94 protein-coding genes, 1 pseudogene and 1 riboswitch (1 of these 96 cut by a window edge) are annotated in these 107,604 nt (G+C 57.3%); of the genes and pseudogenes, 43 read left to right on the forward strand and 52 right to left on the reverse strand.

The features are described from left to right. The 4 genes in view from HCU74_RS17930 to HCU74_RS17945 are tightly spaced (each overlapping or abutting the next) and all read left to right on the forward strand, a layout consistent with a single transcriptional unit that may run on beyond the window. Window positions 1-1,774: the 3' portion of a 1-acyl-sn-glycerol-3-phosphate acyltransferase gene (locus HCU74_RS17930; protein WP_168451811.1), read on the forward strand. It extends 116 nt beyond the left edge of the window; 1,774 of the gene's 1,890 nt are visible here — the last part of the coding sequence; its start codon lies off the left edge, out of view; its stop codon occupies window positions 1,772-1,774. After that, window positions 1,774-3,267, forward strand: coding sequence for an HAD-IB family hydrolase (locus HCU74_RS17935; protein ID WP_168451812.1), 1,494 nt, complete (start codon window positions 1,774-1,776; stop codon window positions 3,265-3,267). The genes HCU74_RS17930 and HCU74_RS17935 overlap by 1 nt, the downstream gene beginning before the upstream one ends. After that, window positions 3,264-4,757, forward strand: coding sequence for a wax ester/triacylglycerol synthase domain-containing protein (locus HCU74_RS17940; protein WP_168451813.1), 1,494 nt, complete (start codon window positions 3,264-3,266; stop codon window positions 4,755-4,757). The genes HCU74_RS17935 and HCU74_RS17940 overlap by 4 nt, the downstream gene beginning before the upstream one ends. Beyond that, a complete protein-coding gene (locus HCU74_RS17945; RefSeq protein WP_168451814.1) occupies window positions 4,754-5,626 on the forward strand; it encodes an alpha/beta hydrolase in 873 nt (290 codons plus the stop codon). Before HCU74_RS17940 ends, HCU74_RS17945 begins: the two co-directional genes overlap by 4 nt. 67 nt (window positions 5,627-5,693) lie before the next feature. On the opposite strand, the gene HCU74_RS17950 is transcribed toward HCU74_RS17945, so the two are convergent. From HCU74_RS17950 to HCU74_RS17960, 3 genes are all read right to left on the reverse strand, one after another. Next, complete coding sequence (locus HCU74_RS17950; protein ID WP_168451815.1) at window positions 5,694-6,854, reverse strand: alpha/beta fold hydrolase; 1,161 nt, start codon at window positions 6,852-6,854, stop codon at window positions 5,694-5,696. A 34-nt stretch (window positions 6,855-6,888) separates the two neighbouring features. After that, the gene (locus tag HCU74_RS17955) at window positions 6,889-8,337 is read right to left on the reverse strand and encodes a coniferyl aldehyde dehydrogenase (protein WP_168451816.1); all 1,449 of its coding nucleotides are present in this window, start codon (window positions 8,335-8,337) and stop codon (window positions 6,889-6,891) included. Between the two features lie 198 nt (window positions 8,338-8,535). Then, window positions 8,536-9,561, reverse strand: coding sequence for an AraC family transcriptional regulator (locus HCU74_RS17960; RefSeq protein WP_168451817.1), 1,026 nt, complete (start codon window positions 9,559-9,561; stop codon window positions 8,536-8,538). 163 nt (window positions 9,562-9,724) lie between these two features. Between HCU74_RS17960 and HCU74_RS17965 the strand changes: the two genes are divergently transcribed. The 3 genes from HCU74_RS17965 to HCU74_RS17975 are packed head-to-tail and all read left to right on the forward strand — an operon-like array spanning window position 9,725 to window position 14,805. Further along, complete coding sequence (locus HCU74_RS17965) at window positions 9,725-10,930, forward strand: acetyl-CoA C-acetyltransferase (protein ID WP_168451818.1); 1,206 nt, start codon at window positions 9,725-9,727, stop codon at window positions 10,928-10,930. A 31-nt stretch (window positions 10,931-10,961) separates the two neighbouring features. Continuing rightward, the gene (locus tag HCU74_RS17970; protein WP_168451819.1) at window positions 10,962-13,118 is read left to right on the forward strand and encodes a 3-hydroxyacyl-CoA dehydrogenase NAD-binding domain-containing protein; all 2,157 of its coding nucleotides are present in this window, start codon (window positions 10,962-10,964) and stop codon (window positions 13,116-13,118) included. Between the two features lie 52 nt (window positions 13,119-13,170). Continuing rightward, the gene (locus tag HCU74_RS17975; protein WP_168451820.1) at window positions 13,171-14,805 is read left to right on the forward strand and encodes an AMP-binding protein; all 1,635 of its coding nucleotides are present in this window, start codon (window positions 13,171-13,173) and stop codon (window positions 14,803-14,805) included. A gap of 671 nt (window positions 14,806-15,476) precedes the next feature. Here HCU74_RS17975 and HCU74_RS17980 read toward each other — a convergent pair. The 4 genes from HCU74_RS17980 to HCU74_RS17995 form a co-directional block, all read right to left on the reverse strand. Then, window positions 15,477-16,202, reverse strand: a complete 726-nt coding sequence (locus HCU74_RS17980) for a glutathione S-transferase family protein (protein WP_168451821.1) — start codon at window positions 16,200-16,202, stop codon at window positions 15,477-15,479. Window positions 16,203-16,403: 201 nt separating this feature from the next. Further along, a complete protein-coding gene (locus tag HCU74_RS17985) occupies window positions 16,404-17,081 on the reverse strand; it encodes a TetR/AcrR family transcriptional regulator (protein WP_168451822.1) in 678 nt (225 codons plus the stop codon). A gap of 36 nt (window positions 17,082-17,117) precedes the next feature. Next, window positions 17,118-17,909 (reverse strand): enoyl-CoA hydratase/isomerase family protein, encoded by a 792-nt coding sequence (locus tag HCU74_RS17990; protein WP_168451823.1) that lies wholly within the window; start codon window positions 17,907-17,909, stop codon window positions 17,118-17,120. Between the two features lie 46 nt (window positions 17,910-17,955). Then, window positions 17,956-18,765 (reverse strand): SDR family oxidoreductase, encoded by an 810-nt coding sequence (locus HCU74_RS17995; RefSeq protein WP_168451824.1) that lies wholly within the window; start codon window positions 18,763-18,765, stop codon window positions 17,956-17,958. Window positions 18,766-19,243: 478 nt separating this feature from the next. Here HCU74_RS17995 and HCU74_RS18000 point away from each other — a divergent pair, with 478 nt between their 5' ends. The 6 genes from HCU74_RS18000 to HCU74_RS18025 all read left to right on the forward strand — a co-directional run bounded on the left by HCU74_RS18000 (window position 19,244) and on the right by HCU74_RS18025 (window position 26,542). Beyond that, the gene (locus HCU74_RS18000; protein WP_168451825.1) at window positions 19,244-20,731 is read left to right on the forward strand and encodes an acetyl-CoA carboxylase biotin carboxylase subunit; all 1,488 of its coding nucleotides are present in this window, start codon (window positions 19,244-19,246) and stop codon (window positions 20,729-20,731) included. Window position 20,732: 1 nt separating this feature from the next. Further along, a complete protein-coding gene (locus HCU74_RS20345) occupies window positions 20,733-21,239 on the forward strand; it encodes a biotin/lipoyl-containing protein (protein WP_168451826.1) in 507 nt (168 codons plus the stop codon). A gap of 50 nt (window positions 21,240-21,289) precedes the next feature. Continuing rightward, window positions 21,290-22,897, forward strand: a complete 1,608-nt coding sequence (locus HCU74_RS18010) for an acyl-CoA carboxylase subunit beta (RefSeq protein ID WP_168451827.1) — start codon at window positions 21,290-21,292, stop codon at window positions 22,895-22,897. A 29-nt stretch (window positions 22,898-22,926) separates the two neighbouring features. After that, on the forward strand, window positions 22,927-24,099 hold the full coding sequence (locus HCU74_RS18015) for an acyl-CoA dehydrogenase family protein (protein ID WP_168451828.1): 1,173 nt from the start codon (window positions 22,927-22,929) through the stop codon (window positions 24,097-24,099). Window positions 24,100-24,101: 2 nt separating this feature from the next. Further along, a complete protein-coding gene (locus HCU74_RS18020; RefSeq protein WP_168451829.1) occupies window positions 24,102-24,950 on the forward strand; it encodes an SDR family oxidoreductase in 849 nt (282 codons plus the stop codon). A gap of 77 nt (window positions 24,951-25,027) precedes the next feature. After that, window positions 25,028-26,542 carry a DUF3336 domain-containing protein gene (locus HCU74_RS18025; RefSeq protein ID WP_345889711.1) on the forward strand — a complete coding sequence of 505 codons (1,515 nt, stop codon included), beginning with the start codon at window positions 25,028-25,030 and terminating at the stop codon, window positions 26,540-26,542. A 56-nt stretch (window positions 26,543-26,598) separates the two neighbouring features. Here the strand turns inward: HCU74_RS18025 and pta are convergent, their stop codons facing one another. Genes pta through HCU74_RS18045 form a run of 4 tightly spaced genes read right to left on the reverse strand, consistent with a single transcriptional unit; the run spans window position 26,599 to window position 30,139 of the window. Continuing rightward, window positions 26,599-27,567, reverse strand: a complete 969-nt coding sequence (gene pta, locus HCU74_RS18030; RefSeq protein WP_168451830.1) for a phosphate acetyltransferase — start codon at window positions 27,565-27,567, stop codon at window positions 26,599-26,601. Window positions 27,568-27,577: 10 nt separating this feature from the next. After that, window positions 27,578-27,919 carry an AtuA-related protein gene (locus HCU74_RS18035; RefSeq protein WP_168451831.1) on the reverse strand — a complete coding sequence of 114 codons (342 nt, stop codon included), beginning with the start codon at window positions 27,917-27,919 and terminating at the stop codon, window positions 27,578-27,580. 1 nt (window position 27,920) lies between these two features. Further along, window positions 27,921-29,291 carry an acyclic terpene utilization AtuA family protein gene (locus HCU74_RS18040; protein ID WP_168451832.1) on the reverse strand — a complete coding sequence of 457 codons (1,371 nt, stop codon included), beginning with the start codon at window positions 29,289-29,291 and terminating at the stop codon, window positions 27,921-27,923. A gap of 56 nt (window positions 29,292-29,347) precedes the next feature. Next, window positions 29,348-30,139, reverse strand: a complete 792-nt coding sequence (locus tag HCU74_RS18045; protein ID WP_168451833.1) for an enoyl-CoA hydratase/isomerase family protein — start codon at window positions 30,137-30,139, stop codon at window positions 29,348-29,350. A gap of 442 nt (window positions 30,140-30,581) precedes the next feature. Here HCU74_RS18045 and HCU74_RS18050 point away from each other — a divergent pair. Together HCU74_RS18050 and HCU74_RS18055 are read left to right on the forward strand one after the other, a co-directional pair. Continuing rightward, a pseudogene (locus tag HCU74_RS18050) lies at window positions 30,582-30,740 on the forward strand (rubredoxin); the annotation flags it as partial. A 94-nt stretch (window positions 30,741-30,834) separates the two neighbouring features. Further along, entirely contained in the window at window positions 30,835-31,746 is a 912-nt protein-coding gene (locus HCU74_RS18055) for an alpha/beta hydrolase (protein WP_168451835.1), read from the forward strand. A 32-nt stretch (window positions 31,747-31,778) separates the two neighbouring features. Here HCU74_RS18055 and HCU74_RS18060 read toward each other — a convergent pair whose 3' ends face one another. From HCU74_RS18060 to HCU74_RS18115, 12 genes are read right to left on the reverse strand one after another with little or no spacing between them, the layout of a single operon-like run. After that, window positions 31,779-32,171, reverse strand: a complete 393-nt coding sequence (locus tag HCU74_RS18060; RefSeq protein WP_168451836.1) for a (2Fe-2S) ferredoxin domain-containing protein — start codon at window positions 32,169-32,171, stop codon at window positions 31,779-31,781. Continuing rightward, a complete protein-coding gene (gene cobJ, locus HCU74_RS18065) occupies window positions 32,161-33,531 on the reverse strand; it encodes a precorrin-3B C(17)-methyltransferase (protein WP_168451837.1) in 1,371 nt (456 codons plus the stop codon). Before cobJ ends, HCU74_RS18060 begins: the two co-directional genes overlap by 11 nt. Continuing rightward, complete coding sequence (locus HCU74_RS18070; protein WP_168451838.1) at window positions 33,528-33,986, reverse strand: cobalamin biosynthesis protein; 459 nt, start codon at window positions 33,984-33,986, stop codon at window positions 33,528-33,530. Before HCU74_RS18070 ends, cobJ begins: the two co-directional genes overlap by 4 nt. Continuing rightward, a complete protein-coding gene (locus HCU74_RS18075; protein ID WP_168451839.1) occupies window positions 33,986-34,744 on the reverse strand; it encodes a cobalamin biosynthesis central domain-containing protein in 759 nt (252 codons plus the stop codon). The genes HCU74_RS18070 and HCU74_RS18075 overlap by 1 nt, the downstream gene beginning before the upstream one ends. A 1-nt stretch (window position 34,745) precedes the next feature. Beyond that, entirely contained in the window at window positions 34,746-35,537 is a 792-nt protein-coding gene (gene cobI / locus HCU74_RS18080) for a precorrin-2 C(20)-methyltransferase (RefSeq protein ID WP_168451840.1), read from the reverse strand. Beyond that, the gene (gene cbiE, locus HCU74_RS18085; protein ID WP_168451841.1) at window positions 35,534-36,844 is read right to left on the reverse strand and encodes a precorrin-6y C5,15-methyltransferase (decarboxylating) subunit CbiE; all 1,311 of its coding nucleotides are present in this window, start codon (window positions 36,842-36,844) and stop codon (window positions 35,534-35,536) included. The genes cobI and cbiE overlap by 4 nt, the downstream gene beginning before the upstream one ends. Beyond that, window positions 36,841-37,989 carry a cobalt-precorrin-5B (C(1))-methyltransferase gene (locus tag HCU74_RS18090; RefSeq protein ID WP_168451842.1) on the reverse strand — a complete coding sequence of 383 codons (1,149 nt, stop codon included), beginning with the start codon at window positions 37,987-37,989 and terminating at the stop codon, window positions 36,841-36,843. The genes cbiE and HCU74_RS18090 overlap by 4 nt, the downstream gene beginning before the upstream one ends. 11 nt (window positions 37,990-38,000) lie before the next feature. After that, complete coding sequence (locus tag HCU74_RS18095; RefSeq protein WP_168451843.1) at window positions 38,001-38,681, reverse strand: precorrin-8X methylmutase; 681 nt, start codon at window positions 38,679-38,681, stop codon at window positions 38,001-38,003. After that, complete coding sequence (locus HCU74_RS18100) at window positions 38,681-39,580, reverse strand: sirohydrochlorin chelatase (protein WP_168451844.1); 900 nt, start codon at window positions 39,578-39,580, stop codon at window positions 38,681-38,683. Before HCU74_RS18100 ends, HCU74_RS18095 begins: the two co-directional genes overlap by 1 nt. After that, the gene (gene cobM, locus HCU74_RS18105) at window positions 39,573-40,403 is read right to left on the reverse strand and encodes a precorrin-4 C(11)-methyltransferase (protein WP_168451845.1); all 831 of its coding nucleotides are present in this window, start codon (window positions 40,401-40,403) and stop codon (window positions 39,573-39,575) included. The genes HCU74_RS18100 and cobM overlap by 8 nt, the downstream gene beginning before the upstream one ends. Continuing rightward, entirely contained in the window at window positions 40,400-41,689 is a 1,290-nt protein-coding gene (locus HCU74_RS18110) for a cobyrinic acid a,c-diamide synthase CobB (RefSeq protein ID WP_168451846.1), read from the reverse strand. The genes cobM and HCU74_RS18110 overlap by 4 nt, the downstream gene beginning before the upstream one ends. Beyond that, complete coding sequence (locus HCU74_RS18115; RefSeq protein ID WP_168451847.1) at window positions 41,689-42,333, reverse strand: energy-coupling factor ABC transporter permease; 645 nt, start codon at window positions 42,331-42,333, stop codon at window positions 41,689-41,691. The genes HCU74_RS18110 and HCU74_RS18115 overlap by 1 nt, the downstream gene beginning before the upstream one ends. A 139-nt stretch (window positions 42,334-42,472) precedes the next feature. Beyond that, window positions 42,473-42,713: riboswitch (cobalamin riboswitch) on the reverse strand. 169 nt (window positions 42,714-42,882) lie between these two features. On the opposite strand from HCU74_RS18115, the gene HCU74_RS18120 reads away from it, so the two are divergent. The 6 genes from HCU74_RS18120 (at window position 42,883) to HCU74_RS18145 (ending at window position 47,285) form a co-directional block, all read left to right on the forward strand. Further along, complete coding sequence (locus HCU74_RS18120) at window positions 42,883-43,341, forward strand: MaoC family dehydratase (RefSeq protein ID WP_168451848.1); 459 nt, start codon at window positions 42,883-42,885, stop codon at window positions 43,339-43,341. A 40-nt stretch (window positions 43,342-43,381) separates the two neighbouring features. After that, complete coding sequence (locus HCU74_RS18125; protein WP_168451849.1) at window positions 43,382-44,356, forward strand: NADPH:quinone oxidoreductase family protein; 975 nt, start codon at window positions 43,382-43,384, stop codon at window positions 44,354-44,356. A gap of 73 nt (window positions 44,357-44,429) precedes the next feature. Continuing rightward, complete coding sequence (locus HCU74_RS18130) at window positions 44,430-45,359, forward strand: LysR substrate-binding domain-containing protein (RefSeq protein ID WP_168451850.1); 930 nt, start codon at window positions 44,430-44,432, stop codon at window positions 45,357-45,359. A 367-nt stretch (window positions 45,360-45,726) separates the two neighbouring features. Then, complete coding sequence (locus HCU74_RS20095) at window positions 45,727-46,143, forward strand: tyrosine-type recombinase/integrase (RefSeq protein ID WP_345889714.1); 417 nt, start codon at window positions 45,727-45,729, stop codon at window positions 46,141-46,143. Between the two features lie 78 nt (window positions 46,144-46,221). Then, window positions 46,222-46,674, forward strand: a complete 453-nt coding sequence (locus HCU74_RS18140; RefSeq protein WP_168451851.1) for a hypothetical protein — start codon at window positions 46,222-46,224, stop codon at window positions 46,672-46,674. Next, the gene (locus HCU74_RS18145) at window positions 46,671-47,285 is read left to right on the forward strand and encodes an AAA family ATPase (RefSeq protein ID WP_168451852.1); all 615 of its coding nucleotides are present in this window, start codon (window positions 46,671-46,673) and stop codon (window positions 47,283-47,285) included. Before HCU74_RS18140 ends, HCU74_RS18145 begins: the two co-directional genes overlap by 4 nt. Window positions 47,286-47,556: 271 nt before the next feature. Here HCU74_RS18145 and HCU74_RS18150 read toward each other — a convergent pair whose 3' ends face one another. The 3 genes from HCU74_RS18150 to HCU74_RS18160 all read right to left on the reverse strand — a co-directional run bounded on the left by HCU74_RS18150 (window position 47,557) and on the right by HCU74_RS18160 (window position 48,552). Next, the gene (locus HCU74_RS18150) at window positions 47,557-47,838 is read right to left on the reverse strand and encodes a type II toxin-antitoxin system Phd/YefM family antitoxin (RefSeq protein ID WP_168451853.1); all 282 of its coding nucleotides are present in this window, start codon (window positions 47,836-47,838) and stop codon (window positions 47,557-47,559) included. 121 nt (window positions 47,839-47,959) lie between these two features. Next, a complete protein-coding gene (gene vapC / locus HCU74_RS18155; protein ID WP_168451854.1) occupies window positions 47,960-48,361 on the reverse strand; it encodes a type II toxin-antitoxin system VapC family toxin in 402 nt (133 codons plus the stop codon). After that, window positions 48,358-48,552, reverse strand: coding sequence for a type II toxin-antitoxin system VapB family antitoxin (locus tag HCU74_RS18160; protein ID WP_168451855.1), 195 nt, complete (start codon window positions 48,550-48,552; stop codon window positions 48,358-48,360). Before HCU74_RS18160 ends, vapC begins: the two co-directional genes overlap by 4 nt. Before the next feature lie 429 nt (window positions 48,553-48,981). Here HCU74_RS18160 and HCU74_RS18165 point away from each other — a divergent pair, with 429 nt between their 5' ends. The 8 genes from HCU74_RS18165 to lon all read left to right on the forward strand — a co-directional run bounded on the left by HCU74_RS18165 (window position 48,982) and on the right by lon (window position 59,268). Next, the gene (locus tag HCU74_RS18165; protein WP_168451856.1) at window positions 48,982-50,193 is read left to right on the forward strand and encodes an acyl-CoA dehydrogenase family protein; all 1,212 of its coding nucleotides are present in this window, start codon (window positions 48,982-48,984) and stop codon (window positions 50,191-50,193) included. 42 nt (window positions 50,194-50,235) lie between these two features. Continuing rightward, on the forward strand, window positions 50,236-51,270 hold the full coding sequence (locus HCU74_RS18170) for a phosphotransferase (protein ID WP_168451857.1): 1,035 nt from the start codon (window positions 50,236-50,238) through the stop codon (window positions 51,268-51,270). Between the two features lie 54 nt (window positions 51,271-51,324). Then, window positions 51,325-52,092 carry an SDR family oxidoreductase gene (locus HCU74_RS18175; protein WP_168451858.1) on the forward strand — a complete coding sequence of 256 codons (768 nt, stop codon included), beginning with the start codon at window positions 51,325-51,327 and terminating at the stop codon, window positions 52,090-52,092. Window positions 52,093-52,126: 34 nt separating this feature from the next. Further along, window positions 52,127-52,906, forward strand: a complete 780-nt coding sequence (locus HCU74_RS18180) for an SDR family NAD(P)-dependent oxidoreductase (protein ID WP_168451859.1) — start codon at window positions 52,127-52,129, stop codon at window positions 52,904-52,906. Window positions 52,907-52,981: 75 nt separating this feature from the next. Then, window positions 52,982-53,818 (forward strand): helix-turn-helix domain-containing protein, encoded by an 837-nt coding sequence (locus HCU74_RS18185; RefSeq protein WP_168451860.1) that lies wholly within the window; start codon window positions 52,982-52,984, stop codon window positions 53,816-53,818. A 95-nt stretch (window positions 53,819-53,913) separates the two neighbouring features. Then, a complete protein-coding gene (locus HCU74_RS18190; RefSeq protein WP_168451861.1) occupies window positions 53,914-55,716 on the forward strand; it encodes an acyl-CoA dehydrogenase in 1,803 nt (600 codons plus the stop codon). A gap of 32 nt (window positions 55,717-55,748) precedes the next feature. After that, complete coding sequence (locus HCU74_RS18195) at window positions 55,749-56,669, forward strand: SDR family NAD(P)-dependent oxidoreductase (protein ID WP_168451862.1); 921 nt, start codon at window positions 55,749-55,751, stop codon at window positions 56,667-56,669. A gap of 196 nt (window positions 56,670-56,865) precedes the next feature. Then, a complete protein-coding gene (gene lon, locus HCU74_RS18200) occupies window positions 56,866-59,268 on the forward strand; it encodes an endopeptidase La (protein ID WP_168451863.1) in 2,403 nt (800 codons plus the stop codon). 70 nt (window positions 59,269-59,338) lie between these two features. Here lon and HCU74_RS18205 read toward each other — a convergent pair whose 3' ends face one another. From HCU74_RS18205 to HCU74_RS20350, 14 genes are all read right to left on the reverse strand, one after another. Further along, entirely contained in the window at window positions 59,339-60,169 is an 831-nt protein-coding gene (locus HCU74_RS18205) for an EAL domain-containing protein (protein WP_168451864.1), read from the reverse strand. Window positions 60,170-60,347: 178 nt separating this feature from the next. Next, a complete protein-coding gene (locus HCU74_RS18210) occupies window positions 60,348-63,335 on the reverse strand; it encodes an ATP-binding protein (RefSeq protein WP_168451865.1) in 2,988 nt (995 codons plus the stop codon). Between the two features lie 145 nt (window positions 63,336-63,480). Next, entirely contained in the window at window positions 63,481-64,650 is a 1,170-nt protein-coding gene (locus tag HCU74_RS18215; RefSeq protein ID WP_210425382.1) for a hypothetical protein, read from the reverse strand. 42 nt (window positions 64,651-64,692) lie between these two features. Next, window positions 64,693-65,529: a type II secretion system F family protein gene (locus HCU74_RS18220; RefSeq protein WP_168451866.1), complete on the reverse strand. Its 837-nt coding sequence runs from the start codon at window positions 65,527-65,529 to the stop codon at window positions 64,693-64,695. Next, window positions 65,526-66,416: a type II secretion system F family protein gene (locus tag HCU74_RS18225; protein ID WP_168451867.1), complete on the reverse strand. Its 891-nt coding sequence runs from the start codon at window positions 66,414-66,416 to the stop codon at window positions 65,526-65,528. The genes HCU74_RS18220 and HCU74_RS18225 overlap by 4 nt, the downstream gene beginning before the upstream one ends. Continuing rightward, window positions 66,403-67,731, reverse strand: a complete 1,329-nt coding sequence (locus HCU74_RS18230; RefSeq protein WP_246864705.1) for a TadA family conjugal transfer-associated ATPase — start codon at window positions 67,729-67,731, stop codon at window positions 66,403-66,405. The genes HCU74_RS18225 and HCU74_RS18230 overlap by 14 nt, the downstream gene beginning before the upstream one ends. 13 nt (window positions 67,732-67,744) lie before the next feature. After that, a complete protein-coding gene (locus tag HCU74_RS18235) occupies window positions 67,745-68,503 on the reverse strand; it encodes a CpaB family protein (protein WP_168451868.1) in 759 nt (252 codons plus the stop codon). Between the two features lie 73 nt (window positions 68,504-68,576). Continuing rightward, entirely contained in the window at window positions 68,577-68,966 is a 390-nt protein-coding gene (locus HCU74_RS18240; RefSeq protein WP_246864706.1) for a hypothetical protein, read from the reverse strand. 818 nt (window positions 68,967-69,784) lie between these two features. Continuing rightward, window positions 69,785-70,528 carry a tetratricopeptide repeat protein gene (locus HCU74_RS18245; RefSeq protein WP_168451869.1) on the reverse strand — a complete coding sequence of 248 codons (744 nt, stop codon included), beginning with the start codon at window positions 70,526-70,528 and terminating at the stop codon, window positions 69,785-69,787. A gap of 9 nt (window positions 70,529-70,537) precedes the next feature. Further along, the gene (locus HCU74_RS18250; protein ID WP_168451870.1) at window positions 70,538-72,556 is read right to left on the reverse strand and encodes a pilus assembly protein N-terminal domain-containing protein; all 2,019 of its coding nucleotides are present in this window, start codon (window positions 72,554-72,556) and stop codon (window positions 70,538-70,540) included. Beyond that, window positions 72,553-72,870 (reverse strand): hypothetical protein, encoded by a 318-nt coding sequence (locus HCU74_RS18255; RefSeq protein ID WP_168451871.1) that lies wholly within the window; start codon window positions 72,868-72,870, stop codon window positions 72,553-72,555. The genes HCU74_RS18250 and HCU74_RS18255 overlap by 4 nt, the downstream gene beginning before the upstream one ends. A 338-nt stretch (window positions 72,871-73,208) precedes the next feature. Beyond that, a complete protein-coding gene (locus HCU74_RS18260) occupies window positions 73,209-75,803 on the reverse strand; it encodes a PAS domain-containing hybrid sensor histidine kinase/response regulator (RefSeq protein ID WP_168451872.1) in 2,595 nt (864 codons plus the stop codon). Window positions 75,804-75,805: 2 nt separating this feature from the next. Next, window positions 75,806-76,414: a cysteine hydrolase family protein gene (locus HCU74_RS18265; protein WP_168451873.1), complete on the reverse strand. Its 609-nt coding sequence runs from the start codon at window positions 76,412-76,414 to the stop codon at window positions 75,806-75,808. Window positions 76,415-76,637: 223 nt separating this feature from the next. After that, the gene (locus HCU74_RS20350; RefSeq protein ID WP_168451874.1) at window positions 76,638-77,003 is read right to left on the reverse strand and encodes an Hpt domain-containing protein; all 366 of its coding nucleotides are present in this window, start codon (window positions 77,001-77,003) and stop codon (window positions 76,638-76,640) included. A 304-nt stretch (window positions 77,004-77,307) separates the two neighbouring features. On the opposite strand from HCU74_RS20350, the gene HCU74_RS18275 reads away from it, so the two are divergent. From HCU74_RS18275 to HCU74_RS18295, 5 genes are all read left to right on the forward strand, one after another. Next, window positions 77,308-78,012: a response regulator gene (locus HCU74_RS18275; protein WP_168451875.1), complete on the forward strand. Its 705-nt coding sequence runs from the start codon at window positions 77,308-77,310 to the stop codon at window positions 78,010-78,012. A 36-nt stretch (window positions 78,013-78,048) separates the two neighbouring features. Next, the gene (locus HCU74_RS18280; RefSeq protein ID WP_168451876.1) at window positions 78,049-79,503 is read left to right on the forward strand and encodes a sigma-54-dependent transcriptional regulator; all 1,455 of its coding nucleotides are present in this window, start codon (window positions 78,049-78,051) and stop codon (window positions 79,501-79,503) included. A 282-nt stretch (window positions 79,504-79,785) separates the two neighbouring features. Further along, window positions 79,786-80,949, forward strand: coding sequence for a 1-acyl-sn-glycerol-3-phosphate acyltransferase (locus tag HCU74_RS18285; RefSeq protein WP_168451877.1), 1,164 nt, complete (start codon window positions 79,786-79,788; stop codon window positions 80,947-80,949). Between the two features lie 16 nt (window positions 80,950-80,965). Then, window positions 80,966-83,089, forward strand: coding sequence for an ATP-dependent DNA helicase DinG (gene dinG / locus HCU74_RS18290; protein WP_168451878.1), 2,124 nt, complete (start codon window positions 80,966-80,968; stop codon window positions 83,087-83,089). A 21-nt stretch (window positions 83,090-83,110) separates the two neighbouring features. Further along, a complete protein-coding gene (locus tag HCU74_RS18295) occupies window positions 83,111-83,434 on the forward strand; it encodes a YqcC family protein (protein ID WP_168451879.1) in 324 nt (107 codons plus the stop codon). Between the two features lie 16 nt (window positions 83,435-83,450). Here HCU74_RS18295 and fixJ read toward each other — a convergent pair whose 3' ends face one another. Next, window positions 83,451-84,071, reverse strand: a complete 621-nt coding sequence (gene fixJ, locus HCU74_RS18300) for a response regulator FixJ (RefSeq protein WP_168451880.1) — start codon at window positions 84,069-84,071, stop codon at window positions 83,451-83,453. Between the two features lie 243 nt (window positions 84,072-84,314). On the opposite strand from fixJ, the gene HCU74_RS18305 reads away from it, so the two are divergent. The 3 genes from HCU74_RS18305 to HCU74_RS18315 are packed head-to-tail and all read left to right on the forward strand — an operon-like array spanning window position 84,315 to window position 89,612. Next, window positions 84,315-87,353, forward strand: a complete 3,039-nt coding sequence (locus tag HCU74_RS18305; protein WP_168451881.1) for a cache domain-containing protein — start codon at window positions 84,315-84,317, stop codon at window positions 87,351-87,353. Further along, a complete protein-coding gene (locus HCU74_RS18310) occupies window positions 87,346-88,866 on the forward strand; it encodes an ATP-binding response regulator (protein ID WP_168451882.1) in 1,521 nt (506 codons plus the stop codon). The genes HCU74_RS18305 and HCU74_RS18310 overlap by 8 nt, the downstream gene beginning before the upstream one ends. Next, window positions 88,863-89,612 (forward strand): M48 family metallopeptidase, encoded by a 750-nt coding sequence (locus tag HCU74_RS18315; protein ID WP_168451883.1) that lies wholly within the window; start codon window positions 88,863-88,865, stop codon window positions 89,610-89,612. Before HCU74_RS18310 ends, HCU74_RS18315 begins: the two co-directional genes overlap by 4 nt. Window positions 89,613-89,621: 9 nt before the next feature. On the opposite strand, the gene HCU74_RS18320 is transcribed toward HCU74_RS18315, so the two are convergent. Next, a complete protein-coding gene (locus HCU74_RS18320; RefSeq protein WP_168451884.1) occupies window positions 89,622-90,245 on the reverse strand; it encodes a TetR/AcrR family transcriptional regulator in 624 nt (207 codons plus the stop codon). A 104-nt stretch (window positions 90,246-90,349) separates the two neighbouring features. Between HCU74_RS18320 and HCU74_RS18325 the strand changes: the two genes are divergently transcribed. After that, a complete protein-coding gene (locus tag HCU74_RS18325) occupies window positions 90,350-92,026 on the forward strand; it encodes a GMC oxidoreductase (RefSeq protein ID WP_345889712.1) in 1,677 nt (558 codons plus the stop codon). 19 nt (window positions 92,027-92,045) lie between these two features. On the opposite strand, the gene traF is transcribed toward HCU74_RS18325, so the two are convergent. After that, entirely contained in the window at window positions 92,046-93,185 is a 1,140-nt protein-coding gene (traF, locus tag HCU74_RS18330) for a conjugal transfer protein TraF (protein WP_168451886.1), read from the reverse strand. Between the two features lie 278 nt (window positions 93,186-93,463). On the opposite strand from traF, the gene HCU74_RS18335 reads away from it, so the two are divergent. Continuing rightward, window positions 93,464-94,645, forward strand: a complete 1,182-nt coding sequence (locus HCU74_RS18335) for a sensor histidine kinase (protein ID WP_210425384.1) — start codon at window positions 93,464-93,466, stop codon at window positions 94,643-94,645. Between the two features lie 37 nt (window positions 94,646-94,682). On the opposite strand, the gene HCU74_RS18340 is transcribed toward HCU74_RS18335, so the two are convergent. From HCU74_RS18340 to ilvC, 9 genes are all read right to left on the reverse strand, one after another. Then, window positions 94,683-94,916, reverse strand: a complete 234-nt coding sequence (locus HCU74_RS18340) for a zf-HC2 domain-containing protein (protein WP_168451888.1) — start codon at window positions 94,914-94,916, stop codon at window positions 94,683-94,685. Then, a complete protein-coding gene (locus HCU74_RS18345) occupies window positions 94,910-95,524 on the reverse strand; it encodes a sigma-70 family RNA polymerase sigma factor (RefSeq protein ID WP_345889713.1) in 615 nt (204 codons plus the stop codon). The genes HCU74_RS18340 and HCU74_RS18345 overlap by 7 nt, the downstream gene beginning before the upstream one ends. A 103-nt stretch (window positions 95,525-95,627) precedes the next feature. Continuing rightward, window positions 95,628-96,233, reverse strand: a complete 606-nt coding sequence (locus HCU74_RS18350; RefSeq protein ID WP_168451890.1) for an HvfX family Cu-binding RiPP maturation protein — start codon at window positions 96,231-96,233, stop codon at window positions 95,628-95,630. Window positions 96,234-96,314: 81 nt separating this feature from the next. Then, the gene (gene recQ / locus HCU74_RS18355; RefSeq protein ID WP_168451891.1) at window positions 96,315-98,465 is read right to left on the reverse strand and encodes a DNA helicase RecQ; all 2,151 of its coding nucleotides are present in this window, start codon (window positions 98,463-98,465) and stop codon (window positions 96,315-96,317) included. Further along, the gene (locus HCU74_RS18360) at window positions 98,465-98,998 is read right to left on the reverse strand and encodes a DUF2058 domain-containing protein (RefSeq protein ID WP_168451892.1); all 534 of its coding nucleotides are present in this window, start codon (window positions 98,996-98,998) and stop codon (window positions 98,465-98,467) included. The genes recQ and HCU74_RS18360 overlap by 1 nt, the downstream gene beginning before the upstream one ends. Window positions 98,999-99,056: 58 nt before the next feature. After that, window positions 99,057-100,307 carry a BaiN/RdsA family NAD(P)/FAD-dependent oxidoreductase gene (locus HCU74_RS18365; protein ID WP_168451893.1) on the reverse strand — a complete coding sequence of 417 codons (1,251 nt, stop codon included), beginning with the start codon at window positions 100,305-100,307 and terminating at the stop codon, window positions 99,057-99,059. 83 nt (window positions 100,308-100,390) lie between these two features. After that, window positions 100,391-101,293: a haloalkane dehalogenase gene (locus HCU74_RS18370; RefSeq protein ID WP_168451894.1), complete on the reverse strand. Its 903-nt coding sequence runs from the start codon at window positions 101,291-101,293 to the stop codon at window positions 100,391-100,393. A 17-nt stretch (window positions 101,294-101,310) separates the two neighbouring features. Next, complete coding sequence (locus tag HCU74_RS18375; RefSeq protein ID WP_168451895.1) at window positions 101,311-101,937, reverse strand: TetR/AcrR family transcriptional regulator; 627 nt, start codon at window positions 101,935-101,937, stop codon at window positions 101,311-101,313. 151 nt (window positions 101,938-102,088) lie between these two features. Continuing rightward, the gene (gene ilvC, locus HCU74_RS18380; protein WP_168451896.1) at window positions 102,089-103,564 is read right to left on the reverse strand and encodes a ketol-acid reductoisomerase; all 1,476 of its coding nucleotides are present in this window, start codon (window positions 103,562-103,564) and stop codon (window positions 102,089-102,091) included. A 283-nt stretch (window positions 103,565-103,847) separates the two neighbouring features. Between ilvC and ilvY the strand changes: the two genes are divergently transcribed. From ilvY to HCU74_RS18400, 4 genes are all read left to right on the forward strand, one after another. Continuing rightward, the gene (gene ilvY, locus HCU74_RS18385) at window positions 103,848-104,759 is read left to right on the forward strand and encodes an HTH-type transcriptional activator IlvY (RefSeq protein ID WP_168451897.1); all 912 of its coding nucleotides are present in this window, start codon (window positions 103,848-103,850) and stop codon (window positions 104,757-104,759) included. Between the two features lie 57 nt (window positions 104,760-104,816). Then, entirely contained in the window at window positions 104,817-105,650 is an 834-nt protein-coding gene (gene pssA, locus HCU74_RS18390) for a CDP-diacylglycerol--serine O-phosphatidyltransferase (RefSeq protein ID WP_168451898.1), read from the forward strand. Between the two features lie 67 nt (window positions 105,651-105,717). Next, window positions 105,718-106,680, forward strand: a complete 963-nt coding sequence (msrP, locus tag HCU74_RS18395; protein ID WP_168451899.1) for a protein-methionine-sulfoxide reductase catalytic subunit MsrP — start codon at window positions 105,718-105,720, stop codon at window positions 106,678-106,680. A gap of 12 nt (window positions 106,681-106,692) precedes the next feature. Next, window positions 106,693-107,289: a ferric reductase-like transmembrane domain-containing protein gene (locus HCU74_RS18400; RefSeq protein ID WP_168451900.1), complete on the forward strand. Its 597-nt coding sequence runs from the start codon at window positions 106,693-106,695 to the stop codon at window positions 107,287-107,289. Window positions 107,290-107,604 lie beyond the last annotated feature (315 nt).

Below are 107,604 nucleotides of genomic sequence, written 5' to 3' on the forward strand. Positions count from 1 at the left end.
AATACTCAAGTCTCCTCGCGTTCACGATGCACTTTCGGCGCTGGCTGCCAGGGAGGGGGTTGAGCTGGAGGGCATTGTCAAGCGTGCGAAGGCGGGGTTGGAAAGCCTGGTGGCAGAGCAAAATCCGTGGTTTTCGCGGATTTTCGACAGAGTTCTGGGGCCGATGCATACCTCGGCCTTTAGCCTCAATGTCGACCACGGTGCACTGCGCGAGTTAGAAGCTCTCAGCGAAAACAATACCCTGGTGTTTTTGCCCACCCACCGCTCCTACGCCGACCCGTTTATTGTCACTAAAGTATTGGCGGATACCGCACTACCGCGAAACTACATTCTGGGGGGAGACAATATTGGTTTCTGGCCCATGGGGCCTATTGTGCGCCGCAGTGGTGCCGTGCTGATTCGGCGCAGTTTCGGCGACGACAGCGTTTACAAGCTGATGATTAAAGAGTACCTAGCCTATCTTGCGCGCAACGGTATGAATATTGAGTGGTATATGGAAGGGGGGCGTTCCCGCACCGGCAAACTGCGCCCGCCGATGTACGGGCTTTTGCGTTATCTGGGGCAGGCCCTTAGCCTGGAGCGCAGTAAATCCGTGGTGCTGGTGCCGGTGTCTATTACCTACGACCAGCTCCACGAAATTTGGGCCATGGCGGAAGAGGAGGCAGGGCTCAAGGCGAAGCAAAAAGAGGGCATATCCTGGTTGGCCAGCTACGCCAAAATGCAGCGCAAATGGATAGGCACTGCTTATGTGCGCTTTGGTGAGCCGCTGTCGCTGACGGACGCATTGGCGCAGTCTCCGGATAACAACTGGAAAATCGAAAAAGTCGCGATTGAAGTATTTCAGCGTATTAACAAGGTGACTCCGGTTACCGGACCGGCGTTGGCAACGCTGGCGCTGCTGGCGGTGCGTAACCGCGCACTGACTTTGCCGGAAATCACCGGCTTGGTCCATCCGCTGCTTGAATATGCCCGGCAACGCAACCTGCCTACGGAGGTGGTGGATGAGCTGGATAATCACAGCGGTATTGAAAGCGCCCTGGCGAGTCTGGTTAAAGCCAATGTAGTGGCCAATTACGCCGCCGGGCGGGAGCCGGTGTATAACGTGCGAGCGGGTAGTCACAATATCGCTGCGTTTTATCGTAACTCCGCGATTCACTGGTTCGTCAATCGCGCCATTCTTGAGGTGATCTTGCTGCAAACCTCATTGGAACATGGCGGCAGCAATGTGTTTGACGTCGGCTGGGCCGAGGCACACGAGCTGCGGGACGTATTGAAGTTCGAGTTTTTCTTTAGTGAAAAGGCAGAGTTCAAAGAGGAAATGCGGGCCGAGGCCTACATCCTTTCACAGGATTTCTTTGACAAGGTGGGCGATCCGGATGGGTGTCGCCAGATGCTGTACGAGGCGCCCTTCCTGATTGCCTACCGAGTACTGATGCCTTTTATCGAGGCGTATTCGGTATTTGCCGAGTGTCTGGCAGAGAGGGGCGATGGTGCGGTGGATGATATTCCTGCGCTGCTGCGTGAGTGCACTGTGGTCGGCAAGCAATATGTGCTGCAGCACCGCATTCGCTCTCCGGAAAGCGTCTCTCAGGAGTTGTTCAAGAACGCCGTCAAATTAGCCAAAAACCGCAATTTGCTGGATGCCCGTGAGGGCGTTGGTGAAGATCGTCGGGCATTGAAAAGCTATCTCTGTGACATGGTCAAGGCTGTGACCCGAGTGGAGCAGCTGGACATTGAGCGGATGAGTGAAATGGAATCAGGGAGCGAACAGTAATGGTCACCGACAGCAGTTATATACGGCAAATCAAGCAGGGGTCGACCGGGCCGGAAATCGGCGCGTTTTTTGACTTCGACGGCACCCTGATCGAGGGTTACTCCGCCGCGGAATTTATTAAAAAGCGGATTTTATCCGGGGAAATGGGCTTGGGTGAGTTACTGGAAACCCTCAAGACCCCCTTTCGCCAGGATGTCGATGAAGAGACTTTTAGCGAAATGTTCGCTGACTTCGCGCGCTGTATGATCGGCCAAAGCGAGGAAGAGGTGCGCGCCCAGTGGTGGGAGCTGTTCTACGCGCGCATTGCCAGGCGAATGTTTTTTGAAGGCTATCAGATTGTTCGCGCCCATATTGCGGCCGGGCATACGGTGGTTATCGCTTCCTCGGCGACCCGTTATCAGATAGAGCCACTGGCCGATGAATACGGTATCAATCATATCCTGTCGACACGGCTGCAAATTCGCCGGGGTGTGTTTAACGGCCAACTCGACGGTGGTGCGCTATGGGGTGAGAACAAGGCGGCGGCGGTGCGGGAGTTTGCGGCGGCCAATAATATCGACCTCGGTGCCAGCTACGGCTACGCCAACGGAGTGGAGGATATCGCCTTTCTTGCCGCCACAGGTCAGCCCCGGGCGGTCAATCCCCATCCCCATTTGCGCGCTCGGGCAGTGGAGGAAGGTTGGCCGGTTCTCGAATTTGCCCAGCGCAAGCGCGCCTCGGTGAAGTCAATTGCGGGCACCATCGGCGCTTATTCGGCGATGACCGCAACAATGCTCGCGGGAATGACCTACAACCGCTTTTACAACGAGCCCCGCCGTGCTGCGGATATGGTTGGCGCCATCGGCAGTGAGTTGGGGCTGGCGATTGCCGGTATCAAGGTCAATATCGTCAATGAACACAAGCTGTGGGAACATCGGCCAGCGGTGTTTGTGCTAAACCACCAAAGCAAACTCGATTTCTTTATTTTCTATAATATTATTCGGCGAGAACTCACCGGTGTAGTGAAGAAAGAAGCGCAGAATGTACCGATCATTGGCCCCTTCCTGAAAATGGCAGAGATGTCCTTTCTCGATCGCAGCAATACCCAGCGCGCCATCGAGGCCTTGCAACCGGCGGTGGATCGGCTCAAGCGTGGCTTGTCCGTGGCCATTTCCCCGGAGGGAACCCGCTCCTACACTCCTAAAGTGGGCAAGTTTAAAAAAGGCGCCTTTCATATCGCTCGCCAGGCTGGAGTGCCGATTGTGCCGGTAGTGATTCGCAATGCCGGCGAATTAATGTGGCGTGAAGATCAGGTCATGCGCGCGGGCACCGTGGATATCTGCGTGCTCGACGCGATAGATGTCAGCCAGTGGGCCGACGACGAGTTGGACGAGCGCATTGCCGAGGTGCGCCAGCTGTTCGTCGATACACTGGAAAATTGGCCGGAGGCCGCCGCGGGGTATCAGCCTCCAGTGGCGCAGCTTGTTGGTGGCCACGGAGGTGGTCAGTCATGACGACACCAGCCAGTGTGCCGCCGACACCGCGGCCAGTTCGTTCGTCGCCCTCGTCGGAAAGTCGATCAAAGGAAGATGCGGCAGCGCTGCGCCAGCGTATGGACTACCTGGCGAAATGGGGTGGCGGTGAGCAGCTCTCCGCCCCTGAGGCGATTATGTGGCACTTGGAAAAATATCCGGCGAGCCGCTCCTCGGGCACCTCACTGCATTTTCTGGACGGGCGCGCGGAGTGGCCTCGGGTACAGGACTTTGTAGCCTGGCTCTGTGCGGCAACGCCGCGCCTGCGCCAGCGGGTTCGCGAGGCGGAGTTGCCAGGTCAGGCCCTGGTATGGGTAGAGGATCAGCACTTTGATCTCGGCTACCATTTGCGTCATGTGTCGCTGCCCGCCCCTGCGGGACAGGTGGAGCTGCAGCAGTTTTTACAGTCCTTTTCCCAGACACCCTTTGATCCAGCTCGCCCACCCTGGGAAGCCGTATTGATTGACGACTGTGAGCAGCGTGGTAGCGTCTTTGCGCTGAAAATTCAGCATTGTCTGACCGACGGTGGCGGCCTGATTCAATTGTTCGGTGCGGCGTTGTCGACATCGGCCGACGAGTGGCCAAAGCCGGGTAAGGCCAGCCGACCTTCGACGCGGGGACGGTTTTCCCGCATGACGCAACTGCCGGGACATCTCGGCAAGTGGGGGCGAGCGGCATCCCGAGCCCTGGCGGTGCAGCGCGGTGGCGCGAGCGGGTTAAGCGACTATTTGCACTCCCTGCAAAAGCTGGGAGGGGCGCAAATGACCGCCGGCTCGCCGCTGCTTAAAAAGCGCAGTCGCGCCACCTGCTACGAGCTGCTGGAGCTGCCCATGCCGCAATTCAAGCGCCTTGCCAAGGCGGCGGGAGCATCGGTGAATGACCTCTATCTGGCCATTATCATTGGCGGAATGCAGCGTTACCATCAGGCCTATGGTGTGGTGGCTGATACCCTGCCGCTGGCCTTTCCGGTCAGTGTGCGTAAGCCCGGTGATCCGGAGGGGGGGAATCGTTTCACCGCAGTCAATTACTCTGCCCCGCTGCAGCTGACCGACCCGGCAGCCCGTATCGCCGCGATTCAGCAGTTTGTGCAAGGCGCGCGCCGTGAGCCGGCGCTGGACTTTATCAATCAGGTCATGCCAGCATTGTTGGCGCTACCCAAATCGCTGCTTGCGGCATTGCTGCCCCGATATACCGCGCGGCTTGATTTGCAGGCGAGCAATATTCCCGGCCTTGTCGGCGATTACTATCTGGCAGGAAGGCGAGTGCGCAGCCACTACGTGCTGCCGCCGAGACCAGGTTGTGCGGTGATGCTGGCGATGATTAGCCACAACGATGTCGCCGGTATCGCGCTGAACTGTGACCCGGCGGCGATATTGGACCCGGATCTGCTGGTGACGTCGATCAGGGAAGAATTTGAGGGGCTGTGTCAGTGTTTCCTGCCCCTATCAGACATTGAACAGGAAAATCTATGAATCATCTCGACGGCAGTCTTTCCTCGGCGGATGGCACCGAAATTTATTGGCAGTCCTGGCAGTGTCCAGAGCCTGTCGCGTGCGTGCTTGTCAGTCACGGCCTGGGTGAACACGGCGGGCGTTATGCACCTATTGCTGAGCGGTTGGTGCAGCAGGGCTGCAATGTATTTGCCATCGACCATCGGGGGCACGGTAAATCCGGCGGCCGTCGCGGCTTGATCGACCACTTCACGCGCTGTATTGATGACGTTGATCTGTTGGTCGAACAGCAGCTGATCCCCGCCGGGCGCCCGGTGATTGTCTTTGGGCACAGTATGGGAGGGGCGATTGCTACCGCCTATGCGATCAAGCATCAACAGAAACTGGCAGCGCTGATGTTGTCCGGGGCGGCGTTGTCCGCTGACCTGGTGCCAGGGCCGATGAAGCTGATTTGCGCGGGTCTCGGCAAGCTGGCGCCGCGCTTGCCGGTGCTGAAAATTGATCCGAGTGCCGTTAGCCGCGACCCTGAGCAAGTGGCTTTGTATGCTAACGACCCCCTTAACCTCTCGGGCCATGTGCCGGTGCGTACCATCGCTGAAATGGTCGCTACTATTGCCGGTTTGCCGTCTCGTTTTCCTCAGCTCAGGCTACCCATGCTGGTGATGCACGGCAGTGATGACCAGCTGATTCCGGCCTCGGCGAGTGAATATTTATTTGAACACTGCGGCTCGGAAGATAAAACCCTGAAAATCTATGACGGTCTCTACCACGAAATTCTGAATGAGCTGCCAGACGATCGCGAGCAGGTCATGGATGATATTCTTGAGTGGGTGAGTGCTCGCTTCCCCGAAGGAGCCCTCCCCGCAGGAACCCTCCCCGAAGGAACATAGCCCCCGGCACTTTTCGACAGACGAAAAAAAGGCCTCGATTGAGGCCAAGGGCTTCTGGAGCTACAAGTCAGCGCAGGGCGGCAAAAAAGGCGCGGATATCCTCGCAGAGCAGTTCAGGCTCTTCCATTGCCGCGAAGTGGCCGCCTTTCGGCATACGTGTCAGTCGGTTTACGTTGTAGTAATGGCGCACCCAGCCCTCTGGCTGGTGTACCACCTCACCGGGAAAATCGGCGATACCGCAGGGGGCTTCAACCACTGGCTCCCGGCTATGGCTGGGCTGCCACGGGTTGTGGGCCGCCTCGTAGTAGTAGCGCATGGAAGTGCCAATGCTGTCGGTCAACCAGTAAATCATAACGGTGGTAATCAGGTCGTCCTTGCTGAAACGGGTTTCAACATCGCCGTTGCAGTCACTCCAGGCGCGACGTTTTTCCAGTATCCACGCGAGTAATCCCGCGGGTGAATCATTCAGCCCATACGCGGCGGTTTGCGGGCGTGTGGTTTGCAGGGCGAAGTAGCCGCCGCCGTCGGCAAAAAACATCTCGTTGGCGGGGCCGAGGTGGCGGTCTTCGTCGGTGTAGAAACTCTCGTCCACGCCGCCGCCGGTAAAGGTATCCAGTGGCAGCAGTATGGTGAAGTGGGCACCAATCAAGCGGTCGGCATATTTATGTCCCAATTGGGCTGACACGATGGCCCCCCAGTCGTGGCCATGTACCGCGAATTTGGGATAGCCCAAGCCCTCCATCAGTTCGACAAACATATCGGCGGTTCGCCAGAAGTTGATGCCGGTCTGCTGTAGCGGTGTGGAAAAGCCGTAGCCGGGCAGCGAAGGGACTATCACATCGAAGGCGTCCTCGGCATTGCCGCCGTGGGCCTCCGGGTCGGTGAGCGGGCCGATGATTTTTTGATAGTCCCAGAAGGTCCAGGGCCAGCCGTGGAGCAGCAGCAACGGGGTCGGTGACGGGCCCTTGCCGGGAATGCGCATAAAGTGAATCGGACTGCCCTGAACCTCAACCCGGTAGTGATCGTAGGCGTTCATTTTCGCCTCGTGTTCGCGCCAGTCGTAGCTGTGCTTCCAGTATTCAACCAGCTCCTGCAAATACGCGCCGTTGGTGCCGTAGGCCCAGGCGTCGTTGCCGAAGTCTTTGGCGAAACGGGTTAATGACAGACGTTGCTGCAGATCGTCGAGTTGCTGCTGCGGGATGTTGATGGCGAATTTTTCCGGGTTCACGGGTCTTTCCTCGGTGTCGTCGACGTGTAGGGCCTTAGCCCATCAGCTTTTCGAGTAGCTTGAGCATTTTGTCGGTATGGGGTGCCTTGAAATAGGGGGTCAGGCTGACCAGCCCCTGTTTGTAAAAGGCCTTGGCGTGGCTCAATTGCCGGAAGCCGTCGAAGCCGTGATAGCTGCCCATGCCGCTATGGCCAACCCCGCCCAGGGGCATGGTGTCCTGAAGGACGTGGGCCGCGACATCGTTCACTACCATGCCGCCGGAGACGGTGCGCTGCTTCAGTTGCGCAATCTCCCGATTCGACTTGCCGAAATAATACAGTGCCAAGGGCCGCTCGCCGCGATTGACTGCGCCGATGACCTGGTTCATATCGGAGTAGGTTTTTACCGGCATCGCCGGGCCGAAGATCTCGTCGGTCATGATTTTGCAATCATCATCGGGATTGATGACCAGGGTCGGGGCCAGTTTGTTGTGATCCGGGTGGGGTTCAAGGCCTATGTCGTCACACAGGGGGATAATCTCATGCCCCCTTTCCTGCGCCTCGCGAATATAACCCGCGATGCGCTCCCGGTGTCGTGCATTAATCACCGAGCCGTAGTCGTCGTTGGCCGACAGGGTGGTGAAGTTCTTTTCCATAAAGGCTTTGCACAGTTGCACAAATTCGCCGAGGCGGGCTTCGGGAATATAGGTGTAGTCCGGTGCCAGGCAGATCTGGCCGGCGTTCATGGTTTTGAAGGTAAACACTCGCTCCACAGCGGCGTTGAGGTCGGCGTTCTCGCCGATGATCACCGGGCATTTGCCGCCTAGTTCGAGCGTTAGTGGCACAAGGTTTTCCGCGGCGGCACGCATAACGTGTTTGGCGATGGACGGTGCACCGGTAAAAACAAGGTGGTCAAAAGGCAGTGCACTGAAGGCCGCCGCAACATCGGGGCCGCCGTTGATGACGGCGATCTCCTCGGGCGCGAAGCGCTCGCTAATCAGCTCTTCGATCAGTGCCGAGGTTGCCGGGGTAAGCTCAGAGGGCTTTATGATGGCGCGGTTGCCCGCCGAAATCGCATTGCCCAGCGGTGAAAAGGTCAGCTGCACGGGAAAATTCCACGGCGCGACAATGCCGACCACACCCAGTGGCTGATAAAACACATGGGCGTCAGCCCCCAGCAGGTTCAGCGGAAATTTTGCGCCGCGCTTTTCCGGGCGCATCCATTTGGCGGTGTGCTTGCGCAGGTATTTCAGGCTCTCAATTGGCACCAGCACATCGAAGACGACGCTGTCGAAGTGGGAGCGCGCGCCATAATCGGCGCGCAGGGCATCGGCAAAGCGCTGCTTATTTTCCCGTAGAAGAGCGATAAGCCGATCCAGTCGGTCGAGGCGGGTACGCAGATCGGGGTAGCCGTCGCGAATAAAACTGTCGCGTTGGCGGCGCAGGGACATTTCCAGCGGGCTGGTGTTGGCTGCACTCGGCTGCTCACATACGGGGCTTGTCATGGCGATGCGGTCCTGTCGTTATCGTGTTCTGCTTATTTGTGTGTCGCTCAATATTTTTTTCGCTGCCAGTGTTCCTCTTTTGGTTAGAGGAATCTGGCTGTATTGCCGGCCGTTGCTGCTTTGTCTGCAAATGGTCGAATATTGATATTACGATTAATAATGGCAGTTAGTGAGGTCTTGGTCAATAGTGAGGGAGGGCTAGCGAGGGCTGATGCTTTTGCGATACTGCAGTGGTGTCATGCCCGTCCAGGTTTTGAAGGCGCGGATAAACGCGGCGGCCTCGGTGTAGCCGATGGCAAAGGCAATCTGCTCAATGCTGCTGCCGCTCTGGGTGAGCAGGTGTGTGGCTTTTTCTCGCCGCAAGGTATTGCGAATCAGCTGCCAGCTGCTGCCCTCGTTCGCCAGATGCCGACGCAGGGTGTCGGGCTTGGTGTGCAGTTCGGCGCAGGCCTGTCGCAGAGTGTAGTGACGAAACTGCTCTTCGTTCAGGGACTCAAGCAGGCTGCGCACTTCCAGTGAAAGCGGGCCGCTCTGGCTGAGGGGCAGGTAGAGTTTGGCGGGGGCATCCTCAAAATAGTGGGCCAGACTTTGCTCATTTTGCGCCACCGGACGATCGAGATAGGCGGCGTCAAACTCTACCGCGCTGATTTCCTGTTCGTGGAGTACATTGGCGTTGAAGAACAGGTAGCGGTGTTCGTGCAGGGCCTCGGCGGGGTAATCCAGCTTGACGCTGTGCAAGTGGATCCGCTCGTTGATCAGCCAGCTGGCGAAGCGGTGCAAAATCATCAGCGCAATATCGATTGCCAGACTGCTGCGCACCTGCATACCGCTGCGCCGCCAGACCTGAAGGGTGGCGGTGGACTTTTCGCGCACGCAGTGCAGGTAAAGACTGTTGTCGAACAGATTGCTATAGCGGGTGAAGCGGGTCATTGCCTCACCCAGAGTCGCGCCATGTACCGCATTGACGGCAATGGCGTGGTAGCTGCCGATTTGCTGGCGACGCTCGAGCAGGCCGTACTGCTCGTCCCCAAGCCGACCGCTGATGAGCCTGCACAGGTCGATAAACTGGCGCAGGGGGATACGCGCCGAGCTGTGTTGAAGCAGGTCAGGGGCGATGCCGCAGCTGCGTAGCAATTTGCTGCAGTTCAGGCCGTGAGCGCGAGCCCCCACCAGGCAGCGTTGCACGGTGTGGACGGAAATACTGATGGCACCCCAATTATCCATAACGTGTATTGTATATTGAATTTTGCAAGTTATGGTTAATTTTGGATCGCACTTTTGGTCATTGTTCCCTTGAGGTGGATCTCGCACACTGCGGGGCGGTGCCTTGTTCGGCTCTATATTCCGGGCAAGCCGTCCATTTATCAGTGTATTTGAGGACAGCGTTGTGACCACTGAAGCTTATATTTTCGATGCGATACGAACCCCGCGTAGCAAGGGCAAGGAGGGAGGTTCTCTCCACGAAGTGAAGCCCGTGGCTCTGGCAGGCGGCCTGCTCAAGGCATTGCAGCAGCGCCATGAGCTGGATACCTCTCGCGTCGATGATGTGCTGCTGGGCTGTGTAACCCCGGTGGGTGAGCAGGGTAGCTGCATTGGTAAAGCCGTGGCGCAGTACGCAGGTTGGGATCAGCAGGTTGCCGGTTTGCAGCTGGACCGCTTCTGCGCTTCCGGTCTGGAAGCGGTGAATATGGGCGCGCAGAAAATCGCCTCTGGCTGGGAAGACCTGATTGTCGCCGGTGGGGTCGAGTGTATGTCCCGGGTGAAAATGGGTAGCAACGGCGGTGCGATGTTCTCCGACCCCGAGTTTATTTTGGGACAGGGCGCGGTGCCCCAGGGCATTGGCGCTGACCTTATCGCCACGCTGGGCAACTGGAGCCGCAGCGACGTGGATGAAGTTGCAGTGCGCTCCCAGCAACGGGCCGCTCATGCCAGGGACAACGGTTGGTTCACCTCTGTTGTGCCAGTGCGTGACGCCTGCGGTAGTGTCATTCTGGAGAGCGACGATTTTATCAAGCCCAACAGCACCCTCGACACCCTTGCGGGACTGAAGCCCTCCTTCGCCGCGATGGGGGAGATGGGTATGGATGATCTGGCGCTGGCGAGCTACAGCCAGGTCGAGGCCATTAACCATGTTCATACTCCGGGTAACTCGTCGGGCATCGTCGATGGTGCCAGTGCGGTATTAATCGGCAATGAGCGCATTGCAAAAGAGCTTTCGCTGACCCCACGTGCGCGTATCGTGGCGACGGCGGTGACCTCGACTGATCCGGTCATCATGTTGACCGGGCCGGGGCCCGCGGCAAAAAAATGCCTGCAAAAAGCGGGACTGTCGGTGGCAGATATCGACCTATGGGAAATCAATGAAGCCTTCGCCTCGGTGGTGTTGCGCTTTATGCAGGACATGGATATCGACCACAGCGTCACCAATGTCAACGGTGGGGCGATTGCGATGGGTCATCCCCTCGGCGCTACCGGGGGGATGCTGATTGGCACGATCCTCGATGAACTGGAGCGTCGCGGGCTCAAGCGCGGACTGGTCGCGTTGTGTGTCGGCGGCGGTATGGGTATCGCCACAATTATCGAGCGCGTGTAAGCCACGCAGGCAACAAAACAGGATTCAGGCCATGACAGACGTATTTGAATATCAACAAGACGGCGACAATATCGCCACCGTGACAATGGCGATGCCCGGTGCCGTCAACGCGATTAACGACACTTTTATTGCCGCCTTGACCAGCGCGGTAGAGCGACTGGAGGCGGAATCGTCCCTCGCCGGGGTGATCTTTGCTTCCGCCAAGCCCACCTTTGTTGCAGGGGGCGATCTGAATGAGCTGGTGGCGGCCCAGCCCGGTGAAGAAGAGGGCGTATTCCTGCGTACCCAGCGCATAAAGTCGCTGTTCCGTCGCCTGGAAAAGCTGCCTGTGCCGGTGGTGGCGGCGATTAATGGTGCCGCCCTCGGCGGTGGCCTGGAGCTGGCCTTGTCCTGTAACCAGCGCATTGCAGTGAAGGGGCGCGCCGTTCAAGTCGGTTTGCCGGAAGTGGGCCTGGGACTGTTGCCTGGGGGTGGCGGTATCGTTCGCCTCACCTCCTTGCTGGGTTTTCAGCGCGCGTTCCCCTATTTGATGGAAGGCAAAAAAATCAACGCCGACAAGGCCTTGGCAGAGGGTATTGTCGATCAACTGGTCGATAGCGTCGATGCATTGCTCCCCGCTGCGAAGCAGTGGATTCTTGCGCAGGAAGACGCTGTCGCAGCGGCGACCCAACCCTGGGATGTTCGCGGATTTGCCCTGCCTGGGGGTAATGAAACCAATCCCGCCATTCGCCAGATGATCGCCTTGTCGTCAGCCGGCCTGTACAAAAAAACCAAGGGCCGACTGCCCGCGCCGGAATTTATTCTTAATACGATGGTGGAAGTGCTGCGTGTCGGTTTCGATACGGCATTAACCATTGAAAGCCGCAACTTCGCGCAGTTGGTCACCCGCCCCGAAGCGAAGAATATGATTAACGCGTTTTTCTTCCAGATGAATCAGGTCGCTGGTGGCAAGAGCCGGCCCGCGGGCTTTGACAAAATTACAGTAAACAAACTCGGTGTACTCGGTGGCGGCATGATGGGCCAGGGTATCGCCATGGTTGCTGCCCAGGCGGGAATCGAGGTTGTATTAAAAGATGTGACCATCGAGTCGGCGCAAAAAGCCAAGGCCTACTCCGAAAAGGGCTTTGCCAAGCTCGTGCAGAAGGGGCGTATGAGTGCGGAAGCGGCAGAGGCGGCCCTTGCTCGCATTCTGCCTTCCATCGACAACGAAGACCTGCGCGGCTGCGACTTTATTATCGAAGCGGTATTCGAGAACGTCGAGCTCAAACACCAACTGACCCGCGACCTTGAGCCGCTGTTGGCCGAGGGCGGTGTGTGGGCGTCGAACACCTCGACCCTGCCGATCTCACGCCTCGCCGAAGCCAGTGCCACGCCGGAAAATTTTATTGGCATGCACTTCTTCTCGCCGGTGGATCGTATGCCGCTGCTTGAAATTATCTGCGGTGAAAAAACCAGCGATGAAACCCTGGCCAAGGCCTTTGATCTGGCCAGACAGCTGCGCAAGACCGCCATTGTCGTGAACGATGCGCCGGGCTTTTATACCTCGCGGACTATCAGCACGCCGATTCAGGAGGCCGCACAATTAATTGCCGAGGGTGTTGATCCCGCCCGGGTTGAAAATGTCGGGAAGAGGGTTGGTTGGCCGGTAGGGCCGCTGGCATTGCAAGACGAGGTCAGCCAGAAGTTGTCGCTGGATATTATTGACGCACAAATCAGCATGGGGCTGCGCAAAGCGGAAGACGATCCCACTCCAGCGGGTACGGCCCTGATGCGCCGCTTGCTTTCGGAGTTTGGTCGCGGCGGACGTGTTCACGGCGGCGGTTACTACGAGTATAGCGATAGTGGCAAAGCACTTTGGCCGAGGCTGAAGGAATTGTATTTCGACGAGCGAGTGAACGCCGCTGTCAGCGATGCTGATATTCAGGATCGCCTGCTGTTCCGCCCGGTAATTGAAAGCCTCGTGTGTCTGCAAAGTGGCGTACTGCGCACGGTGGCCGATGGCAATATCGGTTCCCTGCTGGGAATCGGTGCGCCCACGTGGACGGGGGGCTATATTCAATTTGTTAACACCTACGGTCTCGCGGCATTTATCGAGCGTTGTGGTGAGCTTGCCCAGCTTTACGGTGACCGTTTTAAAGCGCCGGACATCGTCGCGGATAAACTTTCCGCTGGTGAATTATTTAATTGATAGTAATATCATTAATAGCGTCTGGCTAATCGACAATAACAGGACTACAGATATGAGCGATAACATCAAAACCCCATTGGAAATGTTTTATCACTGGGAGCGCGAAGCGGCGGGTGATGTTTTTCTGCGTCAACCGGCAGCACTGCAGTGGACGGAATATACCTGGGCGGAGGTCGCCGATCGCGCCCGTCGCCTGGCGGCGTATCTGGTCGCGCAAAACTATGAACCTGGCAGCCGTATTGCGGTGTTTGCAAAAAACTGTGCCGATTGGGTAGTGGTGGACTTCGCAATCATGTTGGCCGGGCACATCAGCGTGCCGCTCTATCCGGGGCAAGATGCCAGCTCGACGAAATATATTGTCGAGCACAGCGAAAGCCGGATGATCTTCCTGGGTCAATTTGACATTGCCGAACAGATCGACAGCGTGTTGCCTGCAGATCTGCCCCGTGTGGGAATTCATGGCTGCGCGGTAAAGGCAGATATCAGTATTGAAGCCCTGTTAGCTCAGTACGAGCCCTTTGCTGAATCTCCGATTCCCGCCGCCAACAGCTTGTTCACGATTTTGTACACCTCGGGCACCACCGGTAACCCCAAGGGTGTAATGCATATCCATGCCACCCCCGGCTCGGTACTGCCACGCTTTCAGAAGACCTGGAAAATAGGTACCCACGGTGACCGGGAGCGATTTATTTCCTATCTGCCTCTGTCCCATGCTGCCGAGCGCTGCATTGTTGAAATGAACGCCCTGTACTGCAACGGCATTATCTCCTTCTCCGAAGGGCTGGAAACCTTTGCTGAGGAATTGCGCTCGGTAGAGCCAACCTTCTTCTTCTCGGTGCCGCGGCTGTGGGTAAAATTCAAGGAAGCAGTGGATGCGAAAATTCCGCCGGAAGTGCAGGCCGGCTTTGGCGATGAGCAGCGTGAAGCGGTGCGCAAACAACTGGGCTTGAACAGTGCTCGGGTGATATTAACCGGTTCGGCCCCCTGCCCGAAGGAAGTACAGAATTGGTTCCTGGATATGGGCGTGCTGCTGCGGGAAGGTTACTCAATGACCGAAAATTTCTGCGACGGCACCTTCTGGAGCGAGGATAGTCGCCCGCCCGCAGGCTGTGTGGGTAAGCCGCTGCCGGGGGTGGAAATCAAACTGACCGACGACGAGGAGGTCTGTTTCCGCAGCAGCGGTTTGATGGTGGGTTACTATAAAAACGATGAAAAAACCGCCGAGGCATTGGTTGACGGTTGGTACCACACAGGGGATACCGGCAAGCTGGATGATGACGGTAATCTGTGGATTACCGGCCGTATCAGCGAGGTATTCAAAACGACCAAGGGGAAATTTATCAGCCCCACCAAACTTGAGGATGAGTTTGGCTCGTTGGTTGAGCTGGCCCAGGTCTGTGTTTGTGGTCACGGCCTGAATCAGCCGATACTGCTGGCGACCCGGTCGGAGCTGGCGGCAACATTGTCGAATGCCGAGTTGGCTGAGCGTTTGAGCGCGGCGCTGGAGAAGATCAATAGTGGTCTGCCCGCCTATGAAAAAGTGTCCAATATCCTGGTAACACCGGGAGAGTGGACCATTATGAATGGCCTGCTGACACCGACGATGAAACTGAAACGCAAGAGTCTACTGGCCCAGTATGCGGATCAGATCAATGCGAGCCACAGTGACGCGGTGGTGTTTCTGTAGGCGCTTTGGATGCGCAGGGGGCAGTTAATCTAGCCTCTGCCATTCGCGCGGGGGCCGCGCTCCCACAGATGGAATTGGTTTGAGTGGGGAGTTGCCTCCACCTATGCAGGGCACCCCCCTGTAGGAGCTTGCCCCGCAAGCGAACCCTCTCGTGCTTTAGTGAGTCCGCTGTCATTCGCGCGGGGGCCGCGCTCCCACAGGTGGAATCTGTTTGACCTCCACCTATGCAGGACGCGCCCTGTAGGAACTTGCCCCGCAAGCGAACCCTCTCGTGCTTTAGTGAGTCCGCTGTCATTCGCGCGGGGGCCGCGCTCCCACAGGTGGAATGTGTCTGAGTGGGGAAGTGCTTCCACCTATGGAGGACGCGCCCTGTAGGAGCTTGCCCCGCAAGCGAACCCTCTCGTGCTTTAGTGAGTCCGCTGTCATTCGCGCGGGGGCCGCGCTCCCACATGGGGGAATCTGTCTGAGTGGGGAAGTGCTTCCACTTATGGAGGACACGCCCTGTAGGAGCTTGCCCCGCAAGCGAACCCTTTCGGGCTTTAGCGAATCCGCTGCCATTCGCGCGGGGGCCGCGCTCCCACAGGTGGAATCTGTTTGAGTGGGGAAGAACTCTCACCTATGCAGGGCGCCCCCCTGTAGGAGCTTGCCCCGCAAGCGAACCCTCTCGGGCTTCAGCGAATCGCCGGTCCGCCGGTCATGCTTTCTATCCGGGCCATCCATGCAAGGACATTGGGGGAATTTTCGATAATTGGCAAACCCTTGGATGAGCCTGCGATGCATTCAAGCTGGGCCAATACGCTGATGTCGGCGAGGCTCAGGGCATCGCCGACAAGGTATTGCTGCCCCTGATCGAGCATGGCTTCAAGGCTGGCAATATGGCGAGTCAGTTCCTTTAGAATATCCGCTTCGCTGCGCTTGGCCAGTCCCTGGTTGGTGCCCTGCTTTTTGGTCAGGTAGGGCACCAGCGGGCGCGCCAGTTTCTGCATAATCGCGTTATCGTACTTGAGTATCTCGGTCACCCAGCGCTGGCGGTCATGGAGCCAGGTAAAGCGCATGGTCATTTCGAAAAAGTAGAGGCTTTCGTCGGCCCAGTCTTCGAGAATATCCACCAGGGCTCGCTGCGCGGGGGCATCGGGAAACAACGGTGGTGAGGGAAAACGGGCGTCCAGTTCCCGGCAGATGTCACTGGAATCGACGAGGACATCGCTGCCGATTTCGACCACGGGCACCTTGCCAATGGGCGAAAGTTTTTTCAGTTTACCCAGCTCGCCCATCGGCACGTTAATAATTTCGGCGTCGAGGCCCTTGTAGGCGAGCACGCGCCTTACCTTGTCGCAGAAGGGGGAAATTTCCAGTTGGTGGACACGTATTGCTTGGCTGGTATTTGGCGTGGTCATAGCAGTCCCTGTTTGGTCATTATTGGATGTCAGAACCTGTTCTACCTGAACCCGACCACTGCCTGTATTGATCGGGTTGCAGGACCTGTTCGCACGGTTTGCATTTTCGCTGCTGGAGGGGCTTTGCCGGGGCGAAACAAAAAGCCCTGTGGCTTGCAGCTAAACACCTCCGTTCAGCGATGCAGTTGGTATTGACCGGCCCTAATTAATCAGCGTATTCAGCTTGAGGATCAGTTGGTTAACCTCGCTGGAAATATTGTCCGGGCGACTGACAATGCCGCTGTATACCAACTGGGTGAGCTGGTCAGAAATGTCGTCGATGTCCTCCCGGCGGGTGCCGGAGACCAGATCCCACAGATAGTGTTCGATGGCGCCAAATACCACATTGCGCACCAGTATCGGCGAGGCGAACTCGGCGATCTCGCCGTTTTCCTTGCCTTCCCGCACTATGGTCACCACTACATTGGTGTAGCGCTTGTTCAGCTTGTGTACTTTGTCGAGCAACTCGGTTTGGCTGCCGCGCGACTCATTAAGAATTACTGTGCACAGGTCGGCGTTGTCATGCAAAAACGACATATGGGTATGTATGACATAGCGGATGCGGTTGCGTGTACCGTGAATCCGCGAGACTCCCAGTTCCATCGTGGCGGTAATATCGGAGTAGAACTCTTCGATAACCTTGGCCATCAGTGCGCGCTTGGTCTTGAAATAGTGCAGCACCGTGCCCTCGACCACACCGACTTCCTCGGCGATATCGGCAATGGTTGACGACTCATAACCCTGTTTTTCAAAGACCTTGCGCGCGGCCCGAATAATTTCTTCCTGGCGTTGCTCCCGGCTCAGTCGGGTGCGGGTTCCGGTTTTTCTAGCTTTGCTCAAGACCTGTTCTCTCTGTGTCGGGGGCGGGTTTCCGCCTTATTCATCGCCGTGGGCGATGAAGTCCGGGTTGCGCCGTTCGCTGAAGGCGCGTAGTCCTTCCTTGAAGGCTGCACCGCCAAAGCTGCTGGTCTGCAATTCTCGCTCCAGCTCCAGCTGTTGTTCGTAGCTGTTTACCGTGGCAGCGCGCAGCAGCTCTTTGCTGCGTCGTATTGCTGCGGGTGAAGACTGCGCGAGCTGCTCGGCCAGCTGTTGCGCGGCGTCGGCCAGTTCGGCGTCGTCGTAGCAGCGCCATACCATGCCGGCGGCGGCAGCGTCGCTGGCACTGAGGGCTTCGCCGGTCAATGTTAGCGCCAGCGCTTGATTATAATTGAGGCTGCGGGTAATAAGCCACGATGCTCCCATGTCAGGGACAACGCCCAGCTTGGGAACGAAGGGGAGAGAGAAGTACGCCGATTTTGCCATCAAACAAATGTCGCCGCTCAGGGCGAGGCCGACGCCAGCCCCGATGGCCGGGCCATTCACAGCGGTGACCAGGGGTTTGGGCAGCGACCGCAGCAGGCGACCAAAGGGGTTGTAAACCTTCTCCATGGCGTCGCTGATATAGTCGTCCATGGGAATGGTTTGGCTCATGAAGTTTTTCAGATTGCCACCCGCGCTGAAAAACTTGCCGTTGCCGGTGAGGATGACCGCGCGAATATCATTGTTGTTCATGGCCTCGTTGAGGCATTCAGTCGCGGCGGCGACAAGAGCTTCGCTGATGCCGTTGAATGACGAGGGGTCATCGAGGGCGATGCGGCGGACGTGGTTGGTGTCGGAAAAACTGATCATGGCGTGTGCTTCCTGTGTCGCCTCGGGGCGTTTTATTCTCGCGGTGTTACGGCTTCTTTTTTGAGGAGGTCAGGCAGTCCAGTGAGGCGTCGCCCAGCTGATAGCCGCCATCGACATCAATCACGGTGCCGTTGACGTATTTGCCTACCTCGCTGCTGAGGTAGATGGCGGCATCGCCAATATCGCGGACTTCACCCAGACGTCGTATGGGCAGAGCGTCGATCATCTTTTGTCCGCCCTCGGGGTCGGTGGCAAACAGGCGCTTGAGTCCCTCAGTATCGCCGGTCAGCCCCGGGGCTATGCCGTTGACCCGGACTCCCGCAGGGCCCCATTCCATGGCCAGGGTTTTCAGCAGGGCGTTGACGCCAGCCTTTGCGGCGCAGACATGGGCCTGTAGCGGCGTGGGGTTGACCGCCTGCGGCGCGGTGATGGCGATAAAGGAAGAACCCGGTTTGCTGCAATGGTCGAAGCCCGCACGAAACACGTGATAAGTGCCGAGCAGGTCGATATCAACGATGGTTTTGAAGCCGTTGGGGCTGATGTCGACGGCCGGAGCAAAAAAATTGCCCGCAGCGCCGGCAATAACGATGTCGAGGCTTTTGGTCTGGGCGACGGTGTCTTTCATCGCCTGGTTGACGGCGTCGTAGTCGCGCACATCAACACTGAAAAACAGGCTGGTGGGAGCGCCGGCCTCGCGAATCTCTGCGGCGGCGGCTTCGCCCCGCTCCGGGTTGCGGCCGATGACTGCCACGCTTGCGCCGTGCTGGGCCAGGGCCTTGGCAATACCCAGGTTTATGCCGCTGGTGCCGCCGGAAATAAATGCCGTTTTGCCTGCCAGAATGGATTCTTTAAACACCTTGATGTGCCTCGCTTAACAATGGTGATTTTTTTCGAGAATACAGTAATATTGAATTATGCTCAATATGGGTTGAAATTTTATTGTCGAATGGGTCAATAGCAGGTAGTATTTCTTCATAGCCCTCTCTGGTTTTGTGCTACAGCTGTAGCCTTGGTCACGGTTTTGTGTGGGTGTTGTTGACTTTATGTGTTGATCTATGTATCAATAGCTATAGTTAAGCAAGGCTCAATAGCCGGGTCGCTTTGTTGTGCTGAAAGCGTGGCAGGCGGCGGTGGCGCTCGAATATGTAACTCCTTTGCCGCTCTTCGGGGCGGCTGTTTTCGAGTTTTTCCGTAGCTGTTGAGCATGGGTTAGTTTGAGTTAGGTAGTAAAAGAGGTGAATTCAGCGACATTCGCCTTTTTTTAGGGTTTAGTATTGAGTATTACTCAATTATGCTATTGAGTAATGCAGTGAGCGACAACGTGGAATACAACGATGCCTGATAAGCGAGAGTTCAAGAAAGTGCTGGTAGCGAATCGTGGAGAGATCGCGGTTCGTATCCTGCGCAGTATAAAAGACATGGGCCTGCAGTCGGCCCTGCTGTTTCACCGGGTGGAGATCGATAGCCCTTCGGTCAAGATGGCCGATGAAGCCTTTGAGGTGACAGGGGAGACGCCCGTTGCGGCCTACCTCGATATTCCTCAAATCGTCAAAATCTGCGTTGAAAATAATATTGATGCCGTGCATCCCGGCTACGGCTTTTTGTCGGAGAACGCGGCCTTTGTCCGGGCGCTCGACGAAGCCGGAATCTGCTTTATCGGGCCTCGTCCGGAAGCCATGACGCTGATGGGTGACAAAATCGGTTCGCGCAACTTTGTGCAGGAGCGGGGCTTCCCCGTTGCACCTTCGGTGATTGATGAGGGTGACGAGGAGCAGTTGGTGAGCCGCATTCTCGACATCGGCTTTCCTATGGTTATCAAGGCCTCTGCGGGCGGCGGCGGCAAGGGTATGCAGATTGTCCGCGATGAAAAGTCCCTGCGCGAGGTGCTGGCGACGGCCCGCGTCGAGGCCCAGCGCTACTTTGGTGACCCGCGGGTCTATGCCGAGCGCTACGTGGAAAACCCCCGTCATATCGAAGTGCAGGTGCTGGGTGACGAGCACGGCAACTGTGTCCACCTGTGGGAGCGTGAGTGCTCGATTCAGCGCCGCTTCCAGAAAGTTGTTGAGGAAACGCCATCTCCGGCTCTGGACCAGAAGCAGCGCCAGGATATCTGCGAGGTCGCGGTGGGAATCGCCAAGGCGGTCAACTACACCGGCGCTGGTACGATTGAATTTATCTACGCCCCTGACGGTGAGTTCTATTTCCTTGAGATGAACACCCGTATTCAGGTGGAGCACCCCATTACCGAAATGGTGACTGGCGTCGATCTGGTCGCAGAACAGATTCGCATTGCCCAGGGCCTGCCGCTGAGCTTGTCCCAGGATGAGATCAAGCAGGAAGGCCACGCGATTGAGTGCCGTATCTGTGCCGAAATTCCCGATGAAGACTTCGCTCCCGCCGCCGGTAAGGTGCTGATGCTGCGTCCACCGGTGGGTCCTGGTCGCCGCTTTGACAGCGGTGCTTATGAAGGCCAGAAAATCGGTACGGCTTTCGATTCGATGATCGCCAAGCTGGTTGTGCACGCTGAAGACCGCCCCGCGGCGATTCAAGCAGCTCTGGACGCTCTGAATGATTTTGTCATTCTCGGAGTGGATACCAACGCTGACTACTGTGGTCGGGTGCTGCGTCATCCCGCCTTTGCCAGCGGCGACACCAACACCAGCTTTATCAAGGAATACCAAGCGGACCTGCAGCCCCGGGCGGTCGGTGAAGAGCTTCACGCGGCAGCGCTGGCGACTGCGGCGCTGAGTGACCGACAATTTGTGGCGATGATGGACGAGATTCCTTATCCCTACCGGCTGATGAAAGAGTGGAGAAACTGAGGTGAGATATACATTCAAGATCGCTGGCGAAATGGTCAGTATCGCGCCGCGTAGCCTCGCTGACGAATTGGTACTGGCCATTGGCGACGAGGATTATGCCATCGCCTTTGACCACGAACGCGATGGTCGCTGTACCCTCGATATCAATGGCAAGCGTTTCGAATCCTGGGTTGCCCGGGATGGCGACGACATCTTTTTGAAGATCGACGGCCAATATATAAAGGTCACGGCATTTGATCCGCGCTCACTGGCGGCGGGTAGCGCCGAAGGTGAGGGTAGCGTGCGCGCGCCGATGCCTGGTGTGGTAATCGAAGTGCTGGTCGCCGAGGGCGATGAAGTGGTCGAGGGAGCGAAACTGATGACCATCGAAAGCATGAAGCTGCAGTCGACAGTCACCGCTGCCTGCGACGGCGTTGTGCGCTCGATCAGCGTGGCCGCTGGCTCCGAGTTTAACAAGGACGATGTGCTGGTCGAAATCGAAGGGCACCCGTCGCCGAGCGATGCGTAGCGGACACTGCACCCCTATTCACTAATTAACAGAACGGCTGGACTTTCGCCATGCGTAGAATTCAAAGTCGGATCAATACTCAGTCATCCGAATATCAGGAAAATATCAAGGCCAACGAATCCCGTTTGGCAGAGTTTCACCGACGTCAGGAGGCGGCGCGATACACCCGTCCCCAACGCGACCTCGATCGATTGGCCCGGCAGGAAAAAATGCTGCCGCGACAAAGACTAGAAATGCTGCTCGATCCCGGCACTCCCTTTCTGGAGCTGTCTACCCTGGCGGCCGGTGAACTTTATGACGGCGACGCGCCCTCAGCTGGTTGTATAACCGGTATCGGCATCGTCGCTGGCCGTGAAGTGGTCATCCACGCGAACGACAGCACCGTGAAGGGTGGTGCGTGGTTCCCGATGACCATCAAGAAAATTGTCCGGGCAATGGACATCGCCATCGAAAACCGCTTGCCGGTGATTCACCTCTGCGACAGCGCCGGTGGCTTTTTACCCCTGCAATCGGAACTGTTCGGCGATAAATACTACGCCGGTCGCATCTTTCGCAACCAGGCTATTCTGTCGAAGATGGGCGTCAAACAGCTGGCGCTGGTGTTTGGCCACTGTACCGCGGGCGGTGCCTATGTGCCGGCAATGAGTGACTACAGCGTTATTGTGCGTGGCACTGGTGCGGTATTCCTGGGTGGGCCGCCGCTGGTGAAAGCCGCTACCGGTGAAGAGGTGACGGTTGAGGAACTCGGTGGTGCCGACATGCATACCTCGGTGTCGGGCACCTGTGACTACCCGGCGGAAACCGAAGAGGAAGCCATTGCAATCGGTCGCGAGATCGTCGCCCAGTGGAGCAAGCCGCAGAAGTGGGATGCCCAACAACAGGCGCCAGAGGCACCCTACTACGACCCGAAAGAGTTGTACGGCATTATTCCGGCCAATATCAAAACCCAATTCGATATGATGGAAGTGATCGCCCGTATCGTTGATGGCAGTCGCTTCCATGAATATCAGCCCAACTACGGCAAAACCATTATCTGTGGTTACGCCCATATCTGGGGCTATAAAGTAGGCATTGTGGCGAACAACGGCATTCTGTTTAACGACAGCTCCAAAAAAGCGTCGCACTTTATTCAACTGTGTAACCAGAATAAAACGCCGCTGGTCTTCCTGCAGAATATCACCGGCTACATGGTGGGTAAGGCCTACGAGCGTGAGGGGATTACCAAGGATGGCGCCAAAATGATTATGGCCCAGGCCGGTAGCGAAGTGCCCAAGTTTACAGTGATGACCAACGGTTCCTACGGCGCCGGTAACTACGGTATGTGTGGTCGCGCCTACGACGCCCGCTTCCTGTTCAGCTGGCCAAACAGCGAAATCTCGGTAATGGGTGCAGAGCAGGCGGCGAAAACCCTGACTACCATTAAAACCAACCAGCTCAAGCGCGAAGGCAAGGAACTGGATACGGCTGAACAGAAGCGTATTGAACAGGAAATAATTGAGGACTATCACCACAAAAGCAGTGCGTATTACACCTCGTCACTGATTTGGGATGACGGCATTCTCGATCCGGCTGACACCCGTAATGCCTTGGGTATGGCGATAGCGGCATCATTGAATGCGCCTATTGGTCACCCTCACTACGGTGTGTTCCGGGTATAGCCCTTAATGAATTTCTTGCGGAGAAAACCATGACAGATTTTTTTCAACTCGGTGACGAACATCGGGAATTGCTGGACCACGCTGACCGCATTGCCCGGGAGCAGTTGTACCCGCTGGCGCAAAAAATGGACGACGATGAGTGGTGGCCCACCGAGGTGTTTCCCCAACTGGGCGAGCTGGGCTTGCTCGGTGTGACGGTATCGCCGGAATACGGCGGCGCGGGCCTGGACTTTCTGTCCTGCGGGGTGATCGCCCAGGCTTTCGGTCGCTGGAATCACGCAATGGGTCTGGCGTGGGTAGTGCACGACAATCTGTTCGCCAATAATATCTACGCCAATGCCAGCGAGCATCTCAAGCAGAAATACCTGCCCGATGTCTGCGCTGGTAAAAAAATCGGCGCGCTGGGGCTGACCGAGCCGGGCGCAGGTTCCGACGCACTGGGCTCCATGCGCACCACCGCGGTGAAGGATGGCGACCACTACGTGCTTAACGGCGCAAAAATCTATATCACCAATGGGCCGATCGCTGATCTGGTGCTGGTCTATGCCAAAACTGACAAAAATGCCGGCAGCAAAGGTGTGACCGCATTTTTGGTTGAGACCACGACGCCGGGCTTCAAGGTGGCGCAGAAACTGACCAAGATGGGCTTCCGGGGCAGTCAGACCGCTGAGCTGGTGTTTGAGGATTGCCGTATCCCGGCGGAAAACATTGTTGGCGAGCTGGGTCAGGGCCACAAGGTCGTGATGAGTGGACTCGATCTGGAGCGGGCGATGATTAACCCGCTGTGTGTGGGCATTGCCGAGCGCGCGCTGGAATTGTGTGTGGACTACGCAAAAACCCGCGAGCAATTCAAGCAGCCGATTGCCAGTTTCCAGATGGTACAAAGTCGCCTGGCGGACATGTACGCCTGGATTGAAAGCATGAAGCTGATGACCTACCGCGCACTGGCCGCCTGTCAGAAGGTGGGTCACGGTGAAGCCGGTCGCGGCGAAATCCACAAAATCACCGCCGCTGCCATTATGTACGTGGCTAACACCATGAATCAGGTTGTCGATAACGGCGTGCAGATTCACGGCGGTAGCGGTTATATCTGGGAGTCGGAAATGAATCGGCTGTTTCGGGCAACCAAGCTGATGGAAATCGGCGCGGGCACCACCGAAGTGCGCAAGCTCATCATTGCCGGTGAGCTGCTGAGCGAGTAGTCATGGCTGACTCGCCCCGTGTAATGGGGGATGCGGATTTTGCCCGTGCCCCCCTGCCATTTTCCGCGACCGGATTTGCCGGAAAAACGGTGCTGGTCAGCGGTGGTGGCAGTGGCATCGGCAAGGCTACGGCCTGGTTGTTTGCCCGCCTCGGTGCTCAGGTCATTGTCACTGGGCGCACCGAAGAAAAACTGGTCACGACGGTAGAAGCCATTCGCGCCCAGGGGCTGCTGGCGGACTACCGAGTGCAGGATATTCGCGACTACGACGGCGTCGCCACCCTGTTTGCTGAGCTCTATGGTGAATATGGCGGTGTCGATGTGCTGATCAACAATGCCGGCGGACAGTTTCCCCAGCCGGCTATCGACTTTTCCAAAAACGGTTTCGACGCTGTGGTGGCCAATAACCTCAACGGTAGTTGGTACATGATGCAGCACGCCGCGCTACAGTGGCGTGATTCCGCCAAGGCGGGGTGTATTGTCAATATTGTCGCTGTTGTGCCTCGTGGTATGGCCGGTGGCGCCCATACCTGCGCGGCGCGTGCCGGGGTCATTCACCTGTCCAAGACCGTCGCGGTGGAATGGGCTGAGTACGGCATTCGGGTGAACTGTGTTGCCCCCGGCGTTATCTTCTCCGAGGGCATGGGGGTCTATTCCGAAGAGGCTCGCAGCGCCTTCGACCAATCCAATCCGATGCGTCGCTTCGGCACGCCCTGGGATATTGCCCAAAGCTGCGTATTTCTCAGTGACAGCAGTGCCCGGTTTATAACCGGAGAAGTGCTCACCGTTGACGGTGGCGGCCAGCTCTGGGGCGACCTGTGGATGGCGGGCAAGCCGGATTATTTCAAGTAAACGACACGAACGGAACGGGCGGAGCCCGCCGACTTATCGTCGCTCCGCATCATCGATGATTTCCGAGGGGAAATATTGTGGCGTCTCTATCACGGCTTGAAGCAGCGCTGGACAATGCCGAGTCCTATAGCGAGTGGCGCGATATCGCGCAGGCTCTGGATGAAAGTCAGGGTCTCGATTACTGGCGGGCGATTGAGCGCAGCCAGCTCTACGATTTTGCCACCATTCGCGACCGCTTGGATCAGATGCGCGAGTTGCGCAACGACGGCAACGGGCCGGGTCTGCTCTACGTATTGAATGAGGGCATTCACGGTAATACCGCCGGTATAGGCAATATGGCCCTCTACGGTCGCGCTCGCTCCGGCACCAAATTTCTGGTCGAGGAATATATCGAAGAATTGGTGCAGTGTTTGCGCTATGTTGCCAGTGACCAGCTGAACAATATCAGTTTGGCTGATAAGCATGAATTCCTGCAACGGGCGAGTCACTGTGTTGGCCGCTCCGCACTGATGCTCAGCGGCTCGGGCAGCCTGTTCTACTTTCATTTAGGGGTGGTTAAGGCGCTTTGGGAGCAGGATATGCTACCGCCTATCATGTCCGGTGCCAGTGGTGGGGCATTGGTATCGGCTCTGGTGGGCACTCACACTCGGGATGAATTGACGGCAATTTTTCAACCGGAATATATCCGCTTTGAGGTGGAGAAAGAGGCCGGAATTCTTAGTCGTTTCTCGCTGTTTCGCTCGTCGCCACTGTCGCAGAAAGCGATTCGCGATTTATTTGATCGACTGATTCCCGATGTCAGTTTTCACGAGGCTTATCAGCGCACCGGCCTGAATATCAATATTTCCGTCGCCCCCGCCGAGCGGCACCAGAATTCCCGGTTGCTTAATGCGGTGGCTTCACCCAATGTGATGATTCGTGAAGCCTTGCTGGCCTCCAGCGCATTTCCCGGCGTTTTTCCTCCGGTGACGTTGATGGCGCGAAACCAGAAAGGTGAGCGACAGGCCTTTCTTCCTACACGCAAGTGGATCGACGGCTCGGTGAGCGACGACCTGCCGATCCGACGGGTGTCGCGACTGTATGGGGTGAATCACTTCATCGTCAGTCAGACCAACCCGGTGGCTCTGCCCTTTGTCGAAGAGGAGAAGGTTCAGCGGGGGTGGGGGATAGTGCGTCGGGCTTTTCGCAACACCACCCGGGAGTGGTTGTTGGCGGGAACCAAGCTGGTGGCCGGGCCTGGCTCGTTTCGACCGGGGGTGGCCCAACTGTTTCGCATGACTAGTTCGGTATTGGCACAAACCTACACCGGCGATATTAATATTCTTCCACCCAATCGTTTCCATAATCCCCTGCGCCTGTTGTCGACGCGCTCGACGGAGGAAATTATGGATATGATTCAAGCAGGAGAGCGGGCAACCTGGCCAAAAATAGAAGCCATTCGCCTGCAAACCCGTGTCAGTCGAGAATTGGATCGGTTGCTGTCAGAGCTGGAGCGCTCATTGGTGGATCGTGCCTCGGCCAGTACGAATGCCAGCACTAACGCCAGTGCGCGGCGTCCTCCGGCGGCGAAGCCGATGAGTCATATGGCTTAAGTCAACATATTCGTGGCGGGCCTGGAGCTGTAGAGGCCGGCCCTGCCGGCAAACTTCTATCGGCTCAAATTAGCCGCAATAACGGCGGTATCGACGATGTCGCTGCTCTTGCAACCCCGGGATAAATCCATCCACGGCTTTGCCAGGCCCTGAAGTAATGGGCCAATCGCCGTCGCACCAGCGAGGCGCTCTGTGGCTTTGTAAGTGATATTGCCGGAGTTGAGGTCGGGGAAAATAAAGACGTTTGCATATCCCGCTACCGCGGAGTCCGGGGCTTTGGATTTTGCTACGGCGGGCATGATGGCGGCGTCGAATTGCAGTTCGCCGTCGATAAGAATATTTGGTGCTTGAGCCTTTACCAGTGCCAGCGCATCCCGCATTTTTTGCACCGACTCGTGTTCCGCCGAGCCCTTGGTCGAAAATGAGAGCATGGCAACTCGCGGTGTTTCGCCGCTCAATTCCTGGTGGTTTCTGGCCGTGGCGATGGCAATCTGTGCAAGTTGCTCAGCATTGGGGTTGGGGTTTACGCCGCAGTCAGCGTAGGAAAACAAGCGCTGGTCGGGCATTTCCATCAGGAAAAAGCTGGAGACGAGGTTTGCACCCTCGGCCAATCCCAGTCCCTGTATGCCCGCGCGCAATACATCGGCGGTGGTAGCGACTGAGCCGGCAACGCCGCCGTCGGCGTAGCCGAGCTTGATCAGCAGCGTTGCGAGCAGCAGCGGGTTTTCTATGGCCTTTTCTGCCGCCGCAAGATCGATACCCTTGGCTGCGCGGGCCTGCTGAAAACTGCCTGCCGCACGTTGGCGCCAGTCCAGTGCATCTTCCCGCGTTGCAAAAACTTCTATCTCTTTGCTGAGGTCGGGGTGGGCTTCAAGACACAGGACTTCAACCAGCCCCTGGGCGTGCAGTGCGTTGGCTGCTTCGATAACTCTCGGGTCATGGTGTTCTGGCAGCAGTATGCGCGGTGGCGCGGCGTGCCCGCTGAGACTTTTTGCGCGTTCGCGCAACTGCCGCAGAATACTCATGCTTGATCCCTTACTTCACTTCCGCCAGCAAAGCGTCGGGAATATCCATTTCCATGTGGAGCAGCGCAAGGCTGTGTACCTTGCCCTGGGCATCCATAATCAGGGTTTCCGTTCCGCCGCCGCCGAGAGAGTCTTCAAGGATAAAGTTCAGCGCCTGCAGGTTGGGCAGGTCGTAGCGCTCAACGTCACCAAAGCAGATCTCGCTGAAATGGGCCTTGACCCGCTCGGTGGTAAGATTTTCTTTCAGGAATTCGTAGATCGCCGGAGTGCGGGCCTTGATCCCCACATTGCTGCCGTCGCCCTTGTCGCCTGAGCGGGCAATGGCGACATCCATTAGTTTGACCTTGGCCATGTTAAACCTCCTCCACGATTACGGTGGTAGTAACTTTGTTTTTGTCGATCAGGGCCGGCCAGTAGCCGACGATTTCAGTGGGGCGAGGGCGGCCTGCGGCAAAGCCGGTGACGCCTACCGGGCCGCTGGTAATCAGCGGAGCCAGTTCGCGGCCGAGAATGTTCAGCAGGTTCTTGTCATTGCTCTTGGCGCCGACCCGCAGCATGACTTCGGCGGGGGCTTCGCTCTGTTTGACGATGCCCTTGTAGCAAACATTGGTGCCGAACAGCTCAACGAAGCGGTCTTCCTCGGGAATGGCTTTGCCGTACATGCCGACCCGCTCAAACAGAATGTCTGCGCCGAGCTGGGCTTTTTCCACGGCGTCAGGGCCGGTGTAGGTCAGCTGACCGACAATCTTGTAGCCGTTGGCGTAGGACATTGACACTTTGTAGGTGGGAGTGGGGGCAGAACCCTTGATGCCACTGACCCGCACTCGGTCCTTGCCGTCGTCGTCGAGCTGGATGGTGGTAAAGTCCGAGGTGCAGTCGGGGCCGAGATAGTTTTTCGGGTCGCCCAGTTCATACAGCAGCTGTGAAGTCACGGTGTCGATGTTGACCAGACCACCGGTGCCTTCGTGTTTGGTCACTACAAAGCTGCCGTCGGCGCTGGCCTCAACAACGGGATAGCCGATGCGGGCGAAGTCGGGCACCTTGCGCCAGTCGTTGTAGTTGCCGCCGGTGCACTGGGGGCCGCACTCGAGAATGTGGCCCATCACGGTGCCTGCGGCCAGTTTGTCATAATCGTCCAGTGACCAGCCGAATTCGTGGATCAGGGGGGCTACCACCAGAGAGGGGTCGGTCGCCCGGCCGGTGACAACAATATCCGCGCCCTGGGCCAGAGCGTCGGCAATGGGCTTGGCGCCAATGTAAACGTTGGCACTGGAGATGCGGTCGAGGATGGTGCTCAGATCGTCGCCGTTGTCGAGGTTTTTGAAACTCTCGCCAGACTTCATCAGCTCGGGCAGTTGGTCGAGGATATCGTCGCCTTCGACAATGCCGACTTTAACGCCCTTCAGGCCCAGCTCCTTAACCACCTGCTGAATCGCATCGCGACAGCCCTTGGGGTTAACTCCGCCGGCGTTGGCGATGACTTTGATGCCCTTTTCCTTGCAGCGGGGCAGAATCTGGCGAAGCATATCGACAAAGTCGGTGGCGTAACCCGCGTCGGGGTTGCGCAGTTTTTGCTTCTGCATAATGCTCATGGTGACTTCGGCGAGATAGTCGAGGGTCAAATAGTCCAGTGGACCTTCCTCAACCAGACGCAGAGGGCCGAGGAGGCTGTCGCCCCAGAAGCCCTGTCCATTGGCGATGAGTACTTTCTTGTCGTCGCTCATAAAAGATACCTGTCAGTATTTGGCTTTGGACGCTGGCAAAGCTGCCCAGCGCGGGTTTATGAAATCCAGTTAGGAGTGCGTTTTTCCAGGAAGGCGCTCAGCCCCTCGCGACCTTCGTCGGAGTCGCGGGTGCGGGCTATGCGCTGGCTGCTTTCTTCAATCAGCTCGTCGCTGAGGGGGCGGTCAGTTAGGTCGAAGGCGAGGCGCTTGGCGTTGGCCACTGCCGCCGGACCGTTGCGGACTACCCCGTCTGCCAGTTTGCTGATAAAGGCCAGCGCGGTTTCTTCGCTGTCGAAGATCTCGCTGACCAGTCCCAGTTCAAAGCCCCGCTGGGCGTTAATCACTTCTGCGGTGGTGAAATAGCGGCGCGCGGCGCGCTGACCAATGGCCCGTGCCACATAGGGGCTGATAGTGGCGGGGATCATGCCGACTTTGACTTCGCTAAGGCAGAATGCGGCCCTGGGGGTGGCGACGGTAATGTCGCAGCAGGCCGCGAGGCCAACACCGCCGCCATAGGCGGCGCCCTGAACCAGCGCGATGGTGGTTTTGGGTAACTCATTCAGCGCGCGCAGCATGGCGGCAATGCCGCGGGAGTCCTGCAGGTTTTCCTCATAGCTGTAGTTCGCCATGCGCTTCATCCAGTTCATGTCGCCGCCGGCGCAAAAACTTTTGCCGGCACCACGCAGCAGCAGTGCGCGCACGGCGGGGTCTTTACCTGCTCTGTCAAAGCACTCATGCAGTGCAGCGACGACTTCGTCGTTGAAGGCATTGTGTACTTCCGGGCGGTTCAGGGTGACGCTGGCGACACCGTTACTGTCCAGCTGGTAAATGACGTCCTGCTCGCTCATGGCTATTAACCACTCCGTCGCTCTATTGATTCGAATGTTAATAACGGAAAAGGTAGCATGGTGCCTGTCGCCTGTCTATTGAATTATGCTCAATACTGGTTTTTGATTGTTACCCTGCGATCTGTGTTCGGTAGTTGGTGCGATGCCGGTTGTTGCGTTTTCAGGGTATATTTGGCGGATTTATGCTCGTTTTCGGCGACGGATTTGTTCCACGGTGAAGTGGGTGAGTGTTTGTTGAGTTATATGTAATAAGGTGGGGTGGTGCGCGGCAGGGAGTGACTGTGGTGGCCGCCGGTGGGGCGCTCTGGGGTGGAGCCGTGGCGGTGGCGCGACGATCCACTCCCGGGCAGGGGTAACCGCGCTGTGACTCCCGGCGGCATCCATTGTAGAATTGCCGCGTTTTTTTCTCAGTAACGGGTAAATAGGGACGGGTTGTAGCGTTATGGCGAAGTACGAATGTATTGTGTGTGGCTGGGTGTATGATGAAGAAGTTGGCGATCCGGACTCGGGTATCGCGGCGGGAACTCCCTGGGAAGAGGTGCCCGACGAGTGGTTGTGTCCCGATTGCGGCGTCGAAAAAGTCGATTTTATGCTGGTGGAGTAAGCGGTGCTGAGCACTGCGGCGGCCCGGTAAGGCCGCTCCCCTTCTGCAGTTTAACTGTCGCCAGCCCGGGGCGACCCACAGGGATGTGCCGATGAAGCAAAGCCTGCTAAGCCGAATTTTCAATCTGTTGCTGATCTTGCTGCGGCGTCCCATTCGCTCCCGGGGGCAGTTCGAGGCCCTGCGTGCGCGCCTTGCCCGCATGGATGCCCGCGACGCCAACAAGGCAGAGCGGCTCTGTCGCATTGACGAGGTGGCGCAATCCCACTGCCAAAGCAGCGTGCTCGAGCCGCTGGACTTTTCCGGCGACCGCAGCGCCGCGCGGTATGTGTTGTTCTTCCACGGTGGCGCCTACTGCCTGCGCTCGCCGAATCGTTACCGGCTGATGTTGGCGGGTATTTGTCAGCGTCTCGGCGCTATCGGGGTGCTGCCGGATTACCGGTTGGCGCCGGAACACCCCCATCCTGCGGCGATTGATGACTGCTATGAAAGCTATGTAATGCTGTTGGAAAAGGGCGTTGACGCCAGTCGTATTGCCCTGCTGGGTGATTCTGCGGGAGGTGGGCTGGTGCTGTCGGTGCTGGCGCGGATTCGAGCAGCGGGGCTGGCCATGCCCAGCTCGGCGAGCCTGTTTTCACCCGCGGGCGACTGGACGCTGTCGGCCCCTTCTTTTTACGAAAATGAGGGACGCGACCCGATGTTTCGAGTGTCCTCCTTTTTGTTTTTCCGCAGCCTTTACCTCGGCACCACTGAGGCCACTGACCTCGATGCCTCGCCCCTGCGTCAAACCTTTGAGGGCTATCCACCGCTGTACTTCACCACCAGTAGCACCGAATTGATGAGGGATATTGCAGTGATAGGTGCCGACAAGGCGCGGGCAGCAGGGGTGCCGGTGGAGCTGGATATCTGGCCCGGGCAATGCCACGACTTACAGTTAATGTCGATGTTACCCGAGGCCAGGGAGGCGATGGAGCGCTTCTACGGCTTTATCAACCGCTACTGGTAGCGTGCCGCCTCACACGAAACCGGTGGCTGTCGTCAGCCACCGCAGTCACCATCACTGCGGTGGAACACCCATTCTTCCACCGGCTGATTATTGACCAGGTGCTCGTTGATGATCCGGTCGAGGTTTTCTTCAGTCACGTTGTAATACCAGATGCCGTCCGGCTGCACACAGAGTATGGGGCCGGATTTGCAGGTGGCAAAGCAGGCAGTGCGGGTGCGCTTGACCCGCAGCGCGCCCTTGTCGATACCCGCCGCTTTGAATTTGGCGCCGAGGCTGTCGAACAGTGCCTGGGATTCCCCATTTGGGGTGCAGCGCGGGCCGGTACACAGCAGCAGATGGCGGTGATAGCTGCCCATTTTGGGTTTGATCAGCTCAGGCGCTGTGGCGCTGGAGCTGTCGGTGGCAATCAGGGTGTCAGCTGGCATGGCTGGATTCCTCCGCTAAAGATTGGTCGGGAGCAGTGCAAACCTGCAGCTGCTCGGTAATAGTGGTGGGGTCAAAGGGGATCGCTGCGCCGGTGGGTTGCAGGGTCAACAGGCGATGGCCGCTGGCGTCGCAGTAGTAAATGCCCTGAATATTCCCCCGCTGCCCGGCGACCCATACCGAGGTGACCTTGTGCCAGGGAATATGCAAGTGGGCGCTGTCGGTAATCAGGTTAAGCCAGTCACCCTTGATGGCAAAGTTGCTGCTGCTCAGCAGCAGCTCCACGACACTGCCGGCCTCGGTGCGCACCACGGCGCGCAGTGACGGCCAGCCCTCGGCAAAGGCCAGCGAGGCGGCAAACTCTTTCCGGCCAATGGCACAGGCCGTCCAGTCAGGGGGACAGACCCCACCCTCAGTCGGGGCAGCGGCAATCGCCGACAGCACTTCAGCAAAGGGCATGTCAAAGTGGGCCTGGGCTGCGCGCAGGGTACGGTTGTTGTCCTCGGCCAGCCAGTGGCAGAGTTGATCCTTCCAGCCGGTCAGGCCCATGCTCAGCGAGCGACCGGATTGCTCGCCGTCCTTGGTGGTCTTTCCGGAATCGGCCTTGCTGTATTTATTGGCGTAGCCCCTTGGGGTGACCATCAGCCCCTCGCGAACAAAGGTATTGCTGTTGCCGACAATCACCGTAGTCAACATGCCAATGTCGCAGTCTGCCATATGCTCCAGCGTCGTCAGCTCAATGCGCTGGCGGCGGCGGTAGGCAGATTTGACCAGCGCCACCGGAGTGTCGGCGCGGCGGTGAAGCAGCAACAGGCGCTGGGCTTCAACGATTTGCCCGGTGCGACGGCCGGACTTGGGGTTGTACAGGGCAACGACAAAATCGGCGCGGGCAGCGGCCTCCAGACGGCGAGCGATCACCGGCCAGGGGGTGAGTAGGTCCGACAGGGAGATGGTGCAGGCGTCGTGGGTCAGCGGCGCACCGACCAATGCGGCGCAGCTGTTAATCGCCGAACTGCCGGGGATCACTTCCACGTCTACGCCGTCACCGGGGCGCCAGCCACTGTCCAGTAAAACCTCGTAGGTGGGGCCGGCCATGCCGTACACGCCGCTGTCGCCGGAGGAAATCAGCGCCACCTTTTTACCCTCGCGGGCTCGGGCCAGAGCTTCAAAGCAGCGGTCCAGTTCTTCGGTCATGCCCTTGCGGATCACTTCCTTGCCGTCCACCAGATCGGCGACCAGTTTGATGTAGGTGGTGTAGCCAATAATACAGTCGGCTTCGGCGATGGCGCTGCGCGCTCGCGCGCTCATATGGTCTTCGCTGCCCGGCCCAAGGCCGACCAGAAAAATGGTTCCGCTAGTCATAGAGAAGTCTCACGGTTGCAGTGTTGAGTGGTCGAATCGAGGCGTTGCTGCCCAGCATCGAACGGTGCGATGGCGGCGATGGAGACGGTGGCATTTTTGCCATCGGCCCCGCGGTATTTGTATTTTTCCAGCAGCAGGGAGCGGCTGTCGGCATCGGCGGCGAGCAGGGCGGCGGCCTCTGACACCGCCGGGGTGCCCATAAAACGACGCACGGTTTCAGAGGGGTTGGGGACGGTCACGCCGGCGAGTTCAGCGGCGGTGTAAAACTGCAGGGGCCTTTGGTAGTGGCGGGCCAGTTGCAGCAGGGCGACCTCGTCGGATTTTTTATCGATGGAGGCAAACAGGTCGATGTCGCTGTGGCCGGCGTCGATGACCGCCAGGGCTTCTGCCAGTGCCTGGTGCAGGGTGGCAAAGGCGGTGTCGCGGTCGCAGCCCATTCCAATAGCAAGTTTCATCAGGCCTCCACCGGCGGACGGTAAACCACCAGCCGCTCGTTCAAATCCTGCCAAAGTTGGTCGCTCACCGGTTGGTGGGTCACCCACAGCAGCGACTTGAAACGGTCAAGGTCCACCTCAGCGAAACTGTCGAACAGGTGAATATTGTCCGGCAGGGGGGTTGGGCGGGTCCACCAGTGGGGCGAGCCCGCTTCCTGAATAAAGGCAATGGGCTCGCCGTTTACCACATCGGCGGAAACCCGGGTGACATTGATTTTCGGGGCGTCCACTGTCCAGCCGAGGCCGCGACCGAGAATATCCACAGGAATAGTCTTGCCCACGTCCGAGGCGGTGGTGAGCACGGCGGTGGCGCCCAGCAGATCAGCCAGTTGCTCGGCGCAGGCGTTGGCGCCGCCGACATGGCCCGACAATACCGGTATGACGTAATCCCCCGCATCGTCTACTACCAGAATGCCTGGGTCTTCCTCCTTGGATTTCAGGTGAGGGGCGATCAGCCTTACCACCGCGCCCAGGGAAACAAAAAACACCACCTGGTCGTAATTGCTGAACAGGGCGGGTATTTCGTCGCGCAGCGCGCCCTGATAAATATGACAGTGATTGCTTACTCCGCTCACGGCCTCTGCCACCTTGGCCGAGGCGACAATATGGGCGCTGGGCAGAGTCGGGGCCAGGGCGCTGACCTGGCGGGCGCCGTGTTTGGTTATGGCCACCAATACGGTGCGCTGATTGGCCAGCGCGGGTTCCAGTTCCGGGTTCATGTCAGGTTTCTCCAATAGCGGCAGATGGGTTGGGGGGCGGCGCGGCCTTGCGACAGCCCCGTTGGCGCTCGCCCTTGATGCGGTCGGGGTTGCGCACAATCAGCAACGACAGGTAGTTCACCTTTTGTCCTTCAAGCAGGGTGATGTCGTGGATCACCCGTTCGTCGGCGCTGCCGGCTTTTTCGATAAAGCGGGAGTGGCTCAGCAGGCCGCGGCGGCGCAGCAGCGCGATCAGCTCGTCGAGCAGGGGTTTGACTTTCAACAGCACGAGGGTATCGAAATCCGCCAGCATGGCGTCTACCACGGCTACCCCGTAGGCCGCGGGAACAATGGCCACGGTATCGTCTACATCGGCCAGGGGTTGGGCGAGGCGAGCGCAGGCCGCATTGTAGGCGGGGACGCCCGCCAGGGTTTCTATAGTGAGGTCGGCGGCCAGCGCCCGCACCGTTCGGGCCAGGTGGCCGAAGGTGGAATAGGTGGAGGCGTCCCCTTCAACCAGAAACACCACATCGCGACCCCGGCGCAGCTCGGCGATCACCGTCTCGGCGGCGGCGTGCCAGTATTTTTCCAACCTGGCGCGGTCGTGGGTCATCGGAAAGACCAGTGCCATGCCGTCATTCGGCGGCAGCAGGCCCCCGGCCAGGGCGATCGCCAGCGCGTAACTTTCACCGTTTTTACGGCGCACGGGCCAGCACCAGCGGGCACCGCTGTGCAGGGCCTCCCAGGCCGCGCGGGTAATCATGCCGGGGTCGCCGGGACCGAGGGATGCGCCAATCAACTTGCCCTGCTTCATGTGCGACCCTCCGGGGATTCGCTGTCCGGTGTGGGTTTCTCGGCACACACCACCCACACCGGATTCTCGGCGGCCAATCGCTGCATGGCTAAAATGGGTTTGCTGCGGGAGGCTTGCAGTTGGGTGATGTCCCAGCTGACGTCGAGGCTTTTCAGGGTTTCTACCGCACAGGACAAGTTCTCGACAGTGACAAAATTCAGCACACAGCAGCCACCGGGCTTCAGCCGCTGAATTATCAATGATATCAACGCCGCCACCTCGCCCCCGGAGCCGCCGACAAAGACCGCGTCGGGGTCTGGCCAGCTGTCGAGCCCGTCCGGCGCTTTGCCCAGTTCGACGCGATAATTGTGCAGTCCTAGGGCGCGCTGATTGGCCCGGCAGTTGGCGAGGTCGGCGGGGTTTTTCTCAATGGCGTAGACATAGCCCTCGCGGCACAGCTGTGCCGCCTCCAGACCGAGGCTGCCCGAGCCTGCACCGATGTCCCACACCACACTGTCGGCGCGCAGTTGCAGGCGGGCCAGAGAAACGGCGCGTACCTCGCGCTTGGTAATCAAGCCCTTTTCGGGGCTGCGCTGCTGAAAACTGTGGTCGGCGTGGCCGAGTAACACCGGTTTGCGACGCGCCTGCTGGCGCCACAGCAAGACGACGTTCGGGTCGGCGAAGCGGCGCTCGGCGAGGGTGGCGATGGGCAGGCCGCTGACAACACGTTCGTCGGGCATCTCCAGGTGTTCGACCACAGCCATCTGAAAGTGCTGGTCGAGTTCGGCGCTCAGCAACATGCGGGCGACCCGGTCCGGGGAGTTGTCCGGGCTGGTTAACACCGCGATGCGGTCGTGTTCCGCCAGCGCGTGGCGCAGGGGGTAGAGACCGTGGTCGGGGCTGGCTTCCGGCTGCCATTCGCCCGCGTCGCGACTGTGGATCGAACAGATTTTAAGTTCCTGCCAGGGCAGGCTCAGCCGGGCGCAGGCCAGTTGAATGGTAGAGACATTGGGCAGAATATCGAAGGCATCGACACACAGGCGGCTGAGCAGATAGGCGGCGATGCCGTGGCACAGGGGGTCGCCGGTGGCCAATACCACACAGCGCAGATTGTCCTGCTGGGCCTCGCGTATCCACTCCGGGGTGCGGCTGATATTGCCTGTCAGATCCCGCAGGTCGGCGTCGGGCGCCAGTTCGTCGGCAAATAAATCCAGTGTGCGACGGTTGCCAATGACCATATGTGCACGGCGTAATCGCTCCAGCGCCGGAGTAGACAGGGACGCGGCACCGCTGTCCAGCACGCCGATAATGGCACAACGCTCAATCATAGAATGCTCTCGTTAACAGGGGTAGAAGATGAATCGTTCGCCGGATAGCCGATCGCTTCAGCGATTTTTTCGCCGCTGAAATCGCACATCAGCACGCGCAGGCGGAACTGTTTGGGGTAGCGCGTCAGCAAGGTGTCTACCACCCGCTGGGCCAGGGCCTGATGAAAGGGTGAGGACAGTCCCAGTTCGGCAATGCGCTCACTGGCATAGCGGGCGGTCTCCGCCGCGCGAATGTCGTCGCAAACCGCAGCGGCCACGCCGATTTCAGCCGCGATGTCGGCGAGCAGACCGGTATCCACCTCGGCCCGCCCGGCGTGGGTGATGGTTTCACCCTGGGCCATTTTGGTCAGCTTGCCGACCATGCCGCCGATCACCACCTCAGGCAGTTGGCAGTCGGCGGCAGCGTCGAGGGCGTAGCGCAGAAAATCCCCCATCTGAATAAAACAGGCGGGGGATAGCTCGGGCAACTCGCGCATGGTGAACTGTTCGGTGCGGCCACCGGTGGTGAGTACGACGCAGCGATTACCCTGGTCGGCGGCAACCTTGATGCCTTGAACCACGCTGGCGCGAAAGGCGCTGGTGGAATAGGGGCGAACGATGCCAGTAGTGCCGAGAATGGAAATACCGCCGAGAATACCCAGCCGTGCATTGAGGGTTTTTTTTGCCATCTCTTCGCCGCCGGGCACCGAGATGGTAATGCGCAATCCGTCGCGGGCCAGTATGTCGGCAGCGACGGCGCGCACGTTTTGTTCGATGTTGCGCCGTGGGACGGGGTTGATCGCCGGCCCGCCGATCTCCAGTCCGAGTCCCGCCATGGTGATGCGACCAACGCCTTCGCCGCCGACCAATTGCACGCTGTCGCTGGCGCCGACAATGCGCCTCACCTCAACAGTTATATGAGCGCCGTGGGTGCAGTCGGGGTCGTCGCCGGCGTCCTTGATAATCACCGCGCGGGCGTATTGCCCGTCGCAGTGACTGTCGGTCACGGCAAAATCCACCCACTGGCCATTGGGCAGTTCGCAGCTGACATGGGGCGGAACCTCGCCTTCCAGCAGGCCCTGTACCGCAGCGCGGGCGGCGGCAGCGGCGCAGGCGCCGGTGGTAAAGCCGGTGCGCAGACGTTTTTTGGCGGGAACCTTTTTCATGGTGTTGCCGGTCAGCGTCCTCGGGATTGCTGTTCAGCCAATGCCAGCAGGGCGTGCAGGGCGGCGACGACCAACGTGGAGCCGCCCTTGCGGCCATCGGTGATAATCCACGGCACGGTGTCGAGGGTCGCCAGCAGGGCCTTGGACTCCTCGGCGGAAACAAAGCCCACCGGCATTCCCACAATCAGGGCAGGTTGCAGACCCTCGTCGCGAATCAGCCGAATAACCTCCAGCAGGGCGGTGGGGGCATTGCCCACGGCGACAATGGCGTTGTCGAGTAAACCGTGGCGGTGGGCTTTGCGCATGGCAAAGACGGCGCGGGTGCTGTTGGCGGCCTTGGCATCGGCGATGACATCGTCGTCGCTGATAAAGTGATGCACCGAACAACCAAAGTGGGCCAGTCGCGGTTTGGATACGCCGACACAGATCATTTCCACATCGGCGACGATAGGGCAGCCCGCTAATATCGCGCGGCTGCCGGCGGCAGCGGCGTTGGGGTGAAACCGGGTTAAACCGTTAAATTCGAAATCCGCGGTAGCGTGAATCATTCGTCGTACCACCGGCCACTCGCTGGGCCCGTAGCGATGCTCGCCGACCTCGCGATCGACAATGGCAAAGGACTCGTGCTCAATCGCCTGGCCTAATTTGGTCATTTGCTCGGTGGCGGTATTGCCCTGGGGGTTGTAGCTCATCAGCAGCTGGCCTCCGGGATAAGGGCCGCGACTTCTTCCTGTTGCGGGTGATGGGGAGCGTGGCTGTGGTCGTGGCTGTGGCCATGCCCGAGTTCGGCGGCCAATTCGCGGTATTTACAGCCATCACAGGACAGAGCCGAAGTGGGCTGCCCCGCAGCGGCATCGGCCACACGCTGGTTAAGCAGGTCGATAATCTCCGGTTCAAAGCCGAAATAGTGACCCTGAGCAAAGCGCAGTTGGGGGTATTGCCGGGTGAGATTAGCCACCTGGCGTTCTATGCGCTCGATCAGTGTGCCGGTGAACAGGTAGTAGGGCAGTACCACAATTTGCATCATGCCGAGCTGCGCGTGGCGCTGAACCACCCGCTCCAGCCGAGGCCAGGTGATGCCGGTGAAGGCGATATCCACCAATTCATGGCGGGTGTCTTCCTGGAGCCAGCGGGCCATTTTGGCAACTTCGCCGTTGGCCTGGCGGTCGCTGGCACCCCGGCCGAGAAGAATCACGCCGGTGGTTTGTGGGTCCGGGACGTCCAGCTCATTCATTGCCTCGCGCAGTTGGCGCTTGAGGATGGCGAGGATTCCGTCATTGGCGCCCAGATGGGGCATCAATACAAACTCAACGCCGGGGTGCTGCTGCCGCGCCTCGGCGACGTGCTCGGGAATTTCCATTTTGACATGGCCTGCCGCATTGAGAATCAGCGGCACGACGATGACCCGCCGGGCGTTGTTTGCGGCTCTGCTTAGCCCCTGGCTCAACATCACCTCGGCAAACTCAATAAAGCAAACCTCTATGTGCAGGTCGGGGCGGCTGGCACGCCAGAGGTCGGCGAGGCGTTCGATTTCCCGGTTGCCCTGCTGTTGTCGCGAGCCGTGGCCGACCAGTAATACCACTTCATTCATGGGTGCTGTCCTCGTAAGTGTTACTTGTCAGACGCGTCGTATTGCCATTACTGGCCTTGCGGAAGCGGTGGCTGAAGTGCGCGTCGTAGAGTTTGGATTTTTTCAGTTCCCCCTGGTGGCGGGCGCCGAGGGTGGGGCTGGCAATAATCATCGCCTGGCTGTTAACCCCCGCGTCGATGCACTGCTGGCGAATGGTTGCCAGGGTGCCGCGTATCACGCGTTCCTCGCCCGGCCAGGTGGCCTTGTGTACCACCAGTATCGGCGAGTCGTCCTTCCACCCGGCGGCAAGTAGTTCAAGACGAATCTTCTTCAGCAGGGTGATCGACAGGTAGAGGCACAGGGTGCAGTGATGGCGCGCCAGGGCCGCCAGAGACTCCCCCGGTGGCATTGGTGTGCGCCCTTCTACCCGGCTGATAATCACGGTTTGGGTGACCTCGGGCAGGGTCAGGGTTTCCTGGGCCACGGCCGCAGAGGCAAAGGCGGAGGACACACCGGGAACCACCTCGACGGGAATCGACGCGGCGTCCAGCGGTTGAATCATTTCAATCAGTGCGCCATACAGGCCGGGGTCGCCGGTTTGCAACCGAATAACCGTGGAATGGCGGTGAGCGCGTTCAATCAGCCACGCGGTGATCTCCTCCAGAGTCATGCCCTTGGAGTCGCAGATGTCGCAGTTGTCCGGGGCCCAGCGGGTGGCCGCCTCGGAAACCAGAGAACCGGCATAGAGTATTGCGCCGGCGCGGGCGATAAGGTCACGACCCTTTAGCGTCATAAGTTCGGGGTCGCCGGGACCTGCGCCGACGAACCATACGGTGCCAGTCATGCTGCGAATAACCTCCCGATAGCGTTCGGGTTTGAGGGAAAATAAAAATGGAAATACGACGCCAGCAGGCGCTGCTGCCGAAAGATCGGTTCGGGCTTGCCGCGCTTGCCAGCGGTAAACGCCACCGGGGTCAGCGAGGTTTGGGTGAGCGAGTGGTGAAAGGTATGTCCGCGCAGTTCACCCTCGGTAAGGTCGACACTGTGCAAGCCCAGATTGGCGAGTCGGCTTTGCAGCCGGGCGTGGCCGGGCAGAATACCCGCCATGTCGCCGCGCTGGCCGTCGCGGTCGCTGAGGGAGTCGAGCAGGTAGAGCATTCCCCCGCATTCAGCGAGCAGCGGCTTGCCCTCGGCGACATGCCGCTTTAACGACGCCGCCAGATTGCGGTTGCGGGACAGGGCAGCAAGGTGCAATTCCGGGTAGCCACCGGGCAGATACACACTGTCGCAGGGGGGAAGATCGTCGCCGGCAATCGGCGAGAAAAAGCGTAACTCGGCCCCCAGTGCCTGGAGACAGTCGATATTTGCGCGATAGAGAAACGCGAAGGCCGCGTCACGGGCAATGGCCACGGTCTGCCCATTTAGCTGTGGCGCAATACTGGCCTGGGGGGACGCTGGGTCGAAGCGGATGGCCGGAGGCTGGTCAACCGCTGCGGTGTCGGCCAAGGCTTGGGCCGCCGTGTCGATACGGGTGTCGAGATCGCTGATCTCTCCGGCCATCATCAATCCGAGGTGGCGGGAGGGCAGGGCAATGGCCTCGTCGCGGCCCAGTGCGCCGTACCAGGGAATGTCGGCGGGCAGACTGTTTTGCAGTAATGCCCGATGGCCCTCGCTGGCGACGCGATTGGCAATCACCCCGGCGAAGCTGAGATCCGGTTGATAGTTCGCCAGGCCGAAGGCCAGGGCGCCAAAGGTTTGCGCCATGGCGCTGCCGTCGATCACCGCCAGCACCGGCAGGCCAAAGCGACGGGCCAGATCAGCTGCACTGGGTTCGCCATCGAACAAGCCCATTACGCCTTCCACCAGAATCAGGTCGGCCTCACAGGCGGCGCGATACAGCAGATCGCGACAGTGGGCTTCGCCGCCCATAAACAGGTCGAGCTGGTATACCGGCGCGCCGGAGGCCTGCTCAAGCACCAGCGGGTCGAGGAAGTCCGGGCCGGTTTTAAACACCCGCACGCGACGCCCGGCATTGCGGTGCCAGCGGGCGAGGGCGGCGGTCACCGTCGTTTTGCCCTGGCCAGAGGCCGGGGCGGCGATAAACAGGGCCGGGCAGAGGACGCTTGTCATCAGCTGGTGGCCCCGTTCAGGTGCTGAGTGTCGAAACAGCGAGCGACAATGGGACGATCGCGATAATGCGTCAGCACCGCAACAGTAGCGAGGGTCAGCAGTGGCTCAATAATAACAATGGCCAGATAGGACGACGCCCAGCTTGCCCAGGCGGCCACCGATGTCGAGGCGTCGCTCATCGACAGCCAGAACGCCACCATGCCGGCCACACCGCTGTAGTACATGGCGTCCAGTTTAAGCACCGTCTGCCAGTTCAGTCGGTTCATGGCGAAGCGGCTGCGGGCGGCGTGGACAGCAATCAGCGGCATAATCAGTGACAGTGAATTCACCGCGAGATGGGGCAGGTCGTGGGGTTCAAATAGCAGCCCCTGCAGCAGCAATCCCGCGCCAAAGCCACACAGGGTTGGCACAAAGCCCAGGGTTAAATACAGAGTCATCGCGCCGATAAAGTGCAGTTCAGAGGGTCCCACCGACAGGTGAAAACTTTGCATAAACAGCGAGAAAAACAGAGCCGCTATGGCGGTGCGCAACAACAGCGCGGGGGACAGCAACAGGGTTCTGCCGTAAAAGCCGAGTAGTGCCAGGGCACTGACATTGGCGTAGGCGAGTTTGGCCGCCGAAATCATTCCGGGTTCGATATGCATGACTTGCTCCTGACATAAATTCAGCAGCGAACGACAGCGATCGAAAGATACACTTCGGGCGTAGTTAGGCAACGAGGCTTCCGACACGCTATCTGCCCACCGCAGATTGAGTGACATCGACCGGCAGGCACATTGCCCTGCGTCGATTATTAACCAGGCCGGTCTCCGGACTCGTGAGTGGCGGCGTTGCACATTTGCAATCCACCGAGGCGACACCTTCCCATGCTGCTGAGCACAGTGGTGACTGTCGCTTTTCGCTCACTTACCGTTGCGGGGGCAGTGCCGGAATGTCATCCCATTGCTTGTGTGGATGAGTCACCGGCTTCCCGTTTCACCTTTGGAGTGACTACTCCTCGGGCACCTGATTTCGCGAAATACTAAACGAGAGAATTTGTCGCTGCAACGGATTTTAATTTTTCAAGGGGTGAGCGCCGGTGTTCTACCCCGTCATCCCATGTCCTGTTACTGGAGTAGTGAAAACGCTACTCTCTACGGTTGAAGCGGCAGTCAGCCATGTTTACAGTGAACCCTCAGGCATAGGGAAAAACCATGAAAATAATTTCACGCGACGAGATACAAAACTACCTGGGACAGGAACTGGAACCCACCGAGTGGTTTGAAGTGAGTCAGGAAAGGGTGAATCAATTTGCCGATGTTACCCTCGATCATCAGTTCATCCACACCGATGAAGAAAAGGCAAAACAGACGCCCTTTGGTGGCACCATTGCCCACGGTTTTCTCACCCTGTCGATGCTGTCGCATTTTTCCGGGCAGTACGGCCTGGTTATCGACGGCACGCAAATGGGCATCAACTACGGTTTTGAAAAAGTGCGTTTTCTGGCGCCGGTAAGGGTCGGCAAGCGTATACGTGCCCGTGCCAAAGTGTTGTCGATTGAGGAAACCAAACCCAATCAATTTCGCCTTTCCACTGAGGTCACTGTGGACATTGAGGGCGAAGACAAGCCAGCGCTGATCGCCGAGTGGCTCGCCGTACAGGTTGTCGGCTAAGCCGCTAGCGGCGGAATTCAGTATTTTTCGGGAGAATCGAATGAAAGCATTGCTATGTAAAACACACGGTCTACCGGAAACACTGGTGGTGGAAGAGGTTGCTGACCTCGAACCTGCCGCTGGTGAGGTGGTGATTGGCGTCAAGGCGGCGTCGGTGAATTTTCCCGACACGCTGATTATTCAAAACCTCTACCAATTCAAACCCGAGCTGCCCTTTTCGCCGGGCGGGGAATGCGCCGGAGTCGTGCTCAAGGTTGGCGAAGGGGTGACTTCGGTAAAACCCGGCGACAGCGTGATTGCCTTTACCGGTTGGGGCGCTTTTGCCGAGCAGGTGTGCGCCGACGCCGGTGTGGTAATTCCCATGCCGCCGGGGGTGGACTACAACGTGGCGGCGTCCTTTGTGATGACCTACGGTACCTCCTACCACGCACTGAAGGACCGCGGCAGCTTGCAACAGGGCGAAACCCTGCTGGTGTTGGGTGCCTCGGGCGGAGTGGGCCTGGCCGCGGTGGAAATCGGCAAGGCGCTGGGCGCGCGGGTGATTGCCGCAGCCTCCACCGACGACAAGTTGGCCGTGTGCAAAGCCCACGGTGCCGATGAGCTGATTAACTACAGCAGTGAAAACCTGCGCGAACGGCTGAAATCGCTAACCGACGGCAAGGGCGTGGATGTGATCTACGACCCTGTCGGTGGCCCCTTCACCGAACAGGCATTGCGCTCGTCGGCGTGGCGTGGCCGCTTGCTGGTGGTTGGTTTTGCCAATGGCGAAATTCCCCGAATTCCGCTGAACCTGACCCTGCTCAAGGGCTGCTCGATCAACGGTGTGTTCTGGGGTGATTTTGTCAAACGGGAGCCGCAAAACAATATTGCCGACCTGACCACCCTGTTTGGCTGGATGCTTGATGGTAAACTCAAGCCACGAATTTCCGGCAGCTACCCGCTGGAGCGGGGCGGCGAGGCGATTCAGGCGCTGATGGAACGCCGCGTGTCGGGCAAGGTGGTGATCAACCCCTAGTCGACGCGACGGGTTTTCGGTAAAGCCCTCCAGCTGACGTATACTGCGGCAAATTGTTGCTGGGACAAAAACGGTGAATCCGGAGCGAATCGATCTCAACCTGCTGGTGGTGTTCTCGACGATATACAGCGAGGGCGGCATTACCCCGGCGGGTAAAAAACTGCATCTGAGTCAGTCGGCGGTCAGCCACGCCCTCACTCGCTTGCGGGACTGTTTCGACGACCCGCTGTTTGTACGCAGCGGGCAAACCATGCAGCCCACCCCCAAGGCGCGCAATCTGCAACAGAAAATCGCGCCATTGCTGTCGGGGCTGCGCGCTTCCCTCAACGATTTTTCCTCCTTTGACCCGGCTCGGGCCGAGCGCATGTTTGCCGTGGGTATGCGCGAACAGTTGGAGTCGATTCTACTGCCGCGAATAGTTGCCGAAGTGCTGCAACAAGCCCCCGGTATCAGCCTGTCCAGCGTGCGCTTCCAACGTCGCAGCCTGGAGGAAGACCTGAGCAGTGGCTCGGTCGACCTCGCGATAGACGTATTGCAGCCGGTATCCGGAAGTCTGCGTCACCGCAAACTCAGTGACGACCGGCTGGTGGTGATTGCTCGAAAAAATCACCCCCGGCTGGGGCAAAAACGAAATATCACCCTCGATGATTATCTGGCGCTGGACCATATCCAGATCAGCGGACGTCGCGCCGGACGTGGGGTAGAAGACGTAGAGCTTCACCGTCTGGGAAAAGAGCGCAATATTCGCCTGCGCAGCCAGAACATTCACGCGGCGATTGCGGCGGCCAGTCGTAGCGACCTGGTGTTGACCGCCGGTTACGCCTACGCCCGCGAAGCAGAACGCGATGCCAAACTGGTTGTGCTGCCCTTTCCCTGCGAAATGCCGCCACTGAGCTTATACCTCTACTGGCATCAAAATGTAGACAACGACCCTGCCAACTGTTGGCTGCGGGCGCTGATCTGTGAGGTGTTGGCTTCAGGGATTGAAGCATTCGACGACTAGGTTGGCTTTACCGTCTGTCCCCGTTACGGATTCAGTGATTGCTCTGGCATCGGCCTGCCCCTTGCCAGCGGTGGCTGCCACGATTCAAGTACACCGGTACGTTCATCAGTCGACAGGGTGTTTTTTTTCACGAAATACCATAAAGTAAGGAATCCAGTACAAGTACGTGCTTACAGTGCAGCGGCGATAGTGCCGCACCAACTATGCTCGCGGATTGACTCAAGGAATGGGGATGCTGACGACGACATCACGAAACTCCCTCACCGAAAGCTGTGTATTTAAGCCGTGTTTTATATTCGCTGTATTTGTATGGTGCAAGGTGAAAAGTGCGCCAGGAAAAATGTCTGGGTCGTAGGTCATTCTCACCATCCGCAAGGATAAAGGCGAGAAAGATCGTCGGGTGCCCATTGCCAAATCGGGCTGTGTTTGGGTACAGCTTTATCTGACCCATGTGAGGCCTGGACTACAGCAACTGGATTCCGGCGATGCGCTGTTCCTGGATAACCGGGGCCGACCATTCCGGGAGCATCAACTGACCCAGATCGTGTCCAAATACGTCCGCCGGGCCGGTATCCGAAAGCCGGGGGCCTGCAACCTGTTCCGGCACTCCACGGCGACCCTGATGCATGAGAACGGCGCGGATATCCGGGTGGTGCAAGAGATGCTCGGCCATGCGGATATTTCCACGACACAGGTGTATACCCATGTGACCATCAATCATTTAAGGGAGGTGTATGCCAAGACGCATCCGGCGGCGAGGTCAGGTACTGGTGGGGCACTATAATTATAAAGTGCCACTTGTGGCACAAGTGGCACTTTTGGGGTATAGTTATCGGTAAGTTCTCAGCAAGAGGTGGTTGTTATGATCAGCAATCCTGTTACCCAATCCAAGGGGATGGCGAGCCAAAATGGCTTAGTAAGACATGCCATGCGCCTTATTCAAAATCTGAGTTGGCTTTCCCCGACATCATCCTTAGCTAGCAAGGGAGGAAAGGATTTTGGGCGGCGGATCGAAGCGTCGTTGACTGAGATAACTCAAGGGCGAGGCGTCATGCGATTGCAACTGCGGAAGCGAGATGCAGCGGTTGTTATGAGCGTTGGCCATTACGAAGAAATGGTACGTATGAAAGCCCTATACGCAGAACTGATTGAAAGAGTTAAAGAAGTAGAAATTTCTCAAGAAGCGGATGAATACGAGGAGCTGTACCAGAGTATCGTATCTCCACAGTCACGCCAGGCGGCTGACGCGTTATTTTCTGCAAGCCCAGATGATTTGCGGCAGTCGTATAAACCAGGAAAAACGGAAATCCGGTGATCACAGTTATTGCGGGTGTAAACGGGGCAGGTAAGAGCTCTATCGCTGGTGCTAGCGTGCGCAATGCTGGAGGTGACTATTTCAATCCGGACGAAATCGCTCGAAGCTTGATGCAAGCTGATGCCCAGCTTTCTCTCAGTCAGGCCAATGCCCAGGCTTGGCAAATGGGTTTCGATCAACTGTCCAGAGCCATCAAAGATGGGCGAGATTACACGTTTGAAACTACTTTGGGTGGCAACTCCATTTGTCAGTTGCTTCATGACGCTATTGATCAGGGTCATGATGTGCGCATATTTTTTTGTGGCTTGGCATCGCCTGATCTACACATCGAACGTGTTGCTTCCCGAGTCGCGAATGGCGGGCATGACATACCCGAAGACAAAATTCGGGAACGCTGGAAAGGCGCGATCCATAACATGCTGGGATTGATACCGAAATGTGCGGCTGTTCGGGTATTCGATAACTCCGAGCCAGCGGATGAAAATGGCCCTCACCTTGTATGCTTATTTTCATTGAGTGGTGATGTTTTTGACTCCCACCCGGTAAACCCCATGCCTGAATGGGCCAAGCCTTTGGCTAGCGCTGCGATCAAGAGAACTCTCGGCCAGTAATTTTACTTAAGCATTTTTGTAGTCATAAATTATCCGCATCCATATGAACGGGCGGATTTATGACAGTCGGCTTGGGCGGTTCTTGCAAGCGGACTCAATTATTGATGGAGCAGTAAATACTCAGGGCTACAACCTGATACAGCTACGTTCACAATAATCCGCTGAATGCGACCGATCCTACCGGGCATAATGCCTTTAAAGAACTATTCGATGACATTTGAGGCTTCACCGAGAATGAAACACTAAACGCCGTTGGGCAAATTGCGGCTTGCTATTTTGGTGGTGCGCCAGTGATCTTATTCATTTGCTCGGCAGTCGGTTTGTAGCCCTGGCTGAGGGTATGAGTATCAAGGGAGTCGGCAATCTGCTGCATCAGGTTCTTGTTTTGGAGCACATAAAGGGTCTCCTGTTCTCGCTCCCAGTCATCGGCATTGATAACCACAAACGCCGCTCCGTCCCGCCTGATAACCTTCAGCGGCTCGTGTCGGCTAACTATTTGTTCGGCAAGGGTTTTCAGGTTGTCTCTAAATTTTTTCACGCTAATGGTGTCCATGTGGGCAGCCTCATGTGCGGAAATGCCGTACAACTATGCACTGTAAGCCCTGACAAGGCCAAGCACCGCGACGGCTTTTTCGTTCTGCCTGCGGCTCAGTGCTTTCCCTGTGCGTCAGTCGTTAAGACTTCTCAACCACCGAGCGTAGTTTCAAGTGTTGGGTAAACGGCAAAAAGTCTTTGTCTGTGTACAAAAGGGGAAGTCGGTGCTCAATGCAAAATGTAGCAATTATCACATCTGCAGTCTTTCTGATAGTGATGCCTTTCTTTCTGAGCTTGCGGTAATTTTCAGCACCTTTAATTGCTAAATCCGGTGTAAGCATATTGTACTGGTGCAAAGAGGATAGGTATTTTTTTGCGGTTTTATAGTCTTTATCCGAGCGGAAGCCTTGCAGAATTTCCAATACTATCAAATCTCCGGTAGCGACAACGCTATTGCCGAGAGACGAGTCCAGCCGCTCTGTTTCCGGCGTATCTCGGCCATTGAAGTAGTCTATCCAAACGCTCGTATCAACGACTATCACTTATTCTTTCTCATGTCGTCTAAATCCCCCTCCCATTTAAGTTTGCCTCGCAAATTTCTAATTTCGGCCTGCTTTTGCATTTTTATCAGGGTTCTGAGTCCTTCTTCTACCACCTCTTTTTTTGTTTGTAGGCCTGTTGCTTGTAGAGCGTCCGCCATTAATTGGTCGTCAATTACTATGTTGGTTCTCATACTGCACCTGTGTGTATAGATTGCTGTTCCGATACACATTTTGGCGCAACTTAAAAATCATAACAAGTGGCAGCCGTTGGACTAAAATCTGCGGCTTTTTCCGCGTATAACCAAGCATTGAGGCCGCCGCTTTTCTCTACTCGTCGGCCGGCGGCGTGGCTTCTCTGGCCCCGGCTTGCCTGATGTCTTACGCCCCTTCGTCTGCTATGCAGCAGATTCATAACCCCCCATGAATATTTGCCATTTTTGCTAATGGAATCCGTGGCCTATGATTTTCGTTTGTTTTGAACGTCTGGGCTGCTCGGCGGGAATATGTGCTTTCTCCGCTATTGGCCGCGACAGGGCTGATTTTTCAGCTACGTTTACTACTCTGTGGGGCCGGTTTGTGACTGGCCTTTCCCTTTCTCATCAGCACGGGCAGGTACGGCTATGGATTTTTCTTACAGCGACAATGTGATGGAGCTTCTTGAGCGGCTTCGCGGGTTTATGGATGAGCATATATTTCCCAATGAAGCCCTGATGCACGAGCAGGTCGAGCAGGAGCGCTGGAGCACACCGCCGCTAATGGAGGAGCTGAAGGCTTTGGCCCGTGAGGCAGGGTTGTGGAATTTGTTTTTGCCCAGGTCCTACGGCGAATACAGCCCCGGTTTGAGTAACCTCGACTACGCGCCACTGGCAGAGGAAATGGGTCGGGTAGTGTGGGCCTCCGAGGTGTTTAACTGTGCCGCACCGGACACCGGCAATATGGAAGTTCTGGCCAAATACGGCAACGAAAGCCAGCGACAGCAATGGCTGGAGCCTCTGTTGGCTGGGGAAATTCGTTCGGCTTTCGCGATGACGGAACCTGCGGTGGCGTCGTCGGATGCCACCAATATTGAAACCCGTATTGAGCGCGACGGCGACGAGTACGTGATTAACGGTCGCAAGTTTTATATTTCCGGGGCCTGTCGCAAGCAGTGTGAAATTCTGATTGTGATGGGTAAAACCGACCCCCAGAACCCCAGTCGGCATTTGCAGCAGTCGCAGGTACTGGTGCCGAAGTCGACGCCCGGGGTGAACATTGTTCGGGCAATGCAGGTTTTTGGCTATGACGATGCCCCCGAGGGCCACGCCGAGGTGGTCTTCGATAATGTGCGGGTGCCGGTAGAGAATATTATTCTCGGTGAGGGGCGCGGCTTTGAAATTGCCCAGGGTCGCCTTGGGCCAGGCCGTATCCACCATTGCATGCGCGCCATCGGCGCCGCTCAGCGGGCCCTTGAAATGATGATTGATCGCGCCAATCAGCGGGTCGCCTTTGGTGAACCGCTGATCAAAAAGCAATCAGTGCGAGAGGATATTGCCCTGTCGGCCTGTGAGATCGAGCAGGCGCGCTTGTTGACGTTGAAAGCGGCCCAGCGGATGGACGAGGAGGGCGCCAAGGGCGCGAAGGACCTGATCGCGATGATAAAGATTGTCGCCCCGAATATGGCGCTGAGGGTGCTCGACCGGGCAATTCAGATCCACGGTGCGACCGGGGTCAGCCAGGACACCTTCCTGGCCAATATGTACGCCATGATGCGTACCCTGCGTTTGGCCGACGGCCCCGATGAAGTGCATATGATGCAGCTGGGACGGGACATGGCGCGACGTGCCCAGGGTTGAAGTACTGACGACAACAATGGCTGTGCCGAGGATAACAACACCATGCAAGCTGTAGACAGTCTCGATCTCGACGTGCTGCTGCCCTATCTGGAGGCCCATGTAGCGGGTTTTCGTGGGCCAGCCACGGCGGAAAAATTTGCCGGGGGGCAGTCCAACCCCACGTTTAAAATCAGCGCGGCCTCCGGCGATTATGTGCTGCGCCGTCAGCCCCCGGGCAAGCTGCTTAAGTCGGCCCACGCGGTGGACCGGGAGTACCGCGTGCTGAGTGCGCTGGGTGAAACAGACGTACCGGTGGCCAAGGCCTACCACCTGTGTGAAGACACGGCGGTAATCGGCTCGATGTTCTATGTGATGGAGTTTCTTCCCGGAAGGATTTTCTGGGATTCCGCGCTGCCGGAGCTGAACGACAATGCCGCCCGCCGCCGCTTGCACTTCGCCATTGTCGAGGTGCTGGCGCGTTTGCACGCGGTGGACCCGGCGGCGGTAGGCTTGAGTGATTACGGCCGTCCGGGCAATTACTACCAGCGCCAGATCGATCGTTGGGTCACCCAGTACCGGGCCAGCGAGTTGGGCCGTATCGACGAGATGGAGGCGCTGATGACCTGGCTTGGGGAGAATATTCCCGAGGATGATGGTGCTCTGGGAATTGTGCACGGTGACTTCCGGCTGGACAACCTGATGTTTCATTCCGAGCGGGAAGAGGTGGTAGCGGTGTTGGATTGGGAGCTGTCGACATTGGGCCATCCGCTGTCTGACCTGGCCTATCACTGTATGCAGTTGCGTATGCCCAACGACAGTCCTGCCTCCAAGGGGCTGGCGGGGATCAATTGCGAGGCGCTGGGAATTCCCTCGGAACAGGAGTTGGTCAGCCGCTACTGCGAGATTCGCGGTATAGAAAAGATTGAGCACTGGGAGTTTTATCTGGCCTTCAGTTTCTTTCGTCTGGCAGCCATTGCCCAGGGAGTGGCCAAGCGCGCCGCCCAGGGTAATGCCTCCAGTAAACAGGCCAAGGCGGCGGGGGCCTTCGTTGGCCCCCTTGCGGCAATGGGACGGCAGATCGCCCTGCACGGCGCGTAATTACACCGATGCTGTCAACGGGGCGGCGCGGCTAACATTCATTGGGAGTGAGTTATGTACAAAGAATTATTCAGTCTTGAGGGCAAAACTGCCCTGGTCAGTGGTGCCAGCCGGGGCATCGGCGAGGCCATTGCCATTGCGCTGGCCGAGGCGGGAGCCCACGTGATTGTGTCCAGCCGTAAACTCGACGACTGCAACGGTGTGGTGGCCAAAATTGCCGAGCTGGGCGGCAGTGCCGAAGCCATTGCCTGCAATGTTGGCAAGCTCGACGACATCGAAAATGTATTTGCCTTTTTGCGTGAGTCCCACGACGGCAAGCTGGATATTCTGGTAAACAACGCAGCGGCCAATCCCTATTTTGGCCATGTGCTCGACACCGATCTGGCGGCGTTCAATAAAACCGTTGATGTGAATATTCGCGGCTATTTCTTTATGTCGGTTGAGGCTGGCAAGCTGATGAAGGCCCGGGGCAAGGGGGTGATCATCAATACCGCTTCGGTGAATGCCCTGCAGCCGGGGCCGGCCCAGGGAATCTATTCCGTCACCAAGGCGGCGGTGGTGAATATGACCAAGGTCTTTGCCAAGGAGTGCGGCGCGCTGGGTATTCGTTGCAATGCGCTGCTACCGGGGCTGACCAACACCAAATTTGCCGGGGCGCTGTTTTCCCACGAGGATATTTACCGCGAGGCGGTGGCGAATATTCCGATGGGCCGTCATGCCGAACCGGGAGAAATGGCGGGCACTGTGGTCTATCTGGCCAGCGATGCGTCCAGTTACACCAACGGTGAATGCATTGTGGTCGATGGCGGTTTGACCATTTAAACACCCTTTTTATTGCTATAGGTAGTCGCGATTTATGGATGCATTACTCGATTTTTCCGGGCAGCGGGTCATTATTACCGGCGCGGCCAGTGGCTTCGGTAAACTGCTTGCAGAGGGCTTGGCCCAACGCGGGGCCAGTCTGGTGCTTGGTGATATCAACCAACAGGCGGTAGACACCCTGGCCGCTGAACTGCGCGCAGGGGGCGCCAAGGTCTTCTCCCAGCTCAGCAATGTGTCGGTTGAGGAAGACTGCCGCCGTTTGGTGGACACCGCGGTGTCAGAGTTCGGGGGGCTGGATATTGCGATTAATAACGCCGGTGTCGCCCAGGATTTTGTCGCCTTTGAAGAGATCGACAGCGTGGAGTGGAATCGTCAGTGGGCGGTGAACGTGGGTGGTGTGCAACAGGGGATGCGCTACCAGATCACCCAGATGAAGCGTCAGGGCAGTGGCCATATTCTGAACATCGCATCGATGGCCGGCTTGGGCGGAGCACCGGGCATTGCCGCTTATGCGGCGGCCAAGCACGCGGTGGTGGGCCTGACCCGTTCCGCAGCGATGGAGCTGGGGCCGTTAAATATTCGGGTTAACGCCGCCTGTCCTTACTTTACTCTCACGCCGATGGTGGCGGAGTCGCCCTCTGCCAAGGTCAACGGGGTTGAGGCCATGGCTGCCACCCTCAGCCGGGGCTGTGCTCTCAAGAGATTGGGCCAGCCACAGGAAGTTGCCAATGCGATGATCCTGTTGCTGTCGCCGCAGAATACTTATATGACCGGCCAGTGTGTGGCGATCAGCGGCGGCGCATCGTCCTTGTAAGCAGCGTTTAACTCCGGGTTGCGACAGCGCCGCCAGTGCGGGGTAGAATGGGAATTTGCATGGCCGGGGGCGACGTTGAGTCACGATGAGCTGTTAAACAGTTTTGGTCAATTTCTGAAGTTCTGGCGTGGTGTTCACCAGCTCAGCCAGGAGGAATTGGCCCACCGTATTGGCAGCTCGCCACGGCATATCAGTCGCCTTGAAAATGGCAGCAGCCGTCCGAGTCTGGCGATGCTGGAACAGCTGGCCCAGGCGCTGAACCTGGGCCGCCGTGACCAGAGCCATTTGATGTTGTCGGCGGGATATGCCCCGGTGGAGCCGGCGCAGGACTTTCACTCGCCGGAGATGAAATGGCTGCGCAAGGCGATGGCGATCAAGCTGCGCTCTCTCGATCCTTACCCCGCCTCGGTGATCGACAGCGCCGCCAACATTTTGATGGTAAACCGCGGGTGGCTGAGTTTTTATTCCGCCTTGCTGTCGCCGGAAGAGCTGGCCGGTATTCGCAATTTCTACGACTTTCTTTTCGATTCGCGCCTTGCCGGCGAGGCGGTCAGCGACTGGAGCGACACCCTGTCGCTGGTGGTGATGTCGATTCAGCAATCGGTATTGCTGTACAACCGCCCCGAGGATCGCGCGACCCTGGAGCGGCTATTGGCCAGCGAGTCACTGCCCGACGACTGGTGTCAGCGCGCGGCGGCGATAGAGCCGATGGCCAGCTTTCGGGTAGAGATCCCGGTACATGGCCAGCGGCAGCGCTTCTTCAGTGTCAGTACGATGGTAGGGGCGCTGGGGCCAACCGCCTTTGTCTCTGAGCCTCGCTTAACGGTAAGTACCCTTTACCCGGAAGACGCCAGCCTGGAGCTGGAGTCTTTTCTCGACCCGAATCTCTCCCACCCGCTGCTGCCTTACTAGACTCTTGGCTTACCAGACACTGGGTGTCGTGGCCGTGGTTGTCGTCCTTTGGCAGACTGGTGTTGTAATGAGCACACTGTCGTAGAGGAATAATCATGGCTGCCCCCCTGTTGAACGAGCGCGACCTCGCGTTTTTGCTGTACGAAATGCTGGACTGTGAGTCACTGTGCGAGCGCGAGCGTTACCGCGACCATAACCGCGAAAGTTTCGATGCGGCCATCGCGACGGCCAAGTCGGTTGCCGAGCGTTATTTCCTGCCGATTCGTCACCGGGTCGATCAGAATGAGCCGACCTTTGATGGCACCCAGGTGCACATGCTCCCCGAGATCAAAACCGCAGTGGACGCCGCGATTGACGCGGGCTTTGTCTCCGCCACCGCCGACTTTGAGGTGGGCGGTATGCAGTTGCCGCTCAGTGTTGCCTCGGTGGCCAGTGCCTACCTAACCGCTGCGGGCAGCACCACCATGGGCTATCTTGCGCTGACCTCGGCCAATGCCAGTTTGATTGAAGCCTACGGTACGCCGGAACAGGTGGCCAAGTGGGCGGTGCCCCAGCGCCAGGGCCGTTTTGCCGGTACCATGGCGATGACCGAGCCGGGTGCGGGGTCGGGACTTGCCGACCTGATTACCTCCGCTGAACGGGCAGAGGATGGCAGCTATCGCATTACCGGTAATAAAATTTTCATCTCCGGTGGCGACCACGAATTGAACGACAATATCGTTCACCTGGTGCTGGCGCGGATCAAGGGTGCGCCCAAGGGCACTAAAGGGATTTCGCTGTTTATCGTGCCCAAATTCCTGGTCAACGACGACGGCAGCCTCGGCCCGCGCAATGATGTGGCGTTGGCCGGCCTGTTCCACAAGATGGGCGGTCGCGGGCAGACCTCTACCGCGTTGAGCTTTGGTGAAAAAGGCGGCGCGGTGGGCTATCTGATCGGCGAGGAAAACCGCGGCCTGAGTTGTATGTTCCACATGATGAACGAGGCGCGGATTATGGTTGGCTCCAGCGCCGCGACACTGGCGACGGCGGGTTACCAGTACTCCTTAAACTACGCACGGGAGCGGGTTCAGGGGCGCTTGCCCTCCTGTAAAGACCCGTTATCGCCGCCAGTGGCGATTGTTGAGCACGCCGATGTCCGCCGAATGCTGCTCGCTCAAAAGGCCTATGCCGAGGGAGCGATGGCGCTGTGTTTATTTGGCGCATCACTGGCCGACGACAGTGCCACGGCACCTGTTGAAAAAGACCGGGCCGAGGCCAGGCAGTTGCTGGAATTCTTGATGCCGATGATAAAGTCCTGGCCCTCGGAATACGGTCCCAAGGCCAACGATATGGCAATTCAGGTGCTGGGCGGTGCGGGCTATATCAACGAGCATCCGGTCGAGCTGTTCTACCGGGATAACCGCTTGAACCCGATTCACGAGGGAACCACCGGTATCCAGTCGATGGACTTGCTGGCGCGCAAGGTGCCAATGAACAGTATGGCGGGCTATGAGGCCTGTCTGGCGCTGATGGCTGAAACGATTAACGACGCCAAATCTGTAGCCGAATTGAGTGACTACGCCGCCAAGCTGGCGTCGGCAACAGGGGTGCTGCGAGAGACCACCGACAGCCTGCTCAAGGCGATGGCGACCCAGTCGATTGATTTGGCCCTGGCCAATTCGGTGAAGTACCTTGAGCTGTTTGGCCATGTGGTCATCGCCTGGCTGTGGCTGAAGCAGGGGCTGATCGCCCAGCGGGCGCTGCCTAATGCCGTGGGCGACGACGGAAATTTTTATCACGGAAAACTGCAGGCCATGCGTTATTTCTTCAATGTCGAACTGCCCCATATTCGAGTGTGGTCGGAGCTATTGCTGAGCCTCGACGCATCGGCCTTTGATATGCACAACGACTGGTTCTAACTTTTACAACCCTGGATTTTGAGGAGCACAGCATGACTCTACGTTTTGACGGCCAGGTGGCCATTGTTACCGGGGCGGGAAATGGACTGGGCCGCAGTCACGCCCTGCAACTGGCCGCTCGTGGCGCCAAGGTGGTTGTTAATGACCTCGGCGGCAGTCGCGATGGCAGCGGCGGCTCAACCGCCGCGGCGGCAGAAGTGGTGAACACCATTCGCGCCGCTGGCGGAGAGGCCATTGCCCACGGCGCCAATGTGGCGGTAATGAGCGAGGTCGAAGACATGGTCGCACAGGCCATGGCCGAGTGGGGCCGTGTGGATGTGCTGATTAACAACGCCGGCATTCTGCGGGATAAAAGCTTTTCCAAAATGACCATGGAAGATTTTCGTCTGGTGATGGATGTGCATCTGATGGGCTCGGTGCATTGCAGCAAGGCAGTGTGGGAGATCATGCGCGAGCAGCAGTACGGCCGTATTGTGATGACCACATCCTCCAGTGGTCTGTACGGCAACTTTGGCCAGACCAACTACGGCGCGGCGAAAATGGCGGTGATCGGCTTGATGAATACCCTGGGGCTGGAAGGGGCCTCGCGCAATATTCGGGTGAATGCTCTGGCACCCACTGCGGCGACGCGGATGACCGAAGACATTATGCCTGAGGAGGTGCTGGGTATGTTGAAGCCCGAAGCGGTGACCCCTGCGGCACTGCTGTTGGCCCACGAGTCGGCGCCGGATCGGCATATTCTGGCGGCGGGTGGGGGCGGCTACGCCCTGGCACGGATCTACGAAACCGATGGGATCTTTCTGCCGGAGTCCGAGCAAAGCCCGGAGGCACTGCAGCAGCAGTGGCAGGCAATTGCCAGCACCGAGGGCCAGCAGCCACTGGAAGCGGGCCTGAAGCAGGGTGAGAAGTTTTTGCACAAAGCTCTGGCTTACGTGCAGGGCAAGGCTGGCTGAAGCCCCGTCGCGGGGGTATGGCCGCCGCGTGCATTTGACTCTCCCCCGCGTTCCGGGGGAGTTCTCCTTTTAGTCTCCCCCCTCTGCGCCACCTTCCGGTCGGCTTCGTTATTTGCCCGACTTGAGATTATCGGCAGCGTCCCAATATATTTCAGCGCAACCTCTTTTTGCCATGTATTGAATTGGGGCCAGTCTGATGTCTGATGAACACGACAAAAACGCTCTCGACGGAGAAATGATGAACGGCGAACACCAGGGCACCGGGCTGGTGATTCCCGATTCGGTGCTGCCGTCTACCCTCTACTTGCTGCCGGCGCTCAAGCGTCCGTTCTTCCCCTCACAAATCCAGCCTATCGTATTGGATATGCAGGTTTGGCAGGAAACCGTTCGCCGCGTAGCCAATATGCAGGACAAGGTCGTCGGCCTGATGTACTGCGAAGACGCCGCCGCGCTGGAGCGCTGGGGGCCGGGCAGTACACCTGATGTCGGCTGTGCCGTGCGGGTGCATCAGGCCCACCAGGAAAAGGATACCGCTCAGCTGGTGGTGCAGGGCCTGAAGCGTTTCCGTATTCGCCGCTGGCTCAACGACAAGCCCCCGTATCTGGTCGAGGTGGATTACCCGGACAATGTCGGTGAGCGCGACAGCGACGAGGTCAAGGCCTACGGCATGGCGATTATCAAAGCGATCAAGGAGTTGTTGGCCATCAACCCCCTCTACAGCGAGGAGCTGAAACACTACCTGACCCGTTTCAGCCCGAATGAACCCTCGTTGTTGGTGGATTTTGCGGCGGCCATCAGCAGCAGTGCCAGTGGTCGCGACCTTCAGGGAATTCTGGAGACGATCCCGCTGCTGCGACGAATGGAAAAGGTGTTGACCCTGTTGACCAAGGAGCGGGAAGTTGCCGAATTGCAAGGGCGCATCAGCGAGCAGGTAAACGAAAAAATCAGCGAAAACCAGCGCAAGTTTTTTCTGAAAGAACAGTTGAAGGTGATTCAGCGGGAGCTGGGTATTTCCAAGGACGACCGCACCGCCGACGCTGAATTGTTCCGCGACAATCTGGCAAACAAAGTGCTGCCCGAGGCGGCGCAAAAGCGCATCGACGAGGAAATTGGCAAGTTGGAGGTGTTGGAGCGGGGCTCGCCGGAATATACGGTGACCCGCAACTACCTCGACTGGGCCACGCAACTACCCTGGGGCGTGTACTCCGAGGACAAACTCGACCTGCCCCATGCCCGCCGGGTATTGGCCGAGCATCACCACGGTCTGGATGATGTGAAGGAGCGCATCGTCGAGTTTCTGGCGGTGGGCAAGTTCAAGGGTAGTGTGGCCGGGTCGATTATTCTGCTGGTGGGCCCACCGGGGGTGGGCAAGACCTCCATCGGGCGATCCATTGCCGAAGCACTGGGGCGGAAGTTTTATCGCTTTAGCCTGGGGGGAATGCGCGATGAGGCCGAGATCAAAGGTCACCGGCGCACCTATATCGGCGCGATGCCGGGCAAGCTGGTGCAGGCCCTGAAAGAGGTGGAAACGGCGAACCCGGTGATCATGCTCGATGAAATCGACAAGCTCGGGGCGTCCTATCAGGGCGACCCAGCCTCGGCCATGCTGGAGGTGCTGGACCCGGAACAGAACAGCGAATTTCTCGACCACTACCTCGACCTGCGTCTGGATCTGTCCAAGGTGCTGTTTATCTGTACCGCCAACCAATTGGACAGCATTCCCGGCCCACTGCTCGATCGCATGGAGGTGATACGGTTGGCGGGTTATCTGGCCGAAGAAAAACTGGCCATCGCCAGGCAGCATTTGTGGCCACGGTTGTTGCAGCGCAATGGCATCGACAAAAAGCAGTTGGCCGTGAATGTTGCCGCCCTGCGCCATGTGATTGACGGCTATGCCCGCGAGGCCGGGGTGCGGGGGCTGGAGAAACAGCTCGGGCGCCTGGTACGCAAATCGGCGGTGAAACTGCTGGAGAGCGATCAGGGTAAAATCACCCTCGGCAAGGCCGATGTCGAGGCGATGCTGGGCAAGCCCCTGTTTAAGAAGGACAAGCCCCAGCGCGGTGTGGGTGTGGTTACCGGGCTGGCCTGGACCGCAATGGGCGGTGCGACTCTTGGGGTGGAGTGTTCCCGCATTCACAGTCTCAGCCGCGGCTTCCAGTTGTCGGGGCAATTGGGTGATGTGATGAAGGAGTCGGCGGCGATTGCCTACGGTCATGTGATGTCGAATCTGAAACGCTTTGGCGCCGACGAAGCCTTTTTCAACGAGTCACAAATACACCTTCACGTGCCCGAGGGAGCCACCCCCAAGGACGGCCCCAGTGCGGGTATCACCATGGCCTCGGCATTGCTGTCGCTGGCGTTGAACAGGGCGCCGAAGCCGGGTTATGCGATGACGGGGGAATTGACCCTCACCGGTCAGGTATTGCCGGTGGGTGGCATTCGCGAAAAGGTCATTGCCGCCAAGCGCAGCGGCATCAGGAAAATTATTCTGCCGGAGGATAATCGCCGGGACGCCGAGGAATTACCCGACTATGTGCGCAAGGGCATAGACATTTACTTCGCCAGCCATTTTGACGAGGTGCGAGAGCGCCTGTTCTGAGGTGCTTGCGTCAGGGCCGCTGCTGCGGGGAAGCCTCTGGCGCTGGCAAGCGGCAGAGGCCTTTAACTTGCTACAGAGCGATTAACCGCGAAGAGTCTTCTTTCAGCCAACGCTGCAAACAGGCATTGAAGCGTTCGGGTTTTCCCAGAAGAAAGCCCTGAACGCTGTCGCAGCCCAGTTGCGAGAGAATTTGCATCTGTAAGTCGTTTTCGACGCCTTCGGCGACCACTTCCAGGCCGAGGCGCTGGGCCATCGCAATGATGGCGCTGCACAGGGTGAAGTCGTTGTCGTTTAGATGCATGCCATCGACAAAGCTTTTGTCGATTTTCAGGCCGTCAATATTAAATTCCCTGAGCAGGTTTAACGACGCAAAGCCGGTGCCGAAGTCGTCCAACCAGATATCAATGCCCTCGTTGCGGAAGGCAGCAAAGGTGCGCACAGCCATTTCGGCATTGTGTATAAGCGCCGTTTCCGTCAACTCGACCTTGATCAGCCTTGGGTTCAGGCCGAGGTTCAGGGTATGCATCATCAGTGTTTCAAACACATCGCCTGCGGCAAGTTGCGCCGGTGAAAGGTTGATCGACATGGAAATATTACTCAGGCCTTGTTTGTGGAACTGGTCAAGATCCATCAGCGACTGTTTGAAGATCCAGCGGCCGATATCGACAATGTCACCGGATGCCTCGGTGTAGGGAATAAAATCCGCTGGAGATATCGTGCCAAATTTTTCGGAGTGGCAGCGTACCAAGGCTTCAAAGCCGATAAGCCGGCCGGTATTCACCGAGAACTGGGGCTGGTAGACCATGTAAAAGCTCTTGTTTTTGAGAGCGTTGTCGATAATGTCAGCCATCAGGCTTTGCTGGCGGTGGGCGCCGGAGTCTTTCGCTTTTTGATCAAACATGGCCGGGGTCTCTTGTGTGGGTGTTTATATAGCGTGAAGCAAACAAGAGGCCAGCTTTTTGTTTTTGTAAGTTGTTGTAATATAAAGAATAAAAGTCAGTGGGAGGGGCTTTGGCGAAACCGGTCGGGAGATTGGCAAAATGAGAATCTTTCTGCCTCTCGTATTGCTGTCGTGCAGGTCAGCGCACTTGCTCCAGGGTCTGCGCGCGATACATTGCGCACAGCAAATCTGATCGGGTAACGGGCTTGGGCAGGTAGTCGTCCATGCCGGCATTGATAAACTTTTCTCGATCATCGGGCATGGCATTTGCCGTCAGTGCAATAATCGGCAAGCTCTTGCCATTTTCGAGGGTGCGAATCGCGGTAGTAGCTGCTATGCCATCCATATTGGGCATGTAAATGTCCATCAGGGCGACATCGTAGACGGTATTTTTAATGGCCTGGACCGCCTCCAGCCCGTCATTTGCAATGTCCAGCGTATAGCCGGTGTCATTCAGCATCGCTTTGATCACAAGTTGATTTGTTGCGCCGTCTTCGGCGAGGAGCACACGTTTTGTCGGCCATCCCAGCTGCTTCGGTGTCGGCGAGGCATTGTGTATTTTGGAGGGTAGGGGAGCCGCATGGGCAGCGTAGTCGAGATCGAAGCGCAGATGAAAGGTCGCTCCGTGTCCAAGTCGGGAATCTGCGTTGATTTCGCCTCCCATCAGCGTCATCAGTTGCCGACAAATAGCAAGGCCGAGGCCGGTGCCCGAAAACTGACGGTCGGCCTGGTTGTCGAGTTGGGTGAATGGCTCGAATAATCGCGCGGCCTGGGTGCCGTCGAAACCGATTCCCGTGTCACTGATATCGATGGCGATACGCGCCCGTTCTGCCGAGTGATCGGCGCGGCGGGCAGTGAGCTTGATGTGGCCGGAATGGGTAAATTTACATGCATTGTTCAGCAGGTTGAGCAGAACCTGGCGAATGCGCGCCGGATCGCCTTTGAAAACGGTGTCCAATTCGGGATCGATATCTACCAGCAGCTCCAGACCCTTTTGTTCAATACTGGCGCGCTGCAGGCTGATCGCGGCATTGAGGGTGTCTAGCAGTGAAAAAGGCTCCAGAACCAGTTCTTGCTTGCCCGCCTCGAGTTTACTGATGTCGAGGATTTCATTCAGAATGGCCAGTAGCTGCTGTGCCGAGCTGTGGGCCGTTTCGGCGTAATGTCGTTGACGGCTGTTAAGTGAAATGTCGTCGTAGAGCATGCTTAGCAAGCCCAGCACACCATTAAGGGGCGTACGCAATTCGTGGCTTATAGTGGCTAAAAACCGGGTTTTTGCTTCGCTGGCGTGTTCTGCCCGTTGCTTGGCATCAAGGAGCTGGGCCTGTTGCAGCTTCTGCGCGGTGATGTCGCGATGGAAGCCCACTTTGCCGCCGTCGCGCATTCGGTTTTCAACGACGTGAATCCAGCGATTGTCGCCCAGCTCAAACTCCCAGTCGACGGCGTCTTGGTGATGCAACCCCAAGTGGGTTTGAACGAAATCTGTGTCACTGCCGCGAAGCGTGTATTGCTGCCCGTTGATGCCTTCACGGAGAAACTCCTCAAAGGTGGTGTTTCGGCGTAGCGCCTGCGCGCTTTCCGGGTAGAGATCCCGCATTTTTTTGTTGCTGACGACAATGCGGTCGCTGGCATCGTAGATCACGAAACCATCTGGCAGGGCTTCGATTGCGTCCTTGAATCGGCCTTCGCTACGGGCCAGCGCGGCACTGGCGTTGGCTGCTGCGCGGCGCAGATTGGCAGGTAGTCTCAGCAGGTTATAGAGCAGGATGCTGACAAGAAAACTGCCCAGAATAATAGATAACCATGCGGTGGCATGCCGCGGTTGAGGCTCCGGTTCGGCGGCAATGACCCAGCTGCCCGCGGGCAAGGTGACCGTGGTTTGAATGGCCCGGTTATCGAATACGCTGGCGTCGCCGTAGAACGTGTCGCCGGTATTGCCGGCGGCATCAACACCGCGCAGGGCAAAACGGTATCGTTGGCCAAAGTCGTCGAGGCCTGCCTCTGCGATCAGCGCGTCGATGTCTACAAGTACGGTGGCAAAGCCCCAGAAGTGTTCGTCGGCTGTGCCTGAGGCCAAAAATACGGCTTGTCTGCCGATTAATGCCTGACCGCCCTGTAACAGCGTGACGGGGCCGGCCAGCCAGAGTTTGCGGGAGCTGATGGCCTTATTCGCGGCGGCGCGCCGGTCCTCATCGCCAAGCAGATTGTGGCCAATGGCCGCTCGATTGGTCTGTTGCGGCCATACGTAGCGAACGATGCCATCGGGGGCAAGTTGCAGGCTGCGGATACCATTAACGCCATCGCCAAGGGCCCTGGCGAACTGCAAAAAACTTGTTTCGGAGATTTGCGGATTGGCGTGAACAAGGCCGCTGAGCCCCTGTACCAAGTAGAGTTTGGCATTCAGCGCAGTTTCGATTTCTCCGCGAATGCTGACCAGCTCGCTGAACAGTGCTTTGTCTGCCTCTGCTTGCAGTTGTTGCTCCCGTTGCTGCTCGGCGGCACTGGCGATGGAAAGTATAAAAATAAAACTGATGCTGGAAACCAGTGCCGCGGCTACGCGATTTTGCAGCGGGCGCACAATGTCGCGAAATTTCCCCAGTATGTTGTCCGACCTCTGGGCCAAAAGGCGAAATTTCCCGGGAGCGTGAAGGGTGAATTCCTGCTCGACCATTGTGCCGATCTGCTCCAGGAGGAGCCTTTCCTTTTCGGAAAGCCGGCGAGGCTTGCTGTCAATCAAGCAAAAGGTGCCAATCCGTCTTCCATTGCCCGAATGGAGGGGTTTGGCCGCGTAGAAGCGGATGTGGGGCGGCCCGATAACAAGCGGGTTGTCAATGAACCTGGGGTCGAGACTGGCGTCTTCGACAATAAATAGATCATCGTCCTTGATGGCGTGGCCGCAGAAAGAAATGCTGCGGTCGGTTTCCGAGGCATCGAGCCCTTGCTTGGATTTGAACCATTGCCTATCGACATCGACAAGGCAGACCAAAGAAATAGGTACGTCGAAATATTGCTGGGCAAGGCGTGTCCAGCGGTCAAAGCGCTCTTCAGCAGGGGTGTCGAGAAGATGGAGGGAGTAAAGCGCTTCCAGTCGCTCGGCTTCGTCTACGCAGGCTGTTGCTATTTCCATGGATTGGGTTCTTGTCGGTGCTGTCGTTGAGAGTATAGAGCAAGCCGCGCTCAAAGGACGAAGTGAAGTGACCTTACACCCGGGAGGTCGTATTGGTTCCCTGGGCACCGCGTCGAGATCTGAGTCGCGGCATGTGATGCCGCAATCAGCCCTCTTGATCGGGAGCAGTAAATATATAGTCGCTGCCACTGGTGCTGTCCCCGGGAGCGTATGCGTCTGCTGGCAGATTCACCGAGAAAGGCGCCTGGAAAGCTTCAAGGGCGTTTATTGACGGGTCGAGGGCAGAGGGTACTTGTTCGGCTTTGCGCAGGGTCACCGCGCTGACGCAGCGCGGCTCGCCATAGAGGGGGTCCAATAGCTCCTTGACCAGTCCTTCTGTGATGGTCCCGAGGGTGAGCGTGTCGAGAAGGGTGTTGATGGCGGTATAGACCACGGCGTTGACGAGGTTGCCATCGTCTTCCAGTTCGGTCCCCGCAGGGCAGCATAGCGTGCCGATATCCACCTTGGAGTGTTGAATGGGCACAATGCTTCTCAGTGATTGTAATGTGGTTTTGAGTAGCCGGTCGATGGGGACGAGATACCTGTCGAGGATATCGCCCTGGTCAGTGGTGCCCGCAGGGCAATTGCAGTCGTTGATAATATTGACCAGACACTGGGTGTTCGCCGGGACACCGCTGGCAAGGGTGAATGGCTCACAGGGGCTGCCGGAAACGACTTTTTTTGAAAGGTAGCGAGACTTGACCTCCTCAGCGGATACCGGGCAGGACTCAACCGTTTCCCGGAACAGAAAACCTTTGATGCCATCCGGTGAGGCGCCGACGGCATAGTTCGGGCCGCCCTGCATGGCGTTGAGGTAGCTTACCGAGCCCGTTCCGAAGATGCCATCGGCGCTGGTGCTGTCTGATAATTCATCGCTGGTGCTTTTGATGCATGGGGTGCCAGTGCAGTTTTCATTGCTGTAGTAGAGTGGCTCGCGGCTGGTAAAACGGTCGTCGCGAACGCTGATAAGAACGCGATAGTTTTTATGGGCAGGATCCGGGGCCAGTGGCGCGACTGTGCGGTCTATGTAGGGAATGCGAGGGGCGTCGTGCTCGTCGAAATCAATCGCAGGCCCTAGCCGCGCACCGGTGGCATCAACCACGGTGGCAGTGCGGGATTGTTTCATTACCACCTGTTTGAACAGGGCGTCGCGAATAGCGACGATGCCGACAAAGCTGCCAATGATAAGAACAGTGGTAATCAGCAACAGTTCAATAGTAAGGACAAAGCCTTTCTGTCGTGATCTGGGTTTATGTTGTGGGTGGCTGCTTGTCATGTACTGGCTCTCTGCTGATCAGTCTCTTGCTTGGGCTAGCTGTTAGAATAGTTCTTTTAACAGAGATAGCACGTCGGATATTTGCGCGGCGGCGGGGTAGAAAATCAACACCACAAACATCGGGAAGCACACCAGACTCATCGGCAACATGGCCTCCATCGTCTTGCGGTTGACCAGTTTTGCACCCATTTGTGTCTGTTTAACCCGCATTAATTCTGCTTGTGACTGGAGGGTTTCGGCCACTGGTGAGCCCACGTGGAAACCGACGCTCAGCACCGCGGCGAGTCGCTCCAGCTCCTTCACGCCGGTTCGGCGGGCGAGGTTGTCGAAGGCTTCTTCCCGCGATCGGCCCGCTTCAAACTCCAGGTTGAGCAGGCTCACTTCCTGGGCCAGTGCGTTTTTTCTGTCCAGCCCGTACTCGGCCGCATTTTCAAAGGCCTTGGTCAATCCCAACCCAGACTTCAGGTATACCACGAGAACGTTCACAAAAAAGGGCAGAGACCGCCCAATTTGCTCGCGGCGGGCCTTGCGCCGTCGCAGCAACCAAAGATCCACTCCGATAAAGGCCGCAACCTGACCGCCCCCCAGTAGCCAGGGTGAGCGCCAGTGCTCGGGTGTTTCCGTGTACATCAATAGGCTGAGCAGGCAGGGGACGACCTTGGCCAGCCAGTACACGCTGCGGAAGTCTCTTGGCACCAGACCGCTCTGGCGAATGAGCTGCTGCGGGTATAGTGTCCAGCGGGTGTTCTGAGGTTCCTCAAACAGATTAGCGTCGGCGCTATCGCTGTCGCTAATCTCGGCTTGCCGTGCCTTCAGTGCGATAAAACCAATGCAGGCAAGGAGGGATATGGCCAGTAGGTCGAACCACCAGTTATTCATATTTCAGTCCTCAGCAGACGGCGTAACCACAGGAAGGAAATCAGCTGCAGGACAACCCCACCGAGGACATAGTTCGCCCCGTTGGGATTTTCATACAGAGGGGCGAACCAGTCGGGTTGTTTCCACAGGAACAGGGGCACCAGCAGGTAGGGTAGTAGTCCCGTCAGTACCGCGGCATAGCGAGCACCTGACAGTTGGCCAACAATCAATTTGCGCAACTTGATCTGGTCGCGCATAAGGTCGCCAACCGACTTGACCATCAGGCCGAAATCGCTGCCGGAGTGCCACTTGGCGACCAGGGCCTGGGTGAAAAGGCGCACTCCCTGAGTGTTGTAGCGACGTTGCATGGGCTCAACAGCCTTGTGAACACTAAGGCCATAATCGAGGCGCATCACCACGTCGTTGAATTCTTTCTTCAAGCTTTTGGGTGAGACTTTGGCTGCGGTGATCAGCGCTTGACGTGGGGCAAGCCCGCCGACGACAGCGGCGTGTATCAGGTCCAGCGCATCAACCAGTTGCTCCTCAAAGCGCCGGCGCAGCCACAATGACAGGTCGTTTATCGCGAATAAAATGATAACCAGAACGGTCCCGGCTGCTATGGCGGCGACCCAGGGGCGCTGCGGGAAAAGTTCGAGGATGCTCAGCCAAATGCAGGCACACACCGCGCTCACGGTCGCGACCATAACGAGGGGCTTTATGCCGAGGTTGAGGGTGTCCAGTTGCGCCTTCAGGCGAGACGGTGGCCGAGCGCTGTACTCCTCCTCCCACGAGGCGATACTCCCCAAGTCGTCCACTGAGCTTGGCGAAAAACGGCGGTAGCCAATGTATGCCGCGAAGGAAATACAGAATAGCAGGAGGGCTAATTCGCCAATATCAACAATGCTCATCGCCCGCCTCCTGGCTCAAGTCGAGCTCAACGGTGTAGCCGCGCAATTTCGCGTGCTCCAGAAAAGCCGGTGTAACGCCGGTATAGCGATGCTCGCCAACGAGTTCGCCGGTGCGGGGTGAACGCTGAAATTTGAAGTTGAACAGGGGCTGTACGCTGAGTACGTCGTCGACACAGGTCACTTCGCCCATGCTGGTGACCCGACGGCTGCCGTCGTGGTAACGGGTTACGTGAACCACCAGCTGAATTGCCGAGGCGATCATCTCGCGGATGGACTCCCGGGGAATATCGGCGTCACTCATTAACGCCAGAGACTCCAGCCTGCGCAATACGTCCTGCAAGCTGTTAGCGTGCACGGTGGTAAGGCTGCCCTCGTGGCCGACGTTCATCGCTTGCAGCATGTCCATCACCTCGCTGCCACGAACCTCGCCGACGATAATGCGGTCGGCACGCATCCGCAACGCGGTTCGTACCAGCTCGCGCAGTGATACACCACCTCGGCCTTCCATATTCACCGGGCGGGACTCAAGCGTTACCGTATGGGGGTGGTCCAGGCGCAATTCTGCGGTTTCTTCGATGGTCACAACCCGCTGGTTTTGCGGAATACTTTTAGACAGCGCATTGAGCAGGGTAGTTTTACCCGCTGCAGCACTGCCAGCGACAACGATGTTCACGCCCGCTTTCACCGCCAGCTGGAGGGTGTCCATCATTGCCTGACTCATAAAACCGCTGCTGACCAGATCATCAGCGCCGACATCGTCCATGCGAAAGCGACGAATGGAAATGACCGCACCATTGGCACAGAGCGGTGGAATTACCGCATGCAGTCGGCTGCCATCGGCGAGTTTGGCGTCTACCATTGGATTGCTGGCGTCGAGGTGGCGACCCTGCAGCGCGATAATACGGTCCAGGAAGCGGCGGAGGTGGGCGTCGTCATCGAATTCAATGTCGGTTTTCTGTAGTTGCCCGTGCCGGTCTATCCAGATGTCGTTGGCGCCGTTCACCAGAATGTCGCTGATTTCCTTGTCGAGCATCAGCGGCGCGAGTGGGCCCATGCCACCGAGTTCTTCAAGAATTTCCCGCTCCAGTTGTACTCGCTCTCCCTGGGATATACGCAGGTGACGCTTGCGCTCAAGGTCATCGACGATATCGTTGAGCTGTTCTTTCAGCTGGTCTGTGTCAGTGAGGGACTGCGGAGTATTGGCGTCGAGGCCGTCGATCAGGCGGCGGTGTACAAAGCCGCGCAAGCGCCGAAAATAATCCGGTGATGCGTCGTGGCTGTTGTGTACCGCGGTGGTCATCGCATTCATACTCATGGTGTCTCTCCTTCTACAGACGCAGCTGAACTTTTGTGCGGGATAATCCGTTAACCATCTCTACTTCACGGTGTGTCGGTTTGGGGGCAACGTGGAGTGGGCCGCCACTGGCGATATCGCGAGCGCCGTGAAGAACAAGGCTGACACGGTCGCCTGAACCAATGGTTGCCAGGTGATAAACCTCGTGGGGTTTAACTGCGACTACAAGCGAACTAACCGGTTTGCCGGCCGCTGCATTGCGCTTCGGTGCTAATAAGCTCATCGCACCTCCGCCTTCGCCCTGGCTGGATGTACCCTGACGCATTACGCCAATCAGACGCACGTCAGTGGCGACCTTGTGCACGCCTCCGCGGTTTCTAACCAGCACATCGAGGCGATCGCCGCCGCGAAGCTGATCTACAGGTATGCTGTAGGGGTCTGATTTAAGGGTGTACAGAACGCGGCCCGCAGGCACAGCCTGGGCAAGGGTTCTGACCTTCGGCGTAGCAATGTCTTTGCTGGAAAAGGCTTCGCCGGATTTTTTGTTGACGCGCAGTTGCTTGCCGATAAGTTGGTTGGGGTCGGTGACAACAACGTCGTCGGATTTGATACGTTCCTGGCGCAGGAATGCCGGTGTAATGAATTGCCCTGCGGGCAAATCGATACTGGCCACCCAGCCGGGCTCAGTGTTGAGACGATCAACCTGGCGCAGGCCGAGAACGGAAGCCAGAACACTGGAGGCGAAGAACAGAACCATTGAGCTGGTTGCGCTGCCTGTTAATTTGCGTTTCATAGAAACCTCCAGAAGAATAACGAATAGGGTAGGTCAGTTGGAAAAGACGGGCGGCCAGGCCGCCCGTTTGGTCTTAACGGCCGGGGTCAGCAGAGTTGCCAGTAGAGCTGGTGCCGCTGCCAAAGGGCGCCGCGCCGAGGGTGTCGTTTGCCGACTCGATTGACGGGGCCGTGTAAGTAAAGCCCACGGTGTCGCCAGCGTTAACATCCTGAGCGTCGGTGAAGGTAGAGCCGTCAATAAAGGCGGTTTCCTGTACGTTTTGGATGCCGTCGAAGGAGTAGCTTTGGTCGAGTGCGCCGATAGCTTCTGCAACGTCTTCCATTTCGGCATTGACCGAGTCACGCATGCTGACAAGACCGACTACCATACCGACGACCATCACTGAAGTGAGCAAAACCAGCTCAGTAGTCATGATGAAACCGCCTTGTTTGCGCTGCATAATTGATTTTTTAGTTGCTTTCATTGTAGAATCCTCAAAGGTTTTTTGAATCGCTAGTTCGCGTTAACACATTAAGTGTTAGATCAGTGCTTCAATTTGGCTTGGTTGAGTCGCTGCTGACTCTTCCTCCCCGTTTGGTTGTCCTCTCATTTCTGAGAAGTTTTGCTCCCGATATTGATACTGGCAGGTATCAGTATCGGGAAGTTCAAGAACCGCCTTCCCTGTTTAAGCCCTGGTTGACTGTTCCATGTCTTGTATATTGCAGGGCGCGTACCAGTTCTGATGCATTTCCTTTTTTTATTTTAAAATCCTTAAAAATCAATTGGTTAAGTGTTTTATGTGGGCGGGCGAGCTGGGTTTCGAGCTGGGGCAGGCGGGATTGTGAAACGGCTTTTCCGGGTTGAATTGCAAAATGCGAATTTTTTGGCAATTTGATAGTTAAAATGTGAGATCAAGTATTAAGTTGGAAAAATACCGGTGCCCACGCATGGGTAATCTCGATTATTTGTAGTGCGACTTTCGTTACTCGTTAGGGGTTTTCTATTTTTATTAGAATGTTGGCTCCGCAGGTATGCTCCAAAGATTGTAATGGGTAAAAAGCGGACTTTTGGTATTACAGCGGGTAATACGCAACGCTTTGAATAACGAAATAGACGTCTGACTAGCGGATTGGAGCAGCGCTGCGAGTTGGCGGCAGGAAGGTGCGCGGGAGTTTAGCTGTTGCTATGTAATATCAGAAGGCTTGGCAGGAAGACGACCCAGTCACGGACAGGTTGTCGCAGCAAAAATGAAAAAGGCCCGCAGTGCGGGCCAGTGTGTAGGCTGGTGGATTGATTTCGCTGTTAGCTGGCTCTGCGGTCAGCCAAGCTTCGGCAGGCCTCGTTGTGGCTCAGGCCAATCAAGCGGTTGGCGGGGGCGGTAAAGTTGTGCTTTTGCTCCAATGACACCATGTAGTATGAGCAGGCTCTGCTCCAGTTTTCCTGTGCTTCCTGAATCAAGCCGTGGTGATAGGAAATTCTCCAGCCCGGTGCGCCGAGGCGACCCGCGATGTTTAGCGCCCGCTGTGCCGATTCATATTTTCCCTCTATGTAATAGGTCGCGGCCAGTGCTTCGCGGAGTTCATGGTAGTCCGGCCGCAATTCGATCTGCTGTTGTAAAACAGCCCTGGCTCGTGAGCTATTACCCTCGAGCATAGAGATCTGGCTGCGCAATAGTGCTGCCTCCGGGTGGGAGCCCGGCTTGCTTAACAGTTGGTCCAGTGTGAACTGTGCTTTGTCGAGTCGTCCCGCCTGAAACTGTAAGGTGGCGTTGGCGATCATGATACGACTGTCATTGGGAAACTCCGCATACAGACGTTCGACTTCCCGCTGGATGCGTTGACAGTCAACCGAGGGGCTGGAGACTTTCCACAGTTCGTCGCAGCTGCTGCCAATTCGGCGTTGCTCCTGATACAAGCCCATTAATTGACTGAGTCGATCGTAGGGGTCGGGATGGTGGTTGCGGTGGTTGTCCATGGATACACAACCGCCTAGCGCCAGGCACAGGACGGCGATGCCGCCACGTAGAGTTGGAATAATAGCTTTCATGGTCGCTCCTTAATAACGGCTGTTGCTGTTTTGTACACTCGTGGATACCGCCCGTTGCAAGATTTCCGAGCTGTCGCTGAATTGCCATTGAACCGCCTGGTGCTTGGCTTCACGGACAATGGCGGGGGTGACGATAATAATGAGCTCCTTGTCGGTGTCGCTTTTGGCCGAGGACTTGGCGAGGTTGCCGAGTAGCGGAATACTGCTTAATCCAGGGGTGTGGCTGTCGTTGTCACTGATATCTCTGCTGACCAGACCTCCGATCACCAGTGCCTGGCCGTCGCGGAGTCGCGACGAGGTTTTCAGCGTGCGTACATTGAATGCCGCTGAATTCAACTGGCTACCGGTGCTGTTGGCGATATCCTGGGTCAGCTGGGTGTCTGGCATGGATATGGTTGGCCGCAGGTCGAGAGTAATACGGTCGTTTTCGTCCACCAGTGCGCGGACCTCCAGTTCGACACCAAAAGATTTGAAATCTGTACCGCTGAACACTCCGTTGGCGTTGCTGCCGACATTGTCATCAGCAGACAGTCCAGAGGGGGCAAAGGCGCGGGGAACCGGCACCTCTCCGCCTGCGCGGAAGGTGGCAGATTCTCCTGCCAGTACGGTCAAGGTCGGCCGAGACAGGGTGCGGGAGATGCCCTCTTCTTCGAGCAGTGAGAACAATAGATCGAAGGCCATATCGCTTCCTCCCACCTGAATATTATTGAGCAATGTACCGCCGAGCACTTGAATGGCAGATTCGAGCTGCGAGCTGTTCGCTCCAACCTGGCTGCGGCCACCCAGGCCGAAGGTCCCGCTGTTGTCGTAGCCGTTACTCACCAACGTCATATCGGGGCGCCAGCTTTTCAGCCGGCGGCGACTCACTTCGTGCATTTGAACGGAAACCCTTACCTGGGGCAGGTCGCGGACTTCTATCATCGACAGAATTTTACCGTTGGCGATAGAGACCATTTTGGCGCGGCCAATATTGGTATCGACACTGTTGCCTACGCTATCCTGGGATTGGCCAAATGAACCTCTACCGGAGGCTTGGCTCATCAGTCCGCCGGACTCGTTTGCGATGGCGCGAATATTTCCGCCGTCGATATCCTGGTCGGGATTTTCTGTCGCGTAAAGTCGCGAGGCGACGTTGAGCACACGTACCAGTTCGACCTGGGTATTAACCGTGCCGGTGAGCAGAAGCGTGTCGTTGTGGCGGCTGGCGATGTCGCCGGGTTGCATCCGCTGTACGGTTACTGCCTGGCCGCCAATAGTGTTGATCGCCTTTTGAAGTTTTTCCTGCATTGACAGTGGCAGAGTATCAACCTGGATTAAATTGATAATTGTGGCCCGGGGTGCTGATTTGGGGTCGTTAATTCCTCGCTGGTCGTCTTTGCTTACACGAAAGCCGGCTGTTTGCATTGCTCTTTCTATGAGTGGATTGCTGAGTGGACTTTGCATCAGCACATCGACCCCGGTATCGCGACCCTGGGCAACATCCAGATAGTTTCTCGCGGCGTTTTCGGCGGCGACGCGGAAGTCTACGGTGGGCACACGGCCACGGAGTACCAGTGCAGCGCGATCCGGGGCCAGTTGAATGCGAATATTGGGGTGGATATCGTCCAGTGCGCTGCGCAGTACCGATAGGTCTTCAACTACGCTGAACAGGAAGGTTTCAGTGCCCCCGTCGGTGTACCACACGATGATGCTCGTGCGGCCCACTTTTTTGGCGAGGGCCAGTACCTCGTTGCCGCCCAGTACTTCGACTTCCATAATGGAGTCCTGGCCAACTGCGACTCTTTTCAGGGTCTTGGAGAAGACCAGTCGGGAATGGGTCCATTGCACCAGCTCGCGGCTGTTGCGTGACTGACGGCCATCGGCGGTCTCTATAAACTCCAGACCGCGCACTTTGGCTGCGACCGAGTCGCCCGGCCAGCATGCGGCCAGCAGCATCAACAGCACGCAGAGCGCGCGTGGCAGCGCGCTGTTGAGGTTGGTAGCCTGGGCAGGGCAGGCTACCGCTGAAATCGTGCGGGTTTTGTTCATGGTTGATTACTCCCTGTATGAAAGAGTTTGCACTGCTCGGGCCTTGCGAAGGGGTGATAGTGCTCCGCTTCCCGGTAGGGGTCGCAGCCGTCGCTGTTGACAAAATAGTTATCGCCGTTGGTGACACAGAGGTCGCCGAAATCGCGTACGCCGTCGTTGTCGTGATCTGAAACAATCCGATGAAAGGGGGCCGTGGTCGGTTGTTCCGCAGAGTAGTCGTAGCGCCGCTCGAAGTTCGAACAGCCGAGCTGTGACGCCGCACAGGCAGCGATGAGTGTTGATACTTTCAGATGGTGGAACGGTAGCTTGCGCATACTCTGATGGCCCCGGTTGAATATTTTCAAAGGTATTTGCAGATTGCGGGCCAGCCGGTGAGTTTGATTTGATATTAAAAAATATAAATATTAAACAAAGAGTTACGTTTAATATTTCAGTGCCATTATTGGTGCGTAGAAGTGCTGCCTCCACGGTTTTTAAAATGCTTTGCAAAATGCAACGCGCATAGGAGTGGCGGGGGCATCAGTCAATGGGTTGTTTGCTTTTTAGCTTATCCAATCCACGAGAAAACGGTGAAATAGCGGAAGGTAACCGGGGGTGATGACTTTGCTTAGCGGATTCTTAGCGCTGCGGTGGCCCAGAATACCGGGGCCTGTTAGTGGAGTGACTCCGGAGGAGGGGGCTGGGTCAGGAGTTGTTCTACGCGGGCCAGAAGGCTGGCGAGGGCCTCTCGAGTGAAGGGCTTGTCCAGCCATTCATTGAAGCCTGCCGAACTGACTGCCTGGCGGGACTCGTTAGTAACGTCCGCCGAGGCGGCGACGAGTACCGGGGTGCCCCCTTTACGCAGGGGGGCAATAGCCGTTGCGGCGGCAACGCCATCCATCACCGGCATGTGTATATCCAGCAGTGCGATATCGTAGTCGTGGTGTTGGCAGTGCTCGACCGCCAATTTGCCATTTTCCACTATTGTCACGTCGGTGTAGCCCAGTTGCTTAAGCATAGCGCTGATGACGAGCTGATTGGGCAGCGCGTCTTCAGCGATCAGAATGCGCAGCCTTTTTGGTTCCGGCGAGTCGGCATTTTCTCGCATATCCGCAGCGTCATCCGTTCTCTGGAGAGTGCTCCACAGGCGGTTGGGCGTGAGAATCGGCGCACTTTGATCAATGACCACTTGATGCGTGTCCTTGCCGTGTTCGCTAACGGTAATCACCGACGGTGCTTCGGCGATTTCCTCGTAACTGCAGTGCAGCCCGAGGCAGTGCTCCAGTGACGCAAGGGTCTCTCTATGTCGTTGATCCAGATTGACCGCATGGAGCGAAATGTCGGTGCGTGTTGCCGGGGTGGGCTCGTATTCCAATGGCAGGTGGCAGGTAAAGGTGGAGCCTTCTCCGACGGTGCTTCTGGCATATATCTCTCCGCCCATGGCACTGCAGATTTGTTGGCAAATGGCCAGCCCGAGCCCGGTGCCGCCGTATTGGCGAGTTGTCGATGGGTCTGCCTGGACAAAGGCGTTAAACAGGCTATTGAGCCTGTCCGGTGGAATGCCGATCCCTGAGTCCTCTACCTGTATGGTTAATATGCCCGTGTTGTATCCGCTTTTGTTCCAGGAGAGGTGAAGGGAAATACCACCTTTGTGGGTGAACTTTATCGCATTGGACATCAGGTTGAGCAGTAATTGCCTTACGCGATGTGCGTCGCCGATTAACGTGGGCGGAACACCTTCAGAGCAAGCCATACTGAGCTGCAGATGTTTTTCTTCTACTGTAGCCGATACGATGTCTACCGCTTCCTCGCAGATTTTGGCCAAATCAAACCGGGAGGACTCCAGTTCAATTTCAGTGCTGTCCAGTTTTGATAAATCGAGGACGTCATTGACCAGGGCGAGCAAGGCTTTGCCGCCATTCTTCAGGGTGTCGACGCAGACTTTTTGATCGGCGTCGAGTCGGGTTTGTTGAAGCACGGTACTCATTCCGATAATGGCATTGAGCGGCGTGCGAATTTCGTGAGACATATTGGCGATAAAGCGAGTACGGGCCTGTGACAAAGCCTCTGCTTCTTTCATTGCGCCAATGATTGCCTGGGTTTCCTGCCAGCGTTCTTCGATATCTACCACGGCGCCGGTCAGCTGCAGCTCACCACTGCTGCGCAGGCGATTATTGCTCAGCTGGATCTCCACGCGGCGCCAGTTGCCGAATTTGTGTCGCAGGCGCAGCTCCTGTTTGAATACTCGGTTCAGCTTTTCGGTATTGGTGGAAAAATTGAACAATAGGGCCAGATCTTCCGGGTGTACAAACTGGCTGAGGTAGGCATCTTTGTCTTCTGCCAGTTTATGTCCGGTTATGGTTTCCCAGGCCGGGTTGGTATACAGAAGCTTGAAGTCGGCATTGCAATAGAAAATGGCTTCGCTGACAGTATCCAGAATGCTGCGATAGTGCTGCTCGCTTTCTCTCAGTGCTTCCTCTGCTTCTTTTTGCTGGGTGATGACTCTTTCTATGGCGATGAAATTACTGATGTCGCCTTTATCGTCAAAGATGGGAAAGCAGTCGATGTCGAGCCAGTAGCTAGCGCCGTCGCGGCTGTAGTTCTGGACTTCGACATTAAAGGGGGTTCCCTTGCGGAGATGCTCTCTCATTAAGCTGATGGTTTCCTGGCTGGTCTCCGGCCCTTGCAAGAAGTTTCCGGGGGAGCGTCCTAATACCTCTTCGATGGCATACCCAGTGGTCGCGGTGAATGCGCTATTCACCCACTCTATGGATCCTTTGGCGTCGGTGATAATCACCAGGTTGTCAGTGTTGCTTGCAACCAGGGATAGCTTTCTTTCCTGTGCCTGGCTGTTTTGCAGGGCGAAGAGGGTGGCGTTCAGGTCGGTTATATCGTGCAGCGAGCCATACCAGGTATCGTTTTTTTTGCGAGCCTTCAATTTGAAGGTTTTGACCTGGCCGGTAATCGCGCGAATAGGGAGTTCCAATGAGATACTGTCACTGATGCTGAATGAATTCGACAACTCTCCAGCGATATTGCCATCGACGAGAAAATCGCTCAGGCGCTTTCCCAGCGACTCCTGTACTTCCCAGCCAGTGATATGCTCCCATGCGACATTGAGCAGGGTCAAATGCCCAGCGCCGTCGCAGCGGAAGACAATTTCCTCCAGCAACTCAGCCAGAGTCTCGAATTCCCGGTGCTTTGCACCGAGTTCTTCAAGGATGCGGTTGTGGAGGATAAGCTGGGCTTCAGCTTCACTGGCTGCCATCGTTATATCACCGGAGCGGGTTCCAGCAGCGCTTTATGGGCAATTACTTTGGCGTAGAGGGGGAAAATTGTGTCGCAGTAGAATTCTTGCTCAAAGGTGGTCCGGCCGGATGTGCAGTCAGACAGGATGCTGACATTGAAGCCTCGGTCGGCAGCATGCCGCCCGGTGGAGTCGATGCACACGGAGGTGACCGCGCCGGCGAGCACGAGTTCTTCGATGCCATTGCTGCGCAGTGTTGCCTCCAGGTCCGTGTTGGAAAAAGCATTCAATCCCCGCTTGCCGGGTATCTCCTTAATAATTGTTTCGTATTTTTTCAGCTGTGGGATAGTCTGGGAACCAGTGGCCCCGGCTTTGAATGCACCCACTTCTTTGATGGTTTGCAGTATGCCCACTGCGTCGGCCAGTTCTTCGTAGTTTTCGGTGAAAATGATTGGCGTGGAGATGACCAGGCCGAACTCATGTCCTGCCTGGTCGAGGAGGTTAAGGGTATTGGCTAAAGCGCCGGTGACCGCAGCAGACTCTTCGATAACCGAATGAAGAATGCCATCTTCGGCAAAGTAATCATTCTGATAACCGATCAGTAGCAGCGCTGATTTAGACAGGTCGCTCATATTAAACTCCGTATTCTTTCGAGTTAATCTTATTCATCCGCGGGGTTTTGCGGACAACGTAATTTAATGTAAAGCAACCCCTGTGCCATTCCATGAAATGCGTTTGGATGAATAAGTGGAGGAGTTGGTGATCTTCCTTCCTGAATGTTTTTGCGTGGCGTTTTGCCCATAAATTTTCCGGCCAAATGCTTGCCCTTTTTTATCGTCATCGCGGGTGGCTCATTCAACGTTGGTCGAGCCATTCCTGCAGTATTGCCTCCGTTGCGGGAACCGTGTCGCGGCCGTGATTGGTCAGCGTTATAAGCTGGGCTTCGTTATTATCCATACAGGCGGACTCCAGTTCTCGACATAACTGTACCAGCCGCACGGCGCCGCAGTAGCCCGCGGCGCTTTTGCACAGGTGTGCATGGGCTTTCAAGTCAGCAACGTCGAGAGTTGCCAAGTCACTTTCCATATATAGACTAAGCTTACGTAAGTCGCTAATTGTTGCCGATACGATGGCGACAGTGGCCTCGGCGGAGGTGTCCGCTTCAAGCTGTTGTAATGTGGCGTTATCAAGTAACGGCAGGGTGTTCAATGGGCTGTCCACGAGCTTACCTCTAGTTGGCCATTAGCGCTCAGCTTAGTACGTCGGTGTGGCTATTGCACAGTACCGGTGTGTGCCGATTAAGTAATTGGTGGAAAATACGGATGTTTGAGGCGTCACTATTGGCTAAAGTTGCAATATGATTTGCAAAATGCAACGCAAAATAATATTCGTTGCATTGTGGCGCCGGGTTTTTGGATTTTGTCGGTGATTAGCCTTTTATCTTATTGATATGTAGAAATTTTTTTAAACTGGATAAAAGGTTGCTTTGCATCGTTACATGCAAAATAACCGGGGCGACAACCCAATGTTAAATATTTTACTCGCCGATGATAGCCTGCCCAGCGTGGCTGCTGGACAGGCAATGCTTGAAAAAATGGGGCACAACGTAACGGTAGCGCACTGTGGTCAGGAAGCATTGGACAAGGCCCTGAAGCAACCCTTCGATTTAGTGATTCTGGATGAATATATGCCAGGAATGGATGGTTCCCAGGTCGCTCAGGGAATACGTCGTTCGAAAACACCCAATACGATGGTGCCAATTGTATCGTTGAGTGGAGCTTTCTCGGAAAGCCGACGTCTGCAAATGCTCGATAGCGGCATCGATTGCTGTATCAGCAAGCCAATTTGTTTTGCCGAGCTGTCAACGTTGGTGAGCAAGTACGCTCGGCCGACGACATATCGGCTTGATGCCGACGTCATACGGCAGATGCAATCCGATTTGGACGCTGAGGTAGTTGACAGGTTATTCGGTCTGTTCGCTGATGAGCTACAAGCCCTGGCGGCGCGTATGGCCGCGGCGCTGGATCATAACGATGATAAAGAGGTTCACGCGGTGGTCCACATTTTGAAAAACACCGCGGCGCTTTATGGCGCCAAAGAGCTGGCTGATTTGGCGCGGCAATTGGACGAAAGCCCCCCTGCAGATGGAAAGCAGTTCCTGGTAGCGGGAGAAAAGGTACTTCACGTGACCAAGGAAACATGGAAATGCGCGAAGGAGTTGTCCCTGTGAGCAGCGTAGCGAGTCAACAATATAAAGGCGGTTATCATGGCGAGTGAAAAAACTCTGGTATATGTCGTGGAGGATAGTATTGCCAGCGGCACCCTGTATTGCAGCTATCTCGAAGCAGAGGGCTATGAAACCCGACATTTTGTCGAGGGGCACGCGGCGCTTGTCGCGATCAAGGAGCGTATGCCTGATGTGGTTGTGCAGGATGTTTGTCTGCCGGATATCAGTGGTCTTGAGGTATTGCGTTTTATCAACAGGCAGTCTTGCCCAGCTCGTGTTGTTATCGTAACCGCAAACAGTTCGATAGATGTCGCAGTGGATGCCATGCGCCTGGGGGGCTTTGATTTTATTGAAAAACCTTTCTCGAAGGAGCGCTTGCTGAGTGCAGTAGATGGCGCCCAGAATCAGTTGAAGGTCGATATCAGTCCCGATGCTGGCGAAAAAACGGCAGTGCCGCCGCGCAATTCCGTTCGTGAGAAATTCATCGGCGACTCACTGGCGATGTCTACGGTATTCAAGGTTCTGGATAGCGCGGCAAAAAGCAAGGCAAGTGTGTTTGTTACCGGAGAGAGCGGTACCGGCAAAGAGGTGTGTGCGGTGGCCTTGCACGAGGCCAGTGCGCGGCACAATGGCCCGTTTATTGCCATAAATTGCGCGGCGATACCTGCCGACCTGTTTGAATCGGAAATATTTGGCCATGAAAAAGGAGCGTTCAGTGGTGCGGTGAGCCAGCGCAAGGGCGCGGCGGAGCTGGCTGACGGTGGCACGTTGTTCCTTGATGAATTGTGTGAAATGGACTTGAATCTGCAAGCCAAATTGTTGCGGTTTTTGCAAACGGGGACGTTTAGTCGGGTCGGTGGCCAAAAAGTAATGCACAGTGATATCCGCATTGTTTGTGCCACCAATCGCGATCCCGCAAAAGAGGTGGGAGAAGGACGTTTCCGAGAGGATTTGTATTACCGACTGAATGTGATTCCGGTGCAGTTGCCGCCATTACGCGACCGCGCTGATGACGCGCTGTTGCTCGCGCGCTATTTTCTGAAGCTAAAGGCCGAAGAAAACCAGAAGGCCTTTGCCGATTTCGACGAGGCGGCTGTGGATAAAATACGGCGGTATGACTGGCCGGGTAATATTCGCGAACTGCAGAATATTATCGAGAATATTGTCGTTATCAATAACGGCGATGTTGTTACCGCCGATATGCTCACCCTGATCAATAGCAACGCATCCAGCGCCGGTTCTGGCCGGACTACGCCGGGAAGCGCCGTGCCCCTGGCCGCCACGGTACCTCAGCCTGTGGCGCCGACAAGCAATCATCAGCATGACCAGGTGATTCGTCCCCTGTGGCAGGTAGAGCGCGATGCCATCGAGGACGCTATTCGGCAGTGTGACGGTAATATTCCCTTGGCTGCGGCCTGGCTGGGGGTGAGCGCGTCCACTATTTACCGCAAGAAAAAGTCCTGGGGCGAGGGTGGCCAGCCGGTAGAGGTGTGACTGGAACATAAGCCGCCGCCGATTTTCACCGGCTACATGGCCGCGTGCTTGCCCGTTTTAAGCCTTCAGGGGGCAATGGCCGACGTCGATGAATATTCCGTCCAACGAGTAAGTGCCTCCGTTACGTGAAGGCAGAGGCCTTATCGGTTAGAATTCCCGCACTTTTTTCCGCCAACCCGAGTGTTTTCCGAGTCGGGGTGGCAGGAGCGGCCCGCAGCGATAGGTGTGAAACCGGTATCGGAGCTGGTATGGGCGCGTCATCGAGTCAGAGAATCGAAAACTATGGATACTTATTCCGACATCAGGCCCTACCACGACGACGAGGTCGCTGAGGTGCTGGACCGCCTGTTGGCAGACCGCGAGCTGCTCAACGCCATGGGCGGGCTGCGTCTGCCGCGCCTGCATCGCTATTTTCCCAAGCTTATCAGGCCCTTGGTCAGCGCCACGCTTCGTTACCAGATGCGCAATGTGCGCTCCATCGCCGACTTTCAAGCCATTGTCAAAGGCTATATGGACACGATGATTGAAGGCAGTACCCGGGATTTTTCCACCGGGGGAACTGTCCGTCTTCAGCGCGATCAGGCCTACCTGTTTATCAGCAATCATCGGGATATCGCCCTTGACCCGGCGTTTGTGAACTACGCCCTGTATCACAATGATATGGATACCGTGCGCATCGCTATAGGCGACAACCTGCTGTCCAAGCCCTTTGCCGCCGACCTGATGCGGGTAAATAAGAGCTTTATTGTGCGCCGCAGTGCCAAAGGGCCGCGGCAGATGTTGGCGGCGTTCAAGCAGCTGTCGAGCTATATACGCTTTTCCCTTCAGCAGGAGAAATCGTCGATATGGATCGCCCAGCGCGAGGGCAGAGCCAAGGACGGAAACGACGCGACGGAAGTGGCGCTGGTGAAGATGATTTGCATGTCCCAGGACAAGTCGCGGGAAGACTTTGGCGAATTTATCGCCGGGCTTAATATTGTGCCGGTTTCGATTTCCTATGAGTGGGACCCCCTCGATGCCGCCAAGGCCCAGGAGCTGGTGATGCTGGAGAGTACCGGCAGCTACCAGAAAGCGGAGCACGAAGACCTCAAAAGCATTGCCACGGGTATTCTTGGTGACAAAGGGCATGTCCATGTCAGCTTTGGCGATGTGTTAACCGGGGATTTTTCCAGCCCTGCAGAGGTGGCTGCGGCCATTGATGAGCAGGTCATCACCAACTACCGGCTTCATGCCAGCAATGTGCTGGCTTACCAGCGCGTGCATCAGGATGAGCGCTGGCGAGAGCTGGCCGATCTGGACATCAGCGAAAGCGATATTCAAGCCTTTGAGCAGCGCTTTGCGGCGATGCCTGAGTCTTACCGTCTTCGTGCAATGAGTATTTATGCCCAACCGATTCTGAACAAGCTGGCGCTGCGCGATAAACAACGCCTGCAAGAGGTGTCGTAATGGGTGGAACATCGGCGTGCTGAGCGACGCGCTCAAGGACGAAATACAGGGGGCGTATCGCGCCTTCCTGACCAGCAAAGGTTTGCGCGCGCGGCTGGGACAGCGCCTGATGATTGCCCATATCGCGCGGGTATTGGGAGGGATCAAGCGCAATCAGGATCACCAGCGCAGCGGCGGCGATCACCTGTGTGTGGTCGAAGCGGGAACCGGCACCGGTAAAACCCTGGCCTACGCGCTTGCGGCGATACCGATCGCCAGGGAATGCGACAAGACGCTGGTGATCGCGACGGCAACCGTGGCCTTGCAGGAGCAAATTCTGCAGCGGGACCTGCCGGATATTCTTCGGCACAGCGGCCTGTCGTTTTCATTGAGTCTGTCCAAAGGGCGGCGCCGGTATCTATGCCTGTCGAAGCTGGATCAGATGCTCAGCGGTGCCGAGACCCAGACCATGCCGCTGTATCCCGATGAATACAGCAACCACCCGGACGCGATCGCGCTGGACCTATACGCCCGCTTTGCCGACCAGCTGGCGCGGGGTAATTGGGATGGTGATCGGGATAACTGGGATTCGGTACTTCCCGACAATCAGTGGCAGCCGGTTACCACCGATCATGCCCAGTGCAGTGGTCGCCGTTGTAGTCACGTGAAACAGTGCAGCTTTTTCAAGGCGCGGGAGTCGATGGCTCAGGCCGATGTGGTGGTGGCCAACCACGATCTGGTGCTGGCCGACCTGGCTCTGGGGGGCGGGGCAATTCTACCGGCGCCGGAAGATGCGATTTATATTTTTGATGAGGCTCACCACCTGCCTGACAAGGTGATTAACCATTTTTCCGCCAACTTCCGCCTGGGCGCCAGTGAGCGCTGGCTGGAGCAGGCCGAACGCAGTGTGGGGGCGATTATCGCCCTGCCGGGCCTGCAATCGTCGCTGCGGGGGCAGTTCGAGTCGCTGTTGAACCTGCTGATTGCCGCTCGCAAAGGGCTGGAGCCGCTGCGTCCGCTGCTGATGGAGTGGCTGGCTGAGGGCAGTGAGCGTCAGGGGCAGCGACAGTTTCGCTTTGAGGACGGTCGCGTGCCGGAAGAGCTGGCCAGTCATGCCCGCGGTCTGCGCGGCGCCTTTGCCGATCTGGTTCAGCACAGCGAAAAATTGCTCGACACTCTGCAGGACGGTCTCGACAAGGGGACCCTTGAGCAGCGGCGTGATGAGTTGGAACAGTGGTTGGCCGATGTTGCGGCGATGCGCTTTCGTTGTCAGGGGATGCTCGGTTTGTGGCAGTCCTACGGTGGTGACACCAGTAATGAAAAGCCCCCGCTGGCGCGCTGGTTGGCGCAGGTGGACAGCGGTATGGGGATAACCGATATGGAGCTGCACAGTAGCCCCATTCTGGCGGCGAAAACCCTGCAAAACACCCTGTGGTCGCGGTGCTACGGCGCGGTGTTGACCTCTGCTACCCTTACTGCGCTGGGCAGTTTCAAGCGGTTTTCCATGAGAGCCGGCTTATACGAAGACGCGAGTTTTGAAATCGTGCCAAGCCCCTTTGCCCACGCCGAGGCCGGAGAAATTTACGTGCCGGCGATGGACTGTGACGCCGGCGACCCGGAAGCCCACACCCGTGCACTGATCGAAATGCTGCCGAAAATCATCGACGCCGATGCGGGAAGTCTGGTGCTGTTTGCGTCAAAGCGTCAGTTGAACGCGGTGTTGGAGGCGGTGCCCGCCGACTTTCGCGCGCTGGTTCTCGCCCAGGGCGAGCTGCCCAAACAGGATATTTTACGTCGTCATCGCGAGCGCCTGGACGGCGACAAGGGCAGTGTTATTTTTGGCTTGGCCAGCTTTGCCGAGGGGGTCGATTTGCCCGGCAAATACTGTTCCCACGTGCTTATCGCCAAGATTCCCTTCGCGGTGCCGGAAGATCCGGTGGAAGAGGCGCTGGCAGAGTGGATTACCCATAACAAGGGCAATCCGTTTATGGAAATCACTGTGCCCGATGCGGCGGTCAGGCTGATTCAGGCCAGTGGCCGGTTGTTGCGCAGTGAGTCGGACCGGGGGCGGATCAGTATTCTGGATCGACGCATTGTGACCCGCCAGTACGGCCGCAAAATGCTGGCCTCCATGCCGCCCTACCAGCAGATTATCGAATAAACACAGACTGCGAACGCGACTATGAGCCGATACCACGACATTGCCGCCACCCTGATCGATATAGAATGTGAATTGCGCAGCCTGGGTCAATGGGACAAAGTGGCCCCGCCGCCGGAAGCGCTGCGCAGCGAGCAGCCCTTCGCGGTGGATACCCTCAGTTTCAGCCAGTGGTTGCAGTTTGTCTTTATACCGCGGATACGTTATTTGCTGGACAGCGACAGCGAACTCCCCTCAGCCTGTGCGATTGCACCTATGGCTGAGGAGATGTATCGGGGCTTGAGCCTGCCCATTGCCGACTTGCTGTCGGCGCTGGAAAAGATCGATGGCTTAATCAGCGAGCCCTGAAAGCTCAGCGCGAGGGCTAGCTCGCCGCACCGTTTTCCTCGGCAGCCATCACCATGCGCACCAGGTGTGCCAGTGAGCGTACGCCCATTTTTTCCATGACCCGAGCGCGGTGAATCTCGACGGTGCGTTGGCTGATGTCCAGATCGTAAGCGATAACCTTGTTGGCCTTGCCCTCGATCATCAGCTCCATCACCTGCTTTTCCCGGGGGGTCAATTCGCCGAGGCGCTCGATAATCTTGTGCTTTTCTTCAAGATCGGCGCGGTTTTCGGTGTCGGCGGCGATAGCCTGCTGGATTTTGCCCAGCAGCTCTTCTTCCCGGTAGGGTTTCTGTACGAAGTCCACCGCGCCGCGCTGCATGGCTTCAACGGCCATGGGCACGTCGCCGTGGCCGGTGACGAAGATAATCGGCAGGATGGAATTGCGGTTGTTCAGTTGACGTTGTAGTTCCATGCCGTTCATGCCCGGCATACGGATGTCCAGTACCAGGCATCCTGCCATGTCGGTGGAGAAGTCTTCGAGAAAGGCATCAGCGCGGGAATAGGGGGCAACGGTGTAGCCAACGGATTCCAGCACCATCTGCAGGGAATCGCGTACGGCGTCGTCGTCCTCTACCAAATAAACAGTCGCTTCTGTCATTATTTATATTCCTTGGAGTCCTGTGGCGATGCTACCCAGATTAGCACGAAATTTCCGCTCGATGGCGACCCACCTGCACAATTTAGGCTGTTTGTAACTGGCGTACTGTGCTGGGAGTCGATAAGCTTTGAAAACGCGGCATTATTAGGCCCCACGACAGCGATTTCGTAGCGACAACAAAAAAGGGCTGGCATGAGATCCAGGCGCAGTTTAGTACAAATTTATCTTCTCAGCTTGATAGCAGTGTCTGCAATCCCGCTGGCGGTGCTGGGTTATATCTGGATTGCCAAGGAATATGAGCGCTACACCCAGCAAAGTGCCGACTGGCGGGATAACTACATTGAAGCCCGACGGGAGCTGCTGCGCCGGGAAGTTAACAAGGCGGTGGAGTACCTCGAATTTCGCCGCACGCAGCTGAATCGCAAACTCTACAACGACCTGCGCCACCAGGTGGCGACCGGTCTGTCGCTGATTGAAAACACCCGCCAGGAGTTCAACAAAGAGAGCCGCAGCGCCCAGCTCAACCGCCTGCGCACCACCATGGGGTCGCTGAGCTTTCACGACAGCAATGGATTTTTCTTTCTCTTTGAGGGGAATGGCCGCGCCCTGTTGCCACCGGTGCACCCCTCTGGTGGCAAGCGCCTTGACGATGCCGAAACGCTAAAGGCCTTTGCCGCCCAGGTGAGGTCGGTGACCAAGGATCGCAACTACGACTTTGTCGAGTACCGGTTTACCAATCGCGATAGCCCGGGGAGCAGCGAGCGCAATTTCAGTTTTGTCTATTACTACGAGCCCCTGGACCTGTATATGGGGGCCAGCGTTTACCTGCGCGATGAAATCAGCCGGGTACAACGGGAAGTCATCGAGCGTATCGCGGCGGTGCCCGTGGATACCGACAATTCCATTCTCTTTGTGGTGGATGCCGGGGGGCGGCAACTGGTCAACGGCGTTAACCCCGAGGCGGTTGGTAGCCCACTGCCTGGGGTGATCGACGCGAGCAAGCGAATGGGGGCTCAGGATAAAAGCCTTTTCACCGAGCTGGCCTGGAAGGGGAAAGACGGCAGCGAGCAGCCGGTGGTGTCTTATTTATACCGTTATGAGCCCTGGGGGTGGGTGCTGGGGTCGGCGGTGTTCCTCGACGAGCTCACTGCTCAGCTTGGTGAGGAGCGCCAGGCGTTACAGGTGCGTGTGCGCGAGCACATTATGTTTATCGTCGGTATCGCCTTTGGTTTGATGCTGTGCTCGATTATTGTGGCGCGCTGGCTGGCGCGTCGCAGTGCCGACGGTTTCAGGGTGTTCCAGCAGTTTTTTGCCGACGCGAGCAAGCGCTCGACGGTAATCGACACCGGACAGCTGCCCTTTGCCGAGTTCCAGCACCTGGCCGAAAACGCGAACTTCATGGTGGAAAAGCGCACCCAGACAGAGCGTGCCTTAAAACTCAGTGAGCGTCGCTTTCAGTTGGCGCTGGACGCGGCCCAGAACCACCTGTGGGACCTTGATCTGAATACCGGCTATGTGAATGTCGGTGAGAGTTTCTTTCGCTCCCTGGGCTATGCTGTGCCGAAGGAACCCTATCCCGTTGGCGCCTTCAAGCAGGCCGCCCACCCGGATGATCTGTCGATTATTGCCTCGGCGGTGGACAGCTGGCTGGGACTGGCGTCGGGGAACAGCGTTGAGTTCAGAGTGCGGGACGCCCGGGGGAATTATCGCTGGATATACAGCCGTGGCGACGTGGTTGAAAACGACGGCCAGGATCGCCCCATACGCGCTATGGGCATAATGACGGATATTACTGAGCGCAAGCGCATGGAGCAGGAGCTGGTGGATGCGCGTATTGCCGCTGAGGATGCCCTCCACGCCAAGAGCCAGTTCCTGTCCAGTGTGAGCCATGAATTGCGTACGCCGCTTAACGGTGTATTGGGGTATGCCCAGCTATTGCAAAAGCAATCCCGTGTAGACGCCAAGGAAAACCAGGAATATCTGCGCGCGATCGAAAGCTGCGGTAAACATTTGTTGAACCTGATTAACGATGTGCTGGATCTGGCGAAAATCGAGAGCGGTAACATCAATATCACCTGCAGTGCGAACAACCTCGACGACGTGCTGGCCAGTGTCAGCGATATCGTCGGGCATCGGGCGAAGTCGAAGGGCCTGGAATTTATCGTGAATGTGCGCGAGGGCGTGCCCCGAGAGCTGGATTACGACGAGGTCAAGCTGCGCCAGGTATTGGTTAACCTGCTGGATAATGCGGTCAAATTTACCAGCCATGGCAAGGTAGAGCTGACCGTCAGGGCGGAGCGGGACGACAAAACCCTGCATTTTGAAGTGCGTGACTCCGGTATTGGTATTCCGCAAGACAAGCTGCGCGATGTTTTTGAACCCTTCAAACAGGTCAATCCCCAGGATGGCAAGGGCACCGGCCTCGGCTTGTCGATTTGCCGGCGTCTGGTCGAGGCGATGGGCGGCAGTCTGAATCTGCATAGCGAAGTCGGACGGGGCAGTTGCTTCTACTTCCATATTCCCTTGTTGCTGAGTGATGACAGCGCCAGTAAGGTCATGCCGAAGCTGAGCGAGCCCATTGAGGCTGAGGTGGTAGAACACAGCCCCGCGCAGAGGGATTATGGCAATCCGGCGATTATCGTTGCTGACGATGTCGCAGTGAATCGGCAGATTTTGCTGGGCATGCTGGAAGGTATCAGCACCGATATTCGCGAGGCGGTTAACGGTCGGGAAGTCATAGACCAGTTGACGGAGCGGCCGGCGCAGCTTGTGCTTATGGATCTGCGTATGCCGGAAATGGACGGCATGGAGGCGACCCGTATTGCCAAGCAGGACATGGGGCTGGATGTCTGTATTGTGATGGTGTCGGCAACGACCGATGAAGCAATGGTCGCCGAGGCGCGCTCGGTGGGCTGCAACGACTTTTTGCCCAAACCGGTGGGAATGACTGACCTGCATGAGATGATCGCTCGGTACTGTGGCAGTGAGGTGGCCGAACCTGCGGTGGTGCGGCCTGAAATTGTCCTGACCGAGCCGGTAGCGCCGCCGGTTAGCGCGCCGATGACGCTGCCCCCTGAAGAAATATACCAGCAACTGGTCGAGGCCGTAGATCTCGGCGATGTGACCGGGCTGCGGGAATTGCTTCAGTACGTGCGCAAACGCCACCCCGAATGCTCGCTGTTCAGTGATGAAGCTGAGGCGCTGATGCGCGAGTTCGATTTTGACCGCCTGACCGGACTGCTGACCGAGCATGCGCCGGGGAGCACTATTGATAATGCGTGAGCGGGGCGGAGAACAAATACTTCTGGTCGACGACAACCCCACCAATCTTCAGGTGTTATTCAAAACCCTGGAGGGCAGTGGTTACCGGCTGTTGGCCGCGCGGGATGGCGAGTCGGCGCTGTACACCGCTAAACGGGCCAGGCCGGCATTGATCCTGCTCGACGTGATGATGCCGGGGATGGATGGTTTTGAGGTGTGTGAACGGCTCAAGAGCGACCCGGAAACCGCCGATATTGTGATTATTTTCCTTTCCGCACTGACCGACAGTCAGTCCAAGGTTCACGGCTTGGCCATTGGCGGCGTCGATTACATCGCCAAGCCCTTTCAGGCCGACGAGGTTCTGGCCAGGGTGCGCACCCATATCAAGCTGCAGCGTCTGGAACGTGAGCTGGCTCGTCGTAACAGCGAGCTAGAGGACGAAAATCGACGCATTCTCAACGCCGTAGATGAAGGGATATTTGGTCTCGATATCGCAGGCCGTGTGTCGTCGATGAACGCCAGAGCATCGGCACTGACCGGTTGGCGCCAGTCAGATGCAGTGGGCGAAGAGGTCTGGGGGCTGAACCTCTTCCCTGGCGACGATGCCATGAACGAATCGTTAAAGCTGTTATGCAAGGCGGGAGTAAGCCTGCGTAAAAATCATGTGAAGGTGCGCCACCGCGAGGGTACGGTGATTCATGCGGCCCTGAGCGGCAGTGCTCGGGCGGAAGGGGGGGCCGTACTGGTATTGCGCGACATTGGTGAGTGGCTGGCCAACCAGAAAGCCCTCGAAGAGGCACGGGGTGAAATGGATAAGCAGCGTCAGCACCTCGCCCATATTGAGCGCTTGAGTACTGGTGGCGAAATGGCGGCGGGTATTGCCCATGAGGTGAACCAGCCATTGACGGCGGTGAGTAATTACGCCCGTGTGGCACAGCGCTTGATTGCCAATTTCCCCGAAGAGCAGCGAGCCAAACTCGACGATGTTATGACCAAAATCGGCGTGCAGGCCGAGCGGGCGTCGGCAGTCATTCAGCGGATGCGCAGCTACGTTAAAAAGCCCAGTGGCGCAAAGTCGGTGATCTCGCTTAATAATTTGCTGGAGGACGTGTTGTCGCTGGCTGAGGTCGACTCCAAGATGAGTGGTGCCCGGGTGGTGCTAAAGGGGGCGGCGGACTTGCCGACCATTCACTGTGACGAGGTACAGATTCAGCAGGTGGCGTTGAACCTGGTGCGCAATGCAATGGAGTCCACCGCCGCGGCGAATAGCAACAGGCCGGTGGAGGTGATTACCTACTTCAATAGCAAAATCGCGGGGTTCAAGGTGAGGGATTTTGGTTTGGGGTTGTCACCGGAAATTGAAGAGCAGCTGTTTAGCCCCTTTGTGACCTCGAAGGAGGGCGGCATGGGCATCGGATTGTCGGTTTCCCAGTCGATCGTGCAGGCCCACGGCGGCGATATTCGCCATGAGCATAACCCCGGCGGCGGTGCCGTGTTCTGCTGCGAGTTTCCGGTATACCACGAATCCGAATGAAGCGTCGTCTCCGCACGCCGTCGCGCACCGACGAGATGTGCCGCATTGAACTGGCCGGACAGCAGGTCGATTACCGTTTGCGCCGGAATGCTCGGCGGGTTCGCGCGTTGAGTTTGCTGGTGTCGCCACAGGGGGAGATCGAACTGCGGGTGCCGATGAATACTCCCCAGGGTGAAATTGATGCAATGCTGCGCCGGAATCAGCAGTGGATTATTACCAATCGTGCCCGTGCCGCCCAGCGCCCCGCATCAGCACCGCTGGTGACGGGAAGTGTGGTGACGGTGTTGGGCGAGGAGTGGGTGTTGCACATCAGTGCCGGAGGGCGTGCCGGGGCTGACGCCGATATTGCCGGCCGTCGTCTTCGCATTATTGCGGCCAATGAGGACGCTGCCCGTGTGGCACTGGACAGGTGGTATCGGCACTACGCCGAGCAGGTGTTCGGCGCGCGCCTGGCGGCGCTATGCGCCGGCCTGCCCTGGCCTCAGGAGCCGCCCGCGCTGCGCTTGCGCACCATGAAAAGCCGTTGGGGCAGTTGCTCAAAGTCGGGTATTCGCTTGAATACCCGGTTGATAAAAGCCCCGCTGGCCTGTGTGGATATGGTGATTGTCCACGAACTCTGTCATTTGCGGGAAATGAATCACAGCCCGGCGTTTTATGCGCTGATGGATCAGGCCATGCCCGACTGGCGACAGCATAGCCGGGAGCTGGACCGCATCGGTGCCAGCCTGATGCGTGACGACTACTAGCGCCCCGGACTATTCGGCAACAGCGCGGAAAAACAGCCTGGCACTTTCCACCATCATTTCGATATCTTCCCGATAGTCGTCGAGCACCCAGCGGCGGGCCATTTGTACGCAAGCCCCAACGAGACCGGCGTAGACGACGTTGCTGTCGGTATGCGGTGGTGTTGTATCCAGCCCCAGGGCCAGCGCAAGCTCCCGCAGCAGCTCCGCGAAATCCTCCATGGCTTGGTAGTAGAGTTCATCCATTGCCTTGCTGACGCCAAACACCTCAAAAAGTATCACTCGGGCCAACTCCGGTTCCTGCTTCAACATCGAGAAAAAGCAGCGCAGGCCTTTACCCACGGTGGCGTTGGTGCCGTCGCTGGGCAGGGAAATGGCCGCGATCATCGCCGCCCGCAACCTCGCCGTTTGTTCGGTATACAGTTCGGCGAGCATGGCCTCGCGATTTTTGAACGATTCGTAAAAATAGCGTTCGGTCAGGCCGGCTTCGTTGCAGAGGGCGCGCACTGAAATATTGCTGTAACCCTGCTGGCCGACAAGGGTTAATGCGGCGTCCAGCAGCACCTGGCGCCGCTCCCGCCGACGGTCGTCCATGCTCTGTCCCCGGTAGGGGCGATCTGTCAGCTGATTCGTCATTCGAGAATTTTGACATGCAGTCATGTCAGATGTAAAGTGACATGAAGTGTTGTCAGTGTTAACACTGCGCGTATCGGATGACTGAGGCAGAAGCGATGACAAAGGTGGCTAAGACAAACGCGGATTCGAGGGGGGTGGCCGACGGCTTCGATTACGACTACATGGTCATCGGCTCGGGTTTTGGCGGCTCGGTGTCGGCTCATCGATTGACCCAAAAGGGCTACAGCGTGGCGGTGATGGAGGCGGGCAAGCGCTGGACTGCTGAAAACCTGCCTACCAGCAACTGGAAAATCTGGCGCTGGCTGTGGCGGCCACTGCTGGGGCTGCGCGGCTTTTTCAATGTGCGCTGGTTTCGCCATGTGATGATTTTGCAGGGAAATGCGGTAGGCGGGGGGTCAATCACCTACGCCAATACCTTGCTGGTCCCCAAGGAAAGCGTCTGGCGCGAAGGCAGCTGGGCGGGCCTGCAGGACTGGGAGGCAGAGATGCCCCGGCACTATAGCACTGCCCGGAAAATGCTGGGGGTGACCGAAAACCGTATTCTCGGACCAGCGGACCTCGCGCTCAAAGACGTCGCCGAGGAATGGGGCTGTGGTGACACATTTTATCGCACCCAGGTGGGTGTTTTCTTTGGTGACGAGGGCGCTGAGCCAGGTGCCCGCTACGATGACCCTTATTTTGACGGCGAGGGCCCGGATCGCAACAGTTGTATTGGCTGCGGTGGCTGTATGGTGGGCTGCCGACACAATGCCAAGAACAGCCTGGACAAGAACTATCTCTATTTTGCTGAAAAGCAGGGGGCTGAGGTCTTCGCCGAAACCAAGGTGGTGGATGTGCGCCCGCTCAACGATGACGGCAGCGACGGCTATGAGATCACCACGGTGTCCAGTACCCGATTTCTGCGCCGCAACCGGCGCCGCTGGAAGGTAAAATCGGTGGTGTTTGCCGCTTCGTCCCTGGGTACCCAGGAGTTGCTGTTCAAGATGCGCGATCGGGGCAGGTTGCCGCATATTTCTCCGCAACTGGGCAAACGGGTGCGCACCAATGCGGAGTCGCTGATCGGCGTGCGCCGTCCCGGCGACCCGCAAATGGACAAGGGCATAGCTATCGGTTCCGGTGTCTATCTGGACGAGCACACGCACATCGAAGCCACGCGTTACTCCCGTGGGTCCGATGCCATGGGCTTGTTGGTTACCGCAATGACCCGCGGACACAGCAGCTGGACACGTATTCCGGTGTGGTTGGGCACCATTGTCAAATTGATTCTGACCCGTCCCCGTGAAGGTCTGCAGATGTTGCTGCCCTTCGGCCTGGCTCGGCAAACCATTATCTTCCTGTGTATGCAGACCCTGGACGGTTATATCGACATGGTTTATCGGCGACAGTGGTGGTGGCCGTTTCGCAAGCAATTGCAAAGCCACGGCCAGCGTATTCCCGCCTACATTCCCGAGGCCAGCGCCTTTGCGCAATTTGCCGCGGAAAAGCTGGGCGGCATGGCGGGCAGTTTGCTCCCCGAGGTGTTATTTAATATTCCTGCGACGGCCCACTGCATGGGCGGGGCATCAATGGGGCGCAACCGTGACGAAGGGGTGATTGACTACCGCAACCAGGTGTTCGGGTACCGAAACATGTATATTTGTGACGGTTCGATGCTGGGGGCAAACCTCGGCGTGAATCCCTCGCTGACGATTACCGCACTCACCGAGCATGCCATGAGTTACATTCCCAACAAGGCTGAGCAGGCCGATGGGCAGGTGAGTGCGAGCCGGGCGGCTGCCTGATAGTGGCAACAGCCCCCTGCTACAGGGGTAGTTGCAGGCTCAGCTGTCCGCCGAGTTCCCTTGGGCCGGCGGCAACCAGGGCAAGCTGGAAGCGCAGCATGGGGGCCAAAGTGTAGCGAATGCCGACGCTGCCAGTATCCTTTTCACGGCTGTGATCGACATAGTTGTAAGCGCCAATCAGAGCGAAGCGGCGACTGAGGTTGACCGCGCCGCTGACGTTGATATCGCGTCGACTTGGCACCTCTGCAAAGCTGGCCCGTGGTGTCAGGTCGGCACTCAGCTGAAGTTCGCCGCCGTCGCGTCGGTAATCGGCAGTGACGCGAAACAGTGATCGCTGTTGGTAGGCGCTGCCGCTCACTCCGCGCATTTTCCGCGTATAAATATCTTCGACAATAAGGCCCAGGCCAACGTGACGAAAGCGGTGGTGGAGTGCCAGGTCGGCATTCAGCTGAAAGTAACTGCTGACGTCGGCGTCGCGGTCGTAAACCCGCTTTTCCTCGTAGTCATCATAGTCAATGCGTCTCTCCAGCAAATTAATGACCTGCGCCTTGGCGCGAATGGCAAACACTGTGTTGCTGAACCGGGGTGTATCAAATTGGTAATTTAGACCGGCGTAACTCTGCACGACAGCGGCAACATTCAGGTGAGACTCCAGGTCACCGGTGCTGAACAGGGCATTGACGACAGCCAGCCGCAGACGATTCTCGTCCTCTGGGTCGTAGTAAAACCGTGCACTGCCGCGCAGTGTTGTGGCGGCGACGTAGTGCACCTGCTCGTTGGCGTCGCTGCTTATGACCATGTTGCCCTCTGCCCGCAGATTGGTGGTTGCGCCGTCCAATTCTTCCAGCGCGTCGATTACCGCTTGCTCGTCGCCTGGAATCAGAATCAGCCCCCGCGAGCGGGCCTCCAGCGCCTCCCCTTCACGCTTGACGTCCAGTGCCTTGTTCAGCAGGTCATCGCCGTCGTCAAAAAAGAAGTTGCCGCTGAGATGAAGCAGCGTTTCGTCGGGAATGGCGGTATAGCGACCGTCGGCGGGGTTGACGATCAAGCGTGAAAGCACGGGGGGCGCAGCCTCAGAGCTGGCGGCGAGAGGGTACAGCGAGCCAGCAGCGCAAAACAGTGCAATAAGGTGGCGAAACAGGGGGCGGCGCTTGTGCAATGGCGGTCTCCGGCGACGATGTTATTGGGGTTTTTGGCCAACGCATACTATACATAGAGGCAGGCGTGAAATACCTTAAGGATGTCGAGCGTATTTTGATTCAATGATAAGCCAGTTCGCCTCGGCTAGGTATTACAGCTTATAACATTGTGCTCGGTCGCCGGTAAACTAATACTCAGTAGCTTTATTTGGTGTCGAAGCTCTACGGTGCGTTGATAATATATAGAGAGGACGTAGTGGAAACGGAATCGATGTGGACGACATTCTGGGGGTCAGATATGCCTCCGCACGGTCATTGCTATTTGTGGAATGACCAGCTGGTGCACCTGCATGTTATCAGTGACGCGCTGATTACGCTGTCCTATATGACGATACCCATCGCTCTGGTGTACCTGGTGTGGAAGCGTGATGATCTGAAATTCAACTACATGTTTATCATGTTCGCCGTGTTTATCTTCGCCTGCGGCGCGACCCATCTCATTAATATCTACAATGTGTGGAATGGTGCTTACTGGCTCAGCGGCGCGGTCAAGGCGATTACTGCCTTTGCCTCGGTGGGTACGGCGATACTCGTTTGGCCGCTGGTGCCCAAGGCACTTGCGCTGCCGAGTAACGCCCAGTTAATTGCAGTGAATGAACGCTTGCAGCAGGAAATGGATGAAAATGCCAGGCGGCAGGCGGAAGTAGAACGGCTGTCTGCAGACCTCAAGGAGCAGGTCGACCAGCGTACGAATGAATTGGCCGAAGCCAGGGTGACCAAAAATCTGTTGGAACGCAGTCATGCCTCGCTGGAGAGTAGTCACAGTGCGCTGGAGGAGTTTGCCCGAGTCAGTAGTGACCAATATGGGGTTGCAGTAAAACCCTTGCTCAGTGCAAGCAGCCGTTTGCAAAGCACCTTGCGCGATGGCGATTTGGCGGCCGCGCAGGAAGCGGGCGCAGCGATTCGCCACGCGGCCGAGGATCTTCAGGCGACCCACGCCGCACTGGAGCAGTACACCAGCGAAACCCGTCTGCTGCCGCCGGAGCCCGTCAACACCGATGCGTGTCTCGACCGGGTTCTGTCAGAGATGGCGTCGACCATTAACGATGCGGGAGCAGTGGTAGAACGAGAGCACTTACCTGATGTGATGATGCCGGTGGCGCACTTGACCAGTCTCTTTCGGGAGCTGCTGGACAATGCCCTGAATTTCCGTGGTGACCAGCCTTTGCGCTTGACCATACAGGCGAAGGCCCTGGACGGTCAGCGTCAAGTTGAATTTACTTTCGCTGACAATGGCCGCGGGATGAGTCCGCGCCAGCGGGGGGATGTCGGGAAATTGCTATACCGCTCCAATTCGCAAGGGCCGGGCATAGGGTTCAGCATCTGCAAACGTATTGCTGAGCTGAATGGCGGTGACATCAGTATTATTGGTGGCGATGATGGCGGCACGATAGTAAAAGTGACGCTGCCAGCTGCGTAGAAAGCAGAGCCCTGAAAATAGCGCTGCCGGGGCAGCGCTATTTGTTATTCTTTAATGCCTGTTGAATTTTTGCCACGGTTTGCGGTTGCTCCGTCCACAGCTCATGGGCCAGTCGTGCGGCGGTTCTGCGACTCAGCAGCAGATGGGCGCGAAAGCGACGGCAGTGGCGGCAGATCAATAAGTGCAGGCGAATTTTCAGCCGTGTTGGCAGGGAGCATTGTCCCTCAAGGTGGTCGGTGGCCAGGTGACTGACTTCTTTGCAGTTCAGCATTCTCCAGTCTCCTGATAGTGGTCGATAACTTCCATCAACTTCACCCGCGCACGGTGCAATAGCACCCTCACATTGGCTTCACTCAAGCCCAGGCTGCTGGCAATGTCGCTCAGGGGCGCCTGTTCCAGATCTCTCAGCATAAATACCGCTTTCTGGTTGTCGGGCAACACCGTAAGCGTGTGCTCGATGCAGTGGCGCAGCTGGTCTTCCTCCAGCATGCGATCGGGCGTGCTCAACTCCCAGCGGCCAGGCGGTGCCTGCCAGTGGCCGCGGTCGTCGAAGCGACTGTCGGTCGACGACTGCTCCAGGCCTTCGATATCGGCGACGCTGGTGTGGCGCTTTTCCTTGCGCAGCCGTGATTTCGCCTCATTGCTGACAATTTGCGTCATCCAGGTTGCCAGACTGGAGCGGCCCTCAAAGCGATGAATGGCCCGATAAATCGAGGCCCAGGATTCCTGTACGACATCTTCGGCAAACACATCGCCGATGATGGCTCGGGCGACAAAAGTGAGCTTTTGATTGTAGCGGGTAATCAGTTGCCGGAACGCCTCGTTGTCGCCGTCGCGCAGGCGAGCAACCAATGCATCGTCCTCTGTGTACTGTGACACGCCGTGTGGCCTTATTTGAAGTAGGGGATGGAGCGTATAGTGTCCCCGATTCAATACGGTCGCGGCAATGGGCAGGGGCAGATTCATCCTATATTGTCGTGTATCAAGAGGCTGGGCGTGCCGTTACACGCGAAACCCAGTAATCCAGACTGACATAGCGCCCGCCTCCGGTGCGCATCAGCGCCAGCAGCATAATGAAGTAGGTGGCGGCGAATTCGATGCCGTTATTCAGCACCACAAATTTGCCGCTGGCAGTCAGCCAGGGGTAATTGCCATATTCCTGCAGCAGGGAGCGGGCCGCGGCCAGTTTGTCGGCCGAGGCCATAACCCGCTCATTGGCAAAGGGCGCTGCGGGGTCTGCAATCGCCTGCCAGCCGAACTCCCAGTGAACGGTGAATGCCGCCACAGCCATAGTGATGGCGAGGGGCACCGCAATCATTCGAGTGGCCAGGCCGGCGAGAAGCAGCAGGGCACCGAGTAATTCCGTTGCTGTTGCCAGCCCGGCCATCAGTGTGGGCAGAGGCAGGCCAAGCCCCCATTCTACGTTGCCGAACCAGGTAACGGTGTCGTCAAAATGGGCGAGTTTGTTGCTTCCCGCCATCCAGAATATCGGCGCGAGATACAGGCGCAGGGCGAGCGCCGGAAGGCCGTCCACCGGGGTCAGAAGTCGCTGGGTATGTACGTAAAGGCGGGAGGTGGCGTGGGTCATGGTGTCCTGTCCGACAGAGAGTGTTGTCAGAAAGACGAATGAGGAGCCTGATTGTTACATATTACAGCCCGCGAGCAGGCGCTATTTGGTGGCAGCCCGCACACACTCCAGAATACCGTAGTCGTATTCTCCACCCAGCATTTCATAGACCGGCTTGAGCCGATCCCCTTCGTTGTGCTCGAAGGCGAATTGAATTTCCTGAATGGCATCGTCGGCGAGTTCGACCACGTCGTCCAGTTCCAGCTCCCCGGACTGAATAGCGGCGGACAAATGACGGTACACGGTGGTGATGGTCAGCTCCCGCTTGTGGGCAATCTCCAGTGGCTTCAGCCCCTGGCACAACAGCGCAACGGATTCCGCTGCGGTGTCGGCTTTAGGCGGAGGCCTGTCGTCGCTATTGGCCAGTATCACCTCAAGAAAGCTGTCCCCGTAGGCCTCCAGCTTGCGGGCACCGATGCCGGAGATGCGGCCCAGCTGATCCAGAGTTTGTGGTTGCAGTTCGGCCATTTCGCCGAGGGTGGCATCGTGGAAAATCACATAGGCGGGAACGCCCTGTTCTTCAGCCAATTGCTTGCGGTGGGCGCGCAGGGCTTCCCACAGACGGCTGTGGCTAATGGCACCGGGGTGGCTGCTGCGCCGAGTGCTGCTGCGGCTGGCCTTGGGCAGTTTGCGCAGCGTAACCTGCTGCTCGCCCCGCAGCACCGGGCGGGATTCTTCGGTAAGTAACACGCTGCCGTGGCCGTCGAGGTCAACCTTGAGCAGCCGCCGGGCAATAAGCTGGCGGTACAGTGCCTTCCACTCATTGCTCGACAATTCTTTGCCGATGCCGAAGGTGGTGATTTTATCGTGGCCAAACTGCTGGACGCGGTCGCTGCTTTTACCGAGCAAAATGTCCACCAGATAGTTCACCCCGAAACGCTGGCCGCTGCGATAGACGCAGGACAGTGCCTTCTGGGCTGCTACCGTGGCATCCCAGGTTTCCGGCGGTGTCAGACAGTTGTCGCAATTGCCGCAGGGCTTGTCCAGAGAGTCGCCAAAATACTGTAACAGCGCCTGGCGACGGCAGGTATTGAGTTCACACAGCCCCAGCATGGCGTCGAGTTTGTGGCGCTCGACCCTTTTATAGGTTTCTTCCGCGGTGGAGCTTTCCTGCATCTGCCGAAGGGTGATGACATCCTGTAAGCCGTAGAGCATCCAGCCATCGGCGGGCAGCCCGTCGCGACCGGCGCGGCCGGTTTCCTGATAGTAGGCCTCAATGCTTTTCGGCAGGTTCAGGTGGGCGACAAAGCGCACATCGGGTTTGTCGATGCCCATGCCAAAGGCAATCGTGGCCACGATAATAATGCCGTCTTCCCGCAGAAAGCGGGACTGATGTTGTTGGCGAATGTCGTTGGACAGCCCGGCGTGGTAGGGCAGGGCATTCAAACCCTTGCTGGCCAGCCAGTGGGCGGTGTCATCGACGCGCTTGCGCGACAGACAGTAGACAATGCCCGATTCGCCTTCGTGCTCGTTGCGAATAAAGCGCAGCAGTTGCTCGCGGGCGTTGCCGTTATTCTCGGCGATGCGGTAGCGGATATTGGGGCGGTCAAAGCCGTTGTTGAATACCCGAGCGTTTTCCAGTGCCAGCCGCTGAATGATTTCCTGCTGGGTGCGGGCGTCGGCGGTGGCGGTCAGCGCAATGCGCGGTACATGGGGAAAGCGCTCGTGGAGGATGGAAAGTTGAATATACTCCGGCCGAAAGTCGTGGCCCCATTGAGAAACACAGTGGGCTTCGTCGATGGCAAACAGGGCAATTTGGCTGTCTTCCAGTAACTCCTGCATTCGCGGCATGGTCAGCCGCTCGGGGGCAACGTAGAGCAGATCCAGTTCGCCCCGGCGCAGCTGTTGCTCCACCGCATTGGCTTCGGCGCCGTTGAGGCTGGAATTCAGGCAGGCGGCGCTGACACCGTTCTGGCGCAGGGCATCGACCTGATCCTGCATCAGCGCGATCAGCGGAGACACCACAATGGCAGTGCCCTCGCGGACCAAGGCGGGAATCTGATAGCACAGGGATTTGCCGCCGCCGGTGGGCATCAGCACCAGGGCGTCGCGCCCGGCGATGACCTCATCGACGATCTCTGCCTGATGATTACGGAAGCTCTCGTAGCCGAACACCTCCCGCAGAAAGCCGAGTGCGCGTTCCCGGGGAGGGAGGTTCGATTGTGGGGTGACGGCGCAGGCGGAGTCTGTCATTACCACATCAGGTCGTCGGGAATCTGATAATCCGCGTAGGGATCGTCCTCATCCACATCGCTGGCAGATTTTTCATTTAGCACCAGTATCACCGAGGCATCGCGCTGCTTGATTTTTTCGGCGATGGCGGCGGGCACCAGCTCGTAGCTTTCCTTGATCTTTACGATCGCGATCAGCCCTTTGACCAACTGGTTCTGTTGAGTGTCAGTCACGTAGACGCGCTTGATTTTTTTGCCGTCGGTAAACTGGTAGGCGATATCGCCCTGTTTACGATCGATACGGTTGACGTCAACCAACTGGATAATCTGGGCGAAAATGGCTTTCTTCTCGGCTTCCGCCTGACGCTGACGGTTGATTTCCCGATCTCTGGCAGCTTTTTCCGCCAGGGCCTTCTGTGCGGCGAGCTTGCCTTCATCAACCTCGGCTTTGCCCTTGTTGGCTTTCTTCGCCTTGCGCTGCTCCTGCTTGATTTTTTTGACCTTTTTCTCGTCGGCCAAACCGGCCTTGAGCAGCTGTTCCTGCAATGATGCCATGGTGCGTTCCGCTGTGCTGTCGTGAAAGGTGGCTATTCTACCGCGTCCGGGCCGTCGCTTATACCGCCAGTCCGGCGCTGTAACCCGATGACCAGGCCCACTGAAAATTAAAGCCCCCCAGCCAGCCGGTAACATCGAGCACTTCACCGATGAAATAAAGCCCCGGCTGGTGTTTCGCTTCCATGGTTTTGGAGCTGATCTGGTCGGTATCCACGCCGCCTCGGGTGACTTCGGCGGTGCGGTAGCCCTCGGTGGCCGAGGGTTTAACCTGCCATTGATGGAGCAGGCCGGCAATTCGTCGCAGTTCACGGTCGCTGAACTCGGCGAGCATTTTTTCAGCGTAATCGGGCCACCACAGTTGCTGTAGCTCCTGCACCAGCCCCTTGGCCAGTTTCTGTCCGAGCACTGTGCGCAGCAGGCTTCTGCCCTGAGCGACCTTGGTGTCCAATAGCCATTCTTCTGCGTTGCTGTGCGGTAGCAGGCCGATGCTCAGGGCGTCTCCGGGGTGCCAGTAGTTGGAGATCTGTAGCATCACCGGGCCGCTCATGCCGCGGTGGGTGAACAACAGGTTTTCGCTGAAACTGCGACCGTTGCAACTGACCTCAACCTCCAGAGCAAGACCGGACAGGCGTTCACACAGGGGCTTGAGCTGGTCGCTGAACATAAAGGGCACCAGTCCTGCCTGAAGCTCAGTCACCGTCAGGCCAAATTGGCGGGCAATGTCGTAGCCGATGCCACTGCCGCCGAGGGTGGGAATGGACAGCGCGCCGGTGGCGATCACCAGTGAATGGCAGCGCAGGGACAGGCTGTGCTGGCCCTGTTGCAGAGCCAGAGCATAGCGAGCTTGCTGATCGTCGCTGTATTTTTCGGAACGCGGTTGAGGGGACAGGGCAGCGACCGATGCCAGCTCGCAGTGGGTGCGAATCTCGACCCCGGCGGCCGCACATTCGTCGAGTAACATATTGAGAATGTCTTTGGCCGAGTTTTGGCAAAACAGCTGGCTGTGGCGGCGTTCCTCGTAGTCGATACCGTAGCGCTCGACCATGCCAATAAAATCCCACTGGGTATAGCGCTTGAGTGCGGCCTTGCAGAAATGGCGGTTGGCGGAAATGAAATTGTCGGCTTCGACGAAGTGGTTGGTAAAGTTGCAGCGCCCGCCGCCGGACATCAAAATTTTCTTGCCGACCTTGTTGGCGCGTTCCAGCACCAGTACGCGGCGGCCCCGTTGGGCGGCGGTAAACGCGCAAAACAGGCCGGAGGCGCCGGCACCGAGAATGATGACGTCGTAGCTGTCGTTGCTGTGGGGCATGGGGGCTCGTGTCGAAGGCGAAGTGCGCAATTATCGCATATTTACCAATGGATCGACCTTCTGAGCCCCGGTGTGACGGTGTTTTATCGGGTCATAAAGGCGATCAGGTGCTTAGCCAGCTCTTCGCCCTTGTCTTCCTGCAAAAAATGCCCGGCATTTTCGATGGTCACATGGGGCTGACCCTTGCAGCCGGGAATCAGCTGCTGCAAGGGTTTTTCGCCCCCGGCAGTGACCGGGTCCTTGTCGCTGAATACGGTCATAAACGGTTTGTTGAATTGCATCAGCGATTGCCAGGCCTGTTGGTTGGCTACCGCGTCGGGGTTGTCGGCGGTGGTGGGTACCAGCATGGGGAATTGCCGGGCGCCGCTCTTGTAGCTTTCGTCGGGGAAGGGCGCGTCGTAGGCGGCGATCACGGCGGGACTTAACTCCGAGACTGTCGCGGAGTTTAAAATTTTCCCGGTGTCGAATACCGGCATTCGCTGGGAGGCTTCCTGCCAGGCTTTAAACCCTTCGCCCATATCCTGCTGGCCTGTGGGCAGAGCGGTGTTGCCCGCCATGACTCGGGCAAATCGCTCGGGCTGAGCGGCCACCAGCCTCAGACCAAGCAGGCCGCCCCAGTCCTGGCAAAACAGGGTGATGTTGTTGAGTTGGAGTTGATCGAGCAGTCCGCGCAGCCAGCCGAGGTGGCGCTCATAGGTGTAGTCACTGCGCTCAGCGGGCTTGTCGGAGCGGCCAAAGCCGATCAGGTCTGGCGCGATCACTCGGAATCCGGCCTTGGCGAGGGGTGGAATCATCTTTCGATAGAGAAAGCTCCACGAGGGTTCACCGTGCAACAGCAGCACAACATCGCCACTTTTTGGGCCTTCGTCCAGATAGTGCATACGCAGCTGGCCCCCTTCGGTGTCATCGACCATCAGGTAGTTGGGCGCAAAGGGGTAGTCTGGCAGATTGGCGAAATAAAGGTCGTCGGTGCGAAGTGCTTTCATGGTTGTTGCCTCTGTTATTAATGTTGAGTGCTGGGGTTGTGGCTGGCACGGGAGCGGGGGATCAGGGCCAGAGTCGCATCCAGCTGTCCTTCCAGCTCGGCGCGACTATGGCCGCACAGCTGGCTAACCATCAGGCCGTTAAAGCAGAGTAGTAGTTGTCGGGCGGTATCGTCGGCGTGTGCCGAAAGTGGTGCAAGTGTTGTTGTAAAAGCGGCTTCCAGCGTTCGCTGGGCGCGATGGAGAATCGCTTTCACATCATTGCTCCTGGCGACCGGGTCGAGGGCCGTGCGTACCAGCAGGCAACTGCTCAATGGTTGCGGTGGCGAGAGTGATAACAGGCTAAGGTCGGCGTTCCGGGGAAATATCGCGCTGCGCATAAACTGCGCGAGTCGATCTGGCGGTGCCTGTGTTGAATCTGTCAGGTAGTGGTGAATGCGGTGGCCAACAATCCGCTCCAGATAATATTCCAGGCTGGTAGTGAACAAGGCCTGTTTCGAGCCGAAGCGGTTGTAGATAGCCGGTGCGCGCAGGTTCAGGCTGCTTTCGAGTTCGCGCATGCCAGTGCTGCTATAGCCCCGTGCCCAAAAGCAGTACATGGCCTGTTCGATGAGCTGGTTGTTGTCGTGATGGCGGGGTCGCGGCATGGTCGACTCTATTTTGTAGTGATCGTTACAAAATAGAGGGCTTTGCTTATGCTGTCAATAAATGGGGTCTGTCCCCGGGGACAGACCCCGGTTATTGCGGGCATTAAAAAAGGGCGCCGAGGCGCCCTTTTGTTCGCTATTGCCGGGTGGCTTAGACGATTTTCTTCATGGCTGTCATGTAGCTGCGCAGCTTGCGGCCAACAACTTCAACCGGGTGGTTGCGGATTTCGGCGTTCACCGCGATCAGCTCCTGGTTGTCTACACCGTTGTCCTTAACGTTCAGGCCTTTGCCGATCACGTCGGTAGAGACTTTGCTCATGAAGTCTTTCAGCAGTGGGCGGCAGGCGTGATCGAACAGGTAGCAGCCGTACTCAGCGGTATCGGAAATAACCACGTTCATTTCGTACAGCTTGCGACGCGCGATGGTGTTGGCGATCAGTGGCGTTTCGTGCAGCGACTCGTAGTAGGCCGACTCGGGCTTCATGCCAGCGGCAACCATGCACTCAAAGGCCAGCTCTACACCGGCTTTACACATGGCAATCAGCAGAATGCCGTGGTCGTAGTATTCCTGCTCGCTGATTTCAACGTCACCGGCAGGCGTTTTTTCAAAGGCTGTTTCAGCAGTCGCTGCGCGCCAGCCGTGCAGGTTCTTGTCGTCGTTGGCCCAGTCTTCCATCATGGTTTTGGAGAAGTGACCGCTGATGATGTCGTCCTGATGCTTTTCGTACAGCGGACGCATAATGTCTTTCAGCTCGTCAGCCAGTTCAAAGGCCTTGATTTTGGCGGGGTTGGACAGGCGGTCCATCATATTGGTGATGCCGCCGTGCTTCAGGCCTTCGGTGACGGTTTCCCAGCCGTATTGAATCAGCTTGGAAGCGTAGCCGGGCTCGATGCCTTCCTCGACCATTTTGTCGAAGCACAGGATGGCGCCGGTTTGCAGCATGCCGCAGAGGATGGTTTGCTCGCCCATCAGGTCGGACTTCACTTCGGCGATGGGGGAGGACTCCAGTACGCCCGCGCGGTCGCCGCCGGTGCCGGAGGCGAGGGCTTTGGCGATGGCCATGCCTTCGCCTTTGGGGTCGTTTTCACGGTGAACAGCGATCAACGTGGGAACACCGAAGCCGCGCTTGTACTCTTCGCGCACTTCGGTGCCGGGGCATTTCGGGCACATCATCACAACGGTGATGTCCTTGCGGATTTGCATGCCTTCTTCAACCAGGTTGAAACCGTGGGCGTAATCCAGGCAGCTGCCTTCTTTCATCAGCGGCATAACCGCGTTAACAACCGAGGTGTGCTGCTTGTCCGGAGTCAGGTTCATTACCACGTCGGCGGTGGGAACCAGTTCTTCGTAGGTGCCAACGGTGAAGCCGTTTTCGGTGGCGTTTTTCCAGCTTTGACGTTTCTGTTCGATGGCTTCAGCGCGCAGAGCGTAGGAAACATCGAGACCGGAGTCGCGCAGGTTCAAGCCCTGGTTCAGGCCCTGTGAACCACAGCCGATGATGACAATTTTTTTGCCTTTCAGATAGTTGCAGCCGTCAGCGAACTCGCTGCGATCCATGAAGCGGCATTTGCCGAGTTCTTCCAGTTGCAGCCGTAGCGGCAGGCTGTTGAAGTAATTCTGAGCCATGAGACTCTCCTGTCATTTTGTTGATGTCGTGTTGAGGTAATGTCGGTGTGGTGGAGAAATTCCCCACGATGGCGCGCACTTTAGCAAGATAGCTCTGTTGCGTAAATTGATATATGGTGGACACTGTGTTGCGTGATTTGGTCTTTTCCGGGAGCGTGGGTTGTGCAGTGGATGAAGCTGTTGGTTGGTGGGAGCGGGTGTCGAGGCGGCGAATGTTAGATCCCTGTGCGGATGGTTCCTGGGCTGGCTTATTTACTGCCTGGGCTCTCGGGGTGTCGCCCCAATGAATACCAAGGAGCTGGAGACCTTTATTCATCTCAGCGAATCATTGCACTTTGGTAGAACCGCCGAGGCGATGCATCTGAGTGTGTCGGCGGTAAGCCGCAGTATTCAGCGTCTGGAGGAGCAGGCGGGCGTAGCGTTGTTTGAGCGTGATCGGCGTCAGGTTCGCCTGACCGCCGCGGGGCGGGAATATTTGCGTTATGCCGAGCAGGCCCTGCTGAACTGGCGTTTACTGACCCAGCGCTTGAATCAACAGGGCGAGGAACTGCAGGGTGAAATCAGTCTGTTTTGCTCGGTGACGGCGTCATACAGTGTGTTGAGTAATGTGCTGGAGGTGTTCCGGCGCCGATATCCGCGTATCGACTTAAAGTTGCATACCGGTGATCAGGCTGATGCGGTGGAGCGTATCGCTGAGGGTGGGGAGGATGTCGGCATCACTGGCAAGCCAATGCAGTTGCCATCGCGGATGGATTATCTCCCGCTGATGCGCACGCCTCTGCACCTGCTGGTGCCAAATATTCCCTGCGCGGTGACCGAGCAAATTGCGGCGGCGGGGGGAGACTTTGATGTGGCTCTGCTAAACCGTCTCCCTTTTATCATGCCTGAGCACGGCACTGCCCGAAGCCTGATTCAGCAGTGGTGTCGCAGTCAGCAGGTGCGGCCTCATATCTATGCCCAGGTGAGTGGCCATGAGGCTATTGTGAGCACCGTTGGTCTGGGGCTGGGTGTGGGAGTCGTGCCCCAATTGGTGCTGGATACTTCCTTTTTGCGGGAGCGGGTGAGAGTCGTGCCATTGCTCCCCGAGTTACCGGTAATGGATATCGGTGTGGTGGTGTTGCGCCAGAGCTTGGCTAACCCGCTGATAAAAGCGTTTTGGGAGTGTGCGCGGTCATCGTACCGTGCGCCTATTTGAACTATGATAGACAGAGTTTGTGCATAACCTCACGTAAATGGAGTGGATTGACAGAACATGGCTGACGATCAGAATACAGATAAGCCCAAGTCGCAGTTTGAAGCGGAGGCGCTGCTTCTTGTTGACGACCACGAAGAAGAGGTGTCGATAAACGGCAAGACAGTGCGCAAGCGAGGTGTGTATCTGCTGCCTAACCTGTTTACGACAGCGGCGTTGTTTTCCGGTTTTTTTGCCATCGTGTCCGGAATGAATGGTCGCTACGAGGCGGCGGCAATGGCGATTTTTGCCTCGATGGTCTTCGACGGCCTGGACGGCCGCGTGGCGCGACTGATGAACGCACAGAGCAAATTCGGTGCGGAATACGACAGTCTCGCTGATATGGTGTCCTTCGGTGTGGCGCCGGCGTTGGTCATTTTTACCTGGGGGGTGGGGGATCTCGGCAAGTTTGGCTGGATGGTCACCTTTATCTACATTGCCTGTGCAGCACTGCGGTTGGCGCGCTTTAATACCCAGATTGATACTGCCGATAAAAATTATTTTACCGGTTTGGCGAGTCCCGCCGCCGCTGCAGTGATCGCCGGGGTGGTTTGGGTTGCCTCTGAAGAGCGCTGGGTGGGTGAGCAGATGCCTACCGAGCTGGCGGTGTTTGCCGGCGTGCTGATTGCAATTGTTGGTATGCTGATGATACTGAATGTGCCGTATCACAGTTTCAAGGGTATCGACCTGCGGGGGCGGGTGCCTTTTGTAGTGATTATTCTGATTGTGCTCGGGTTTGGGGTGGTTGCGCTGGATCCTGCGCGCATTTTGTTGGCGGTGGCGATGCTCTATGCGGTGTCCGGGCCCGTACAGCACTTCTATAAGCGTTTCAGGGCGTCATCCGAGCAGAAGTGAGCGTGTAACAACTCGGCTTGCGGGGCGTCTTTAATCGCAAGATGTCGAAAGCCAGTGGAGGCACGCAATGCTGATCGGGAAAAAGAACGATATTTTATCCAGTGAGATTACCCCGGAAGCGGTTTATCTCAATCGCCGTCAGCTCATAAAAGGGGCGGCGGCGATGGCTGCATATGCCGCTTTGCCCGTGTCGGCGCAGGCGGGGCGAGGTGATATGCTCTTCAAGGTCGCGGTGCCAGATGGTGCCTATTATACCAGTGAGCCGCAAACTCCCTTCGATGATGCCACTTCCTACAACAACTTCTATGAGTTCGGCACCGCCAAAACTGACCCTGCGAAATATGCCCACGCCTTGACCAGTGATCCCTGGTCTATTGAAGTTGGAGGTGCGGTTGCGAAGCCGGGGGTTTATCACCTTGAAGACCTGCTTAAGGGCGTCGATATTGAGGAGCGAATCTACCGGCTGCGCTGTGTTGAAGCATGGTCAATGGTTATTCCGTGGCTTGGCTTTCCACTGTCTGCGTTAATCAAGCGTTTCGAGCCTACCAGCAAAGCGAAATATATTGAGTTCACCACGCTGTATCGCCCCGAAGAGATGAGGGGGCAGCGTTCCGCATTTTCGACGATACGCTGGCCCTACGTCGAAGGTCTGCGTATGGACGAAGCAATGCACCCTCTTACTATAATGAGTGTGGGAATGTACGGTCGCGAGCTGCCCAATCAAAACGGCGCGCCTATCCGTCTTGTTGTTCCGTGGAAGTATGGCTTCAAAAGTATCAAGTCGATAGTTAAGGTCAGATTTACCGAGCGCAAGCCAAAAACAAGCTGGGAGGGAATTGCGCCGGAGGAGTATGGCTTTTATGCCAATGTGAATCCTGAGGTGGATCATCCCCGTTGGAGTCAGCGTTTCGAGCGGCGGCTGCCCAACTCCCTGCTGAAGCCCAATCGTATAAAAACGCAAATGTTCAATGGCTACGAAGATCAGGTTGCCGGTTTATACAAGGGTATGAATCTGCGGCGTAATTATTGATGTGGGGGTTTTGTGGTTGACGCTACTTTATTGCGGGCGGGGTGGGCAAAGCCCTTTTTGTTTTTGCTGTGCAGTCTGCCCTTTGCCTATATCGTCTATGGCGTAATTGCTGACCAGCTTGGCCCCGACCCGGTAAAGACGCTGATCCACATTACGGGTGAGTGGGGGTTGCGCTTCTTTTTAGTGGCCTTTGCGCTGACGCCTTTTCGGCGTTGGTTTGGTCTGGCTGCCTTGCTCCGTTTTCGACGTATGCTCGGCTTGTTCGTCTGGTTCTATGTCAGCGTCCATTTGCTGGTGGTGCTCACCTATCTGTTTGGTTGGGACTGGGAAATAGCCAGGGAAGAGCTGTCTGAACGGCCATATATTATTGCTGGGTTTGCCTCCTGGTTGCTGCTGGTGCCCTTGGGGCTGACGTCGAATAACCGGGCGGTGCGCGCATTAAAGAAGAATTGGCAGCGAGTCCATTACCTGGTTTATCCGGCTATTGGTCTGGCCTGGCTTCATGTTGCCTGGCAAACCCGGTCGAGTTATTTCGACGCGGTTGTCTATGGATTGATCATTCTGGTGCTTTTTTTGCCCCGATTGAAAGTATTTCAAAATAGGCGTTGACTCTCTCTTATTCATCTCTATAATGCGCCTCCTCGCTCGGGGAGACAGGCCGGTGCGGTTGCTGAGGCAGCGGTGCGGTGAGTTGGTGATACGGGTGAGGGAGTTCGGTGTTGCGGTCTTGTAAAAAGACTTTAAAAAAACACCTTGCTCTGGGGGCTGAAGTGTTTATAATACGCCTCCTCGCTAAAGGGCCTGACCTTTTGGCGATATCAAAACCCTGGCGGTTTTGAGTTATTTAACAAGACGAGATTAGATAATTCGTGTGGGTACTTGTTGGTGGATATTGCGACAACAATATTCAGAAACAAGTGACTC

The organism is Spongiibacter thalassae (assembly GCF_012272835.1).
Classification (GTDB): Bacteria; Pseudomonadota; Gammaproteobacteria; order Pseudomonadales; family Spongiibacteraceae; genus Spongiibacter; species Spongiibacter thalassae.

Bases quoted from the DNA above. Each gene is read 5' to 3' on its own strand.
- HCU74_RS18210 (WP_168451865.1), bottom strand. From the start codon at position 63,335: ATGGAAATAGCAACAGCCTGCGTAGACGAAGCCGAGCGACTGGAAGCG.
- HCU74_RS18125 (WP_168451849.1), top strand. From the start codon at position 43,382: ATGAAAGCATTGCTATGTAAAACACACGGTCTACCGGAAACACTGGTG.
- HCU74_RS18295 (WP_168451879.1), top strand. From the start codon at position 83,111: ATGAGCCGATACCACGACATTGCCGCCACCCTGATCGATATAGAATGT.
- pta (WP_168451830.1), bottom strand. From the start codon at position 27,567: ATGAGTATTCTGCGGCAGTTGCGCGAACGCGCAAAAAGTCTCAGCGGG.
- HCU74_RS18360 (WP_168451892.1), bottom strand. From the start codon at position 98,998: ATGGCATCATTGCAGGAACAGCTGCTCAAGGCCGGTTTGGCCGACGAG.
- HCU74_RS18205 (WP_168451864.1), bottom strand. From the start codon at position 60,169: ATGTTTGATCAAAAAGCGAAAGACTCCGGCGCCCACCGCCAGCAAAGC.
- HCU74_RS18225 (WP_168451867.1), bottom strand. From the start codon at position 66,416: ATGAGCATTGTTGATATTGGCGAATTAGCCCTCCTGCTATTCTGTATT.
- HCU74_RS17960 (WP_168451817.1), bottom strand. From the start codon at position 9,561: ATGGATAATTGGGGTGCCATCAGTATTTCCGTCCACACCGTGCAACGC.
- HCU74_RS18310 (WP_168451882.1), top strand. From the start codon at position 87,346: ATGCGTGAGCGGGGCGGAGAACAAATACTTCTGGTCGACGACAACCCC.
- cobI (WP_168451840.1), bottom strand. From the start codon at position 35,537: ATGAAGCAGGGCAAGTTGATTGGCGCATCCCTCGGTCCCGGCGACCCC.
- HCU74_RS18350 (WP_168451890.1), bottom strand. From the start codon at position 96,233: ATGACCCACGCCACCTCCCGCCTTTACGTACATACCCAGCGACTTCTG.
- HCU74_RS18230 (WP_246864705.1), bottom strand. From the start codon at position 67,731: ATGAGTATGAATGCGATGACCACCGCGGTACACAACAGCCACGACGCA.
- HCU74_RS18120 (WP_168451848.1), top strand. From the start codon at position 42,883: ATGAAAATAATTTCACGCGACGAGATACAAAACTACCTGGGACAGGAA.
- HCU74_RS18170 (WP_168451857.1), top strand. From the start codon at position 50,236: ATGCAAGCTGTAGACAGTCTCGATCTCGACGTGCTGCTGCCCTATCTG.
- HCU74_RS18245 (WP_168451869.1), bottom strand. From the start codon at position 70,528: ATGAAAGCTATTATTCCAACTCTACGTGGCGGCATCGCCGTCCTGTGC.
- cobJ (WP_168451837.1), bottom strand. From the start codon at position 33,531: ATGACTAGCGGAACCATTTTTCTGGTCGGCCTTGGGCCGGGCAGCGAA.
- HCU74_RS18150 (WP_168451853.1), bottom strand. From the start codon at position 47,838: ATGGACACCATTAGCGTGAAAAAATTTAGAGACAACCTGAAAACCCTT.
- HCU74_RS18255 (WP_168451871.1), bottom strand. From the start codon at position 72,870: ATGCGCAAGCTACCGTTCCACCATCTGAAAGTATCAACACTCATCGCT.
- HCU74_RS17935 (WP_168451812.1), top strand. From the start codon at position 1,774: ATGGTCACCGACAGCAGTTATATACGGCAAATCAAGCAGGGGTCGACC.
- HCU74_RS17970 (WP_168451819.1), top strand. From the start codon at position 10,962: ATGACAGACGTATTTGAATATCAACAAGACGGCGACAATATCGCCACC.
- HCU74_RS18215 (WP_210425382.1), bottom strand. From the start codon at position 64,650: ATGACAAGCAGCCACCCACAACATAAACCCAGATCACGACAGAAAGGC.
- HCU74_RS18180 (WP_168451859.1), top strand. From the start codon at position 52,127: ATGGATGCATTACTCGATTTTTCCGGGCAGCGGGTCATTATTACCGGC.
- HCU74_RS18055 (WP_168451835.1), top strand. From the start codon at position 30,835: ATGAAGCAAAGCCTGCTAAGCCGAATTTTCAATCTGTTGCTGATCTTG.
- HCU74_RS18340 (WP_168451888.1), bottom strand. From the start codon at position 94,916: ATGCTGAACTGCAAAGAAGTCAGTCACCTGGCCACCGACCACCTTGAG.
- HCU74_RS18370 (WP_168451894.1), bottom strand. From the start codon at position 101,293: ATGAAAGCACTTCGCACCGACGACCTTTATTTCGCCAATCTGCCAGAC.
- HCU74_RS17980 (WP_168451821.1), bottom strand. From the start codon at position 16,202: ATGACCACGCCAAATACCAGCCAAGCAATACGTGTCCACCAACTGGAA.
- ilvY (WP_168451897.1), top strand. From the start codon at position 103,848: ATGAATACCAAGGAGCTGGAGACCTTTATTCATCTCAGCGAATCATTG.
- HCU74_RS18375 (WP_168451895.1), bottom strand. From the start codon at position 101,937: ATGCCGCGACCCCGCCATCACGACAACAACCAGCTCATCGAACAGGCC.
- HCU74_RS18175 (WP_168451858.1), top strand. From the start codon at position 51,325: ATGTACAAAGAATTATTCAGTCTTGAGGGCAAAACTGCCCTGGTCAGT.
- HCU74_RS18095 (WP_168451843.1), bottom strand. From the start codon at position 38,681: ATGAGCTACAACCCCCAGGGCAATACCGCCACCGAGCAAATGACCAAA.
- msrP (WP_168451899.1), top strand. From the start codon at position 105,718: ATGCTGATCGGGAAAAAGAACGATATTTTATCCAGTGAGATTACCCCG.
- fixJ (WP_168451880.1), bottom strand. From the start codon at position 84,071: ATGACAGAAGCGACTGTTTATTTGGTAGAGGACGACGACGCCGTACGC.
- HCU74_RS18110 (WP_168451846.1), bottom strand. From the start codon at position 41,689: ATGACAAGCGTCCTCTGCCCGGCCCTGTTTATCGCCGCCCCGGCCTCT.
- HCU74_RS18250 (WP_168451870.1), bottom strand. From the start codon at position 72,556: ATGAACAAAACCCGCACGATTTCAGCGGTAGCCTGCCCTGCCCAGGCT.
- ilvC (WP_168451896.1), bottom strand. From the start codon at position 103,564: ATGGCTCAGAATTACTTCAACAGCCTGCCGCTACGGCTGCAACTGGAA.
- HCU74_RS18035 (WP_168451831.1), bottom strand. From the start codon at position 27,919: ATGGCCAAGGTCAAACTAATGGATGTCGCCATTGCCCGCTCAGGCGAC.
- HCU74_RS18335 (WP_210425384.1), top strand. From the start codon at position 93,464: ATGCCTCCGCACGGTCATTGCTATTTGTGGAATGACCAGCTGGTGCAC.
- HCU74_RS18260 (WP_168451872.1), bottom strand. From the start codon at position 75,803: ATGGCAGCCAGTGAAGCTGAAGCCCAGCTTATCCTCCACAACCGCATC.
- HCU74_RS17940 (WP_168451813.1), top strand. From the start codon at position 3,264: ATGACGACACCAGCCAGTGTGCCGCCGACACCGCGGCCAGTTCGTTCG.
- HCU74_RS18240 (WP_246864706.1), bottom strand. From the start codon at position 68,966: ATGAAAGCAACTAAAAAATCAATTATGCAGCGCAAACAAGGCGGTTTC.
- HCU74_RS18235 (WP_168451868.1), bottom strand. From the start codon at position 68,503: ATGAAACGCAAATTAACAGGCAGCGCAACCAGCTCAATGGTTCTGTTC.
- HCU74_RS18365 (WP_168451893.1), bottom strand. From the start codon at position 100,307: ATGCCCCACAGCAACGACAGCTACGACGTCATCATTCTCGGTGCCGGC.
- HCU74_RS18165 (WP_168451856.1), top strand. From the start codon at position 48,982: ATGGATTTTTCTTACAGCGACAATGTGATGGAGCTTCTTGAGCGGCTT.
- cbiE (WP_168451841.1), bottom strand. From the start codon at position 36,844: ATGATTGAGCGTTGTGCCATTATCGGCGTGCTGGACAGCGGTGCCGCG.
- HCU74_RS18190 (WP_168451861.1), top strand. From the start codon at position 53,914: ATGGCTGCCCCCCTGTTGAACGAGCGCGACCTCGCGTTTTTGCTGTAC.
- HCU74_RS18115 (WP_168451847.1), bottom strand. From the start codon at position 42,333: ATGCATATCGAACCCGGAATGATTTCGGCGGCCAAACTCGCCTACGCC.
- HCU74_RS18320 (WP_168451884.1), bottom strand. From the start codon at position 90,245: ATGACGAATCAGCTGACAGATCGCCCCTACCGGGGACAGAGCATGGAC.
- HCU74_RS17975 (WP_168451820.1), top strand. From the start codon at position 13,171: ATGAGCGATAACATCAAAACCCCATTGGAAATGTTTTATCACTGGGAG.
- recQ (WP_168451891.1), bottom strand. From the start codon at position 98,465: ATGACAGACTCCGCCTGCGCCGTCACCCCACAATCGAACCTCCCTCCC.
- HCU74_RS18285 (WP_168451877.1), top strand. From the start codon at position 79,786: ATGGATACTTATTCCGACATCAGGCCCTACCACGACGACGAGGTCGCT.
- cobM (WP_168451845.1), bottom strand. From the start codon at position 40,403: ATGACTGGCACCGTATGGTTCGTCGGCGCAGGTCCCGGCGACCCCGAA.
- HCU74_RS17945 (WP_168451814.1), top strand. From the start codon at position 4,754: ATGAATCATCTCGACGGCAGTCTTTCCTCGGCGGATGGCACCGAAATT.
- HCU74_RS18090 (WP_168451842.1), bottom strand. From the start codon at position 37,989: ATGAAAAAGGTTCCCGCCAAAAAACGTCTGCGCACCGGCTTTACCACC.
- HCU74_RS18040 (WP_168451832.1), bottom strand. From the start codon at position 29,291: ATGAGCGACGACAAGAAAGTACTCATCGCCAATGGACAGGGCTTCTGG.
- HCU74_RS18315 (WP_168451883.1), top strand. From the start codon at position 88,863: ATGAAGCGTCGTCTCCGCACGCCGTCGCGCACCGACGAGATGTGCCGC.
- HCU74_RS18280 (WP_168451876.1), top strand. From the start codon at position 78,049: ATGGCGAGTGAAAAAACTCTGGTATATGTCGTGGAGGATAGTATTGCC.
- HCU74_RS18275 (WP_168451875.1), top strand. From the start codon at position 77,308: ATGTTAAATATTTTACTCGCCGATGATAGCCTGCCCAGCGTGGCTGCT.
- lon (WP_168451863.1), top strand. From the start codon at position 56,866: ATGTCTGATGAACACGACAAAAACGCTCTCGACGGAGAAATGATGAAC.
- HCU74_RS18220 (WP_168451866.1), bottom strand. From the start codon at position 65,529: ATGAATAACTGGTGGTTCGACCTACTGGCCATATCCCTCCTTGCCTGC.
- HCU74_RS18075 (WP_168451839.1), bottom strand. From the start codon at position 34,744: ATGAACCCGGAACTGGAACCCGCGCTGGCCAATCAGCGCACCGTATTG.
- HCU74_RS18000 (WP_168451825.1), top strand. From the start codon at position 19,244: ATGCCTGATAAGCGAGAGTTCAAGAAAGTGCTGGTAGCGAATCGTGGA.
- HCU74_RS18265 (WP_168451873.1), bottom strand. From the start codon at position 76,414: ATGAGCGACCTGTCTAAATCAGCGCTGCTACTGATCGGTTATCAGAAT.
- HCU74_RS17990 (WP_168451823.1), bottom strand. From the start codon at position 17,909: ATGATCAGTTTTTCCGACACCAACCACGTCCGCCGCATCGCCCTCGAT.
- HCU74_RS18070 (WP_168451838.1), bottom strand. From the start codon at position 33,986: ATGAAACTTGCTATTGGAATGGGCTGCGACCGCGACACCGCCTTTGCC.
- pssA (WP_168451898.1), top strand. From the start codon at position 104,817: ATGGCTGACGATCAGAATACAGATAAGCCCAAGTCGCAGTTTGAAGCG.
- HCU74_RS18015 (WP_168451828.1), top strand. From the start codon at position 22,927: ATGACAGATTTTTTTCAACTCGGTGACGAACATCGGGAATTGCTGGAC.
- HCU74_RS18060 (WP_168451836.1), bottom strand. From the start codon at position 32,171: ATGCCAGCTGACACCCTGATTGCCACCGACAGCTCCAGCGCCACAGCG.
- HCU74_RS18020 (WP_168451829.1), top strand. From the start codon at position 24,102: ATGGCTGACTCGCCCCGTGTAATGGGGGATGCGGATTTTGCCCGTGCC.
- HCU74_RS18045 (WP_168451833.1), bottom strand. From the start codon at position 30,139: ATGAGCGAGCAGGACGTCATTTACCAGCTGGACAGTAACGGTGTCGCC.
- HCU74_RS18195 (WP_168451862.1), top strand. From the start codon at position 55,749: ATGACTCTACGTTTTGACGGCCAGGTGGCCATTGTTACCGGGGCGGGA.
- HCU74_RS18010 (WP_168451827.1), top strand. From the start codon at position 21,290: ATGCGTAGAATTCAAAGTCGGATCAATACTCAGTCATCCGAATATCAG.
- HCU74_RS18100 (WP_168451844.1), bottom strand. From the start codon at position 39,580: ATGAATGAAGTGGTATTACTGGTCGGCCACGGCTCGCGACAACAGCAG.
- HCU74_RS18140 (WP_168451851.1), top strand. From the start codon at position 46,222: ATGATCAGCAATCCTGTTACCCAATCCAAGGGGATGGCGAGCCAAAAT.
- HCU74_RS18160 (WP_168451855.1), bottom strand. From the start codon at position 48,552: ATGAGAACCAACATAGTAATTGACGACCAATTAATGGCGGACGCTCTA.
- HCU74_RS17955 (WP_168451816.1), bottom strand. From the start codon at position 8,337: ATGACAAGCCCCGTATGTGAGCAGCCGAGTGCAGCCAACACCAGCCCG.